Annotated in this window: 107 protein-coding genes and 1 pseudogene (1 of these 108 only partly in view); 26 read left to right on the top strand and 82 right to left on the bottom strand. The window is 65.3% G+C overall.

Annotated features, from left to right (window positions below):
• The 5 genes from GJV37_RS20200 to GJV37_RS29460 form a co-directional block, all read right to left on the bottom strand.
• Positions 1-8, bottom strand: partial view of a glycosyltransferase family 4 protein gene (locus tag GJV37_RS20200; RefSeq protein WP_169889486.1) — the beginning only. It extends 1,132 nt beyond the left edge of the window; 8 of the gene's 1,140 nt are visible here — the first part of the coding sequence; its start codon is at positions 6-8; the stop codon falls past the left edge of the window.
• Positions 5-1,234: an ABC transporter ATP-binding protein gene (locus GJV37_RS20195; RefSeq protein ID WP_169889488.1), complete on the bottom strand. Its 1,230-nt coding sequence runs from the start codon at positions 1,232-1,234 to the stop codon at positions 5-7. The genes GJV37_RS20200 and GJV37_RS20195 overlap by 4 nt, the downstream gene beginning before the upstream one ends.
• Entirely contained in the window at positions 1,234-2,019 is a 786-nt protein-coding gene (locus GJV37_RS20190) for an ABC transporter permease (protein WP_037006843.1), read from the bottom strand. Before GJV37_RS20190 ends, GJV37_RS20195 begins: the two co-directional genes overlap by 1 nt.
• Before the next feature lie 66 nt (positions 2,020-2,085).
• Positions 2,086-2,850 (bottom strand): class I SAM-dependent methyltransferase, encoded by a 765-nt coding sequence (locus GJV37_RS20185; protein WP_193452879.1) that lies wholly within the window; start codon positions 2,848-2,850, stop codon positions 2,086-2,088.
• Between the two features lie 33 nt (positions 2,851-2,883).
• Positions 2,884-5,142, bottom strand: coding sequence for a methyltransferase domain-containing protein (locus tag GJV37_RS29460; protein WP_052239098.1), 2,259 nt, complete (start codon positions 5,140-5,142; stop codon positions 2,884-2,886).
• A 239-nt stretch (positions 5,143-5,381) separates the two neighbouring features.
• Between GJV37_RS29460 and GJV37_RS20175 the strand changes: the two genes are divergently transcribed.
• The 3 genes from GJV37_RS20175 (at position 5,382) to GJV37_RS20165 (ending at position 8,713) form a co-directional block, all read left to right on the top strand.
• Positions 5,382-5,711 carry a hypothetical protein gene (locus tag GJV37_RS20175; protein ID WP_141678451.1) on the top strand — a complete coding sequence of 110 codons (330 nt, stop codon included), beginning with the start codon at positions 5,382-5,384 and terminating at the stop codon, positions 5,709-5,711.
• Between the two features lie 217 nt (positions 5,712-5,928).
• Positions 5,929-7,101 carry a glycosyltransferase family 4 protein gene (locus GJV37_RS20170; RefSeq protein WP_024763710.1) on the top strand — a complete coding sequence of 391 codons (1,173 nt, stop codon included), beginning with the start codon at positions 5,929-5,931 and terminating at the stop codon, positions 7,099-7,101.
• A 175-nt stretch (positions 7,102-7,276) separates the two neighbouring features.
• Positions 7,277-8,713, top strand: coding sequence for a mannose-1-phosphate guanylyltransferase/mannose-6-phosphate isomerase (locus GJV37_RS20165; RefSeq protein WP_193452878.1), 1,437 nt, complete (start codon positions 7,277-7,279; stop codon positions 8,711-8,713).
• Positions 8,714-8,823: 110 nt separating this feature from the next.
• Here GJV37_RS20165 and GJV37_RS20160 read toward each other — a convergent pair whose 3' ends face one another.
• From GJV37_RS20160 to GJV37_RS20110, 11 genes are all read right to left on the bottom strand, one after another.
• Positions 8,824-9,030, bottom strand: a complete 207-nt coding sequence (locus GJV37_RS20160; RefSeq protein ID WP_024763712.1) for a DUF1127 domain-containing protein — start codon at positions 9,028-9,030, stop codon at positions 8,824-8,826.
• A gap of 31 nt (positions 9,031-9,061) precedes the next feature.
• Complete coding sequence (locus GJV37_RS20155; protein WP_169889492.1) at positions 9,062-9,355, bottom strand: hypothetical protein; 294 nt, start codon at positions 9,353-9,355, stop codon at positions 9,062-9,064.
• Between the two features lie 32 nt (positions 9,356-9,387).
• Positions 9,388-10,884 carry a succinyl-CoA:acetate CoA-transferase ScpC gene (locus GJV37_RS20150; protein WP_170858118.1) on the bottom strand — a complete coding sequence of 499 codons (1,497 nt, stop codon included), beginning with the start codon at positions 10,882-10,884 and terminating at the stop codon, positions 9,388-9,390.
• Between the two features lie 187 nt (positions 10,885-11,071).
• Entirely contained in the window at positions 11,072-12,508 is a 1,437-nt protein-coding gene (locus GJV37_RS20145) for an NAD(P)(+) transhydrogenase (Re/Si-specific) subunit beta (RefSeq protein ID WP_170858117.1), read from the bottom strand.
• Position 12,509: 1 nt separating this feature from the next.
• Positions 12,510-12,824, bottom strand: a complete 315-nt coding sequence (locus GJV37_RS20140) for an NAD(P) transhydrogenase subunit alpha part 2 (protein WP_015474896.1) — start codon at positions 12,822-12,824, stop codon at positions 12,510-12,512.
• A gap of 65 nt (positions 12,825-12,889) precedes the next feature.
• Positions 12,890-14,008 (bottom strand): Re/Si-specific NAD(P)(+) transhydrogenase subunit alpha, encoded by a 1,119-nt coding sequence (locus GJV37_RS20135; protein WP_024763715.1) that lies wholly within the window; start codon positions 14,006-14,008, stop codon positions 12,890-12,892.
• A gap of 616 nt (positions 14,009-14,624) precedes the next feature.
• Positions 14,625-15,260 (bottom strand): SCO family protein, encoded by a 636-nt coding sequence (locus GJV37_RS20130; protein WP_037011712.1) that lies wholly within the window; start codon positions 15,258-15,260, stop codon positions 14,625-14,627.
• A gap of 80 nt (positions 15,261-15,340) precedes the next feature.
• Positions 15,341-16,243 (bottom strand): heme o synthase, encoded by a 903-nt coding sequence (gene cyoE / locus GJV37_RS20125; protein WP_170858116.1) that lies wholly within the window; start codon positions 16,241-16,243, stop codon positions 15,341-15,343.
• A gap of 75 nt (positions 16,244-16,318) precedes the next feature.
• A complete protein-coding gene (locus GJV37_RS20120) occupies positions 16,319-17,392 on the bottom strand; it encodes a COX15/CtaA family protein (RefSeq protein ID WP_065327718.1) in 1,074 nt (357 codons plus the stop codon).
• A 52-nt stretch (positions 17,393-17,444) separates the two neighbouring features.
• On the bottom strand, positions 17,445-18,008 hold the full coding sequence (locus GJV37_RS20115; protein ID WP_170858115.1) for a hypothetical protein: 564 nt from the start codon (positions 18,006-18,008) through the stop codon (positions 17,445-17,447).
• Complete coding sequence (locus GJV37_RS20110; RefSeq protein WP_170858114.1) at positions 17,986-18,750, bottom strand: SURF1 family protein; 765 nt, start codon at positions 18,748-18,750, stop codon at positions 17,986-17,988. The genes GJV37_RS20115 and GJV37_RS20110 overlap by 23 nt, the downstream gene beginning before the upstream one ends.
• Before the next feature lie 44 nt (positions 18,751-18,794).
• On the opposite strand from GJV37_RS20110, the gene GJV37_RS20105 reads away from it, so the two are divergent.
• Complete coding sequence (locus GJV37_RS20105; protein WP_015474903.1) at positions 18,795-19,004, top strand: twin transmembrane helix small protein; 210 nt, start codon at positions 18,795-18,797, stop codon at positions 19,002-19,004.
• Positions 19,005-19,111: 107 nt separating this feature from the next.
• Here the strand turns inward: GJV37_RS20105 and GJV37_RS20100 are convergent, their stop codons facing one another.
• The 4 genes from GJV37_RS20100 to coxB form a co-directional block, all read right to left on the bottom strand.
• The gene (locus tag GJV37_RS20100; RefSeq protein ID WP_170858113.1) at positions 19,112-19,999 is read right to left on the bottom strand and encodes a cytochrome c oxidase subunit 3; all 888 of its coding nucleotides are present in this window, start codon (positions 19,997-19,999) and stop codon (positions 19,112-19,114) included.
• Positions 20,000-20,021: 22 nt separating this feature from the next.
• Positions 20,022-20,579, bottom strand: coding sequence for a cytochrome c oxidase assembly protein (locus tag GJV37_RS20095; protein WP_170858112.1), 558 nt, complete (start codon positions 20,577-20,579; stop codon positions 20,022-20,024).
• Positions 20,580-20,679: 100 nt separating this feature from the next.
• Positions 20,680-22,275: a cytochrome c oxidase subunit I gene (gene ctaD, locus GJV37_RS20090; protein WP_024763722.1), complete on the bottom strand. Its 1,596-nt coding sequence runs from the start codon at positions 22,273-22,275 to the stop codon at positions 20,680-20,682.
• Positions 22,276-22,285: 10 nt separating this feature from the next.
• On the bottom strand, positions 22,286-23,410 hold the full coding sequence (coxB, locus tag GJV37_RS20085; RefSeq protein WP_170858111.1) for a cytochrome c oxidase subunit II: 1,125 nt from the start codon (positions 23,408-23,410) through the stop codon (positions 22,286-22,288).
• Between the two features lie 417 nt (positions 23,411-23,827).
• Between coxB and GJV37_RS20080 the strand changes: the two genes are divergently transcribed.
• Positions 23,828-24,472, top strand: coding sequence for a hypothetical protein (locus tag GJV37_RS20080; RefSeq protein WP_081518888.1), 645 nt, complete (start codon positions 23,828-23,830; stop codon positions 24,470-24,472).
• 3 nt (positions 24,473-24,475) lie between these two features.
• On the opposite strand, the gene GJV37_RS20075 is transcribed toward GJV37_RS20080, so the two are convergent.
• The 6 genes from GJV37_RS20075 to prlC all read right to left on the bottom strand — a co-directional run bounded on the left by GJV37_RS20075 (position 24,476) and on the right by prlC (position 32,515).
• Positions 24,476-26,011 (bottom strand): SulP family inorganic anion transporter, encoded by a 1,536-nt coding sequence (locus GJV37_RS20075; RefSeq protein ID WP_170858110.1) that lies wholly within the window; start codon positions 26,009-26,011, stop codon positions 24,476-24,478.
• A gap of 197 nt (positions 26,012-26,208) precedes the next feature.
• Complete coding sequence (locus tag GJV37_RS20070) at positions 26,209-26,925, bottom strand: carbonic anhydrase (protein WP_170858109.1); 717 nt, start codon at positions 26,923-26,925, stop codon at positions 26,209-26,211.
• 275 nt (positions 26,926-27,200) lie between these two features.
• On the bottom strand, positions 27,201-28,259 hold the full coding sequence (locus tag GJV37_RS20065) for a PA0069 family radical SAM protein (protein WP_170858108.1): 1,059 nt from the start codon (positions 28,257-28,259) through the stop codon (positions 27,201-27,203).
• 84 nt (positions 28,260-28,343) lie between these two features.
• Complete coding sequence (locus GJV37_RS20060) at positions 28,344-29,948, bottom strand: inorganic phosphate transporter (RefSeq protein WP_170858245.1); 1,605 nt, start codon at positions 29,946-29,948, stop codon at positions 28,344-28,346.
• A 252-nt stretch (positions 29,949-30,200) separates the two neighbouring features.
• Positions 30,201-30,470, bottom strand: a complete 270-nt coding sequence (locus GJV37_RS20055; protein WP_024763727.1) for a YheV family putative zinc ribbon protein — start codon at positions 30,468-30,470, stop codon at positions 30,201-30,203.
• Entirely contained in the window at positions 30,470-32,515 is a 2,046-nt protein-coding gene (gene prlC / locus GJV37_RS20050) for an oligopeptidase A (protein WP_170858107.1), read from the bottom strand. The genes GJV37_RS20055 and prlC overlap by 1 nt, the downstream gene beginning before the upstream one ends.
• Before the next feature lie 76 nt (positions 32,516-32,591).
• Here prlC and GJV37_RS20045 point away from each other — a divergent pair, with 76 nt between their 5' ends.
• From GJV37_RS20045 to GJV37_RS20035, 3 genes are all read left to right on the top strand, one after another.
• Positions 32,592-33,134: a gamma carbonic anhydrase family protein gene (locus GJV37_RS20045; RefSeq protein WP_170858106.1), complete on the top strand. Its 543-nt coding sequence runs from the start codon at positions 32,592-32,594 to the stop codon at positions 33,132-33,134.
• A 195-nt stretch (positions 33,135-33,329) separates the two neighbouring features.
• The gene (locus tag GJV37_RS20040; RefSeq protein WP_084358447.1) at positions 33,330-34,469 is read left to right on the top strand and encodes a hypothetical protein; all 1,140 of its coding nucleotides are present in this window, start codon (positions 33,330-33,332) and stop codon (positions 34,467-34,469) included.
• 85 nt (positions 34,470-34,554) lie between these two features.
• On the top strand, positions 34,555-35,199 hold the full coding sequence (locus GJV37_RS20035; RefSeq protein ID WP_170858105.1) for an HAD family hydrolase: 645 nt from the start codon (positions 34,555-34,557) through the stop codon (positions 35,197-35,199).
• Between the two features lie 79 nt (positions 35,200-35,278).
• On the opposite strand, the gene argE is transcribed toward GJV37_RS20035, so the two are convergent.
• From argE to GJV37_RS20010, 5 genes are all read right to left on the bottom strand, one after another.
• The gene (gene argE / locus GJV37_RS20030) at positions 35,279-36,430 is read right to left on the bottom strand and encodes an acetylornithine deacetylase (protein WP_170858104.1); all 1,152 of its coding nucleotides are present in this window, start codon (positions 36,428-36,430) and stop codon (positions 35,279-35,281) included.
• Between the two features lie 218 nt (positions 36,431-36,648).
• A complete protein-coding gene (locus tag GJV37_RS20025) occupies positions 36,649-37,323 on the bottom strand; it encodes a DUF1028 domain-containing protein (RefSeq protein WP_169889243.1) in 675 nt (224 codons plus the stop codon).
• Positions 37,324-37,447: 124 nt separating this feature from the next.
• Positions 37,448-37,858: a RidA family protein gene (locus tag GJV37_RS20020; protein ID WP_015474916.1), complete on the bottom strand. Its 411-nt coding sequence runs from the start codon at positions 37,856-37,858 to the stop codon at positions 37,448-37,450.
• A gap of 3 nt (positions 37,859-37,861) precedes the next feature.
• Positions 37,862-39,193 carry a flavin-containing monooxygenase gene (locus tag GJV37_RS20015; RefSeq protein WP_037015589.1) on the bottom strand — a complete coding sequence of 444 codons (1,332 nt, stop codon included), beginning with the start codon at positions 39,191-39,193 and terminating at the stop codon, positions 37,862-37,864.
• A 411-nt stretch (positions 39,194-39,604) separates the two neighbouring features.
• The gene (locus GJV37_RS20010) at positions 39,605-40,525 is read right to left on the bottom strand and encodes a LysR family transcriptional regulator (RefSeq protein ID WP_024763735.1); all 921 of its coding nucleotides are present in this window, start codon (positions 40,523-40,525) and stop codon (positions 39,605-39,607) included.
• 137 nt (positions 40,526-40,662) lie between these two features.
• Here GJV37_RS20010 and aptA point away from each other — a divergent pair, with 137 nt between their 5' ends.
• The 3 genes from aptA to GJV37_RS19995 all read left to right on the top strand — a co-directional run bounded on the left by aptA (position 40,663) and on the right by GJV37_RS19995 (position 43,988).
• Positions 40,663-42,009, top strand: coding sequence for an omega-aminotransferase AptA (aptA, locus tag GJV37_RS20005; protein ID WP_024763736.1), 1,347 nt, complete (start codon positions 40,663-40,665; stop codon positions 42,007-42,009).
• Positions 42,010-42,318, top strand: a complete 309-nt coding sequence (locus tag GJV37_RS20000; protein ID WP_024763737.1) for a cupin domain-containing protein — start codon at positions 42,010-42,012, stop codon at positions 42,316-42,318.
• Positions 42,319-42,491: 173 nt separating this feature from the next.
• Complete coding sequence (locus tag GJV37_RS19995) at positions 42,492-43,988, top strand: CoA-acylating methylmalonate-semialdehyde dehydrogenase (RefSeq protein WP_024766243.1); 1,497 nt, start codon at positions 42,492-42,494, stop codon at positions 43,986-43,988.
• Between the two features lie 106 nt (positions 43,989-44,094).
• Here GJV37_RS19995 and GJV37_RS19990 read toward each other — a convergent pair whose 3' ends face one another.
• The 21 genes from GJV37_RS19990 to GJV37_RS19890 all read right to left on the bottom strand — a co-directional run bounded on the left by GJV37_RS19990 (position 44,095) and on the right by GJV37_RS19890 (position 65,785).
• A complete protein-coding gene (locus GJV37_RS19990; protein ID WP_024766244.1) occupies positions 44,095-44,520 on the bottom strand; it encodes a GNAT family N-acetyltransferase in 426 nt (141 codons plus the stop codon).
• A gap of 105 nt (positions 44,521-44,625) precedes the next feature.
• Positions 44,626-44,940, bottom strand: coding sequence for a DUF2845 domain-containing protein (locus GJV37_RS19985; protein ID WP_024766245.1), 315 nt, complete (start codon positions 44,938-44,940; stop codon positions 44,626-44,628).
• Positions 44,941-45,027: 87 nt separating this feature from the next.
• Positions 45,028-45,831, bottom strand: a complete 804-nt coding sequence (locus GJV37_RS19980; RefSeq protein ID WP_024766246.1) for an NYN domain-containing protein — start codon at positions 45,829-45,831, stop codon at positions 45,028-45,030.
• Positions 45,832-45,920: 89 nt separating this feature from the next.
• The gene (gene siaD, locus GJV37_RS19975) at positions 45,921-46,709 is read right to left on the bottom strand and encodes a biofilm regulation diguanylate cyclase SiaD (protein ID WP_024766247.1); all 789 of its coding nucleotides are present in this window, start codon (positions 46,707-46,709) and stop codon (positions 45,921-45,923) included.
• 5 nt (positions 46,710-46,714) lie between these two features.
• A complete protein-coding gene (gene siaC, locus GJV37_RS19970; protein ID WP_024766248.1) occupies positions 46,715-47,095 on the bottom strand; it encodes a biofilm regulation phosphoprotein SiaC in 381 nt (126 codons plus the stop codon).
• A 25-nt stretch (positions 47,096-47,120) separates the two neighbouring features.
• Positions 47,121-47,663: a biofilm regulation protein kinase SiaB gene (gene siaB / locus GJV37_RS19965; protein WP_024766249.1), complete on the bottom strand. Its 543-nt coding sequence runs from the start codon at positions 47,661-47,663 to the stop codon at positions 47,121-47,123.
• A gap of 10 nt (positions 47,664-47,673) precedes the next feature.
• A complete protein-coding gene (gene siaA, locus GJV37_RS19960; protein ID WP_024766250.1) occupies positions 47,674-49,662 on the bottom strand; it encodes a biofilm regulation protein phosphatase SiaA in 1,989 nt (662 codons plus the stop codon).
• 190 nt (positions 49,663-49,852) lie between these two features.
• Positions 49,853-50,908, bottom strand: a complete 1,056-nt coding sequence (locus tag GJV37_RS19955; protein ID WP_169889239.1) for a protein-glutamate methylesterase/protein-glutamine glutaminase — start codon at positions 50,906-50,908, stop codon at positions 49,853-49,855.
• Between the two features lie 15 nt (positions 50,909-50,923).
• A complete protein-coding gene (cheD, locus tag GJV37_RS19950) occupies positions 50,924-51,517 on the bottom strand; it encodes a chemoreceptor glutamine deamidase CheD (RefSeq protein ID WP_024766251.1) in 594 nt (197 codons plus the stop codon).
• Positions 51,517-52,359: a CheR family methyltransferase gene (locus tag GJV37_RS19945; RefSeq protein WP_065086404.1), complete on the bottom strand. Its 843-nt coding sequence runs from the start codon at positions 52,357-52,359 to the stop codon at positions 51,517-51,519. Before GJV37_RS19945 ends, cheD begins: the two co-directional genes overlap by 1 nt.
• Positions 52,360-52,717: 358 nt before the next feature.
• Positions 52,718-54,742, bottom strand: a complete 2,025-nt coding sequence (locus GJV37_RS19940) for a methyl-accepting chemotaxis protein (RefSeq protein WP_038803469.1) — start codon at positions 54,740-54,742, stop codon at positions 52,718-52,720.
• A gap of 21 nt (positions 54,743-54,763) precedes the next feature.
• Complete coding sequence (locus GJV37_RS19935; RefSeq protein WP_037012409.1) at positions 54,764-55,249, bottom strand: chemotaxis protein CheW; 486 nt, start codon at positions 55,247-55,249, stop codon at positions 54,764-54,766.
• The gene (locus GJV37_RS19930) at positions 55,236-57,137 is read right to left on the bottom strand and encodes a chemotaxis protein CheA (protein ID WP_170858103.1); all 1,902 of its coding nucleotides are present in this window, start codon (positions 57,135-57,137) and stop codon (positions 55,236-55,238) included. Before GJV37_RS19930 ends, GJV37_RS19935 begins: the two co-directional genes overlap by 14 nt.
• Positions 57,138-57,148: 11 nt before the next feature.
• Positions 57,149-57,514: a response regulator gene (locus tag GJV37_RS19925; protein WP_024766255.1), complete on the bottom strand. Its 366-nt coding sequence runs from the start codon at positions 57,512-57,514 to the stop codon at positions 57,149-57,151.
• A gap of 181 nt (positions 57,515-57,695) precedes the next feature.
• Entirely contained in the window at positions 57,696-58,448 is a 753-nt protein-coding gene (locus tag GJV37_RS29865; RefSeq protein ID WP_240967203.1) for a methyl-accepting chemotaxis protein, read from the bottom strand.
• A gap of 954 nt (positions 58,449-59,402) precedes the next feature.
• Positions 59,403-60,761, bottom strand: a complete 1,359-nt coding sequence (locus GJV37_RS19915) for an 8-oxoguanine deaminase (protein ID WP_193452877.1) — start codon at positions 60,759-60,761, stop codon at positions 59,403-59,405.
• Positions 60,762-61,039: 278 nt separating this feature from the next.
• Entirely contained in the window at positions 61,040-61,723 is a 684-nt protein-coding gene (locus tag GJV37_RS19910) for an SDR family oxidoreductase (RefSeq protein ID WP_170858101.1), read from the bottom strand.
• Between the two features lie 49 nt (positions 61,724-61,772).
• Positions 61,773-62,573: an ABC transporter permease gene (locus tag GJV37_RS19905; protein ID WP_024766259.1), complete on the bottom strand. Its 801-nt coding sequence runs from the start codon at positions 62,571-62,573 to the stop codon at positions 61,773-61,775.
• Positions 62,570-63,193 carry an ABC transporter ATP-binding protein gene (locus tag GJV37_RS19900; protein ID WP_170858100.1) on the bottom strand — a complete coding sequence of 208 codons (624 nt, stop codon included), beginning with the start codon at positions 63,191-63,193 and terminating at the stop codon, positions 62,570-62,572. Before GJV37_RS19900 ends, GJV37_RS19905 begins: the two co-directional genes overlap by 4 nt.
• A gap of 143 nt (positions 63,194-63,336) precedes the next feature.
• Positions 63,337-64,644, bottom strand: coding sequence for an MFS transporter (locus GJV37_RS19895; RefSeq protein WP_024766261.1), 1,308 nt, complete (start codon positions 64,642-64,644; stop codon positions 63,337-63,339).
• Between the two features lie 349 nt (positions 64,645-64,993).
• Positions 64,994-65,785 (bottom strand): AraC family transcriptional regulator, encoded by a 792-nt coding sequence (locus GJV37_RS19890; protein ID WP_084358440.1) that lies wholly within the window; start codon positions 65,783-65,785, stop codon positions 64,994-64,996.
• Between the two features lie 574 nt (positions 65,786-66,359).
• Here GJV37_RS19890 and GJV37_RS19885 point away from each other — a divergent pair.
• From GJV37_RS19885 to GJV37_RS19870, 4 genes are all read left to right on the top strand, one after another.
• Complete coding sequence (locus tag GJV37_RS19885) at positions 66,360-67,196, top strand: outer membrane protein OmpK (protein ID WP_193452876.1); 837 nt, start codon at positions 66,360-66,362, stop codon at positions 67,194-67,196.
• Positions 67,197-67,380: 184 nt separating this feature from the next.
• Positions 67,381-67,860, top strand: coding sequence for a hypothetical protein (locus tag GJV37_RS19880; protein WP_024766264.1), 480 nt, complete (start codon positions 67,381-67,383; stop codon positions 67,858-67,860).
• A gap of 160 nt (positions 67,861-68,020) precedes the next feature.
• Entirely contained in the window at positions 68,021-68,692 is a 672-nt protein-coding gene (locus GJV37_RS19875; protein ID WP_169889227.1) for a TetR/AcrR family transcriptional regulator, read from the top strand.
• Positions 68,689-69,279, top strand: coding sequence for an IMPACT family protein (locus tag GJV37_RS19870; RefSeq protein WP_170858099.1), 591 nt, complete (start codon positions 68,689-68,691; stop codon positions 69,277-69,279). The genes GJV37_RS19875 and GJV37_RS19870 overlap by 4 nt, the downstream gene beginning before the upstream one ends.
• Positions 69,280-69,750: 471 nt before the next feature.
• Here the strand turns inward: GJV37_RS19870 and GJV37_RS29860 are convergent, their stop codons facing one another.
• The 5 genes and pseudogenes from GJV37_RS29860 to xdhA form a co-directional block, all read right to left on the bottom strand.
• The gene (locus GJV37_RS29860) at positions 69,751-70,479 is read right to left on the bottom strand and encodes a methyl-accepting chemotaxis protein (protein ID WP_420875883.1); all 729 of its coding nucleotides are present in this window, start codon (positions 70,477-70,479) and stop codon (positions 69,751-69,753) included.
• A gap of 138 nt (positions 70,480-70,617) precedes the next feature.
• Positions 70,618-71,640 (bottom strand): annotated as a pseudogene (locus GJV37_RS29855) (HAMP domain-containing protein); the annotation flags it as partial.
• Positions 71,641-71,787: 147 nt separating this feature from the next.
• Positions 71,788-72,648 (bottom strand): xanthine dehydrogenase accessory protein XdhC, encoded by an 861-nt coding sequence (xdhC, locus tag GJV37_RS19860; RefSeq protein WP_193452875.1) that lies wholly within the window; start codon positions 72,646-72,648, stop codon positions 71,788-71,790.
• Complete coding sequence (xdhB, locus tag GJV37_RS19855) at positions 72,645-74,984, bottom strand: xanthine dehydrogenase molybdopterin binding subunit (RefSeq protein WP_170858096.1); 2,340 nt, start codon at positions 74,982-74,984, stop codon at positions 72,645-72,647. The genes xdhC and xdhB overlap by 4 nt, the downstream gene beginning before the upstream one ends.
• A complete protein-coding gene (xdhA, locus tag GJV37_RS19850; RefSeq protein WP_170858095.1) occupies positions 74,977-76,401 on the bottom strand; it encodes a xanthine dehydrogenase small subunit in 1,425 nt (474 codons plus the stop codon). The genes xdhB and xdhA overlap by 8 nt, the downstream gene beginning before the upstream one ends.
• 467 nt (positions 76,402-76,868) lie before the next feature.
• Between xdhA and ahpC the strand changes: the two genes are divergently transcribed.
• Together ahpC and ahpF are read left to right on the top strand one after the other, a co-directional pair.
• Positions 76,869-77,432 (top strand): alkyl hydroperoxide reductase subunit C, encoded by a 564-nt coding sequence (ahpC, locus tag GJV37_RS19845; protein ID WP_037016170.1) that lies wholly within the window; start codon positions 76,869-76,871, stop codon positions 77,430-77,432.
• Positions 77,433-77,629: 197 nt separating this feature from the next.
• Positions 77,630-79,195 (top strand): alkyl hydroperoxide reductase subunit F, encoded by a 1,566-nt coding sequence (gene ahpF, locus GJV37_RS19840; protein WP_024766271.1) that lies wholly within the window; start codon positions 77,630-77,632, stop codon positions 79,193-79,195.
• An 80-nt stretch (positions 79,196-79,275) separates the two neighbouring features.
• Here the strand turns inward: ahpF and cls are convergent, their stop codons facing one another.
• The 14 genes from cls to zur form a co-directional block, all read right to left on the bottom strand.
• Positions 79,276-80,709 (bottom strand): cardiolipin synthase, encoded by a 1,434-nt coding sequence (gene cls / locus GJV37_RS19835; protein WP_024766272.1) that lies wholly within the window; start codon positions 80,707-80,709, stop codon positions 79,276-79,278.
• 42 nt (positions 80,710-80,751) lie between these two features.
• Positions 80,752-82,149 carry an amidase gene (locus tag GJV37_RS19830; RefSeq protein ID WP_084358434.1) on the bottom strand — a complete coding sequence of 466 codons (1,398 nt, stop codon included), beginning with the start codon at positions 82,147-82,149 and terminating at the stop codon, positions 80,752-80,754.
• A gap of 93 nt (positions 82,150-82,242) precedes the next feature.
• Positions 82,243-82,824, bottom strand: coding sequence for an alpha/beta hydrolase (locus GJV37_RS19825; RefSeq protein WP_065086393.1), 582 nt, complete (start codon positions 82,822-82,824; stop codon positions 82,243-82,245).
• Between the two features lie 118 nt (positions 82,825-82,942).
• On the bottom strand, positions 82,943-83,596 hold the full coding sequence (locus GJV37_RS19820) for a gamma-glutamylcyclotransferase (protein ID WP_024766995.1): 654 nt from the start codon (positions 83,594-83,596) through the stop codon (positions 82,943-82,945).
• 421 nt (positions 83,597-84,017) lie between these two features.
• Positions 84,018-84,419, bottom strand: coding sequence for an ExbD/TolR family protein (locus GJV37_RS19815; RefSeq protein ID WP_024766994.1), 402 nt, complete (start codon positions 84,417-84,419; stop codon positions 84,018-84,020).
• Position 84,420: 1 nt separating this feature from the next.
• Positions 84,421-85,137, bottom strand: a complete 717-nt coding sequence (locus GJV37_RS19810) for a MotA/TolQ/ExbB proton channel family protein (RefSeq protein ID WP_024766993.1) — start codon at positions 85,135-85,137, stop codon at positions 84,421-84,423.
• Between the two features lie 49 nt (positions 85,138-85,186).
• Entirely contained in the window at positions 85,187-85,996 is an 810-nt protein-coding gene (locus GJV37_RS19805; RefSeq protein WP_193452874.1) for an energy transducer TonB, read from the bottom strand.
• A 414-nt stretch (positions 85,997-86,410) separates the two neighbouring features.
• On the bottom strand, positions 86,411-87,193 hold the full coding sequence (locus GJV37_RS19800; protein ID WP_024766992.1) for a MetQ/NlpA family ABC transporter substrate-binding protein: 783 nt from the start codon (positions 87,191-87,193) through the stop codon (positions 86,411-86,413).
• A 40-nt stretch (positions 87,194-87,233) separates the two neighbouring features.
• Positions 87,234-87,899, bottom strand: coding sequence for a methionine ABC transporter permease (locus GJV37_RS19795; protein ID WP_024766991.1), 666 nt, complete (start codon positions 87,897-87,899; stop codon positions 87,234-87,236).
• Positions 87,896-88,906, bottom strand: coding sequence for a methionine ABC transporter ATP-binding protein (locus tag GJV37_RS19790; RefSeq protein WP_024766990.1), 1,011 nt, complete (start codon positions 88,904-88,906; stop codon positions 87,896-87,898). Before GJV37_RS19790 ends, GJV37_RS19795 begins: the two co-directional genes overlap by 4 nt.
• Before the next feature lie 322 nt (positions 88,907-89,228).
• The gene (locus GJV37_RS19785; protein WP_065086392.1) at positions 89,229-89,606 is read right to left on the bottom strand and encodes a hypothetical protein; all 378 of its coding nucleotides are present in this window, start codon (positions 89,604-89,606) and stop codon (positions 89,229-89,231) included.
• A 37-nt stretch (positions 89,607-89,643) separates the two neighbouring features.
• Positions 89,644-90,432, bottom strand: a complete 789-nt coding sequence (znuB, locus tag GJV37_RS19780; RefSeq protein ID WP_017521234.1) for a zinc ABC transporter permease subunit ZnuB — start codon at positions 90,430-90,432, stop codon at positions 89,644-89,646.
• A complete protein-coding gene (znuC, locus tag GJV37_RS19775; protein ID WP_170858094.1) occupies positions 90,425-91,225 on the bottom strand; it encodes a zinc ABC transporter ATP-binding protein ZnuC in 801 nt (266 codons plus the stop codon). Before znuC ends, znuB begins: the two co-directional genes overlap by 8 nt.
• On the bottom strand, positions 91,225-91,731 hold the full coding sequence (gene zur, locus GJV37_RS19770) for a zinc uptake transcriptional repressor Zur (RefSeq protein WP_015474971.1): 507 nt from the start codon (positions 91,729-91,731) through the stop codon (positions 91,225-91,227). The genes znuC and zur overlap by 1 nt, the downstream gene beginning before the upstream one ends.
• A 70-nt stretch (positions 91,732-91,801) precedes the next feature.
• Here zur and znuA point away from each other — a divergent pair, with 70 nt between their 5' ends.
• The gene (znuA, locus tag GJV37_RS19765) at positions 91,802-92,743 is read left to right on the top strand and encodes a zinc ABC transporter substrate-binding protein ZnuA (RefSeq protein WP_193452873.1); all 942 of its coding nucleotides are present in this window, start codon (positions 91,802-91,804) and stop codon (positions 92,741-92,743) included.
• A 128-nt stretch (positions 92,744-92,871) separates the two neighbouring features.
• Here znuA and GJV37_RS19760 read toward each other — a convergent pair whose 3' ends face one another.
• On the bottom strand, positions 92,872-93,807 hold the full coding sequence (locus tag GJV37_RS19760; RefSeq protein ID WP_170858093.1) for an AEC family transporter: 936 nt from the start codon (positions 93,805-93,807) through the stop codon (positions 92,872-92,874).
• A gap of 103 nt (positions 93,808-93,910) precedes the next feature.
• On the opposite strand from GJV37_RS19760, the gene GJV37_RS19755 reads away from it, so the two are divergent.
• Complete coding sequence (locus GJV37_RS19755; RefSeq protein WP_037016184.1) at positions 93,911-94,786, top strand: LysR substrate-binding domain-containing protein; 876 nt, start codon at positions 93,911-93,913, stop codon at positions 94,784-94,786.
• A 211-nt stretch (positions 94,787-94,997) separates the two neighbouring features.
• Here GJV37_RS19755 and GJV37_RS19750 read toward each other — a convergent pair whose 3' ends face one another.
• Complete coding sequence (locus GJV37_RS19750) at positions 94,998-95,678, bottom strand: SDR family NAD(P)-dependent oxidoreductase (RefSeq protein ID WP_024766985.1); 681 nt, start codon at positions 95,676-95,678, stop codon at positions 94,998-95,000.
• Between the two features lie 291 nt (positions 95,679-95,969).
• Positions 95,970-96,920 carry an adenosine deaminase gene (locus GJV37_RS19745; protein ID WP_170858092.1) on the bottom strand — a complete coding sequence of 317 codons (951 nt, stop codon included), beginning with the start codon at positions 96,918-96,920 and terminating at the stop codon, positions 95,970-95,972.
• A gap of 196 nt (positions 96,921-97,116) precedes the next feature.
• Here GJV37_RS19745 and GJV37_RS19740 point away from each other — a divergent pair, with 196 nt between their 5' ends.
• The 3 genes from GJV37_RS19740 (at position 97,117) to GJV37_RS19730 (ending at position 99,298) form a co-directional block, all read left to right on the top strand.
• Positions 97,117-97,608: a hypothetical protein gene (locus tag GJV37_RS19740; RefSeq protein ID WP_169889200.1), complete on the top strand. Its 492-nt coding sequence runs from the start codon at positions 97,117-97,119 to the stop codon at positions 97,606-97,608.
• 101 nt (positions 97,609-97,709) lie between these two features.
• The gene (locus tag GJV37_RS19735; protein WP_065086387.1) at positions 97,710-98,792 is read left to right on the top strand and encodes a calcium:cation antiporter; all 1,083 of its coding nucleotides are present in this window, start codon (positions 97,710-97,712) and stop codon (positions 98,790-98,792) included.
• Positions 98,793-98,794: 2 nt separating this feature from the next.
• Positions 98,795-99,298, top strand: coding sequence for a nucleoside 2-deoxyribosyltransferase (locus tag GJV37_RS19730; protein WP_065086386.1), 504 nt, complete (start codon positions 98,795-98,797; stop codon positions 99,296-99,298).
• 145 nt (positions 99,299-99,443) lie between these two features.
• Here GJV37_RS19730 and GJV37_RS19725 read toward each other — a convergent pair whose 3' ends face one another.
• The gene (locus GJV37_RS19725) at positions 99,444-100,466 is read right to left on the bottom strand and encodes an energy transducer TonB (protein WP_193452872.1); all 1,023 of its coding nucleotides are present in this window, start codon (positions 100,464-100,466) and stop codon (positions 99,444-99,446) included.
• An 85-nt stretch (positions 100,467-100,551) separates the two neighbouring features.
• Positions 100,552-101,514, bottom strand: a complete 963-nt coding sequence (locus GJV37_RS19720; protein ID WP_193452871.1) for a CobW family GTP-binding protein — start codon at positions 101,512-101,514, stop codon at positions 100,552-100,554.
• A gap of 76 nt (positions 101,515-101,590) precedes the next feature.
• Here GJV37_RS19720 and GJV37_RS19715 point away from each other — a divergent pair, with 76 nt between their 5' ends.
• Positions 101,591-101,947: an NADH:ubiquinone oxidoreductase gene (locus tag GJV37_RS19715; protein ID WP_169935161.1), complete on the top strand. Its 357-nt coding sequence runs from the start codon at positions 101,591-101,593 to the stop codon at positions 101,945-101,947.
• A gap of 137 nt (positions 101,948-102,084) precedes the next feature.
• Here GJV37_RS19715 and GJV37_RS19710 read toward each other — a convergent pair whose 3' ends face one another.
• Genes GJV37_RS19710 through dksA form a run of 3 tightly spaced genes read right to left on the bottom strand, consistent with a single transcriptional unit; the run spans position 102,085 to position 104,345 of the window.
• On the bottom strand, positions 102,085-102,717 hold the full coding sequence (locus GJV37_RS19710) for a DUF1826 domain-containing protein (protein ID WP_193452870.1): 633 nt from the start codon (positions 102,715-102,717) through the stop codon (positions 102,085-102,087).
• On the bottom strand, positions 102,717-103,919 hold the full coding sequence (gene zigA, locus GJV37_RS19705; protein ID WP_193452869.1) for a zinc metallochaperone GTPase ZigA: 1,203 nt from the start codon (positions 103,917-103,919) through the stop codon (positions 102,717-102,719). Before zigA ends, GJV37_RS19710 begins: the two co-directional genes overlap by 1 nt.
• Positions 103,920-103,940: 21 nt before the next feature.
• The gene (dksA, locus tag GJV37_RS19700) at positions 103,941-104,345 is read right to left on the bottom strand and encodes an RNA polymerase-binding protein DksA (RefSeq protein WP_024766818.1); all 405 of its coding nucleotides are present in this window, start codon (positions 104,343-104,345) and stop codon (positions 103,941-103,943) included.
• A gap of 128 nt (positions 104,346-104,473) precedes the next feature.
• On the opposite strand from dksA, the gene GJV37_RS19695 reads away from it, so the two are divergent.
• Complete coding sequence (locus GJV37_RS19695; protein WP_170858087.1) at positions 104,474-104,875, top strand: hypothetical protein; 402 nt, start codon at positions 104,474-104,476, stop codon at positions 104,873-104,875.
• 69 nt (positions 104,876-104,944) lie between these two features.
• Positions 104,945-105,832, top strand: a complete 888-nt coding sequence (folE2, locus tag GJV37_RS19690; protein WP_038803476.1) for a GTP cyclohydrolase FolE2 — start codon at positions 104,945-104,947, stop codon at positions 105,830-105,832.
• Here the strand turns inward: folE2 and GJV37_RS19685 are convergent.
• Together GJV37_RS19685 and cfaB are read right to left on the bottom strand one after the other, a co-directional pair.
• Positions 105,829-106,305: a GNAT family N-acetyltransferase gene (locus tag GJV37_RS19685; protein WP_065086379.1), complete on the bottom strand. Its 477-nt coding sequence runs from the start codon at positions 106,303-106,305 to the stop codon at positions 105,829-105,831. The two genes, folE2 and GJV37_RS19685, sit on opposite strands and share 4 nt — an antisense overlap.
• Before the next feature lie 130 nt (positions 106,306-106,435).
• Positions 106,436-107,623, bottom strand: a complete 1,188-nt coding sequence (gene cfaB, locus GJV37_RS19680) for a C17 cyclopropane fatty acid synthase CfaB (RefSeq protein WP_084358425.1) — start codon at positions 107,621-107,623, stop codon at positions 106,436-106,438.
• A gap of 360 nt (positions 107,624-107,983) precedes the next feature.
• Between cfaB and GJV37_RS19675 the strand changes: the two genes are divergently transcribed.
• Positions 107,984-109,456 (top strand): MDR family MFS transporter, encoded by a 1,473-nt coding sequence (locus GJV37_RS19675; RefSeq protein WP_170858086.1) that lies wholly within the window; start codon positions 107,984-107,986, stop codon positions 109,454-109,456.
• Between the two features lie 13 nt (positions 109,457-109,469).
• On the opposite strand, the gene GJV37_RS19670 is transcribed toward GJV37_RS19675, so the two are convergent.
• A complete protein-coding gene (locus tag GJV37_RS19670; RefSeq protein WP_170858085.1) occupies positions 109,470-110,774 on the bottom strand; it encodes an MFS family transporter in 1,305 nt (434 codons plus the stop codon).
• Positions 110,775-111,018 lie beyond the last annotated feature (244 nt).

Raw genomic sequence — 111,018 nt, 5'->3', positions numbered from 1 at the left:
GACCTCATGCACCGACCTTCTCTACTTGCGCTCGGGCGCCCAGCCAGGTCGAGCCGACGAAGTCTTCCTTGCCCTGGTTGAGGACGTGGAAAATGAGGCTGTGATCGCGCCATTCATAATTCTTGTCCAGGTGCGAGTCGTAGGCGGAGAGGGCGATGGCCACGGAGTAGTGGCCCTTGCCCAGCGTGGCTTCGAAGGCAAAGCGGAAGCGCGCCCGCTCACCGGCCTGGAGGTCCTCCAGCGCCATGTCGAGGCGGTGCGTGTTGATGCCGTAGATGGGCTGGCCATGCTGGTCCTTGATCATGAAGCCGAGGATCAGCCGAGGAATCGCCTTCTCCACCGAGACTTCCACTTCAAGGGTCACGGCCTGGCCAATGGCGATTGCTTCCACGGCGCTGCCTTTGGTGTCGCGCAATATCACCGAGACAATTCGAGCCTCGCCCGTGCCCGATGAGGTCTGTACGCGGCCGTCGGCCAGTGTCTCCTGCCGGATCAGGGCTTCCTCGCGGTTCGCCAGTGCCGCGTTGTAGTAGTCGAATACCGTTTCGGGCTTTCCTTCCAGCGCAAGCCGCCCGGCCTCCAGCAACAGCGCGCGGTCGCAGATCGACTGAATGGCATGGCGGTCGTGGGAGACCAGCAGCAGCGTGGTGCCCGCTTTGCGGAACTGGCGTATGCGCTCGAAGCTCTTGTGCTGGAAGTAGGCGTCGCCGACCGACAGGGCTTCGTCGACGATCAGGATGTCAGGGCGCTGGGCCGTGGCGACGCTGAACGCCAGGCGCATCTGCATGCCGCTGGAGTAAGTGCGCACCGGTTGTTCGATGGCCTCGCCGATTTCGGCGAAGGCTTCGATCTCGGGCATGAGCCGGTCTATCTCGCCGATGCTCATGCCCAGTAGCTGACCGGCCATGTAGACGTTCTGCCGGCCACTGAAATCCGGGTGGAAGCCCATGCCCAGTTCCAGCAGGGCGGCGACCCGGCCCTGCATGTGGATGTTCCCTTCGCTGGGCTGGCTAGTGCCGGTGATCATCTTCAGCAGGGTGCTCTTGCCGGCGCCATTGACGCCGATTATGCCCACCGCTTCGCCGGGTTCGATGCGGAAACTCACGTCTCGAAGGACCCAGTGCAACTGATGGCGGAGCTGCCGGCCGGGAGTGATCCACTCGGCCAGTCGTGCCCACTTGCTGGGATACTGGCGGTAGGCCTTGCCCAGTTTCTCTACGACGATCGTGCCCATCAGAGTTCGTCCACCATTTCACCCGAGCGAGCGCGGAACAGCAGCAGGCCCACCCCGCAGAGCAGGATCGAAATCAGCAGCGGTGACCACAGGGAGGCCCAGTCCGGCCAGCGCTGGTACACCAGCACCGTCTGGAACGCCCCCACCAGCGGTGTCATCGGGTTGATTTCCACCAGCGGCCGGATGTAGGAGGGCAGGATCGCGATCGGGTAGACGATAGGGGTCAGCCAGAACCAGAACTGCACCACGATGCCAAACAGCTGGCCGACATCGCGGAAGAACACGTTCAGCACCCCCAGCAGCATGCCCAGGCCTGCCGCGAAGGCGAGCATGATCGCCAGCAGGGGTAGCAGAGCGAGCAGCGCGGGTCCGGGGAAAGCCCCGGCTGCGCTGATGATCAGCAGGAACAGGACGAAGGTGATGGCGAAGTTGACCAGCGCGGTACCGATGACCACGGTTGGCAGGCAGATCCGCGGGAAGCTCAGCTTCTTGATCAGATTGGCGTTGTCGAGAAACATCGACTGGCTGCGCCCGGTGATCTCGGTGAACAGGCCCCATACCAGGAAACCGGCGCACAGGTAGAAGCCGTAGGCCAGGTGATTGTCCACGCCTGGCAGGCGCGAGCGCATCAGCTGCGAGAACACCAGCGTGTAGACCAGGATCATCGCCAGCGGGTTGAGCACGGTCCACAGCGCCCCCAGCAGGGAGTTGCGGTAGCGCGCCTGGAACTCGCGGCGGATGCTGCTGATGACGAAGCCTCGAAAGGCCCAGAGACTGCCTAGCATCTGAATCCCCGAAGTGTGGAAATAGCGGGTGTGCGGATTGGATCGAGGCGAGCTGATCTCGCGTACTCACTTTCGCCTGATCAGGGCGTACTGGCTGTCGCCAACGTCCCTGATGTCGCTGCTGCTCACCTGATACTGATTGGCAAACCAATCGACTTTCTCTGGGCGGATGTAGCTGAACTGTCCCCAGTGGAGTACGGCCAGTCCATTGGAGTCGAGGGCGGAGAGGAAAGAATCCTTGCTGAATTTGCGCACGGGAATACCGAAGGACTGTTGGCCTGGGTTGGCGGCATAGTCGTCGAACTCCTGGCGTGTCTGGTGTTTGGGGCTGCTCTGGAAGGTGAACAGCTCCTTGCAATTCTGAGTCGTTGAGACGAGAGCGACGCCGTCAGGAGATAGCAGTTCGCGAATGTCCTGGAGAATTTCATCGCAAATGCCGGTAGAGACGTGCTGTAGCACCATGGAGTTCAGAATCAGGTCGAATCGAGCAGCAGGTTGAGTTTTCCGCAACTCTCTGCTGGTGATGTTGAAGATCTCGATGTTGCCCCTGCCCCGATATCGCTTCTTGCAGTCAGAAAAACGATCCTGGTCCGGCTCTAGTCCGATTATCGCGTTGCGCTCGGTGTCCAGCAGTTCGATCATCCGTCCCAGGCCACAGCCGATTTCCAACCATGGGGTTGTCGGCTTCAACTGAGCGACCAGCTTGACGTACGTCAGAAACTCTTCCTCTGGGTCGCCCGAGCCATCACCGATTCGACTTGTGAAGTTCTTCTGCCACAAGCTGATGGCGTCATCGTTGGCGTTGTACTTGTAATTATTCTGTGTCGTCATTGTCCGATCGCTTGTTCACATAGAAAGAAGGGGCTACGCCTGCTCTGTCGGTTTGCGCGCCACGATGATGCGGGATTTCGGTAGGAAGCTATCAAGCTCTTGCTTGATGGGGACTGCATCCGGCAGCTGCAGGAACTTCAGCCAGGTATCGGCCCAACTATTCAATACCGGCGGATAGGGCGGCGTGATCTTGTCGAGCGTTGCACCGTCGTAAGGTTCCCCGCTTGCCTTTTGGCAAACCCAGAAGAAGCACATCCAGATGACCCAGTAGAAGCCAGTCGTCTGCCGGCCCTCGACGACCAGGCCTGCCTCCACAACTAATTGTTCCAATTCGGAACTGGTGAAGATTCGGACATGGTTCGGCTCTTCGAAGTGCGCAGGATCGGCGAATTTCTTCTGCAGCAGTTCTCCTTTCGCATCCGGCACACTGATGAGGTAGAGGGCGCCTGGTCGCCCCACCCGAACTAGTTCTTTCATCACGCCAGCGGGATCTTGTACGTGTTCGAGCATCTCCATGGCGATAACCTTGCTGGCCAAGCCATCCTCGAGCGGCAGCGGTGCGCAGTCGCTGACTATGCCGATGCAACTGCCGCTGCCGACCTGCGATAGCCGCTCCTCGGCTTCAGCGACCTTTTCCGCATCGAGATCTAGGAAGTGCACGGTTGCGCCCTGCCGTGCGCAGAACAGGCTGGCACCGCCCGTCCCGCAACCGACATCAATCACTACATCATCAGGGGCGATGGCGAATCCGGGGACCAGTTCCCCCGTCTCCGAATTGAACCAGCCGCTTAGGTTTGCATCGTGGAGGCCGGTCAGGCGAGAAAGGTCAGGAAGCTCGACCATTTCCTGGCGGGGAGCGGCGGGGACCATGCTTTGGCGGAGTCCGAGGAACTCACCGAGGTTCTGCGTTGCGCTGGCATGGGATGCATGCAGGAACAGGCGGGCGATCGAATTGTTCGCCATTTCTATATAGCGCTGCGGTTGCTCCGTCGCGACCTTGTAGCTGGACAGGAATGCATCGCGCAGCGAGGCCCAGTCGACTCGATGCTTATGGGCGCGGAAGATGATGCGCGGGTCATGTGGCCAACAGGACGGCTCTTCGCTGGAGTTGACCAGGAAGGCAACCTGTTCGTCGATGTAATCAATCATCGCAGTGTGCCGCGGAGCAATAGCGGGTTTTCCGCAGGACATGAATTCCATCAGAGGCAGGCATTGCCCTTCGCCTACCGAGCTGTTTACGGTGTAGGTCGAAGTGGCGATCAACTGCTCGTAGGAGTCGTCCTCGAGGTAGCCATGGATGCCTACGACTCGACATTTGAACGAAGGGACGCGACGCAAGGCATCGCTGAGCATCGAGAAGGCCCAATCGCTGTTCAGGTAGGTGAATTTGAAAACCAGGGTTGCCTCGGGCACCTCGGCAAATGCCTCACAGAAGGCTGTCACCATGTCACCCCAGTTCTTGCGGCCATCGCAGGGGTTCAGCACTGTGGTGTAAATGACGCCATCCAGTGTGATCGATTGCACTTGCGGCGCCTGGGCGTCTAAACGGGCCTGGGCCCGTTGCTGGCGGCGCCAGTTGGCCTGACGCAGAAACTGCGAGAGCAGATTGGCCACGCGCCCAGGAAGCAGATCGCGAACAGCATCGCGATACCATTCGATGGCATGGCGCTTGGTTGCCCCGAGGCGATAGCGCATGGACTTTCGAAAAACTGGTAGCTCTGTATCCGGGCTGGCTGGCGCAGCCAGGGACAGTTGGGCGCTATCGAGAATGCTCCCCCGCACGCTCAGGGTCACCGGATTGCGGATGGCGGTCGGTGGGTACTTTACTCGCAGCTTTTCAAAGCGATCCCAGAGTGGGGATGGAAGCGAAATGACCGGGAAGTCGTCACCCATTGCCTTGCGAATGGTCGCGACGGTGTGCTCCGAGTGGGTGATCGCCTTACCCAAGCGAGCTAGTACATGGGTCCAATCGTTGTTGGGATCGTTATCCCAAGCCTCGTCCGGCAGCGTGTCGAACTCCCAGGCGAACACCGGAATGGTGGGGCAGCGCAGGGTGGTCAGAGTCTTGTTGGGGGGAGAGAAGGAGAGAAAGACGCAATCCTCGCCGCTGGCGAGGCAGCTGTCGTAGATCGCGTCGACCTCTGTCTCCGGCGATTTGACGACCTGCACCCGGCCGAGCTTCTCGAGCATCGGGCGGAATTCCTTCAGGACGAAATAGTAGCTGTATTCGGGAAGGCCAAGGCTGCTCTCGATACTGCTGGAGTCGGTCGCAGAGTAGATCAGGAAAAGCATCTAAGACGGTCCTGCTTATTATTTGTTATTAGGCACTTACCGAAGGGTATTCGGTATTCCATCTGAATGACTGGTCGGTCACTGTGCCGGCCCGAGCTATTTCTCCATCTTCCGCTAGAAAATAGCTTTTTTCTGAGATAGTTTTTACCTGATCCAAACGCACCGCCGCAAAGAAAATTTGCAGAGGACGGCACATAACAATATTCGTGGACACGGATCTGCGAGCTCAGGAGGTAGTCATGACGGCGCATGCCGCCATGCCTTGTGCATGCCAATCACCTTGTTCCTTTCGTGTTTCGGGGAACAGTCGTCGCCTTGAGGTTACCGCTGCTCACGCTGCCCATCTTCGCAATCCGCCTGTGGTGGCCTGGTCGCGCCAGGCGTCTGAGAAACCCGATTTGACGGTGGGTGGTGGCGAAGTGGTGGCGTTGCTGTGGCCTGCCTCCGATGAACATGCCGCGATGTCGTTCCAGTCGACAGTTGCCTCGGTGGCGCTGGAGCGTCCCGCTGGAGTTCGCTTCGCGGTGCAAGTTTTATTGTCAGGAAGTTTGCCTGGGTATCTGGAATAGGATAGGTCGGGGATTACGCTGTTGAAAATGGATGTTGTCCTTGTCGTATATATTCCGGTGCGTCTCGTAATATAGGGGCGACGGCCAAGCAGCATGTAGGGCTTATAATAATATGAGTGCTCAGGATGCGGATGAAATTGCTGTAAGGAAGTTGCCGGCTCCAGGGAAAAGGCCAACTTCTGAAACTATCACTGCCATGGAAATCATGCCTGCCAGACTGAAGGTTCTGCACTTCTTCAAGGTATATCTGCCCGAGTCGGTCGGCGGTGTGGAGCAGGTCATCTATCAGCTGTGCGAAAGTAGCGGGCGGTTTGGTGTCGAGGGCGAGGTGCTGGCCTTGTCCTCAAGTACCGTCGAGCAGCCGCAGCGCGTGGGTGGGCACCTTGTACACCAGGTGCGTCGCAATTTCAGTCTCGCCTCCACGGGAGTGTCCTGGCAGGCCATCGGCAAGCTGCGCGAGCTCGCTGAGCAGGCCGATGTGATCCACTATCACTTTCCTTGGCCGTTCATGGATGTGGCGCATTATCTGGCAGGTATTCGCAAGCCGAATGTCGTTACCTACCATTCGGATATCATTCGGCAAAAGCACCTGTTGCGCGTATATCGTCCGCTCATGCGCCGATTCCTGGGGCAGACGAATCGGATAATTGTCACCTCGCCGAATTACTTCGCTACAAGCTCGATACTTGGCGATTTCAAGGATAAGGTTTCGGTGATCCCGATCGGGCTGGACCGGGCTTCGTATCCGGGTGCAAACAAGGAAACGTTGAGCCGCTGGACCGAACGACTGGGCGACGAACGCTTCTTCCTCTTCATAGGGGTTATGCGGTATTACAAAGGTCTGCATATTCTTCTGAAAGCATTGCAGGGTACATCGCTGAAAGTCGTGATCGTTGGTGCCGGACCGTTGGAGCGGGAGTTGCGCCGACAGGCGGAAGCCTTGTGTGTCGATCAGAACCTGGTGTTCCTCGGCCGCGTGGAAGAAGACGACAAGATCGCGCTGCTCGAACTCTGCTACGGCGTCGTTTTTCCCTCCCATCTTCGCTCCGAAGCCTTCGGCATTTCCCTGCTCGAGGGCGCCATGTTCGGCAAGCCGCTGATCTCCAGCGAAATTGGCACCGGCACCAGCTACATCAATATCCATGGCGAAACCGGTCTGGTCGTTCCCCCCAACGATCCCGAGGCCTTTCGTTCCGCCATGCAGCGACTCTGGGATGATCCGGCGCTCGCAGCGCAAATGGGCTCGATGGCTGTCGAGCGTTTCCAGCAACTGTTCACCGCCGAAAGCATGGCCCGCCGCCATTCCGAACTGTACCGGGAAGTCCTGGCGGAGCACCTGTGGGGGGAGAACAGCCAACTTGCCGTCGAGAATGCGGAGCGCCTCATCTAGGGCGGCGGCCGGAGCTGCCATTCTCCTCCCATTCGAGGGGCCTGATCCCCGATCTTCAGTAGTGGTCCATCCAAGAACATCGTTCAGTAGCGCATCCTGATCCGGGCGGGCGTCGTGCCCCGTGCCCCACAGGGGTGCAGAAATGACGGCCCCAGGGGCCGGCAAGGAGTTGAACATGCTGATTCCCGTCATACTTTCGGGCGGAGCCGGAACCCGTCTCTGGCCGGTCTCCCGTGAAGGGCAACCCAAGCCCTTCATGACCCTTCCCGATGGACAGTCTCTGCTGCGCAAGACCTACAGCCGGGCGGCCAGCCTGCTGGGCAATGGTGGAGAGATTGTCACGGTCACCAACCGCGACTACTACTTCCAGAGCAAGGACCATTACCAGGCCGCGCGATTGGTGCAGCGCGGGCATTTCATCCTGGAACCTTCCGGTCGCAATACGGCGCCGGCAATCGCCCTGGCGGCACTTGCCCTGCGTGCCCGCCACGGCGATGAGGCGGTGATGGTGGTGATGCCGGCAGACCATCTGATCCGTGACCTGGAAGCTTTCGAACGAGCAGTCGGGCACGCGGCATCCCTGGCGGAAACGGGTCACCTGGTGACTTTCGGTGTAGTCCCCACGACGCCCGAAACCGGGTTTGGCTACATCGAGGTCGGCGACGAACTGGATGACCGTGGTGGCGCGCTGGTCCGGCGGTTCGTGGAGAAACCCGACCTGGATACCGCTACGCACTTCCTGCAGAGCGGGAACTTCCTGTGGAATTCCGGCATGTTCTGTTTCTCGGTGGGAACGCTGCTCGGCGAACTGGAGCAGCACGCTCCGGAGCTTCTGGCGGGGGCGATTGCCTGTTTCGAGGCGAGTCCGGTCAGCGAAGCTGGTGCCATGCTCCAGCAGGAACTGAACGGCGAGTACTTCGGCGGGTTGCCTGACATTTCCCTCGACTATGCCCTTATGGAGCACTCCAAGCGGGTTGCTGTCATCCCGGCACACTTCGACTGGAGCGATATAGGCTCCTGGAGCGCGCTGAGTTCACTGGTTGCGCCGGACAGTCAGAATAACCGGGCAGCGGGCCACGCCATTTTCGTCGACACCCAGGGGACCTACGTACAAAGCGAGGGGCGCCTGGTAGCGACTGTCGGTGTCTCCGACCTGATAGTCATCGATACCGCCGATGCCATCCTGGTTGCTCACGCCGACCGCGCGCAGGACGTGCGCAAAGTGGTGAAGCAATTGAAGGACAGCGAGCACGAGGCGTACAGATTGCACCGCACCGTCGCCCGGCCATGGGGTACCTATACGGTCCTGGAAGAAGGTGCACGCTTCAAAATCAAGCGGATCGTGGTCAAGCCGGGAGCGTCGCTGTCACTGCAGATGCACCACCATCGCAGTGAACACTGGGTAGTTGTGTGCGGGATGGCCAAGGTCACCAATGGCGAGTCAGTGCGTCTGGTGAACAGTAACGAGTCGACCTACATCCCCGCTGGCCATCGGCACCGTCTGGAGAATCCGGGGGTGATCGATCTGGTGATGATCGAGGTACAAAGCGGCGAGTACCTGGGGGAGGACGATATCGTGCGTTTCGAGGATATCTACGGGCGTACCCAGTAAGTTTTCTCCCAAAAAAGCAAAAGGCCGCTAAGAGCGGCCTTTTTGCTTTCTTTCCGGTACAGTTTTTCTGTGCTGGAAACTGCCTTCGACTGTTGTGTCGAGAGGACTGCTTAGCGCCAGAACGGCTTGTTCAGTTCGGCGTAACGCTGGGCTTCGCTGATGCCGGCGTCGGCCAGCAGGCGGGAGTCCAGGCGGGCCAGCTGACGGCGGCTTTCCATGCGGCGTTGCCACAGGCGAACAGTGCCGACGAGGCCACGGTGGGCGCTGGAGGTGCTACGGGGGGTGCTCAGAGCTGCGGAACCGAGGGTACGTTCCATGGTGGTCATCCTTCTCGCTTGTGGCGAGTAGTCAGTTGCTGAATGGATTGAGCATATGATCTGACTTTTCAGTCAGAGATGACAGGTACAGTTGTGCTGTATTGCGGTTGGTCAGCCGATTGTAATTTTGAACTGTAATGGTCTTTTTCGGGGCGAACTGTACCGTTACGCTCCATTCTGGTGCGCAATCGGTGGGCGTCTGTGGCTTTTTGCGTGTGCCGGCCAGGTTGGCGGCGGGGGAAACTGAACAGTTGGAGCGGGATAAAAATCTGTTCAGTAGTGTTTTTACGTGGTTTTTTTCCGGCTGTAAACCCTGGCGGGCCATTCATTTCTGAATGACCCGCGGAAGGCTCCGGATCAGCTCGCCGCCAGCATGTGACCGCGTTCTTCCAGATTGATATGCCACTCCAGGGCCTCGCGCAGGATGTGCGGGGTATGCCCGCCGCGCTCGCAGGCGGCATCGAAGTAACTGTTGAGGGCGTCGCGGTAGGACGGGTGCACGCAGTTGTCGATGATCACCCGGGCGCGCTCGCGCGGCGCCAGGCCGCGCAGGTCGGCGAGACCCACTTCGGTGACCAGGATGTCCACATCGTGCTCGGTGTGGTCGACGTGGCTGACCATCGGCACCACGCTGGAGATGTTGCCGCCCTTGGCGATGGACTTGGTGACGAAGATGGCCAGGTGCGCGTTGCGGGCGAAGTCGCCCGAGCCGCCGATGCCGTTCATCATTTTGGTGCCGCCCACGTGGGTGGAGTTGACGTTGCCGTAGATGTCGAACTCCAGCGCGGTGTTGATGCCGATGATGCCGAGGCGACGCACCACTTCGGGATGGTTGGAGATTTCCTGCGGGCGCAGGACCAGCTTGTCCTTGTAGCGCTCCAGGTTGCCGAACACGTCGGCGTTGCGGCGGCTCGATAGGGTGATGGAGCTGCCCGAGGCGAAGCGCAGCTTGCCAGCGTCGATCAGGTCGAAGGTCGAGTCCTGCAGCACTTCGGAGTACATGCTCAGGTTCTCGAAGGGCGACTCGATCAGCCCGCACATCACCGCGTTGGCGATACTGCCGATGCCGGCCTGCAGTGGGCCGAGGCTGTTGCTCATACGCCCGGCGTCCACTTCACGCTTGAAGAAGTCGATCAGGTGGTTGGCGATGCCCTGGGTCTCGTCGTCCGGCGGCAGCACGGTGGACGGCGAGTCCGGCTGGTCGTTGACGACGATGGCGACGATCTTCTCCGCCGGGATCTGGATGGCGGTGCTGCCGATGCGGTCGTCGACCTTGGTCAGTGGGATCGGCGTACGGGTTGGGCGGTAGGTTGGAATGTAGATGTCGTGCAGGCCTTCCAGGTTGGTGTTGTGCGCGACGTTGATCTCGACGATCACCTGCTTGGCGAAGATCGCGAAGCTGGCCGAGTTGCCCACCGAGGTGGTCGGCACGATATGGCCTTCCTCGGTGATGGCGACGGCTTCGATGACGGCGATGTCCGGCAGCTTGAGCTGGTGATTGCGCAGTTGCTCGACGGTTTCCGACAGGTGCTGGTCGATGAACATCACCTCGCCGGCGTTGATTGCCTTGCGCAGGGTGCTGTCGACCTGGAAGGGCATGCGGCGGGCCAGTACACCGGCTTCGGTGAGCTGCTTGTCGAGGTCGTTGCCCAGGCTGGCGCCGGTCATCAGGCTGATGCGCAGCGGCTCCTGCTTGGCGCGCTCGGCGAGGGCCTTGGGTACGGCCTTGGCTTCGCCGGCGCGGGTGAAACCGCTCATGCCGACGGTCATGCCGTCCTTGATAAGGGCCGCGGCCTGGTCGGCAGTCATCACCTTGTCCAACAGGGAGGACATACGCACGCGATCACGGAACATGGGAAAACCTCGGGCAGTAGGAAGTGCGAGGCCGCCAGTCTAGGGACTCGGCGATTTTTGGCTCTTATACCAAGGTCGAAAAATCGCCCGGCCGGTTGCCTTCTTACTACCAAAGTTCAGGAGTTTTCCCTTTGCCGGAAAGCAAGACACCGGCGCGAGGCCGGTGTCTTGTGGATCAGCGGTCGTCTTATTCGACGGCCTTGACCATGTCTTCGATGACTTTCTTGGCGTCGCCGAAGACCATCATGGTCTTGTCCAGGTAGAACAGTTCGTTGTCCAGGCCGGCGTAGCCGCTGGCCATCGAGCGCTTGTTGACGATCACGGTCTTGGCTTTGTAGGCCTCGAGGATCGGCATGCCGGCGATCGGCGACTTCGGATCGTTCTTCGCCGCCGGGTTCACCACGTCGTTGGCGCCCAGGACCAGCACCACGTCGGTCTGGCCGAACTCGGAGTTGATGTCTTCCATCTCGAACACTTGCTCGTAAGGCACTTCGGCCTCGGCCAGCAGGACGTTCATGTGGCCCGGCATACGGCCAGCAACCGGGTGGATGGCGAACTTCACGTTGACGCCGCGGTGGGTCAGCTTCTCGGCCAGTTCCATCAGTGCATGCTGGGCGCGGGCCACTGCCAGGCCGTAGCCGGGAACGATGATCACGCTGTCGGCGTTGGTCAGCAGGAACGAGGCGTCGTCGGCCGAACCGGACTTCACCGGGCGGGCTTCTTTCGCACCGGCCGGGCCGCCAGCGTCCGCTTCGGCGCCAAAGCCGCCGAGGATGACGTTGAAGAACGAGCGGTTCATCGCCTTGCACATGATGTAGGAAAGGATCGCGCCCGAGGAGCCCACCAGGGAGCCGGCGATGATCAGCATCGAGTTGTTCAGCGAGAAGCCGATACCTGCCGCGGCCCAGCCGGAGTAGGAGTTCAGCATCGACACCACGACCGGCATGTCCGCGCCGCCGATCGGGATGATGATCAGCACGCCGAGGACGAAGGCCAGGGCCAGCATCACCACGAAGGCGGTCAGGTTGCCGGTGAACATGAACAGCAGGCCCAGGCCCAGAGTGGTCAGGCCCAGCACCAGGTTGAGCAGGTGTTGGCCGCTGAACTGCACCGGGGCGCCCTGGAACAGGCGGAACTTGTACTTGCCCGACAGCTTGCCGAAGGCGATCACCGATCCGGAGAAAGTGATGGCGCCGATGGCCGCGCCAAGGAACAGCTCCAGGCGGTTACCGGTGGGGATGGTATCGCCCAGGTTCTGCACGATGCCCAGCGACTGCGGCTCAACCACGGCGGCGATGGCGATGAACACGGCGGCCAGGCCGATCATGCTGTGCATGAAGGCGACCAGTTCCGGCATCTTGGTCATTTCAACGCGCTTGGCCATGATCGAACCGGCGGTGCCGCCGACCAGCAGGCCGACGATCACGTAGACGATGCCGATGGTGGCGATTTCGCTGCTGATCTTGAACACCAGGGCGACGGTGGTCAGCGCGGCGATGGCCATGCCGATCATGCCGAACAGGTTGCCGCGGCGCGAGGTGGTCGGGTGCGACAGGCCTTTGAGGGCCTGGATGAAGCAGACCGAGGCGATGAGGTAGAGGAGGGTGACGAGGTTCATGCTCATGTCAGTGCTTCTCCGCCTTCGGCGCTTTCTTCTTGAACATTTCCAGCATGCGGCGGGTGACCAGGAAGCCACCGAACACATTCACGGCAGCCAGGGCCACGGCCAGGGTGCCCATGGCCTTGCCCAGCGGGGTGACGGTCAGGGCGGCGGCCAGCATGGCGCCGACGATCACGATTGCGGAAATGGCGTTGGTCACTGCCATCAGCGGGGTGTGCAGCGCGGGGGTGACGTTCCAGACCACGTGGTAGCCGACGTAGATCGCCAGCACGAAGATGATCAGGTTGTAGATGCCGTGGGAGATCAGCATGTCTTCCATAGTTTCTCACCGGTCTTGAGGCCGGGCTCGCGCCCGGCGTTCATATATAAGAAGGGCGTTGTGCGTCAGCCGTTCTTGCGCACGATCTGGCCGTCGCGGCACATCAGGCAGGCGGCGACGATGTCGTCTTCCAGGTTCACCGTGAAGCCTTCGGCGGTCAGGGTGAGCTTGAGGAAGTCGAGCAGGTTGCGTGCGTAGAGTGCGGAGGCATCCGCCGGTACCAGCGCGGCCAGGTTGCTCAGGCCAACGATGGTCACGCCGTTCTTGACCACCACCTGGTCGGCTTCGGTCAGCGGGCAGTTGCCGCCTTGCGAGGCCGCGAGGTCGATGACTACCGAGCCAGGCTTCATTTCCGCGACGGTCGCTTCGTGCAGCAGGGTCGGTGCCTTGCGGCCCGGAATCAGTGCGGTGGTGATGACGATGTCCGACTGCTTGGCGCGTTCGTGCACGGCCTTGGCCTGGCGTTCCATCCACGAGGCGGGCATCGGGCGGGCGTAACCGCCGACGCCTTCGGCGCACTCGCGCTCTTCATCGGTCTCGTAGGGGACGTCGACGAACTTGGCACCCAGCGACTCGATCTGCTCCTTCACCGCCGGACGAACGTCCGAGGCCTCGATCACCGCACCCAGGCGCTTGGCCGTGGCGATGGCCTGCAGACCGGCGACACCGGCGCCGAGGATCAGCACGCGGGCAGCCTTAACGGTGCCGGCGGCGGTCATCAGCATGGGCATGAAGCGCGGATAGTGGTGGGCGGCGAGCAACACGGCCTTGTAGCCGGCGATGTTGGCCTGGGAGGAGAGCACGTCCAGGCTCTGCGCGCGGGAAGTGCGCGGCGCGGCTTCCAGGGCGAAGGCGGTGATACCGCGCTCGGCCATGCGGGCGATGTTCTCGTTGTTGAACGGATTGAGCATGCCGAGCAGCACGGCGCCGGATTTCATCTGCGCCAGCTCGCTTTCGCTGGGCGCGACAACCTTCAGCACCAGTTCCGCGCCGAGCGCATCGGCGGCAGTGCCGATCTTCGCGCCGACAGCTTCGTAGGCGGCATCCGGCTGGCTGGCGCTGACGCCCGCACCGCTCTGGATGACCACCTGATGGCCTTGCCCGATCAGTTTCTTGACCGTCTCCGGCGTTGCTGCGACCCGCGTCTCACCGGCTTGGGTCTCGAGGGGTACACCGATCTGCACTCGCAAATCTCCTGCGTGATCCTGGGATTGTCCGGGCTACTACGTTGGCGACCCGGGTTATCGAACTGGCAACGGTCTAGTTCTTATTGTGGGACCGGGCTGTGACCCGGTGGCCGCGGCATTGTGCAATCTAACCTGGAGGGCATCAATAAGTTCTGGAGTGGTACGAAGCGATAACTACAAGTCACGTTTGGACCCGTGGTTTTCCGGTCGCCACCGAGGCCGCGTGGACCCTGGTGTTTAGCCTAATTGCCTATTGTGACCGGACGGAAATGTCATCCTCGCCGTGAATGACCACCCATCAGAGACTCCCCATGCCCACCGAAAGGCCCGGTAATCCTGCAACAGGCTCAGGCATAGGTGTTAATTAATGTTTCTAATATGGAGTATGAGTCATTCCTGATGCCTGACTTTGTGTAGCAGATTTTTTACATTGACTACGAGGTCAGGAAAATCACCCGAAAGCATCAAGACCGCGTATTACACCGCGCCAGAGCCATGAGATGAGGTTTAGCAGAAAGTTCGCGTTTGCCTGGTATCGAGACGAATGACGCAGAAAAAACAACGGCCACCTGTATCGGGTGGCCGTTGGGGGTGAGACACGGTGTCGCGGGACTCAGTTGGCGGGGCTGATCACGCTGGGGAGCTGGGCGACCAGCTTGTCGTTGTGCAGCGGGGCGCGGATGAAGCCATGTTGAGTGCCGTCCGGGCCGATCAGCACCAGGTTGCCGCTGTGGTCGACGGTGTAGTTGGGCTTGCTGGTGTCGGCCGGGATGTAGGGAATGCTCATGGCATTCGCCAGTTTCTGCACATTCTCTTCCGAGCCGGTGATGCCCTTGAAGCCGGCATTGAAGAAGCCGAGGTATTCCTTGATGCGCGGCGCGGTATCGCGGTGCGGGTCTACGCTGACGAACACCACCTGCAGGTTCTTCGCCACTTCCGGCGGCAGCTTGGTCTGCAGCTCGCGCAGTTGCGCCAGGGTAGTCGGGCAGACGTCCGGGCAGAAGGTGTAGCCGAAGAACAGCAGGGACCACTTGTCCTTTAGGCTGGCGGTCTGGAACGGCTGGCTGTCCTGGTCGGTGAAGGTCAGGTCGGGGACGCTGCGGGTCTGCGGCAGGATCACGATGCCGGCGTCGAGCAGCACGGTCGGGTCGAGCTGGTGGCGCTGGTTGAGCACCTTCTGGACAGTGAGGCCGAGGATTACGGCGACGATGGCGACGAGGATGAAGACGGTCTTGTTGACTCGGGTCATGGGGTACTCGTGGGTCGGGACGTCTGGGCGAGCGCTGGACTTGCGGGCCCGCCCCTTCGGAGCGAACCCGCGAACCGGCCTCAGTAGTTCAGGTGCAGCGGCAGGTAGTGGTCCACCAGCAGCGCGATGAACAGTAGGAACAGGTAGGCGATAGAGTACTTGAAGGTCTTGATCGCCGCATGGGGTCGGCTGCCGCAGTAGAGCGCCCAGGCCCAGTCGAGGAAGCGCGCGCCCAGGGCCAGCGCGGCGAACAGGTAGACCAGCCCGGCCATGTGGATGGCGAAGGGCATCAGCGTCACGGCGAACAGCACCAGGGTGTAGAGCAGGATGTGCAGCTTGGTGTAGTGCTCGCCATGGGTCACCGGCAGCATCGGGATGTCGGCCTTGGCGTATTCGTCCTTGCGGTGCAGGCACAGGGCCCAGAAGTGCGGCGGTGTCCAGGCGAAGATGATCAGTACCAGCAGCAGCGGTTCGGCGGAGACCTGCCCGGTCACCGCGACCCAGCCCAGCAGCGGCGGAGCGGCGCCGGCGAGGCCGCCGATGACGATGTTCTGCGGCGTGGCGCGCTTGAGGAAGCCGGTGTAAAGCGCCGCGTAGCCCAGCAGCGAAGCCAGCGTCAGCCAGGCCGTCAGCTGGTTGGTGAACACCAGCAGGACTGCCATCCCGGCCACCGACAGCAGCATGGCGAAGCCCAGCGCGATGGGTGGCGAGACGCGTCCTTCGGCCAGCGGGCGCTTGTGGGTACGCGCCATGATCGAGTCGATGCGCCTGTCCACCACGTGGTTCACCGCCGCCGCGCCGCCGGCGCACAGGCCGATGCCGAGGTTGCCGAAGACCAGCACCTGCCAGGGCACGCCGGCCTTGGTGGCGAGCAGCATGCCGATCAGCGAGGTGATCAGCATGAGCAGGACCACCTTGGGTTTGGTCAGTTCGAGCAGGTCGCGCCAGCTGGCTTGGCTGGAAGTGCTGATGACGCTGGCCATGGGCATTTCTCCGTCTTCTGACTTCTGGAATGGGGCTGACGCGCCTCGGCGCCGGCCGTCGTGCTCAAGCTTGTTTCATCCTTGCGAGGGATAGGCCACCGGGCGCTCCAGGGCGTCCAGGGCGATCGGGCCGCCGGCGGGCAGCTCGACGCGTTTCGTTGCGGGCGCGCGCACCCGGTAGTTCACCAGCACCAGCATCAGCAGCAGGAAGGCGCCGCCGCCGTTGTGCGCCACTGCGACGGGCAGCGGCAGGTGCAGCAGGACGTTGCTGATGCCCAGGCCGATCTGGAACGACAGCCCCAGCAGCATCAGTGCGGTAATGCCGATCAGGCCGTGGCGCTGGAGGTTCCAGGCCAGCAGCAGGATCACCGCGGTCACGCACAGCGCGCCCATGCGGTGGGTCATGTGGATGGCCGTGCGGGCATCGCTGTCGAGCTGGCCGCCGAGGTAGTTGGGGCCGATGTGCTGGGTGAGGTGGAAGCCGTTGGCGAAGTCCATGTTCGGCCACCACTCGCCGTGGCACATCGGCAGGTCGATGCAGGCCACCGCGGCGTAGTTGCTGCTGACCCAGCCACCGAGGGCGATCTGCCCGATCACCATCAGCAGGGCGAGGGCCGCCAGTGCACGCAACTTCGACGGCAGTTGCAGCGGAGCGAAGGCGCCGGACAGGCGCAGGCTGAGCAGGAACAGCAGCGACAGCGTGGTGAAGCCGCCGAGCAGATGCGCGGTGACCACCTGCGGCCAGAGTTTGAGGGTGACCGTCCACATGCCGAACGCCGCCTGGGCGATCACCACGGCGAGCAGTATCAGCGGCAGGCGCATCGGTTGGCCGTCACGGCCGCGACGCACCAGCGCGTGGACCGCCAGCCCGAGGATCAGCAGGCCGAGGCTACCGGCGAAGTAGCGGTGGATCATCTCGTTCCAGCCCTTCTGCGCCTCCACCGGCGAGTCGGGGAAGTGCATTTCGGCATGAGCGAGTTGCGCATCGTTCAGCGGCACGTGGACGAAGCCATAGCAGCCTGGCCAGTCCGGGCAGCCGAGACCAGCGTGGGTCAGGCGGGTGTAGGCACCCAGCAGGATGACCACGAAGGCCAGCGCCGTGGCCAGCACGGCGAGGTAGAAGGCGGGTTTGCGTCTTGCCTGGATCATGCGTCGCTCCCGATCTTGTTGTTGTCCTAGGGCTGGCGATGCCTCAACCGACTTAACCGATGTTGGACAGCTTCAGCAGCAACTGCAGGTCCTTGAGGATCGACTTGCCGTTGGCTTTGGCGTCGTAGCGCAGTACCAGGTTGCCGTGGGGGTCGACGATCCACAGCTGCGGATGGGCGCCGGTGTGCTGGTTGGGCGTCAGACCCAGGCGTTGCAGGCGCGGGTAGTCCTTGTCGAGCAGGCCGGTGAACTCGGCCGGCAGCGGCTTGGCAAAGGCCAGCGCGTGTTCGGCGCGGCTGGCTTCGCGGCCCAGGCCGATATTGATCTGGCGCGCCAGGTAGACCAGTTGTTGGCAGTCGCTGGCGCAGGTTTCCGGTGCGGTGACCAGCAGTTGCCACTGGTCGCTGGCCTTGTCGTCCTGCACGCCGAGATCGGCCGGGGTCTGCCCGGTGGCGATCAGGTCGCCGTGGTAGCTGCGGCCTTCCGGCACCCAGAACTGCAGCTTGTACATGGCGGTGGCGAGCAGCATTGGCCCCAGCACCATGCCGAGGATCAGCAGCAGTTGCACGCGCCCGCGGCGGCGGGCGGAGGAGTCAGGCAGAGTCATGGCGGTCATGGTCGAAGGTCTCCCGTGCGCGACGGATGCCGAGGTAGAGGTAAAGGGCGGAGAGTGCGATAGCCAGGGCGAACCACTGCACGGCGTAGCCGACGTGGCGCTCCGGGGGCATGGCGACGATCGGCCAGTCGGTGTCGAAGGCGGCGTCGCCCGGCTCCAGGCGGATTTCCAGCGGGCTGCCTTCGCGGCCGAGCTGGTCCCACAGGAACGGGGCGTCGACCTGGGTGATCAGGCGTGGCCAGCCGGCGGCCGGAGCGCTCGGTCCGGCGGCTGACGGAACATAGGTCCAGGCGTCCAGCAGCAGGTCGTGGCTGGGCGTATCGATCTTTGGCGGCACACGGCGGTCGGGCCAGGGCACCCAGCCGCGGTTGACCAGCAGCCACTGGTGGCCGACGCGGTCGAAGAAGGGTTGCAGCACCTCGACGCCGGCCTGGCCGTTGCGGGTGCGGTTGTCGAGCAGGGCGGTGTGCTCGGCGTCGAGCTGGCCCTGCAGGCGCACGCGAACATAGCTGCGCGGCGGTTGGCGTTCGAGCTCGGCGATGCTGATCGGGTCCTGCTGGCGCTGCACTTCGGCAGCGGCGAGAAGGGTGCGTTTTTCGGCGGCGCGGGAGAGTTGCCAGAAACCCAGGCCGATCAGCACCGGCGACAGCGCGAGGACCACCAGGGTCGGCGCGATGCCGGGCCGGAAGGCGCGTGTGGTACGGCCCTGACGGTGCTCGGTAGCGTGCTGGCTATACTGCAAGACATCCCCCTCAACCCCAGTCCCCTGCGGACAGGAGGCCGGTAGTGCTCAAAGCTGCGATCGTTCTGTTGTTGCTGGCGACCGTCGTCAGCCTGTTCAGTGGCCTGTTCTTCCTGGTCAAGGACGAGGGCCACGGTTCGCGGGTGGTCAATGCGCTGACCGTGCGTGTCACCCTCACTGCCCTGACCGTCGCGCTCATTGCCTGGGGTTTCTTCAGCGGCCAACTCGGCAGCTCCGCCCCCTGGCATTTCTGATCCCGTTTTGCTCTTCGTGGGAGCGAGCTTGCTCGCGAACCGCACACCCCTGAAGCATCAGGGAAAAGCGTTCGCGAGCAAGCTCGCTCCTACAGGTCCCTCTTGCTTCACAGCACGTAAACGAAGATGAACAGCCCGATCCACACCACGTCGACGAAGTGCCAGTACCAGCTGGCCGCCTCGAAGCCGAAGTGTTTGTCGGCGTCGAAGTGCCCACGGATGATGCGAATCAGCATGATGCTCAGCATGATTGCGCCGATGGTCACGTGGGCGCCGTGGAAGCCGGTGAGCATGAAGAAGGTCGCGCCATAGATGCCCGAGCCCAGGGTCAGGCCCAGCTCGCTATAGGCCTCGTGGTACTCGTAGGCCTGCAACACGATGAAGCACGCACCCAACGCCACCGTAGCGGCCAGCCACATCTTCAGCGGGCCGCGGTGGTTCTTCTTCAGCGCGTGGTGAGCGAAGGTCACGGTGAAGCTGGAGGTGACCAGCAGCAGGGTGTTGATCAGCGGCAGCTTCCACGGATCGATCACTTCCTTGGGCGGCGGGAAGAGCTTGTTGTCCGGGTTGCTGAGCTGCGGCCAGCCGGTTTCGAACTGCGGCCAGAGCATGTGCGAGATGCCGTGGTGACCTTCGCCACCCAGCCACGGGTTGACGAAGTGGCGCACGTAGAACAGCGCGCCGAAGAAGGCGGCGAAGAACATCACCTCGGAGAAGATGAACCAGCTCATGCCCCAGCGGAACGAGCGATCCATCTGCGGGCTGTAGAGACCGTCGCGGCTTTCCTTGATGACGTTGCCGAACCAGCCGAACAGCATGTACGCCAGGATCAGCCCACCGGCGAAGAAGATCCACGGGCCGTGGGAGTGTTCCTTGCCGGCGCTCATGTCGTTCATCCAGGTGCCGACGCCAAACATCGTCACCAGCATGCCGATGGTGGCGATGATCGGCCACTTGCTCTGCGCGGGGACGTAATAGGGATCGTGGGTTGCCATCTTTTTTGTTCTCCTTTGCCCTTCAGCGCTCGTTACTGGCCACGGGTGGCTTGCGGGCAGTGATGTCGAACAGCGTGTAAGCAAGCGTCAGGTGACGCACATCCTTGGGCAGGTCGCGGTCGACGATGAAACGCACCGGCATTTCGATGCGCTCGCCCGGCTGCAGGACCTGCTGGGTGAAGCAGAAGCATTCGGTCTTGTGGAAGTAGGTGGCCGCCACCGACGGCGCGATGCTCGGGATCGCCTGGGCGGTCATCGGCTTGTCGGTGGGGTTGTAGGCGACGAACAGCATCTGGTTCACCGCGCCTGGATGCACCACCAGTTGCTCGGCCTCGGGGTGGAATTCCCAGACCATGTCGATGTTGTTGTTGGCGACGAACTGGATCTTCACCTCACGCGACTGGTCGACCACCTGGCCATCGCCCTGGTAGGCGGTGCCGGAGGTCTTGCCGTTGATGCCCAGCGCCTTGCACATCACGTCGTACAGCGGCACTAGGGCAAAGCCGAAGGCGAACATGGCGACCACGGCAATGACCAGCCGGGTCACCAGCTTGCGCGTTTCGATGTTGCCGTCGCTCATGAGTCGATTCCTCTCTTGTAGGAGCGTGGGGGGCGCCTAGCCCTTGCTCGCGAACCGGGAGAAAGCGTTCGCGAGCAAGCTCGCTCCTACAGGAACATCGTTATTTCACTTCCGGAGGCGTGGTGAAGGTGTGGTACGGCGCGGGCGACGGAATCGTCCACTCCAGGCCTTCCGCGCCATCCCAGGGTTTGGCCGGCGCTGCCGGGCCGCCGCGGATGCACTTGATGACGATGAACAGGAACAGCAGCTGCGTGGTGCCGAACATGAAGGCGCCGATGGACGAGACCATGTTGAAGTCGGCGAACTGCAGGTTGTAGTCCGGAATCCGTCGCGGCATGCCGGCCAGGCCGACGAAGTGCATCGGGAAGAACGCCAGGTTCATGCCGATGAAGCTCATCCAGAAGTGCAGCTTGCCCAGGGTTTCGTCGTACATGTGGCCGGTCCACTTCGGCAGCCAGTAGTAGGCCGAGGCGAAGATGCCGAAGATCGCGCCGGGCACCAGCACGTAGTGGAAGTGCGCCACCACGAAGTAGGTGTCCTGGTACTGGAAGTCCGCCGGGGCGATGGCCAGCATCAGCCCGGAGAAGCCGCCGATGGTGAACAGGATGACGAAGGCCACGGCGAACAGCATCGGCGTCTCGAAGGTCAGCGAGCCCTGCCACATGGTCGACGCCCAGTTGAACACCTTCACCCCGGTGGGCACGGCGATCAGCATGGTCGCGTACATGAAGAACAGCTCGCCCACCAGCGGGATGCCCACCACGAACATGTGGTGCGCCCAGACGACGAAGGACAGGAAGGCGATCGACGCAGTGGCGTAGACCATCGAGGTGTAGCCGAACAGCGGCTTGCGGCTGAAGGCCGGGATGATCGAGCTGACGGCGCCGAACGCCGGCAGGATCATGATGTACACCTCGGGGTGGCCGAAGAACCAGAACACGTGCTGGAACAGCACAGGGTCGCCACCGCCGGCCGCGCTGAAGAAGCTGGTGCCGAAGTGGATGTCCATCAGCATCATGGTCACGCAACCCGCCAGCACCGGCATCACCGCGATCAGCAGGAACGCGGTGATCAGCCAGGTCCAGACGAACAGCGGCATCTTCATCAGCGTCATGCCCGGGGCGCGCAGGTTGAGGATGGTGGCGATCACGTTGATCGCGCCCATGATCGAACTCATGCCCATCAGGTGGATGGCGAAGATGAAGAAGGTCACGCTGTGCGGCGCGAAGGTCGTGGAGAGCGGCGCGTAGAAGGTCCAGCCGAAGTTCGGGCCGCCGCCGGGCATGAACAGGGTGCTCACCAGCAGACCGAAGGCCGCTGGCAGCAGCCAGAAGCTGAAGTTGTTCATGCGCGGCAGGGCCATGTCCGGCGCGCCGATCATCAGCGGCACCATCCAGTTGGCCAGGCCGACGAAGGCCGGCATCACTGCGCCGAAGACCATCACCAGGCCGTGCATGGTGGTCATCTGGTTGAAGAACGCCGGCTCGACGATCTGCAGGCCCGGCTGGAACAGTTCGGCGCGGATCACCATGGCGAAGGAGCCGCCCAGCAGGAAGGCGCAGAAGCTGAACCACAGGTACAGCGTGCCGATGTCCTTGTGGTTGGTGGTCAGTACCCAGCGCATCAGGCCCTTGGCGGGGCCGTGGTGGTGGTCGCCGGCGTGAGAATGGTCGGGGTGATCGATCACTGTACTCATCGCGGCCTCCTTATTGTTGTTTCTGCTTGTAGGCGACCACGTCCTGCGGGGTCACCATGTCGCCGTCGTTGTTGCCCCAGGCGTTGCGCTCGAAGGTGATCACCGCCGCAAGATCCACTTCCGAGAGCTGCTTGCCGAAGGCCGCCATCGCGGTGCCGGGTACGCCGTTGAACACGGTTTCCAGATGGTGCTCCTTCGGCCCGGTGACAATCTTCGAACCCTTGAGCGCCGGGAACATCGGCGGCATGCCCTGGCCTTCAGGCTGGTGACAGGCGGCGCAGATGGTGTGGTAGACCTTGTCGCCACGGGCGACCAGCTCTTCCTTCGTCCATTCCTTGCTGGTCAGCTCCTTGAGCTTGACCGCTTCTTCCTTGCGCTCTGCCAGCCACTTGTCGAAGTCCGGCTTGGATTTCACGTCCACCACGATGGGCATGAAGCCATGGTCCTTGCCGCACAGCTCGGCGCACTGGCCGCGGTAGACGCCGGGCTGGTCGACCTTGGTCCAGGCCTCGTTGACGAAGCCGGGAATGGCGTCGCGCTTGACCGCGAAGGCCGGCACCCACCAGGAGTGGATCACGTCGCTGGAGGTGACCAGGAAACGCACCTTGACCCCGGCCGGCAGCACCAGCGGGTTGTCCACCTCGAGCAGGTAATGCTCGTCCTTGTCGGCCTTGTTGTGGATCTGGTCCTGGGGCGTGGCGAGGTTGGAGAAGAACTCCACGTCCTGGCCCAGGTACTTGTACTGCCACTTCCACTGGTAGCCGGTGACCTGCACGTCCAGCTCGGGCTCCGAGGTGTCGTACATGTGGATCAGCGTCTTGGTGGCCGGAACGGCCATCACCACCAGGATCAGGAAGGGAATGACGGTCCAGAGGATTTCCACCGTGGTGCTCTCGTGGAAATGCGCGGGCTGCTGCCCGGTGGACCGACGGTGGACGATCATCGACCAGAACATCGCGCCAAAGACGACAATGCCAATGACCACGCAGATCCAGAAGATCGTCATGTGCAGATCGAAAACGTTACGGCTGACTTCTGTCGCACCGGGGGCCATGTTGACCGTCCAGGCGGCGTTTGCCTGACTGAAAGCCAAGAGCAAAAGGAAGCCCATCCAGACTCGTGGATGTCGCAGCATTCGGGTTCCCCTTATCGTTGTTTTTATCCCGCCGGCATAGCGCCCTGGCTGCGATCCCCATTCCAGAGGGATCGAGCCTGAACAAGCCAACGGCCAAGGGAGTGACCGCCAAGACAACTTACTTTGACGTCTTACCTCGGCAGCACGCAGGGCAGGCCGGGTCCATCAGGTTTTCGGTGTGTCGAAGCGGAGTATAGCCACGGGTTGCGACATAACAACGCAGAGTAAAAAACCGTTTTCAAAGACCGAAGTGTGATCTCAAAGCCACGGACGGCGCGGGTTTGGAGTACCATGCTGGCCGTCTGATATGCCGTGCCGGCATAACCAGTTCATGAATATGACAATCGCGTCTTAGCTACGGCCGGGGTGCGGCTAAGGTCTTTCTTCACTTTCCAAACCCGTTGTCTTGGAGCTGTCATGAACACCGCTGCACTGCGTGAGCTGATCCGAAATGCCCACCTGCTCGAATCCCGCCATGGCCATCTCGCCCGCCTGATCCAGAGCCAACTGCAAAGCCTGCACAAGAGCATCGCCCTGACGGGAGAGGATCCCAGCGGGACGCTGACGCGCTTTGTCCACGCCTATATCGAACAGGTGCCGGACTTCCTCGACGCCGCCAACTCGGTGGCCCGCGCAGCCGGCATCGAGGACCGCATCAAGCCGGTGCTCAAGCTCGCCGAACAGTTCTTCCTCACGCCGCCCGCGTTGCTCGACGGCCACGACGGTCTAGACGCGCTGCTGGACGAGGCCTACCTCGCCCACCGCCTGGTGGAAGAGGTGAACGACCGCTACATCGCCCACTTCAACCAGCCGCTGATCCCGCTGGATACCACCGTGGCCAACCTGGTGGCGCACCAGCTGATCGGCGAACCCTTCGCCAACCAGCTGGATGAAGCGGTGCACCACGCGGTCAACGGCATGCTCGACGACAGCACCTTCAGCGCCGAGTCCGCCGTCAGCTACCGCGCCAGCCTCAATGACCCGCAGGTGGTCATGGCCTGGCAGCAGTGGCCATGCCTGTCGCGGCAATTCGGCGTCGAGCTCGAGCTGGGCCGCGACTGAGGCTCAGCCTGCGCTCTGCAGCGCGCGCACCCGGCCCTCCACGCGGCGACGCAGGCCGTTGCCTTCTATGGACAGTCGGCAGTCGCTGGCCGCGGCGCTGCGGCCCCAGTCTTCGAGCAACTCCATGCACGCGTGGTCGATGTAGCTCAGGTGCTGCAACGGTACGCGCAGGTGCGTTCCCGGCTTCACCGACTGCAGCGCCTGGGACAGTGCCGGCACCTTGAGGAAGGTCGCTGCGCCCACCAGCCGCAGTTCGGCGCCATTACCTTCATCGTCGTAGCGCAGGTTGATCTTCAGCCGCGCGGCCTTGAACACCAGCTTCAGTACCGTCAGCGCGAAGCCCAGCAGCACGCCGGTCAACAGGTCGGTGGCGACGATGGCCAGCGCGGTTGCTGCGTACACCAGCACAGGCATGCGCCCATAGCGACCCAGCGAACGCAGGGCCTTGATGTCCACCAGCTTGATTCCGGTGTAGACCAGCACACCCGCCAGGCTGGCGATGGGGATCTGCCGCAGCAACCCGCCCAGCAACACGACGAACGCCAGTAGCCACAACCCATGGAAGATCGCCGAGGCGCGGCTGCGCGCCCCAGCCTGGACGTTGGCCGAACTGCGCACAATCACCCCGGTCATCGGCAGTGCGCCGACCAGCCCGCAGAGCATGTTGCCCACGCCCTGGGCGCTCAGCTCGCGGTCCAGGTCCGAGCGCGGACCAGTGTGCATGCGGTCCACGGCGGCGGCCGAGAGCAGCGTCTCGGCGCTGGCGATGAAGGCCACCACCACGGCGGCCAACAAGAGCGTCGGGTCGAGCAGCGCAGCAAGGTCGGTCGGGCGGACCCAGTCGATGGCGTCGCCGAGATTCTCCGGCACGCTCACCCGCAGCACATCGAGTTGCAGGCTGATGCTCGCCAGTGTCGCCAGGCTCACGCCGATCAGCGCGCCGGGAAGCATGCGCAGCCGGCTCGGCTTGAAGCGATCCCACAGCGCCATGCAAGCCATGGTGCCCAGCCCGAGCAGCGCCGCATCGAAGCCGCTTGTCTCGGACAGCAGCGCGAAAGGGAAGGCCAGCAGGTTGTCCAGCCCGGACGCTTGCGGCTTGAGGTCGAGCATCACGTGGACCTGCGACAGCACGATAAGAATGCCAATGCCCGCGAGCATGCCGTAGACCACGGCCGGCGAGGTCACGCGGAACCAGCAGCCCAGGCGCAGTCGCCCGGCCAGCAATTGCAGTGCGCCGGCCAGCAGCAGGATCGGCCCGAGCATGGCCAAGCCGTGGGTGCGCACCAGTTCGAAAACCAGCACGGCGAGTCCCGCCGCCGGGCCGCTCACTTGCAGCGGTGAGCCGGCGAGAAAGCCGACCACCAAGCCGCCGATGATGCCGGTCACCAGGCCCTTGGCCGGCGGCATGCCGGAGGCGATGGCGATGCCCATGCATAGCGGCAGGGCGACGAGAAACACCACCACCGATGCGAGCAGGTCGCGTGGCAGCGCTTGGCGCAGCTGGGAAAGTCCGGATGGAACAGAGTGGGAGGCCGACATGGCGCTGTTCTCCTTCAAGCATTTTTCGGGCGCGCGAAAACCCACGACGCCGGTCTCGACCGCATCGACACGCGCAATTCAGGGGGATGGCGAGCGCGGTGGCTGCGTACGCCTCAGGCGGGGACTAAGTCAGAAGAGGGACGCGGCGCTTGTTCTGCTGGGCCGCCGCGCCCCGGGAGCTTGCCAATATCAGCCGCTTATTGGGGGGAGTAGCGCGGGCGTGGGGTTGCACTCGGTGTCGGGCCTTCGCCATCGAGGGCGCGGAAGCGGCCTTCCTGGGCGTCGTAGGCCTTGATGGCGCTGGTCTCGATGTCATACACCCAACCATGGATGAACAGCTGGCCGGAGGCCAGGCGCGCCGCCACGGAGGGGTGAGTCTTCAGGTGATCCAGTTGGGCGACCACGTTCTCCTCGGTCAGCACGCCCAGGTGCTCCTGCGTGGCACAACCGCAGGTCTGCGCGACCACGGTGCGAGCCACTTCGGCGTGGCGCAGCCAGGCTTTTACGGTCGGCATGCCTTCCAGTGTCTGGGGAGCCAGCACCGCCTTCATCGCGCCGCAGTCGGAGTGGCCGCAGACGATGATGTGCTGCACGCCCAGTGCCATCACCGCGAACTCGATGGCGGTGGAAACGCCGCCGTTCATCTGGCCGTACGGCGGGACCACGTTGCCGACGTTGCGGGTGACGAACAGGTCGCCCGGCGAACTCTGGGTGATCAGCTCCGGAACGATGCGCGAGTCGGCGCAGGTAATGAACATGGCGCGCGGGTTCTGCGCATGGGCCAGCTTCTTGAACAGCTCTTCCTGCTGCGGGAAGACCTCATGACGGAACTGGCGGAAACCCTCGACGATATGGCGCAGCGCCTCGTCAGCAGATTCGTGGGCGTGATCCTCACCGTGCGTTTTGTCGTTCATGTATCAGCCTCGAAGAATGACGAAGAATTTTCCCACGTCAGCCGACGCTCTCCCCAGGGAGAAAAGACACAGGCGTGGGAAAAAAACTGGCGTGACCGGTTAGTCACTTTGTGCTCAAACCCTAGACAACGAAGATTAAACCAAAATTAAAAAACCGCTCTGGAATGAGCTTTTCATGATGTTTCGACGAAATTTAAAGATGATATCGGCAAGCTATCATGGCATTGCGATGTTGCCGTGATGTCGTTGCGCTTGTCGAATTTTCCGCTAGAGCGTCAGAACAAGCTCATCTGGCTGCGCGGTGGGGCGAACGCCGTGCAGTCCAGGTTGAAGCTGCCGCGCCGGCCCAATCCCAGGCGGCGCATGGCAACCTCGAAGCGCTTGGCCAACAGGTCGGCGAACGGGCCTTCGCCGCGAAAACGGTGGCCGAAGCGGCTGTCATAGATTTCCCCGCCGCGCAGTTGGCGGATCAGGCTCATCACGTGGTTGGCGCGCTGCGGGTAGTGCGCCGCCAGCCATTCCTCGAACAACGGGCCGACCTCGCGCGGCAGGCGCAGCATCATGTAGCTGGCGCTCTGGGCGCCGGCCTCGTGGGCCGCTTCGAGCAAGGCTTCCAGCTCGCGGTCGTTGATCATCGGGATCATCGGCGAACACAGTACGCCCACCGGAATGCCTTGCTCGCGCAGCACGCGGATCGCCCGCAGGCGGGCGGAGGGTGCAGCGGCGCGGGGCTCGAGGATGCGCTTGAGCTCATCGTCCAGCGTGGTGAGGCTGATCATCACGGCGACCAGATTCTGTCTCGCCAGCTCCGCCAGCAGGTCGAGGTCGCGCAGGATCAGCGAGCCCTTGGTGACGATGGTCACCGGGTGGCGGAGGCGCAGCAGTACTTCGAGGATCTGCCGGGTCAGGCGCTGCTGGCGCTCGATGGGCTGGTAGGGGTCGGTGTTGGCGCCCAGGTTGATCGGCGCACAGACGTAGCCTTTGCGGCTCAGTTCCTCTTCCAGAACCTCGGCAGCGTTGGTCTTGGCGATGAGTTTCGTCTCGAAATCCAGCCCTGGCGACAGGTCCCAGTAGGCGTGACTTGGCCGCGCGTAGCAGTAGATGCAGCCGTGTTCGCAGCCTCGATAGGGATTGATCGAGCGGTCGAAGGGCAGGTCCGGCGACTGGTTGCGCGAGATCACCGACTTCGCCCGTTCAGTACGGATTTCCGTCACCTGGGGCTTGGGGACTTCGTCGTACCAATCGTTATCCACAGGCACCGAGGTGGTCGGCGCGAAGCGGTTGTGCGGATTGCTGGCGGTGCCCCGGCCGCGGGGTGGGAGGGAAGTGGACATGTGGGAAAGCTCTGAAGAATTACTGTATATGAATACAGTAATCCACGGAGTTTTCCACAGCCAGTGATAACTGCCGGGCGGTGGCTAAAGTACCTGGGTGAATAACCAGTACAACCCCGCCGCCAGGCCGATGGCGGCGGGCAGCGTCAGCACCCAGGCCAGCAGCATGTTGCGGATGGTCGGCCATTGCAGGCCGCTGCCGTTGGCCGCCATGGTCCCCGCCACTCCCGAGGAGAGCACTTGCGTGGTCGACACCGGCAGGCCGAAGCCATCCGCCGCGCCGATGGTGAGCATGGCCACCAGTTGTGCCGAGGCGCCCTGTGCATAAGTCAGCGGGGTCTTGCCGATGCCTTCGCCCACCGTGGTGACGATGCGCCTCCAGCCAACCAGCGTACCCAGCCCCAGCGCCAGGGCGACCGCGACCTTCACCCACACGGGAATGAAGCGGATGGTGCGGTCGGCCTCATGGCGCAGCGCCTGCAGGCTGCTCCAGGTTTCCAGATCGAAGCGCTGGCCGCTGCGGTCCAGCAGGCGGATGGTTTCCAGGCTCAGGTAGAGGTCGTTGCGCAGGTCCTGCACCGCTTCGGCGGGCACCTTGTCCAACTGTCCGTGGCGCTGCAGCCGTGTGCCGATGTCACCGATCACGCTGCCCAGCGATGGCAGCAGTTCGGGACGCACCACTTCGTCTTCCTGATAGCTCAAGAGGGCCTGGCGCGGGTCCGCCGCAGGCGTGCCGCCGCTGCGGTGCAATTGCTCCAGGCTGGTCTGGATGAGGACGAGCAACTGGCGGGATTGCTCCGGGGAATGGGCGCGATCCACCGCGAATGCCAGGGGAACGGTGGCAATCAGGATCAGCATGATCAGGCCGATGCCCTTCTGCCCGTCGTTGGAGCCGTGGGCGAAAGACACACCGGTACAGGTGAGGATGAGGATTGCGCGAATCCATCGGGGTGGCGGCGTGCGGCCTTCTGGTGCATGGAACAGCGCGCGGTTGCGGATGGTGGAACTCATCACGCGCAGCAGCACGAACGCGGCGAAGAAGCCCACCACCGGCGACAGAAAGAGTGCGTAACCCACTGTCGTCAGCTGCGACCAGGCGTTGCCCGATATGCCGATGTGCCCGGCCATGGCGCCGTGGGCCAGGCCGATGCCGACGATGGAACCGATCAGCGTGTGCGACGAGGACACCGGCAACCCCAGCCACCAGGTGCCGAGGTTCCACAGGATCGAGGCGATCAGCAGGGCGAAGATCATCGCCAACCCGGCGCTGCTATCGACCTTCAGCAGCAGGTCCAGCGGCAGCAGCGAGACGATGGCGAAGGCCACCGCACCGCTGGAAAAGAGCACCCCGAGAAAATTCCACAATCCCGACCAGGCCACCGCGAAGCGTGGCGGCAGGGCGTTGGTGTAGATGACCGTGGCCACCGCGTTGGCCGTGTCGTGGAAGCCGTTGATGAACTCGAAGCCAAGGGCGATCAGCAGGGCCACCACCAGCACCACCACGGGCCAGCCAGCCTCCAGGTGGGTGCCGCTGGCGCGGATGTCATGGCCCAGCGCGGCGAAGGTGAAAACCAGCGCGCCGGCCAGCAGCAGGAAGAAGGTCAGGCGGCCCTTGAAACCGTGGGTTTCGCGCAGAACGGGGCTGATCGGGAACTGCGTCAGACGCGAGGCGCGCATCACTTCCAGCATGCCAAAGCGGTCAAGCACGAGAGGGCTTCCTTCGGGTCGGTTGCGGCATCGGTAGGACTCCTTGCGGCGATGCTCTACAGACTAGCCGGCCGTGGCGATCATGGACCGTCAGTCAGAGTGGGATTGGCTTCCATGCTATGACGAGGCCGTTGCAACATTCCTTGATGTCGGTGCTGAAGCCTTGTGTTTTGGCGGTGCTGAAAAAGAAATGCCCCGGCAGGCCGGGGCATTTTCCATGACTCAGTCGACCGCTTACTCCTGCGGCTTCTTCAGCTTCGGATTAGGGAAGAACTGAACCCCCTGCACCTTCGGGTCCTTGGGCTTTTCCAGCGCGCTGGTGTTGACGCGGGTGGACAGCTCTTTCGGCACCGACTGGCCCTGGGCGTTGAGGGTATCGGCGTAGCCACAGGCCACGCATTCGCGGTGCGGCACCCCGTCGACATCCCACATGACGATCTTGTCCTGCTCGCTGCACGCCGGGCAGACGGCCCCGGCGATGAAGCGTTTCTTCACCTCGCTCATCACGCCGCCTCCTCGGAGAGGCCCGAGTGGCGCAGCAGGGCGTCGATGGACGGTTCGCGGCCGCGGAAAGCGACGAACAGCGCCATCGGCTCCTGGGAGCCGCCCTTGGCCAGGATCGCGTCGCGGAAGGCCGCGCCGGTCGCCGGGTTGAGCACGCCTTCTTCCTCGAAGCGCGAGAAGGCGTCGGCGGACAGCACTTCGGCCCACTTGTAGCTGTAGTAACCGGCCGCGTAACCGCCAGCGAAGATGTGCGCGAAGCTGTTGGCGAAACGGTTGTACGCCGGCGGGCGCATCACCGCGACTTCAGCGCGGATCGCCTCGATCACTTCGAGCACGCTGCGGCCGTCGCCATGGGTGGCGTGCAGCTCGAAGTCGAACAGGGAGAACTCCAGCTGGCGGACCATCATCAGGCCGGACTGGAAGTTCTTCGCGGCGAGCATCTTCTCCAGCAGGTCCTGCGGCAGCGGCGCTCCGGTCTCGTAGTGGCCGGAGATCAGCGCCAGGCCTTCGGGCTCCCAGCACCAGTTCTCCATGAACTGGCTGGGCAGCTCCACTGCGTCCCAGGCCACGCCGTTGATGCCGGAAGCACCGGCATGCTCGACGCGGGTCAGCAGGTGGTGCAGGCCATGGCCGAACTCGTGGAACAGGGTGGTGACTTCATCGTGGGTCAGCAGCGCCGGCTTGCCGCCGACCGCGGGGGTGAAGTTGCACACCAGGTAGGCCACCGGCGCCTGCAGGTCGCCACCGGCGGTGCGGCGACGGTCGCGGGCGCCGTCCATCCAGGCGCCGCCACGCTTGTTGGCGCGGGCGTAGAGGTCGAAGTAGAAGCGGCCGACGTGCTGGCCGTTTTCCTCGATCTCGAACAGGCGCACGTCCGGGTGCCAGCGCTCGAAGTCGTTCAGTTCGCGAATCTGGATGCCGTAGAGCTTCTGCACGATGGCGAACAGGCCGCCAAGCACCTTGTCGATCGGGAAGTATTCGCGCAGGGCTTCCTGGGACACGCTGTAGCGCGCCTCGCGCAGCTTCTCGCCGAAGTAGCTGGCGTCCCAGCTCGACAGGTTCGCGCAACCCTGCTCGGCGGCGTAGGCCTTGAGCTGCTCCAGGTCCTGGGCGGCGAAGGGCTTGCTGCGCACGGCCAGGTCGCGGAGGAAGTTCAGCACCTGCTCGGGCGTCTCGGCCATCTTGGTGGCCAGCGACAGCTCGGCGAAGTTCTTGAAGCCCAGCAGGTGCGACAGCTCCTGGCGCAGGTCGAGGATTTCCTCCATCACCGGGCCGTTGTCGTTCTGCCCGGCATTCGGGCCCTGATCGGAGGCGCGGGTGCAGTACGCGGCGTAGACCTCTTCGCGCAGGGCGCGGTCTTCGGCGTAGGTCATGACGGCGTAGTAGCTGGGGAATTCCAGGCTGATCAGCCAGCCGTCGAGTTCCTTGGCCTGCGCGGCGGCCTGCATCTGCGCCTTGGCCGAGTCGGTCAGGCCGGCAAGGGCGGCTTCGTCGGTGACGTGCTTGGTCCAGGCCTGGGTGGCGTCCAGCAGCTGGTTGGAGAAGCGGCTGCCCAGCTCGGACAGGCGCGTCTGGATCTCGGCGTAGCGCTGCTGCTGGTCGGCCGGCAGGTCGATACCCGACAGACGGAAGTCGCGCAGGGCGTGTTCGAGGATGGTCTTCTGGGCGACGTCGTAACCCTTCGACTCGGGGCTGCTGGCGAGAGCCTCGTAGGCCTTGAACAGCTCGGAGTTCTGGCCCAGTTCGGTCCAGTAGGCGGACAACAGCGGCAGGCAGCCTTCATAGGCGTCGCGCAACTCGGCGCTGTTGCACACCGCGTTGAGGTGGCTGACCGGGCTCCAGGCCTTGCCCAGGCGGTCATGCAGTTCGTCCATGGCCAGCACCAGGCCGGCCCAGGTCGGGGTGCCGTTCTGCTGGGCGAGGATGCGCGCGATGGCCGCGCGGTTGTCGGCGAGGATCTGCTCGATGGCCGGCTTCACGTGTTCGGGGCGAATGGACGAGAAGGGCGGCAGGTCGTAGCTCTGCAGAAGAGGATTCGCGCTCACGGTGGCACCTTGGCTGAAGAAACACTCGGCCATCTTAAATACAATCGGGCCTATTCGCAGCCAGAGAGACTCTATCGTGACTATTCGTTCGTATCAGGGCAAAACGCCATCTCTCGGCGAGCGCGTCTTCGTCGACGCCAGCGCCGTGGTCATCGGTGACGTGGAGATCGGCGCCGACAGCTCGGTCTGGCCGCTGGGGGTGATCCGCGGCGACATGCACCGCATCCGCATCGGCGCGCGCACCAGCGTGCAGGATGGCAGCGTGCTGCACATCACCCACGCCGGCCCGTTCAACCCGGACGGCTTCCCGCTGACCATCGGCGACGAAGTGACCATCGGGCACAAGGTGCTGCTGCATGGCTGCACCATCGGCAGCCGCATCCTGGTGGGCATGGGGTCCATCGTGATGGACGGTGCGGTGATCGAGGACGAGGTGATCCTCGGCGCCGGCAGCCTGGTGCCGCCGGGCAAGGTGCTGGAGAGCGGCTTCCTCTATGTCGGCAGCCCGGTGAAGAAGGCCCGCCCGCTGACGGACAAGGAGCGCGCGTTCTTCAGCTATACCGCCGGCAACTACGTGAAGCTGAAGGATCAGCATATTGCCGAGGGGTTTGCCGGATGATCGCACCTGCGCCCATGTTCTGATCGTGCTCATTCGGTTGGGCGGTTCGCGAGCAAGCCCCGGCCAAACCGCCAGACGGGCCGCCGCGCGAGACCTCGCGCCCTATACTGAGCCAAGGTGACCGGACGCCAGGGCGTGCCCGGCCGAAGTCAGTAGCGGGCGGCGCCGGGGATGCCGCCGAGCCGGCGGGCGGCCATGAACAGTCTGTGTTCCTTCTGCTCCACCGTTTCGCCCTGGCGGCGTGGCGGTGTCGTTGCGCTGCTTCTGCTGGCGCTGGGCGGCTGTGCCCATCACCCCGCCACACCCACCGCTCCGCTCACCGAAGCCACCTGGCGCCAGGTCGATGCCGACATCGGTGCCGCCTCCCTGGCCGCCACTTCCCAGGCCCGTGCCTACGCCGAAGAAGCGATGCAGCAATGGATGGACCTGGTTTACCAGCGCACCGACGAGAAATTCATCCCCTGGTTCTCCAGCTACTGGACCCAGCAATGGCTGGGCATGAAGGTCGCCTGGTACAAGATGGGCTCCCACGGCGACCTCGACCCCACCGTCGACAAACTCGCCGCCTACCTGCAGGAGCAGTACCGCAAGCAGGTGCTCGTCCCAGTGGCGAAACAGGTCGATCCCGACTCGGTAATGGAGAAGGCCACGCGGCATTACATCGAACTGCTCAGTGTGGCGGTGAAGGAAATTCCCCAGCGCCGCGGCATCCCGCAGAAGGCCTTCGATGAACACCTGATGGGCGTTCCGGCCATCAGCCTCGGCCCGCCCTCCAGTCGCGATGCCTCGCTGTATGACGTGGTGAACGCCAAGGACATCGGCAAGCTGCCCGCCTTCGCCGCACTGATGCAGGAGATTCGCAGCGCCTCCGGCAAGGCCGGCGCCGGCACCAAGGTCAGCGGCGTCTCGCCGGTGGCGCAGCGCACCAGCGCCAAGCTGGTCAATGAACTGAAGAACCGCAGCATCGCCGGCGTGGTGGCTGGCGCAGCGGGCAAGGTCGCCGGGTCGGTCATCTCGGTGGCCTTCACCCTGTTCAGCATGGCCGGCAACGACAAGGAACGGCCCGAGGTGGAGACCCAGCTGCGCAAGGAGATCAACGCTGCCTTCGACGAACAGTGGCTGGCGCTGATGCGTGATCCGGAGGGCGGGGTGATGTCCGGCGTCGATCACCTGGGCGCCCGCGTCCAGGCCAGCCTGACCGGCCGCCTGGCACAACCCGAGGACGAGCCAGACGATGACTCAAGCGTGCAGACCTATGGTGCCGGGGAGGCCGAGCCAGTGAGCGTCAGCGGTGGCTTCCGGGTGCTCAGGCAGGGCCAGGGCGCGGCGCCCTGAGGTGTCGTTCGGCGCTCCGCGCTTCGCGCAGGCGGCCATGCACAGTATCCTTCCCGCCCGACTTTCGCGGCCGGACGCTGATCCCATGCATTACCAGAACATCCTCTTCGACCTCGACGGCACCCTCACCGACCCGCGCGAGGGCATCACCCGCTCGATCCAGTACGCGCTCGCCCAACTGGGCATCGATGAGCCGGACCTGCGCCAGCTCGAACATTTCATCGGCCCGCCGCTGCTGCAGTGCTTCATGAGCACCTACGACTTCGACGAGGCGCGTGCCTGGGAGGCGGTGAACCACTACCGCGTGCGCTTCAAGGACACCGGGCTGTACGAGAACAAGGTGTTCGACGGCGTCGGCGAGCTCCTGCAACTGCTCGCTGGCCAGGGCCGTGCGCTATACATCTGCACCAGCAAGCCGACCGTGTTCGCGGCGGAAATCGCCCGCCACTTCGACTTCGCCAAACACTTCAAAGTGATCTACGGCAGCGAGCTGGACGGCACACGGACCAACAAGGTGGAGCTGATCGAGCATCTGCTGGCTATCGAGAAGCTGAACCTGGCGCAGACCCTGATGATCGGCGACCGCAAGCACGACCTGATCGGCGCGCACCGCAATGGCCTGGCCGCTGCCGGTGTCGGCTATGGCTTCGGCAGCCGTGAAGAGCTGATGGCGGAAAATCCGGCGCATTACTTCGCGAGCATGGACGAGTTGCGCGGGGCGTTTGCCTGACGCAGCGCGAACCGCATCGGTGGGCCGTATGGCCGATCACGGTTATACGACGATTCTCCGCACTGACAACCCTGCGGGCTCAGCCGCGCAACCACTCCGCCAGCCGCGCCATCATGTCATCGCATCTGGCCAACTGCTCCAGGCTGACGAACTCGTCCGGCTTGTGGCCCTGGTCCATGCTGCCTGGCCCGCAGACCACGGTGGGAATGCCGGCCTGGTGGAACAGCCCGCCCTCGGTGCCGTAGGCCACGGTGGTGAAATCACGCGAGCCGCTGAGCAGCGCGATCAGTTCGGCGGCCTGGGCCTGCTGGTCGGTGACCAGCGCCGGATAGGCAGAAATTTCGCTGAAGCGGATATCCGTCCCGGCCTTCACCGCGCGCATCTTCGGCAGCAGCTCGGCCTCGGCGAAGGCGCGCAGGTCATCGGCAACCTGTTGCGGATCGTCGCTGGGCAGCGCGCGTACCTCGAAATCGAACTGGCATTCGGCGGGCACGATGTTCAGCGCGCGGCCGCCGCTGATCACGCCGGTCTGCACGGTGGAATAGGGTGGATCGAAGCGCGGATCGTGACGCTCCGGTGCGGCCAGGCGGGTGCCGATCTCGCCGAGGCGGCCGATCAGCTTCGCCGCGTATTCGATGGCATTCACGCCCTGCGGCGCATAGGCCGAGTGGCAGGGCGCGCCGTGTACCTGGCAGCGCATGGCGAGCTTGCCCTTGTGGCCGAGCACCGGCTTGAGTTCGGTGGGCTCGCCGATGATGCACAGCATCGGCTTGTGCTCGCGGTGTTCCAGCGCGGCGAGCAGCGAGCGCACGCCCAGGCAGCCGACTTCCTCGTCGTAGGAGAAGGCCAGGTGCACCGGCAGGCGCAGCGGTTGGGCGAGGAACGCCGGCACCGCCGCCAGTACGCACGCGATATAGCCCTTCATGTCCGCCGTGCCACGTCCGTAAAGACGGCCATCGCGCTCGGTCAGTTCGAACGGCGGGACCGTCCACGGCTGGCCATCGGTCGGCACCACGTCGGTGTGGCCGGACAGGCACACGCCGCCGCGGTCTTGTGGACCCAGCGTGGCGTAGAGATTGGCCTTGCCACCTTCGGCATCGTGGAACAGCTCGCAGGCGATACCGAAGCCTGCGAGGTAGTCGCGGATGTAGTGGATCAGCGCCAGGTTGGAGTGGCGGCTGACGGTGTCGAAGGCGATCAGGTCGGCGAGGATTTCACGGCTGGAAGGCATGGTCGGGTCCTGCATGAACGCTCTTTTCTAGGAGCCACTGTCTTTTGCTGAGACAGCGGTGCCAATGCGTGCCCTCACCCCAGCCCTCTCCCGGAGGGAGAGGGAGCTGATCGTGCCGGCTGACGCAATGGTTCCATCCTGCACCCAACGGTCCCCTCTCCCGCTTGCGGGAGAGGGCTAGGGTGAGGGGCCATTGTCTTGTAGATGCCGGCATTGCGTCACTCGTCGCCCGGCACACCGTAGCTCGGCGCCTTGGTCGGATCGAGGGCGCGCACGAGGTAGTCCTCCAGCTGCGGCTTGTAGGCCACCCAGAGTTTCTCCAGCTCATCGATGGGTGCTTCGTCCGCCCAGTCCACGCGCAGGTCGACGATGGGCCAGACCAGATCGCCCACGACCTTGAGCGCCGCCGAATGCACCGGGCCGGCTTCGCCACCGGCGGCCATCGCCGCCTGCATCGCGGCCAGCAGGCGCTCGGCCAGGCAACCGTTGGCACTTTCGAAGGCCTGGGTCATGGCCTCGATCACCTCGGTGGACGACAGCAGATTGCCGGCCGCCACGCAGTTCTCACCCGCTACGGCGTTGTACACGCCCAACGCTTCGCTGCCGGTGAACAGCGCGACCTTGCCGTGCTGGTCGATCACCGTCACCTGGCGGTACTGGCTATAGCCGTTGCTGGAGAGCGCCTTGTCCAGCGCCGCGCCGGGTTCGAGGCCGGCTTCGAGCTGGTCGAGGATCTGCGGGCCGAGGGCCGGCAGGGTGATGTTCTGCGTGGCCACCGCGCCGACGCCGGCGCGTACCCAGGGGCAGCGGGCGCCCACGGCAATGCTCGAGGAGCTGATGGCGATACCCAATTGTCCGGTTTCGGCGCAGCGGCCGACGATGGAGAAGGTCATGGTGGCTCCTTGCTTGTTCTACTAGCTGAAACGACAAAGGGCGATGCGGAAAATCCGCATCGCCTGCACGCTTGAAAGCGTTACGAGCGACGGCCCCGCCTTGACTGGCCTAGCGCAGTCGCTTTCAGTCCGGAATGACCGCGATCACGTCGATTTCCATCAGCCACTGCGGCTGACCGAGGGCGGACACCACCAGGCCGGTGGAGATCGGGAACACGCCCTTCAGCCACTTGCCGACTTCCTGGTACACCGGCTCGCGGTAGCGCGGGTCGATCAGGTAGGTGGTGGTCTTGACGATGTGCGACAGGTCGCTGCCGGCTTCTTCCAGCAGTTGCTTGACGTTCTTCATCGCCTGTTCGGCCTGGGCGCGCGGGTCACCCAGCCCTACCAGGTTGCCCTCGAAGTCGGTACCGACCTGACCGCGCACGTACACGGTGTTGCCGGCACGCACGGCCTGGCAGAGGTCGTTGTCCAGGGTCTGGTTCGGGTAGGTGTCCTTGGTGTTGAACATGCGGATGCGAGTATGGGTAGGCATCTCTTACTCCCAGGATGCGGCTTTCTGAACGGAGGAGCCTTCGCGCTGCGAGGCGTCCTGATATTCGACGTAACGGCGCTGGGTGGCGATGTGGCCGGCCACATGCTTGGCGTCGTGCCAGACGCCCCAGATGAAGGTGGAGCCGCGACGGGACAGCCACGGCAGGCCGACGAAGTACACGCCCGGCTCGCGGGAGACGCCGCGCTGGTGCTTGGGCTTGCCCTTGTCGTCGAAGGCGTCGACCTGCAGCCAGTTGAAGTCCACGGCGTAGCCGGTGGCCCAGATGATCGCGGTGATACCGGCGTCGGCGAGGTTCAGCTCCTGGATCGGATGGCGAATGCACTCGGCGTCCGCGTAGACCTTGCGGGCCTCCGGCTCCAGCGGCAGGTCCAGGCCGTTGCGCTCGATGTAGGCGTCGGCGGCGTCCAGCAGGCCGAGGTAGTTGTCGTCGCCGGCTTTCAGATTCGCCACCAGGTCGTCCTGGAAGGTCACCTTGCCGTCGGCAAAGGCCTTGGTCAGGCCGGTGAGGGTGATGCCCTCGTTGGCCAGGCGACGGAAGTCGATGGTCTCGCCACCACGGGCACCGCTCACGGCGATGGTCACGTGCTCGCGGCCCGGCTGCACTTCCTCGGCGTCCCACAGGCCGAGCACGCCCAGCCACCAGACGAAGTCGCGGTTGCGGTAGGAGCGCGGCGGGCGGTCATGGGCGCCCACCGACAGGAAGACCTTCTTGCCGGCGCGGTTCAGCTCGTCGGCGATCTGCACGCCGGAGGAGCCGGCGCCGATCACCAGCACGGCGCCTTCGGGCAGCTGCTGCGGGTTGTAGTACTTGGCCGAGTGGATCTGGTACAGGCCTTCGTCCTTCGGCGCGATGGCCGGGATCACCGGGCGCTGGAACGGGCCGGTGGCGGAGACGACGCGCAGGGCCTGGATCGTGCCTTCGGAGGTTTCCACGGTGAAGCCCGGGCGGCCTTCGTTGCGGGTGACCTTCTTCACTTCCACGCCGGTGCGGATCGGCGCGTTGAACTGCTTGGCGTAGGCGACGAAGTAATCCGCCACCTGCTCCTTGTGCGGGAAGTCGTCCGGGCCGACCGGGAATTCCATGTTCGGGAAGCGGTCGTGCCAGGCCGGGCCGTTGGCGACCAGCGAGTCCCAGCGTCCGGTGCGCCAGGCTTCGGCGATGCGGCTCTTTTCCAGCACGATGTGCGGCACGCCCTGTTGGGTCAGGTGCTCGCTCATGGCCACGCCGGCTTGTCCGGCGCCAACGACCAGCGTGTCGATTTCCAGGTTATCAAGCGACTTCTTGCCGAAGGCGCCTGGATTCAGGTCGGTCATGGCTTGCTTCCTCAGACTCTGATCACGTTTGTTCTTGTTGCGGCTAGGGAGGAGGTGTTGGCCGCATTCTGTTCAGAGGCTGGGAATAGCGAAATTATGTTTTTTGTAGTCGCAGGCTAGGGAAAAGCTGCACCCACGCAAACCCCGCGGCCCGCGGGCTACAGGGGAGGGGGTATAGGATTTTTGGTGGCTGGGGCGACAAATTGGATAGGCAGGAGGTGCCTTGTGCGTGCCCTGCCTGTTCCGATCAAGTCAAAAACACCCTCACCCCAGCCCTCTCCCAGAGGGAGAGGGAGCCGATCGTGCCGGCGGACACCGTGGATTCATCCTGCGCCGATCAGTCCCCTCTCCCTCCGGGAGAGGGTTAGGGTGAGGGGCCGCAGGCCTGCCGTGCCCCTGAAAGTGTCAGGCTCAGCGGCTCTGCGCCACCGCCTCGAGAAACCGCTCCAGCACCAGGTTCGGCCGGCGGCCCTTGCGGGTCACCACGGTCAGCGGGATGTCGTAGTGGAAGCGCTCCGGCCGCAGCGCGCGCAGGCGGCCCTGGGCGACCCAGTCGGCGGCGTAGTGGTCGGGCAGGTAGCCAATGTAGCTGCCGGTGAGGATCAGGAAGGCCATGCCCTCGCGGTCCGAGGCCGTGGCGCTGCCGGAGAGTTCCTGGTGGCGCTCCTGCGCCTCGGCCGGGATGCGGTAACTTGGCGCCACCGCGTCGCAGGCGTGGATTTCCTGCACGGTGATGCCCGCATCGTCGCGCTCGAACAGCGGGTGCTCCTGGCTGCAGAACAGCAGCGAACGCTCCTCGTATAAAGAGGAGTATTCCAGCCCCGACAGCGGGCTGATGAGCGGCACCACGCCGACATGCAACCGCCCGTCGAGAACTCCCAGCTCGATCTCGTTGGGCGTGGTCATGCCGATATTGATCCGCACCCCCGGCCCGCTGGCCTTCAGCGCGCGCAGGGCATGGGTGATGCGCATCTGCGGCAGGGTCACCAGGTTGTTGATGATGCCGATGTTCAGCTCGCCGCGCAGGTGCTGGTGCAGCTCGTTGACCTCGGCGCGGAAGCCCTCCAGCGCCGCCAACAGCGATTGCGTGGCGCGGTAGACCTCGCGGCCCTCGTCGGTCAGTGCGAAACCTGCCCGGCCGCGCTGGCACAGGCGCATGCCCAGGCGCTTTTCCAGGTCGCCCATGTGCAGGCTGATCGCCGAGCGGCTGATGCCCAGCGTGCTCTCGGCGGCCGAGAAGCTGCCGCACTCGACTATGGTTTTGAAGATGCGCAGCAGGCGGATCTCGAAATCGCTGACCTGGCCCAGGGAAGGCGCCCGTTGTTTCGCCATTTTAGTTTTACCAATCCGAAACTGAACGTAAGAAGAATAAGCTTTAACTCACGTTAAGTCAGGCCCAATCTACTGTCATCGCGCCAGGCCCGCCGCGGCCTGCGCGCCCAACAAGACTGTCTTCGAGGACAAGCTGCATGAACCAGCAAGTGAACGTCACCCCGTCGGTGGCCAGCGAACTGAACCTGAAGGCCCACTGGATGCCCTTCAGCGCCAACCGCAACTTCCACAAAGACCCGCGCATCATCGTCGCCGCGGAAGGCAGCTGGCTGGTGGACGACAAGGGCCGCAAGATCTACGACAGCCTGTCGGGCCTGTGGACCTGCGGCGCCGGTCACTCGCGCAAGGAAATCGCCGACGCGGTGGCCAAGCAGCTGACCACCCTCGACTACTCCCCGGCCTTCCAGTACGGCCACCCGCTGTCCTTCAAGCTGGCCGAGAAGATCACCCAGCTGACCCCGGCCGGCCTCGACCACGTGTTCTTCACCGGCTCGGGCTCCGAGTGCGCCGACACCTCGATCAAGATGGCCCGCGCCTACTGGCGCCTGAAAGGCCAGGCGCAGAAGACCAAGCTGATCGGCCGCGCCCGTGGCTACCACGGTGTGAACGTCGCCGGCACCGCCCTGGGCGGCATCGGCGGCAACCGCAAGATGTTCGGCCAGCTGATGGACGTCGACCACCTGCCGCACACCCTGCAGCCGGGCCTGGCCTTCACCAAGGGCATGGCCGAGACGGGCGGCGTCGAGCTGGCCAACGAACTGCTCAAGCTGATCGAGCTGCATGACGCCTCCAACATCGCCGCCGTCATCGTCGAGCCGATGTCCGGTTCCGCTGGCGTGCTGGTGCCGCCGAAGGGCTACCTGCAACGCCTGCGCGAAATCTGCGACCAGCACAACATCCTGCTGATCTTCGACGAAGTGATCACCGCCTTCGGCCGCATGGGCAAGGCCACCGGCGCCGAGTTCTTCGGCGTGAAGCCGGACATCATGAACGTCGCCAAGCAGGTCACCAACGGCGCCATCCCCATGGGCGCGGTGATTGCCAGCAGCGAAATCTACGACACCTTCATGGGCCAGAACCTGCCGGAGTATGCCGTCGAGTTCGGCCATGGCTACACCTACTCCGCGCACCCGGTCGCCTGTGCCGCCGGTCTCGCCGCGCTGGACCTGCTGGAAAAAGAAAACCTGATCCAGCAGTCCCTGGAACTGGCTCCGCACTTCGAGAAGGCCCTGCACGGCCTGAAAGGCGCGAAGAACGTCGTCGACATCCGCAACTGCGGCCTGGCCGGCGCCATCCAGATCGGCGCCCGTGACGGCGACGCCATCGTGCGTCCGTTCGAAGCCAGCATGAAGCTGTGGAAAGAAGGCTTCTACGTGCGCTTTGGCGGCGACACCCTGCAGTTCGGCCCGACCTTCAACGCCAAGCCCGAGGACCTGGACCGCCTGTTCAGCGCCGTCGGCGACGCCCTCAATGGTGTAGCGTAAGTGAGCGAGCGTCCGAAGGCCGTCCCGACGGTACAGATCGACAACGACAAGGTCCTGGTCACCGAGTGGCGTTTCGCTCCCGGTGCCGAGACCGGCTGGCACCGTCACGGCATGGAGTACGTCGTGGTCCCGGTGACCAACGGCGAGCTGCTGCTGGAAACCCCCGAGGGCGAGCGGCGCGCGCCGCTGGTCCTGGGCCAGAGCTACACCCGCCAGATCGGTACGGAGCACAACGTGATCAACCCGTGCGATCACGAAGTGGCCTTCATCGAGATCGAGCTCAAGGACGGTCAGCCGCACGCCCACTGAGCGCGCGGGCACGCGAGAAGGCATGCCGCGACGAGTCACCTTAGAGTGACTGCCGGCGTGCCTTGCAGCCCACGCTTCATACCGAACAATCCCCTCTCCCTTCAGGGAGAGGGCTAGGGAGAGGGGCTCCTCGCGAGCCCTGCCCCAATACTTTCAGCGAGAAGAGACTTCCCATGACCACCGTCAAGCACCTGATCGGCGGCGAAATGATCGCCGACACCGGCCGCACCGCCGACGTCTTCAACCCATCCACCGGCGAAGCCATCCGCAAGGTTCCGCTGGCCAGCCGCGAAACCGTTCAGCAGGCCATCGACGCCGCCAAGGCCGCCTTCCCGGCCTGGCGCAACACCCCGCCGGCCAAGCGCGCCCAGGTGCTGTTCCGCTTCAAGCAACTGCTCGAAGCCAACGAAGCGCGCATCAGCCAACTGATCAGCGAAGAACACGGCAAGACCCTGGAAGACGCCGCCGGTGAACTCAAGCGCGGCATCGAGAACGTCGAGTACGCCAGCGCCGCCCCGGAAATCCTCAAGGGCGAATACAGCCGCAACGTCGGCCCGAACATCGACGCCTGGAGCGACTTCCAGCCGATCGGCGTGGTCGCCGGCATCACCCCGTTCAACTTCCCGGCCATGGTGCCGCTGTGGATGTACCCGCTGGCCATCGCCTGCGGCAACACCTTCATCCTCAAGCCGTCCGAGCGTGACCCGAGCTCCACCCTGCTGATCGCCGAACTGTTCGAAGAAGCCGGCCTGCCCAAGGGCGTGCTGAACGTGGTGCACGGCGACAAGACCGCCGTCGACGCGCTGATCGAGGCCCCGGAAGTCAAAGCCCTGAGCTTCGTCGGTTCGACCCCGATCGCCGAGTACATCTATTCCGAAGGCACCAAGCGCGGCAAGCGCGTACAGGCCCTGGGCGGCGCCAAGAACCACGCCGTGCTGATGCCCGACTGCGACCTGGACAACGCCGTCAGCGCCCTGATGGGGGCGGCCTACGGCTCCTGCGGCGAGCGCTGCATGGCAATCTCCGTGGCCGTGTGCGTGGGCGACCAGATCGGCGACGCGCTGGTCGAGAAGATCGTTCCGCAGATCAAGGCCCTGAAAATCGGCGCCGGCACCTCCTGCGGCCTGGACATGGGCCCGCTGGTTACCGGCGCTGCCCAGCAGAAAGTCACCGGCTACATCGACGCCGGTGTCGAGCAGGGCGCCCAGCTGCTGGTCGACGGCCGCAACTACAAGGTCGCCGGTCATGAGAACGGCTTCTTCGTCGGCGGCACCCTGTTCGACAAGGTGACCCCGGACATGACCATCTACCAGGAAGAAATCTTCGGCCCGGTGCTGTGCATCGTGCGCGTGAACAGCCTGGAAGAAGCCATGCAACTGATCAACGACCACGAATACGGCAACGGCACCTGCATCTTCACCCGCGACGGTGAAGCGGCGCGCCTGTTCTGCGACGAGATCGAAGTCGGCATGGTCGGCGTCAACGTACCGCTGCCGGTACCGGTGGCCTACCACAGCTTCGGCGGCTGGAAGCGTTCGCTGTTCGGCGACCTGCACGCCTACGGCCCGGATGGCGTGCGCTTCTACACCAAGCGCAAGGCCATCACCCAGCGCTGGCCGCAGCGCAAGTCGCACGAAGCGGCGCAGTTCGCCTTCCCCAGCAATGGCTGATGGTGAATAGGTGAAGAAAAAGGCCGGTCAGTTGACCGGCCTTTTTCGTTTTCAGGGGAGCGCAGGCGCGGCGTGAGAATGGTCTCGCCTGCTTTGAGCCCGGCAATCAGCCCAAATGCTTCTTCAGGTAGATGCGCTGATGCCCCGGCGGGCAATCCTCGAGCACGCCCATGCGCTCGAAGCCCTGTTTCTCGTAGAAGCCGGGGGCCTGGAAGCTGTAGGTGTAGAGGAACAGGCCGACGCAGCCGCGGCGGCGGGCTTCGTCTTCGGCCAGGGCGATGAGCTGGCTGCCCAGGCCGCTGCCGCGCTGGTCGTCCTGCAGCCAGAGGTAGTCGATGTAGAGCCAGCCCATGCCGGATTGGCCGAACATGCCGCCGACCACTTCGCCATCCGGGTCGCGGGCGTAGAGTTCGAAGTCGTCGTAGGTGTTGCTGCGGCCCATCTGCCCGAGGTTGTAGGCGAGCAGGCCCTTGACCACGACGTCGCGCGCCTGCGGGTCGATGCCGAGGGTGAAGTTGAAGGTGGTTTGCATGGTGCCCTCCGGATTGGCGAAGGCGACCAGTCTAGGGAGATGCCGCCGCCATGGGTAGGCGTCTTTGGTAGCGGCGGGCGTGCTGGGACGAGTGGCGCGGGAAGCTCAGAGTAGCTCCTTGCGCGACATGTTGATCGACAGCAGCTTGGTATCGCGGAAGAACAGGTAACGGTAGGCCCCGCCGCTGGGGCCGTACATCCAGGTTTCCAGCTGGGCTTCGCCAGGAATGAGCTTACCGGTCGAGTCGCGCCGAGGAGGCCTGGGAGGGACGATCACACGTTTGGCAGGCTCGCCGCACTTGGCGAGGACTTCGTCCATCGGATCGCCTTCGTTGATCAGGCTGGTGCCGCAGCGCAATGTGCCGGCATGGGCGCCGCTCGCAGCGAGCAGGGCCAGCAGGGGGATCAGCAGAAAGCGCATGGGATTGCTCCGCAGAGGTGCTCACGCCCGACTTTAACCGTCAGGCGTGGCGTGTTCGTTGAGCGGGGGCAGTGCAGGGCGATGTTCTCAGCGCGCGGTGCCCACGTTGCGCACATACAGGTCCTTGCCGCCGCTACCGCCGCCGCGTGCCTGCAGCTCGAAGCGCTTGGGGTGGCCCTTGATCAGGTCGCTGAGCTTCTTGAAGCCATACAGACGCGGGTCGAACGCGGGTTGCAGCTTGCCGATGTTCTGCCCCAGAGCGCCCAGCTGGACCCAGTCGTCATCGTCGCCGTCGATGTCGTCGAGCACCTTGGCGATGAAGTCCAGCGGGACCTTTTGCGATTTGCGCTTGGCCGCGGGTTTGGGCGTGTCGTTGGCGCTCGGGGCGGCCGTCTTGTCGGTGACGGGCACCGGCTCGACGGGGGCTTCGGGCGTGGCGCGGAGGATTTCGGTGTAGATGAACTTGTCGCAGGCAGAGACGAACGGCTTGGGCGTCTTCTCCTCGCCGAAGCCGTAGACCGTCAGCCCTTCCTCGCGCAGGCGTGCGGCCAGGCGGGTGAAGTCGCTGTCGCTGGAGACCAGGCAGAAGCCGTCGAAGCGGCGGGTGTAGAGCAGGTCCATGGCGTCGATGATCAGCGCGCTGTCGGTGGCGTTCTTGCCGCTGGTGTAGGCGAACTGCTGCATGGGCTGGATGGAGTGGTCCAGCAGCACCTGCTTCCACTTGCCCAGGTTGGGCTTGGTCCAGTCGCCATAGATGCGCTTGACGCTGGCGACGCCGTACTTGGCGATTTCCTCGAACAGGCCCTCGACAATGGCGGCGGGGGCGTTGTCGGCGTCGATCAGGACGGCGAGGTGCGTCTGCTGGCGCGGGGTGGGGGATCTGGTGGCCATGTTGCATCCTTTCCTTGCGGTCCTTGGACCTTAATCGGATTGGGCTGCGGATACCACCTGCGTGAACGCGTGCTCGCGTCGGCGTTCGTTCAATCGGTGGCGAACTCGCATTTGTCCCGCCCGCTGCGCTTGGCGTCCAGCAGGGCGGCGTCGGCCCGGCTCAGGGTCTGGGAATAGCTTTCGCCCGGATGATGCTCGGCGACGCCGAAGCTGGCGGTCACGGACAGGGCATTGGTGCCCACGCGCACGGCGAGGCAGCGGATGTCGTTGCGCACGCGCTCGATGATCGCGGCGGCGTCGGTGAGGCGAGTATCCGGCAGGATCAGCAGGAACTCCTCGCCGCCCCAGCGGCCGCAGAGGTCGTACTGGCGCAGGGCGGACTCCATGGCGCGGCCGATTTCCACCAGCACGCGGTCGCCGACTTCGTGGCCCCAGGTGTCGTTGACCTGCTTGAAGCGATCGACGTCGAGCATGGCCAGCACGTAGGACTCGCCGTGGCGCTGGGCGCGCTCGCTTTCCTCGCGCAGGCGCTCCATCAGCAGTCGGCGGTTGGCGATGCCGGTGAGGGTGTCGTGGGTCGAGGCTTCCTTCAGCGCGACGTTGAGGTCGCGCATCATGTCCTGGTAGCGGTCGGAGATGCGCGCGACCTTTTCCAGCTGGCGCAGTTGCTTGTGGTAGCGCTCGGACAGTGTGCTGTTCTGCTGCCGGGCCATGGACTGGAAGCCGTCGGAAATCCGCGCGATGCGCTCCAGGCGCGCGAGCTGGTCGAGGGACTGCTGGTGCTTCTGGTACAGGGCCTCGCGCAGGGGGTGCCCTTCGTACTGTGGGTCGGCCAGCAGGTCTTCGATCAGCAGGTCCAGCTCGCGCTCGCTAGTCATGGCACTTACTCGTCGTAGGCTTGGATGACGAACGGGAAGGTACAGTCCTCGCGGAATTCCTCGGCCAGTTCGGCGACGCGTTCGTTGCGTCGGTCATAGTGCCATGCCACGCGGGTGGTGCGGCCCTGGCCGTGGGCTTCTTCGAGCAGGTCGAAGATGTCCATCATGGCCTTGATCGAGCTGGTGTTGAGGTACAGCAGGCGCAGGTCGAGTTCCAGCGGGCGCTGTTCCTGGGTGAGGAAGCGCTCGACCCATTCGATGACCTGGCCGAACAGCTCATAGGAGTTCTCCGGGTAGGAGTCGCCCTGCATCGCGAGGATGCCGGCCTGCCAGTCGCCGTGGATCTGTGGGGTGGATTGGGTGCCGTTGACGTGGAGATCGCTCATATCGGGTCTTCCTGAATTTCGCAGATCAGATCACGGCGCGCAGGCTGAAGAAGGCGCGGCCGTCGGGTTGTTCGGTGAGTGAGGTCTTCAGTGGCGCGCTGGACTTGCGGGCAATGTCCAGCAGGCCCAGGCCGGCGCCGGTGGAGGCTTCGGCGTCGCGCGGGCGGCGCAGCTGTTCCTTGTAGGCGGCCTTGAGCTGGGCCTTGTCCAGCCCGGCGATGGCCTCGATGCTGCGTACCAGGCCCTGGCCGTCGGCCAGCTCCACCAGGTTGCCGGCGGAGACCACGTAGTGGCCTTCGTCGTCGCGGGCAATGGCCACGGTGGCCGAGGCTTCCTGGTCGTTGTAGCCGCGCAGGGAGGCGTAGTGGCGGATGTTCTGGGTCATCTCGATGTAGACGGCGAACACGTCCATCGCTTCGCTGGGGTGGGCCTGCTCGGCCTGCATGTAGTTGCGCAGCGCGTGGCCGATCTCCTCGATCAGGCTGCGCGAGATGGGCCCGTTGAAGCAGAGCAATATGCGTTGCCGGGTGTAGCTCTCGCGCATGGCCAACAGATCTAGCGATTCCATGGATTAACCCCTAGTCGAAGCGGAAAGAGAGAATGGTGATGTCGTCGCGCTGCGGCTGCTCGCCTTGATACTGGGCGAGGGTAGCGGCGAATACGTCGGCCTGCTCTGCCAATGGTCGGCGGGCGTGGTTGCGCAGCAGGGCGGCGAAGCGGCTGTTGCCGAAGCCGAAGCCGTGCTCGCCGCCGGCCTGGTCGAGGAAGCCGTCGGTGCACAGGTAATAGGTCCAGCCGGCTTCCATCGGGATTTCCACGTCCTGATAGTCGCCCTGGCGCTTGTCGCCGATGGCGCGGCGCGCGCCCTTGTATTCGCGCACGTCGTTGCCGTCGCTGGCGAACAGGGAAATCTTCGCCCCGGAGAAATGCAGCAGTTTGCTCTGGTGGTCGACACGCACCAGGCCTGCGTCCATGTTGGTGGCCAGCGAGTGAGTGAACTCCTCCTGCCCGAGCATGCCGCGCATCACGTGGTCGGTTTCATGCAGGATGGCGGCCGGATCGTGGCTTTTTACGCTGTCGATGGCGTGGTCGATGGCGGCCAGGGCGAGCATGGTCATCAGCGCGCCGGGCACGCCGTGGCCAGCGCAGTCCACCACGCCGATCAGGCTGTCCACTGGGCCTTCGCGATAGATGTAGAAGTCGCCACCGACCACGTCGCGCGGCTTCCACAGGACGAAGTGGTGCTCGCCCAGGGACGCCTTCAGCTGGCGGTCGGGGAGGATGGCGCGCTGGATCAGGCTGGCGTAGTCGATGGAGTCGCCGATCTTCTTCTGTGCGGCGGCCATCTCGCGGTTAGCCTTTTCCAGCGCCTGGGTGCGCTGCTGGACCTTGTCTTCCAGCTCCTCGGTGTGCCGGCGGACCTGGTCGGCCATGCTGGCGAAGGCGCTGGAAAGCTCGCCGATCTCGTCCGGGCGGGTGCGCGGCAGCGGGCTGTCGTACTGCCCGGCGGCAATCGCCTTGGCCGACTGCTTGAGGCCGCGCAGCGGGCGCAGCACCAGCAGGTCGACGGTGTAGGCGAAGCCGATCAGCAGGATCGCCAGCAACCCGGCGAGGGTGCCCACCAGCGGCCAGATCCAGCGGCTGTCGAGCACCTGGGCGGCGTGCAGGTCGATGGCGCTGAGCACGTGCCAGCGCAGCTGCGGGATGTAGGCGGTGGCGATCAGCTGTTCCTTGCCGTCGATGGTGCCCCACATGGTTTCCACTTCGCCGGGGTTGGCCTCGGCCTGGCGCAGGGTCTGGCGCAGGGCGGTGCGCTCCTGGTCATTGCCCAGCAGGTCGAACACGTGGTGCTTGGCCTGGCCACTGGAGCCGGAGGAATAGGCGATCAGCCTGGTGTCCGGGTGCGCCTGGATGGCGCCGTCCGGGTCGACGATCATGGGTGTTACCCCGGCCTCGCGGCGGGAGATGAACTGGTCGAGGAATTCGGTAAGGTCCAGGCCGCCACCGGCCAGGCCGACCTTCTCGTTGCCGGCGCGTACGACCATGTTGAACCAGACCTTGGTGACCTTCAGCTTGGCGTCGTAGTTGACGTTGATGTTGTAGGTCTCGTCGCGGGCGAGGGTATCGAAGTACCAGCGGTCCTGCGGGTCGGTGTCGCTCAGGGTGTAGCGCGGGGAGTTGGAGAGCGGCGAGCTGGAGTCGTTGAAGTAGTAGTGGCGCGAGGAGTCCACCACGACGAAATAGGAATAGTTGTGCTGGTCGGCGCGGAAGCCTTCGGCCTCGCGGAAGAACAGCGAGCGGCGCGCCGGGTCGTTTTCGGCCAGCAGCCAGTCCTGGGTCACCACCGATTCGGCCAGGCGCCGCGACAGCGCCAGTTCGCGGATTACCGGTGCGATGATCTTCTGCTGGTTGAGCAGCGTGAAGTTTCTCGCGAAGGCGAGGCCGAAATGCGTGCGGATGTCTTCCATGGCCTTCCAGCCCAGCATCACCGCCGGTACCAGCGCCAGGAGACAGGCGATGAGCAATGCCACCACCGATTTGCCGCGCAACCCCCATCTTGCCGCCATGGCTATCTCATATCCCCGTGTCGCCCGCCGTGTGCCGGTCTTTTGGCGAAAGCTCAATTGTGCATTTTGTATACGGGCACAATCAAACCAAATTGATATCGGATCGCCATATAATTGGCGCCGGTCAATTGGCCCGAGTCTAGACCCTGTGTGAAAAGTCGCGCAGCTGTACCGGATGATTCCCTCATAACTAGACGCGGTTCCCACTTCCGCTCTGTCGCGCCTGTTGTAGGAGAGACCCGGCGATGCGCTCCAGCGGCAGGACTTCCTTGGCGGCGCCCAGTTCCACTGCCTCGCGGGGCATGCCGTAGACCACGCAGGTGGCCTCGTCCTGGGCGACGGTGTGGCCGCCGGCTTGGCGGATCGCCTGCAAGCCGCGGGCCCCATCCTTGCCCATGCCGGTGAGCAGGGCAGCGATGAGGTTGCGCCCGGCACAGCGGGCGAGGGAGTTGAACATTACATCCACCGCCGGCCGGTGGCCGTTCACCGCCGCCTCGCGGTGCAGGCGCACCACGTAGTTGGCACCGCTGCGCTGCACTTCCATGTGGTAATCGCCAGGGGCGAGCAGCACGTGGCCGGGGAGGATGCGGTCGCCATCGCGGGCCTCGCGCACGGACAAGCGCGTCTGACGGTCCAGTCGCTCGGCGTAGGACTTGGTGAAGCCTGGCGGCATGTGCAGGGTCACGACGGTGCCGGGGCAGTCCGGCGGCAAGCCGAGCAGGACTTCCTTGATGGCCTCGGTACCGCCGGTGGAGGCGCCGATGGCAAAAATCTTCTCGGTGCTCAGCAGCGGCGCGCTGCTCGTTGCCGGTGCACCCGCGACGGTGGCGGGGCGGGCGCGGGGCAGCCGGGCGCGGGCGGCGGCCTTGAGCTTGGCGCAGATTTCCTCGGCATAGGCCTGCATGCCTTCGGCGATGCCCAGGCGCGGCTTGGCGATGAAGTCGATGGCGCCCAACTCCAGGGCGCGCAGGGTGGCTTCGGAACCCTTCTCGGTCAGCGAGGAGATCATCAGCACCGGCGTCGGTCGGCCTTTCATCAGCTTGTCGAGGAAAGTCAGGCCGTCCATGCGCGGCATTTCCACGTCGAGGGTGATGACGTGCGGCGCGTGCTGCTTGATCAGGTCGCGGGCAACGAAGGCGTCGGGCGCGGCGCCCACCAACTGCAGTTCCGGGTCGTTCTGGATGATGTCCTTGAGCAGGCTGCGAATCAGCGCCGAGTCGTCGACGATCAGCACCTTGACGGTCATCGGGCGTCCCTCCGTTCAGAACAGGTCAATGCTCCCGCCGCGCTCCCGGCGGGACAGTTGCTGGCAGTACTGCCGCTCGCGTTGCAGCACCGTATCGTTGGCCAGGGTGCGCAGCTTGCGCACCAGCACCCGGCCGCTGCCGGGAAAGAAGTAGACCTTGCGCGGGTGCACGTCGAGCAAGTCCTGGGCGGCCAGCGGGATGCCTTCGTTGTCCAGGTAGTCGAGGACGAATTCGACGTTGCGCTGGCCGACGTCGGCACTGAGATTCTTCAACACCGAGCCACCGCCGAACACCTTGGCCTCGAAGTGCCGGCGCTGGCCGCCGCGACGCATCAGGCCGTTGATCAGCAGGTCCATGGCGTGCACGCCGTAGCGCCCGGAGTTGGACAGCAGGCCCTGCACGCCGGTGTCGCCGGGCAGCATGAAGTGGTTCATGCCGCCCAGCCCGCTGCTGCGGTCGCGCAGGCAGACCGAGACACAGGAGCCGAGCACGGTGACCAGCATCAGTGGCTCGGCGGTGACGTAGCACTCGCCGGGCAGCAGCTTCACCGCTTCCATGCCGAAGCGCGGGTCGTAGTAGCGATTGGGTTGGTCGAGGGCGGCGCCCATCAATGGCTCCCCACCGCCTGGTAGGTTGTGCGCCCTACCGAGCGGACCAGGTGGCTGGCGTGGACGAAGTTTTCCGAGTGCCCGGCGAAGAACAGCCCGCCCGGCCGCAGCAGGCGCACCATGCGTTCGAGCAGGCGGGTCTGGGTCGGCTTGTCGAAATAGATCATCACGTTGCGGCAGAAGATTGCGTCCAGGTTGCCGGGGATACCCCAGTCGCGGTCCAGCAGATTGATCTGCCGGTAATCGATCATCTGCCGCAGCTCGCGCACCACCCGCGCCTTGCCGGCGTTGCCGCCGGTGCCGCGGAGGAAGAAGCGCTTTTTCTGCGCAGGACTCAGCGCCTCGATGCGCTCCAGCGGATAGATGCCCTGGCGCGCCTGGCCGAGTACGCCGGTATCGATGTCCGAGGCGATCAGCTCGATGGGCGGGGCGAAGCTGCCCAGTGCGTCCACCAGGGTCATGGCCATGGAGTAGGGCTCCTCGCCGGTGCTCGAGGCGGTGGACCAGAAGCGCAGCGGCTGGTGGTCGCCCAGCTGCTCGGCGGCGAAGCGCCCCAGGTGGTCGAAATGATGCTTCTCGCGGAAGAAGGCGGTGAGGTTGGTGGTCAGTGCGTTAACGAACTGCTGCCACTCTTCCTCATGGCTTTCCAGGTAGGCGAAGTACTCGGCGAAGCTGCCCAGGCGCAGGCTGCGCAGGCGTCGCGAGAGGCGGCTGTAGACCAGCTGCTGCTTGTTCTCCGAGAGGCTGATGCCGGCGTGCCGGTACAAGCGCTCGCGCACCTGCTGGAAGTCCCGGCGGGTGTAGTGGAATTCGTGCTCGGGGGCGGGCAGGTGGATGGGCATTGGTGGGTCTCACTGCGTGGACGGATTGCCGAGGCGCATGACCCGGAATGGGTGATTGGCCGCGATGGCGGATAACGCCTTTGGCGTTATCCGCCCTGCTTCGTTGGATCGGGAAGGTTCTGTGCTGGACGTTTCCCTCACCCCAGCCCTCTCCCAGGGGGAGAGGGGGCCGTTCGGTGTCTCCGGGTGTCGCGGTACTTCCAGCCATGCCTATCAGTCCCCTCTCCCTTTGGGAGAGGGTTAGGGTGAGGGGCTTTTGGCACCCACACCAGCAACCATCGCCTGACCATCCCTGGCCCGCGCGCGGCAGCCGACCCTCCCATTGCTCCGGCCGCCGCCATCCTTCAGCCCCGCCCGATCAGAACTCTTCCCAGTCGTCTTCCTTGCCCTTGGCGCGTACCGCCTTGGCCACGCCGCGAGCGGCGCGCGAGGCGTGCGCCACCGGCTCGGCGCGGGCCGGGCGGGCGGAGGCCAGCGGCACCACGGTGGCCGCGATGGATTCGAGCTTGAACACCCCGACCTGCTGGTTGAGCATGCCGGCCTGCTCCTGCAGGGCCTCGGCCGAGGCGGCGGCTTCTTCCACCAGCGCGGCGTTCTGCTGGGTCATTTCGTCCATCTGCGACACGGCGCCGTTCACCTCCTCGATGCCGCTGCTCTGCTCAGCGCTGGCGGCGGCGATCTCCGCCATGATGTCGGTGACGCGCTTGATCGCCACCACGATGTCGCTCATGGTCTGGCCGGCCTGGGCGACCAGGGTGTTGCCGCTCTCGACCTTGTCCACCGAGTCGTTGATCAGCGTCTTGATCTCCTTGGCGGCGGCGGCGGAGCGCTGCGCCAGGGTGCGCACTTCACCGGCCACCACGGCGAAGCCGCGGCCCTGCTCGCCGGCGCGGGCGGCTTCCACCGCGGCGTTGAGCGCGAGGATGTTGGTCTGGAAGGCGATGCCGTCGATCACCCCGATGATGTCGGCGATCTTGCGCGCCGAGTCGTTGATGGCCGACATGGTGCCCACCACCTTCTGCACCACGCTGCCGCCCTCGGTGGCGACTTCGGAAGCGTTCACCGCCAGCGAATTGGCCTGGCGCGCGTTCTCGGCGTTGAGCTTCACCGTGCTGGTCAGCTCTTCCATGCTCGAGGCGGTCTCTTCCAGGCTGGAGGCCTGCTGCTCGGTGCGGGTGGAGAGTTCGGCGTTGCCGCTGGCGATCTCGCTGGCGGCGGTGTGGATGGTGTCGGCGGCTTCGCGGATCTGCCCGAGCATGCGCGACAGGCTCTGCGCGGTCTCGTTGGCGTAGTCCTTGAGCTCGCCGAAGGTGCCCTGGTAATCGGCGTCGATGCGCTGGGTCAGGTCGCCCTGGGCCAGGGCGCCGAGCACCCGGGTGACATCGCGCAGGCCCTTGTCGGCGGTGTCCACCAGGCTGTTCAGACCGGTGGCGATCTTCAGGAAGAAGCCCTCTTTGTTGGAGGCCTCGATGCGCTTGCTGAAGTCGCCGGCGACGGCGGCGTCCACCAGTTGCGAGACTTCCTGCTCGGCGCGGAACTCCTCGGTGCGGTCGGTCCATTGCACCGCCGAACCCAGGCGCTCGCCGGCATCGTTGAACACCGGCACCACGTCCAGGGCGAAGCGGCGGCCGCCCAGGCTCAGCTCGGCCTTATGCCGCGCGGTGAGGTGCGCGAGCATGCCGCGCTGGTGCGCCGGGTTCTTGTGGAACATGTCGATGTTGGCGCCCATCAGGCGGCTGGCGTTGAAGTTCGGCAGTTGCTTGCGGATGTCGGCCTCGGCATTGCCGAGCATCTCGGTGACGGTGCGGTTCATGTAGATGATGTCGAGATCGTTGTTGGCGATCATCACGTTGGCCGAGACGTTATCCAGCGCACTCTTGATCCGCGCGTTGTACTCGGCGGCATCGGCGTTGGCCTTGAGGCTGTCGCGCACGCCGTCGATGGCCTCGGTGATGATGGCTTTCTTGCCCGGCAGGCGGTCCATCTCCACCGAGTAGTCACCCTTGCCGTAGGCGGTCACGGTAGCAACCACCTTCATCTTCACCGCGATGTGCGCGGCGACCAGGTCGTTGATGCCCTTGGCGATGCGCGCCGGGCGGCCGGCGAACTTGTCCACCGGGATCACCTCGTCGATCCAGCCCAGCTCGTGCTGGCGCGTCATCTCCACCAGCCCGGCCTCCAGGGCTTCGGCCTGGGCCAGTTCAGTGCGCTGCTCGCGCAGGCTGCGCTGGACATTGCGCAGCCCGTCGTACAGGCGCTCGTAGCCGGCGGCCGGGGCTTCGCCGATGGCGACGTCGAGGTTGCCGTCGACCAGGCTGTGGAGGATGGCGGTGATGCGGTCGGCGCGTTGCTGCGCCACGGCGTGTGCGTTGAACAGACCCATGTTGTTTGTCCTCGGTCGCGATCAGGCGGCGGTTTCGTCGACCAGCGCCATCTCACGGCTGGTCATGAGTTTTTCGATGTCCACCAGGATGAGCATCCGCTCACCCGCGGTGGCCAGGCCCAGCAGGTACTCGGTGTCGAAGCTGGCGGCGAATTCCGGGCGCGGCTTGATTTCCTCGCCGGCCAGGGCGATCACGTCGGAGACCGAATCCACCACCGCGCCAACGATGCGCCGGCCGACGTTGAGGATGATCACCACGGTGAACTGGTCGTAGCTGATGTCGGCCAGGTTGAACTTGATGCGCAGGTCGACGATGGGAACGATGGCGCCGCGCAGGTTGATCACGCCCTTGATGAAGGCGGGGGCGTTGGCGATCGCCGTGACCTGGTCGTAGCCACGGATCTCCTGCACCCGCAGGATATCGATGGCGTATTCCTCGCGGCCCAGGGTGAAGGTCAGGTACTCCTGCACCGGGCTGCTTGCTGCGCTGGCTTCAGCTGCGCTCATGGGTGGGCTCTCCTTGTGCCGCCAGACGTGGCAGGGCATCGACATCGAGGATCAGGGCGACGCTGCCGTCACCCATGATGGTGGCGCCGGCGATCCCGTCGATCCGGCGGAAGTTCTGTTCCAGGCTCTTGATCACCACCTGCTGCTGGCCGACCAGTTCGTCCACCTGCAGGGCAAAGCTCTTGCCCTCGGATTCGAGGATCACCACGATCCCCTGCTCCGCCGGCATGGGCTCGGCGCCGATGCGCAGCAACTGGTTGAGGGAGAACAGCGGCAGGTATTCGCCGCGCACGCGGATCACCGTCGACTCCTCGCCGGCGAGGCCGCGCACATCGTCGGCGCGGGCCTGCAGCGATTCGACGATGTAGGTCAGCGGTACCACGTAGTTGACCTGCTCCACCGCGACGATCAGACCATCGAGGATGGCCAGGGTCAGCGGCAGACGGATGCTCATGCGGGTTCCCATGCCGGGCGCGGAGTCGATGTCGATCCGCCCGCCCATGGCCTGGATGTTGCGCCGCACCACGTCCATGCCCACGCCCCTGCCGGATAGCTCGGTGACCGCTTCGGCGGTGGAGAACCCCGGCATGAAGATCAATTGCCAGACGTCCGCGTCGCTCATCCCGTCGTGCACCGGCAGGCCCTTCTCGCGGGCTTTGGCGAGGATGCGTTCGCGGGACAGACCGCGGCCGTCATCGGAGATTTCCACCACCACGCTGCCGCCCTGGTGGCTGGCGGCGAGTTTCACCGAGCCCTGCGCCGGCTTGCCGGCCGCCAGGCGTTCGGCGGGCGTTTCGATGCCGTGGTCGATGCTGTTGCGCACGATGTGGGTGAGCGGGTCGCTGAGCTTTTCGATGACGCTCTTGTCCAGCTCGGTGTGCTCGCCCTGGAGGATCAGTTCGACCTGCTTGCCCAGGCGCGCGGAGGTGTCGTGCACCAGGCGCGGGAAGCGGCTGAAGATGAAGCTGATCGGCAGCATGCGGATCGACATCACCGATTCCTGCAGGTCGCGGGTGTTGTGTTCCAGCTGCGCCAGGGCCTGTTGCAGGCGCTCGAAGTGCGTCGGGTCGAGGTCTTCGCTGAGCTGGCTGAGCATGGCCTGGGTGATCACCAGCTCGCCCACCAGGTTGATCAGGCTGTCGATCTTCTCGACGCTGACGCGGATGGAGCTGGATTCACTGTCGCTGCGCGGCGCGGCGGCTGCTTTCGCCACGGTCGGTGCGGCTTTCGGCGCTTCGCTGGCGGCGGCTGGAGCGGCGGCGGGGGCGCCCGGTGCCTTGTCGAAGATGCCGTAGGGCTCGAGGGGGCTGGCGCCTGGCGCGCCGGGGGCGTCGTCGAAGAAACCGAAATCGTCGTCGCTGCTGGCGACCGCTGCGCTGGCGCCGGGCGTGCCGGGCGCATCGTCGAAGAAGCCGAAGTCCTCGTCGCTGGCGCCGGCTTCTGCCGCGACAGGAGTGTCTTCGAACAGGGCGGAGTGGTCATCGGTAGGTGCCGCGGCCGGTGCTGCCAGCCAGGCGCGCAGGCGCTCCACGGTGGCGGCGACGGGCACGTCCGGATCGGGTACCTGGCTGCGGTGTGCGTCGAGCAGGCGCTGCAATACGTCGCGGGCTTCGAGAAAGGCGCCGATCATGTCCACGTGCAGGGCAGTCTGCCCGCAACGGATGCGGTCGAGCAGCGTCTCCAGTTCGTGGGTCACGGCGGTCAGGTCGTCGAAGCCGAACATGCCGCTGGAGCCCTTGATCGAGTGCGCCGCACGGAAGATGCCATTGAGCGTCTCGGCGTCCGGCTGATCGAGGTCGAGCCCGATCAGCAGGAGTTCGAGCGTCGCCAGGTGTTCGTCGGTTTCCTCGAAGAAGACCTGGAGGAATTGCTCCATACCGGTAGCCATTCAGGGTTCCCCTAGGGCAGGACCTTGCGGGTCACTTCCAGCAGTTTCGGCGGGTCGAACGGCTTGACCAGCCAGCCGGTGGCGCCGGCGCTCTTGCCCTGCTGTTTCATGGCGTCGCTGGACTCGGTGGTGAGCATCAGGATCGGCGTGCTGCGGTAGCCGGCCATGTCGCGCAGGCTGCGGATCAGCGACAGGCCGTCCATGTTCGGCATGTTCTGGTCGGTGAAGACCAGTTGGTAGGACTTGCGCTGGGCTTTGCCCAGGCCGTCCTTGCCGTCCACGGCCTCGTCCACCTCGTAGCCGGCGGACTTGAGCGTGAAGCTCAGCATTTGCCGGATGGAGGCCGAGTCATCGACGATCAGAATCTGTTTTCCCATTGCGTTGATTCTCCTTGGGTGCAATGCGTTGCTTGTCGCCAGGCGCGCGGAACTCGCGCCATCCCGGCGCGCGGAAAGGGTGTGGGGCTCAGCCGATCAGGGCGAGGTTGGCCAGCCAGTGTTCGTTAAAGCGGGCAATGACGGACTGCAACATGGCGATGCCTCCTGGGCTCGGATCACGTCAAAACAGTTCCACTTCGCCAGCGCTGAGACTGGTCTGGGCGACCGGGTTGCTCAGGGGGCGACCGAGTTCGGCGACTTCGCCACGCAGGCACTCGCCCCACTCGCCGGGTTCGCGACCATCCAGCGCGCCGAGGCCGACGGCGAGGGCGCCGAGGCGCGCGCTGTGCTTGCCGACCTGGCCGAGCAGTTGGCTGCTCATGTCCTGGAACTGCAGGGCGGTGACCGCGGCGTTGACGCCGTCGCCCACTTCCAGGGAGATGCGGTCCAGCTCCTGCACTACCTTCACGGTGTGCTGATTCATGGCGTCGAGATCGTCGAGCATGTGCTGGATCTTCTGGCGTGAATCCAGGGCGAAGGTCATGTCCTTGTCGGCCAACTGGCTGATGGCGCCCTCGGCGTCCTTGATCTCGTGGTAGACCACGTCGACGTGCTCGCGGATGGCCTGGGAGAAGTGCGTGGAACGGGTGGACAACGCGCGTACCTCGTCGGCTACCACCGCGAAACCGCGGCCGCTTTCGCCGGCGCGGGCGGCTTCGATGGCGGCGTTGAGGGCCAGCAGGTTGGTCTGCTTGGCGATGGCGTCCATGTCCTGGGTGGATTGCAGGATCTCGGCGATCTTGTGCGTCACGCGGTCCATGCGCTCCACCAGTTGCTGTGAGGTGCGGCTGGTCTCCAGGGTGGCTTCGACGAACAGCCCGAGGGTTTCCTGGGTGGCGTGGATGAAACGCTGGAAATCGATGTCGCCGTCCATGTGCCCGCGGCCGTCGTAGCGCTCGATCAGCGAGTGGGACAGGCCGCGCTGGGTGTCGATGCGATCGGCGAGGGCGTGGAAGCTGTCGGTCAGTTGCCGGATCGCCTGGTGCAGGAGGCTGTCGATCTGGTGGGTATGGCCGTTGAGCTGGGCCAGGTGGCCTTCCACGGCTTCCTGCAGCGGGCGCCACTGAGGCAGCTCCTCGCTGTGCAGCTTGACTGCCTGCGCCTCGGCGGCGGCCTTGCCGGTGCCGCACAGCAGGCTGCTCAGCACCAGGCTGGAGATCCAGCCCACCGGCAGCATCCACCAGAACGGCACGCCGACCGCGCAGAGCACGGCGACCACCGCCCAGGGCAGGGTCTGGATGATGAGGCGCCGCGGCCAATCCTGGCCGGCTCCTTGAACCGCCAGAGGGTCCAACTGTGAATCGCGCATTGACGTGCACTCCATTGCCGGGCGCCGGTGACCGGGCCAAACGGCTGCTGACAACCTCTTGAGCAGGAATTCGGCCCGGCGATTTAAAACTAGAGTGCCAATGGGTGATGTCAAACTGACGGCATATTCCCGTCGCAAGGGATAGACCCTTGATCTAGAGGGGTTTTCACTGAATGACCGCTCATCGCGGCTGTTTGGATGGCGACGGGCGGTAGTGCGCAGCCCTTGTGTGGCGCGGGTTGTAGCGATTTTTCGATGACAAAACGTGCCGGCTGGAATGGCATCCGGAGCCACGTGATGGTCTTCGGTCAGGAAGCTTGTCGGCAGGCTGGGTAGAGCGGATTACAGGCGAGCCGATATTCGCTCGGGGCTTGCCCTCACCCCAACCCTCTCCCATAGGGAGAGGGGGCAGATTGTCCGGCTGACGCTGGAGGTTCTCCCTGCACCGAACGGTCCCCTCTCCCGCTTGCGGGAGAGGGTTAGGGTGAGGGGCTCCGCTCGTATGGGTGCGGAAGGTATTTACAGCGTACCGAGCAGCTTGCGCGCCGCCTGGGTGTGGTCGGCGATCAGGCGCTTGAGGTCGAGGCCTTCGACCTCACCGTCGACCACGCGCCAGGTGCCGCCGATCATGATCCGGTCGGCCTTGTCGGCGCCGCACAGCAGTAGCGCGGAGAGCGGGTCGTGGCTGCCGGAGAAGCGCAGTTCGTCGAGCTTGAACAGCGCCAGGTCCGCCTGCTTGCCCACGGCCAGCTCGCCGATGTCGCTGCGGCCGATGAGTTTCGCCGAACCGCGGGTGGCCCAGCCCAGCGCGCGCTCCGGGGTGATCTGCTCGGCGCCGTAGCGCAGGCGCTGGATGTACAGGGCCTGGCGGGCTTCGAGGATCATGTTGGAGGCGTCGTTGGAGGCCGAGCCGTCCACGCCGATGCCCACCGGCGCGCCGGCGGCTTCCAGCGCCACGGTCGGGCAGATGCCCGAGGCCAGGCGCATGTTCGAGCTGGGGCAGTGGCAGACGCCGGTGCCGGCGGCGCCCAGGCGCTGGATTTCCTCATCGTTGAAGTGGATGCCGTGGGCCAGCCAGGTGCGCGGGCCGAGCCAGCCGACGCTATCCAGGTAATCCACGGTGCGCTGGCCGAAGCGCTGCAGGCAGAAGTCCTCTTCGTCCAGGGTTTCGGCGAGGTGGGTGTGCAGGCGCACGTCTTCGCGCTCGGCCAGTTCGGCGCTGGCGCGCATGATTTCCGGGGTGACCGAGAAGGGCGAGCAGGGTGCCAGGGCGATCTGCACCTGGGCGCGTTCGCCGCGCTGGTGGTACTCGCGGATCAGCCGCTGGCTGTCGTCGAGGATGGCCTCGGCGCTCTGCACGGTCTGTTGCGGCGGCAGGCCGCCGTCGGCTTCGCCCAGGCTCATGGAGCCGCGGGTGAGCATGGCGCGCATGCCCAGTTCCTGGACCACGCCTGCCTGCACGTCGATGGCCTGCTCGAGACCGTCGGGGAACAGGTAGTGGTGGTCGGCGGCGGTGGTGCAGCCCGAGAGCAGCAGTTCGGCCAGGGCAACCTTGGTGGCCACGCCGAGCTGGTCAGGGGTCAGGCGCGCCCATACCGGGTAGAGCGTCTTCAGCCAGGGGAACAGAGGCTGGTTCACCACCGGCGCCCAGGCGCGGGTAAGGGTCTGGTAGAAGTGGTGGTGGGTGTTGATCAGGCCGGGCGTCAGCACGTGCTGGCTGGCGTCGAAGGTCTGCTGGATCGGGGCCGAAGGCTGCTGGCCGGCAGCGACCAGTTCGACGATGCGGCCGTCCTGGACGACGATGCCGCCACGGGCGTCCTGATCATTAGCGGTGAAGATGGCCAGCGGGTTGCGCAGCCAGAGACGCGGGGAAGACATGGATGAATTCTCCAAACGGACGGAGCCGTTCGTTCGAGCCGGCTCCATGGGTTCATGGGAAGCCAGCTCAGTGTTCACCCTGTCTGCTGATCCAGGTTCCCTCGCACCCTAGCGGTTCGCTGCGCGTCGGCCATGCGGCGTTGGCGATCGTCGAGAAATGCTCATTGACTGGAGTCAACTGCGCTTTCTCGCCAACCGCCGCCTTGCCTGGCTCTAGCTCGCAGAACCTGACATGGGGGTCAAGAGAACGCTCATAGTAACGGGCTCGAATGCCGTCGTCACCAGTCGATCGTCGTTCCCTGGTAGTCCAGGTAGAACTGGCCGCCGCGGCCGGCGTGGCTTTCGACCTGGTCGGCAAGGCCTTTCACGCTGGTCGGCACGTCCAGCGGCGCGGACTCGCCGCCCATGTCGGTGCGCACCCAGCCCGGATGCAGGTTGAGCACGGTGATGCCGGTTTCGTCCAGTTCGGCGACGAAGCTGCGGGTCAGCGAATTGAGCGCCGCCTTGCTCGCGCGGTACAGCGCCATGCCGCCGGATTCATTGCCGGCGACGCTGCCCAGTTCGGAGGTCATGAAGGCCAGCACGCCGTTGTCGCCGTCCAGGCGCGGCAGCAGGCGTTCGGCCAGGCGCAGCGGGGCGATGGCGTTGACCATGAACAGCTGGCCGACATCGGCGAGATTGGCGTCGATGGCCGACTGGTGCGGCGGGCCGTAGATGCCGGCGTTGATGTAGATGAGATCGAAGCGTGTGCCGGCCAGGGCTTCGGCGAGGCGGTCCTGGGAGTGCACGTCGTCCAGCAGCAGCGACTCGACGCGCACCGGCAGTGCGGCCAGTTCGCCGGGATGGGCGGCGTCGCGCACGGTGGCGGTGACGTCCCAGCCACGGTCCAGCAGCTCGCGCACCAGGCCCAGGCCCAGGCCGCGCGAGGCGCCGATGATCAAGGCGGATTTCGGGGTGGTCATGGCAGGCTCCTGTGGCGGGGGAAGGTTGCCCAGCATACGCCAGCGCCGCTCAATCGTCGGCACGCAGGCGATCCAGGCGCAGGCGCTCGCGCGGGTCGGTGAGCCGCCACAGCGACAGGTACACCGCGCCCAGCGCGGCGATGAATCCGGCGCCGGCGAGCAGGAACATCAGCAGGATCTGGTAGCGCGCGGCGTCCAGTGGGTCCATGCCGGCGAGTATCTGACCGGTCATGATGCCCGGAAGGGTGATGATACCGGCGGCAGCCATCTGGTTCAGGGTGGGGATCAGCCCGGTGTAGAGCGCGCGGCGAATCAGTCCGCTGAGCGCGGTATGGCGGTCGGCGCCCAGGGCCAGGCGCGCTTCGATGGCCGCCCGCTCGCGGGTGACGCTGGCGAACACCTGGTTCAGCGCCAGGCTGGCGGCGTTCATCGCCGTGCCGAGGATGATACCCACCAGCGGAATGGCGTGGCGCGCGTCGTACCAGGGCGTCGGGCGCAGGCTGCCGGCGAGGGCGAACAGGGCGATGCCCAGGGTGGCGATACCGACCGCGCCGCCGCCGATGCCCAGGTGCCAGAAGCCGGTCAGTCGCCGCCGCTGCCGCGAGCCGACCTCGAAGGTCGCCGCGCCCAGCATGACGGCGACCACCAGCGCCGTCAGCCAGGGCGAAGACAGCGCAAATACCTGGCGCAGGAACAGACCGACCAGTACCAACTGCACCACCAGGCGTGCAGCGGAAACCAGCAGCGTGCGTTGCAGGCCCAGGCGCAGCGCCCAGGACAGCGCCGCCGCCGCAAGGATCAGCAGCGCCGCCAGGGCCAGTTCCGGCACGCTCAATTGCAGCGGTGTCATGGGTGTCGCTCCGTCAGTCCGTCGTGGTCCAGGTGCAGTTGCCGCTCGCCGAGACGTTGCGCCTGGCCGACATCGTGGGTCACCACCAGCAGGCCCATGCCTTGCGCCTTGACCGCCAGCAACAGGCGTTCGACCTGTTCGCGATTGTCCGGGTCCAGCGCGGCGGTGGGTTCGTCCAGCAGCAGGAAGTGCGGGCGTTGCACCAGTGCGCGCAATAGCGCCAGGCGCTGTCGCTCGCCGGTGGACAGGTGCGCGACCTGGGCCTGCAGCCTCGCGGGATCGAGATTGAGCTGCGGGAGCAGCCGGCTTACGCCGTCGAGATCGGTGAAGTGCGCGGCGACGTCGTCTTCCCACCAGCCGGATTCGGCCGGTACGTAGGTCACCCACCGCCGCCAGACATGGGCCGGCTGGCTCTCGCGGTTCACCCCGCCGAGGCTGATCGCGCCCTGGTTCGGGTCGAGATCGGCGAGCATGCGCAGCAGCAGGCTCTTGCCGATGCCCGACGGGCCGCTGAGGACCGTGCAGTGGCCGGGTTCCAGGTCGAGATCGAAGGGCCCGCTGAGCGCGCCGCGCAGGCCGCGGGCGCTCAACGTGCCGACAGGAAAGGGAGAGAGGTCCATGGAAATGCCTACGCGATCGTGACGCTGGCGAGGATAGCGCAGCGTCGCGGGTCACCGCAGAAACGACAAGGCCCGGCGTATGCCGGGCCTTGTGGATAAAAAGCCCCGGAGAGTGTGCGCCGGGGCCTGGGCAAGGAGCCCAATCAGTCGGTGGTGATCTTCGAGTGCTTCTGGGTGTCCTTCATGGTCACGTAGACCAGCAGCGAGCAGGCGATGCACGCGGTGACGTACCAGTAGAAGCCGCTCTCCATGCCGATGCTCTTGAACCACAGCGCCACGTACTCGGCGGTGCCGCCGAAGATGGACACGGTCAGCGCGTACGGCAGGCCCACGCCCAGGGCGCGGATCTCGGTGGGGAACAGCTCGGCCTTCACCACGGCGTTGATCGAGGTGTAGCCGCTGACGATGACCAGCGCGGCCATGATCAGGAAGAACGCGCCCCACCAGGTGTCGATGGTGTGCAGGGTGCTGAGGATCGGGTAGGTGAACACGGTGCCCAGCACGCCGAAGGCGATCAGGATCGGGCGACGGCCGATCTTGTCCGACAGCGCGCCGACGATGGGCTGCAGCAGCATGAAGAGGAACAGCGTGGCCGCCGAGATCATGGTCGAGTCGTTCTTGCTCATGCCCACGGTGTTCACCAGGTACTTCTGCATGTACGTGGTGTAGGTGTAGAAGGCCAGCGTACCGCCCATGGTCAGGCCGACCACGGTCAGGACTTCCTTGGGATGACGGAACAGGGTGCGGATCAGGCTTTCCTTGGGCTCGTCCTTCTTGGTGCTGAAGGATTCGGTCTCTTCCATGCCGCGACGCAGGAACATGGCTACGACCGCGCACAGTGCGCCGATGAAGAACGGAATACGCCAGCCCCAGCTTTCCAACTGCTCGACGGTCAGGGTCTGCTGCAGCACGATCAGTACCGCCAGGGCGATGAGCTGGCCGGAGATCAGGGTCACGTACTGGAAGCTGGAGAAGAAGCCGCGCTGCTCCTTGTTGGCCATCTCGCTCAGGTAGGTTGCGGAAGTGCCGTATTCGCCGCCGACCGACAGGCCCTGCAGCAGGCGCGCGAGCACCAGCAGGATCGGTGCGCCGACGCCGATGGTTTCATAGCTGGGGGTCAGGGCGATGATCAGCGAGCCGAAGCACATCAGCAGGACCGAGGCCAGCAGGGCGGCCTTGCGGCCCTTGCGGTCGGCATAGATACCCATCAGCCAGCCGCCGATCGGGCGCATCAGGAAGCCCACGGCGAAGATCGCGGCGGTGTTCAGCAGCTGGGCGGTCATGTCGCCCTGGGGGAAGAATGCCTTGGCGAAGTACAGCGAGAAGGCGGCGTAGACGTACCAGTCGTACCACTCGACCAGATTGCCGACCGAGCCACTGAAGATCGACTTGATGCGCTGGGAAGTCGTGCGGGGTGCGGCAGAAGCGGAGACGGCGCTTGCGCTATCCATGGGTATTCCTCTTGTCGTTGTTGTCGTCAGGCGTGCGGACTACGGGTTACGTCACGCCGGCGCGCCGCGAGGGCGGCGCAGTGCCGAGGGCGATAGCAGGCACCGTGCCAAGGCCAGAAAGCCGCGTGGCACTAGGGGCTTGTCTATTTATGGGGTGGCGACGGCAGGCGAAGCGGCGCCGATTGGCGGGGAAGTTGAGCGGAAATCCGCCGATAGGTGGGCGCCTGTAGAAGGGCGCTTCAGCTTCGTCTGGGGGGCTCAGCCAATCGCGGACGGACTCCGCTCCCACGCGGGGTCAGGCTTTGGGCGGGAGCGGACTTCGTCCGCAATCGGTACCCGCCAGCACGGCCTACCGCTGGCGGAACAAATCCCCCGGCGTAAACCCGAACAGTCCCTTGAACGACGCGATATAGGCCGAGGTGGAGTCGTACCCGCAGTCCAGCGCCGCCGCCGTAACACTGTTGCCGGCCTCCAGCGAGCCGAGGGAGGCGAGCAGGCGCTGGCGCTGGCGCCACAGGCGGAAGGTCATGCCGGTCTCGCGCTGGAACAGCCGCGACAAGGTCTTCTCCGACGTACCGATGCGCTGCGCCCAGTCACCCAGGGTATGGCTGTCGGTGGGGTGGTCGATCAGCGTCTGGCACAACTGCAGCAGCCGTCCCTCCTGTGGCATCGGCAGGGAGAAGGCGACCTCCGGCAGGTGGCGCAGCTGGTCCAGGAGTACTTCCACCAGCCGCGATTCGGCACTGTCGCCCTGTGGATAATCCACCGGCAGCTCGCAGAAGCTCTTGACCAGCTCGCGCGCCAGCGGCGTCACCTCCAGCACCCGGCAGCGGTCCGGCGCCCAACGGCAGGCGTCGTCGCGGATGTACAGGCTGCGCATTTCCGCCTGGGTCGAGGTCACCACCTCATGGTCAAGGAAGGCCGGAATCCAGATGGCCCGCTGCGGCGGGGCAAAGAAGCTGCCTTCGGCCGTGTGTACACCCAGTACGCCGGTGATGGCATAGGACAGCTGCACCCACGCGTGGTGGTGCCGGCTGGTCCAGGAGCCCGCGCGTAGCCGCTCGGCACGCGCGTAGACTGGCCGCGGCAGGCGGTCGAGCACCGGAATCAGGCGTTGTAGCTCGGGGGGTTGTCCTTTCATCGGTACATCTTTGGAAAGTGTCGCTGATGGCCAAAGTCTGGCAGGCCAGCCCTGGAGCCTCAAGCACGGCGCCTGGCTGTGCCGGGAAACCGCAGTGTCCAGTGCCCTCGGCGGCGGCGCAAAAGCGAGACCGCCCGGCGGCCCGAGTCAACCTGACAGGTGTAGTCGATGCTCTTGTCTGGCATCATCCGCGCCCGGAAAAACGCGTGGTGTGCACCGAGGGCTGTTGGGTAGATTTCCCACAAGAGACTTGTATACATAATTTGTGTTGATTCGTTTCAACACAGGTTGCCCATGTATCCAATCTGCCGGTTAGTGGTTGCCATTCCTGTGCTTGCCGATGGCGCGATGCCCTTGAATCAGGCGAAGTTGTCCTGTGGGTCAAGAAATGGCCCGACCCGTGCACCTGCGTCTTCTCTGCCAAAGGAGCGGATCCCGAGGGGTTCGTCATAAAAATGGAACATCTGGTCAGGATTGGCTCCAATCTTGCTTTTCCTCGCCAGGCCTGACCGACCGGACAGGTTCCACCGACAATTAAAAAACGCAACACGACTGCACTGATTAGGAGCAACGCATGACTCGCACTCTCGCATCCCTGCTGCTCGCCGGCGGGCTGCTCGCGGCCGGGCAGGCCATGGCTGGCGGTGAAGACCTGACCCCGGCTCCGGCATCCAATGACGGCCCGCTGATCTGGCACAACGAAAGCCTGACCTACCTGTGGGGCAAGAACTTCAAGGTAGACCCGCCGATCCAGCAGACCTTCACCTTCGAGAGCGCGAGCGCCTGGACCTGGGGTGACATCTGGTTCTTCGTCGACCAGATCAACTACAACGGCAAGGAAAGCGCCACCAACGGCAAGAACACCTACTACGGCGAGTTCAGCCCGCGCCTGTCGTTCGGCAAGATCACCGGCACCGACCTGTCCTTCGGCCCGATCAAGGACGTGCTGCTGGCCAGCACCTACGAGTTCGGCGAAGGCGACGTGGAGTCCTACCTGCTCGGCCCGGGCTTCGACCTGGCGCTGCCGGGCTTCGATTACTTCCAGCTGAACTTCTACTACCGCAAGCCCGACGGCAACCGCGTGCCGTCCGGTGCCTGGCAGATCACCCCGGCCTGGGCCATCACCTTCCCGGTGGGCAACTCCAACATCCTGTTCGACGGCTTCATGGACTGGGTCGTGAACAACAAGGACGCCAGCTCCAGCCGCCGCAACCAGTCGGATTACCACGCCAACCTGCACTTCAACCCGCAGGTGAAGTACGACCTGGGCAAGGCCATGGGTTACGAGGCCAAGCACCTGTACGTCGGTATCGAGTACGACTACTGGTCCGACAAGTACGGCATCAAGGACTCGCAGTTCTTCACCACCGACCAGAACACCGTCAGCGCACTGGTCAAGTACCACTTCTGATGTCACGACTCACCCCGCCGCCTGGCGGGGTGGTTCTTTCTGATGCCGCCGCTGCACCTTTCGTAGATTGTCCCGCAAAAACTTCGGAAATTGCCGACATTCCGAACAGCTGCGCCCCAATTGGTCGAGGCGCTGCGCTGCTCTAGCTTTGTCTCTCTTTAGCTTCACCAAGGAGATGTGAGCCATGAAGAAACTGTTGATCGCGACCATCGTCGCGAGCATATGCACCCCCGTGCTGGCAGCGCCACTCGGGCATCCGAGCATTCCTCCCACTGAGCTCCACGACAGGACGCACGCGGGCGGCTTCTACCAGGACGTGGTAACGCACACGCAGCCAGCAGCTCCCGAGGAGCCAGCGCGGGAAGAAAAGGCTGTGGTCGCCACGACCGAATGCCAACCGTTGTGGGGCGGCGGCAAGCAGGATGACCAGGCGGCTGAGCAGGCGCGCCAGGATGATCAGGATGCCAGGCAGCGCGGTGTCGCGGTTGTGCCGGTTCCGGACGGTTGCGCGGGGCTGGGTCTTGCTCGTCCGCTCTACGGCAATATGTCGGTAGGTGCTGCCGTCGGTATCGGCGCCGCCATCGTCGCCGTCGGTGCTGCCATCGGCAACCATGGTGGCGGCGGGCACCACAGCTCTTCCGGCACCACTGGCACAACCCGCTAACCACAGTGCCTCCGGTCTGTGCCGGGGGCATTGCTGTCTCAAGGCTGGAACCGGCCGCTGCCCGCAGGCCGGTTCCCAGCTTTTTCCTTGTTGCGCTTGAATCCCGCTACCCGCCTGGGTTATCCATGCAGCGCCACCGCTCAATGCACGGATATCCCGCATGACCCTCCAGGTACCCGCCCATACCGCACCCAACGGCGAAAAGCCCGCCGGCCGCATTCGCCAGAAGAACGAGGAAGCCATCCTCGCCGCCGCCGAGGAGGAGTTCGCTCGCCACGGCTTCAAGGGCACCAGCATGAACACCATCGCCCAGCGCGTCGGCCTGCCCAAGGCCAACCTGCACTACTACTTCAGCAACAAGCTGGGGCTGTACGTAGCGGTGCTGAGCAACATCCTCGAACTGTGGGACAGCACCTTCAACCACCTCACCGTGGATGATGACCCCGCGGTGGCCCTGGCCACCTATATCCGCGCCAAGATGGAATTCTCCCGCCGCTACCCGCAGGCCTCGCGGGTCTTCGCCATGGAGATCATCAGTGGTGGCGAATGCCTCTCCGAACACTTCAGCCAGGACTACCGCACCTGGTTCGCCGGCCGCGCCGCCGTGTTCCAGGCCTGGATCGAGGCCGGCAAGATGGACGCCGTGGACCCGGTGCACCTGATCTTCCTGATCTGGAGCAGCACCCAGCACTACGCCGACTTCGCCACCCAGATCGGCTTCGTCACCGGTCGCAAGCGCATGTCCAAACAGGACTTCAGCGACGCCAGCGACAACCTCATCCGCATCATCCTCAAGGGTTGCGGGCTGACGCCGCCGTCGACCTCGGCATGAGTTTCACCCTGGCCGGCCTCGCCCGCTACGAAGAAGACATCCGCAAGAGCCGCTTCCAGTGCGTGGCCGCACCTATTGCCAGCGAGGCCGAGGCCCAGGCCTTCCTCGCCGCGCACCGGGACGCCAGTGCCGGGCACAACTGCTGGGCGTGGAAGCTGGGCAACCAGTACCGCTTCAGCGACGACGGTGAGCCCGGCGGTACCGCCGGCCGGCCCATGCTGGTGGCCATCGAAGGGCAGGACATGGACCGTGTGGTCGTCGTGGTCAGCCGCTGGTTCGGCGGCATCAAGCTCGGTACCGGCGGCCTGGCTCGCGCCTATGGGGGCTGCGCAGCGAAATGCCTGCAGGACGCCGAGCGGGTCGAACTGGTGCCCAGCAGCCGGCTGGCCTTCGATTGCACCTTCGCCGAGCATGCGTTGTTCAAGGCGCGAGTCCTTGCGCTCGGTGCCAGCATCGAGGACGAAACCTTCGGTGGGGAGGGCGTGCAGGTGACGGCGGTCCTGCCGACCACCCAGATCGAGCCGTTGCAGAAGCTGCTCGGTGACCTCAGCCGCGGTCGTATCCGGGCGCGCTTGCTGGACGCCTGATTCTTCTCCCCAAATCCCGTGGAACCACCTGTGGATAACCTGTGGCAGGTCGGCTCCTGCCTGCGCCGTCCGGAGGCTGCAGGGCATCGCTCATTTTCTGAGCAATTCGTCGCCGGCCTGTTGAGCAAAATATGAACAAGCTGTGGAAAAGATGTGGATGAATTGCGCCGGAAACGCCGCTCGGGATCACTCCTGACCATTCGGTAAATTATTCACTGGATTGATGCAGGGCTTGCGGGGCCTGGGCTCGGGCATTTTGCCGGATGGTCGGGCGGAGCCCGGCCGGCTGGGGGCAAGTCTCTGGACAATCTGTGGGCAACGTGTGGGCAAGGTGTCTCGTCGTTGAGACACATCGTGAGTTTATCGGCCGTCATCCACCGCCAGCCTTGGCGAAAAGCCTGCCGCTTCGCTTTGAAAACCTGTGGGTAACTCTGGGGAAAAGGCGCCGGCGCATGGCCGGCGCCTGCGCCTTCAAAGGCGGAACTGCGCCATCTGTCGCGCCAGGTCGTCGGCCAGGCTGCGCAGCTCGCGGCATTGCTCGCGGCCATGCTGCACTTCGCGGGTGGTGGCGTGGGCGAGATCGGCGATGCCCTGCACGTTGCGGTTGATCTCCTCGGTCACCGCCGATTGCTCCTCGGTGGCCGTGGCGACCTGGTGGTTGATGTCGCTGATGCGCTCCACCTGGTCGGCGATGGCGCCCAGGGAAGCGCCGGCCTGTTCGCTGGCCGCCAGGCTCTGCCCGGTGGTCTGCTGGCTGGATTGCATCGAGCGCACTGCGGCCTCCGCGCCGCCCTTCAGGCGCTGGATGATCGTGAGGATTTCGTCGGTGGAGCCCTGGGTTCGGCTGGCCAGCGTGCGTACCTCATCGGCGACCACGGCGAAGCCACGGCCCAGTTCGCCGGCGCGCGCCGCCTCGATGGCGGCGTTGAGGGCAAGCAGGTTGGTCTGCTCGGAGACGCCGCGGATCACTGCCAGCACCTGGTCGATGCTCGCCACCTGCCCGGCCAGTTCGCCGACCGCGCCGGCCGCCTCGCCGATCTCCCCGGACATGCGCTGGCCGACCTGCAGCGAGCCGCCGACCACCCGCCGCGCTTCGCCGGCTTCGTCGCGCGCCTGCTGCGATGCGCTGGCCGCCTGCTCGGCGTTGCGGGCGATTTCCTGCACCGTGCTGCCCATCTCGTTCACTGCCGTGGCGACCATGTCGGTCATTTCCTGCTGGCGGCCGGCACGGTCGGCGGTGTTGTCCACCACCTGCGCCACTTCGCCGACGGTGCGCAGCAGTTGCTGGCTGGTGCCAAGCACGGCACTGATCAGCGCGCGCTGGCCTTCGAGGAAGCGGTTGAAGCCGCGCGCGAGGTCGCCCAGTTCGTCCGCGCGGCTGTCGTCCAGGCGGCGGGTGAGGTCACCACCGCCACCGCCGATCTCCAGCAGCGCACTGGTCACCTGGCGGATCGGCCTGGCGAGGCTGCGCGCCATGAGTACCACCAGCGCCAGGCAGAGCAGGGCGACCACTGCTCCGGCGAGGCCGGAGAAGGCCAGCGCCTCGCGGGCGTCGGCATAGATTTCCGCCTCCGGCACTTCGCTCACCAGGGTCCAGCCCAGGTCATGCAGCGGCAGGCTGGCCGCGAGGTAGGCCTCGCCGTTGCGTTCGAAGCGAGCGCTGTGGAAACCCTGCTGGCCGAGCAGTGCGCTCGCCGCGCCGGGCCCGATCAGGTCGCCCAGGCTGCGCCCTTTGGGCAGCGTGGCGTCGGGATGGATCTGTACCTGGCCGTCGTTCTTCACCAGGTACACGCGGCCGGACTGGCCGAAGCGGAAATCGCTGATCAGCGTCGACAGTTCGCGCATCTCCAGGCCCAGGCCGGCGATGCCGAGCAGCTTGCCGTCGCGCTCCACACGCTGGTCGATGAACAGCGCCAGTTCGCCGGTGCTGCCGTCGGTGTCGATGTTCCACATGCGCGGCTTGCCGCTGTCGATGAACTGGAAGTACCAGCTGTCCTTCGGCTCGCTGCGGCTCAGCGTGCGTTCCTTGCCCTTGTCGCTGTAGTAGGCGCCGCTGGCGTTGGAGGTGATCAGCGCGGAGAAGGCCTTCTGCGAGGCGCGGATGCCGCCCAGATAGCGGGTGAACTCGGCCAGTTGCGCGGGGCTTTCGCCGGCGGCCAGCCAGTCCTGCACCAGGGTGTTGTCGGCGATGCCGGCCGCTGCGGTGATGGGGCCGGTGAGGCGCTTCTCGAAGTCATTGGCAATCGCCTGGATGCTCGCGGGCAGCGCCTGTTCGAGCAGGTAGCGCTCGCTCAGGCGGTTGACCAGCACGGCATAGAGGCCCAGGACGATGAGCAGGCTGATGAGCAGGGCGGCGCCCATGCTGAGGATGAGCTGGGTCTGGATACTTCGCAGGCGCATTTTCTTGTTTTCCTCCGGACGCACAACGAAACGCCCGCCGGGCGGCGGGCGAAGAGACGGGGTCGTTGAGTGTATCGGCGGCAGCGGGAAAAACTGTTGTCCCACTGGTCAGGTTTTTGCGTCCGCTGGCGTGTCGCCGCACGCACCTTCGCTACATAGCGCGGCCCATTCCACGCCTTCGCGCGTCTGCCGGGCAGGGGCGTCCTGGTGATAACGGGCGATGACCTGGGCGGCGACCGAGATGGCCACTTCCAGCGGGCGTTTGCCGGGCACTTCGCCAAGACCGATGGGGCAATGCATCTGCTCGATCAGCTGCGGTGGATAACCGTGCTGCTCCAGCCTCATCTGGAAGCGCCGCGCCTTGGTGCGCGAGCCGATCATGCCGAGAAAGCCGGCGTCGCCGCGCTTGAGCACGGCTTCGGCAATGGCGTAATCCAGTGGATGGTTGTGGGTCATGACCAGGAAGTAGCTGCCCGGCGGCGCTTCGTGCACGGCGTCCTCGGGTTCCTCCAGCAGGCGCATGCGCACGCCGTCAGGGACGGCTTTGGGAAGTTCCGCCGCGCGGCTGTCCACCCATTCCAGGCGCAACGGCAAACCTGCCAGCAATGGCGCGAGGGCGCGGCCGACGTGCCCCGCGCCGAACAGCACGACCTGCGGTCCACGCGCGGCAAAACACTCGAACAGCAGGCTGGCGCGCCCACCGCAGCACTGGCCCAGCCGCGCGCCGAGGGGAAAGTGTTCCAGCGCCTGGCGATCCTTGCCGGCCAGCAGCAACTGGCGGGCGTGCTCGATGGCAGCGAACTCCAGGTGACCGCCGCCGATGGTGTCGAAGATTTCCCCGGCGGTGACCAGCATCTTGCTGCCGGACTCGCGGGGCGTGGAGCCCTGCACGCCGATCACGGTGATCAGCACGTAGCCCTCGGCGCTGTCGCGCAGGCGGGCGACGGCGTCCATCCAGGTTCGGGTCATGCTCGGTTCTCCTGGCGCATCGCCTCGCAGGCCCAGAGTACCCGCTCTGGTGTCGCCGGTGTATCCAGGTCGGGGCTCAGGCGGTAATCCGCGAGGCTGGCGATGGCGTCGCGCAGCGCCGACCACACCGAGATCGCCAGCATGAACGGCGGCTCGCCCACGGCCTTGGACAAGTACACGCTGTCCTCCTCGTTGGGGCGCTCGAACAGTGCCACGCGGAAGTCTTCCGGCGTGTCGCTCACCGCCGGAATCTTGTAGGTCGCCGGCCCCACCGTGAGCAGCTTGCCCGCATCGTCCCAGCGCAGTTCCTCGGTGGTCAGCCAGCCCATGCCCTGGATGAAGCCACCCTCGATCTGGCCGATGTCGATGGCCGGGTTAACGCTGCGGCCGACGTCATGGAGGATGTCCACGCGCAGTACGCGGTACTCGCCGGTCAGCGTGTCCACTTCCACCTCGGACACCGCCGCGCCGTAGGCGAAGTAGAAGAACGGATGGCCCTGGCCCTTCTCGCGGTCGTAGAAGATTTTCGGCGTGCGGTAGAAACCGGTGGCGGAAAGCTGGATGCGCGCGAAGTAGGCAGCCTGGATGGCCTCGACGAAGTCGAGGTGCCGGGTTCCCACCGTTATGCCGCCGTGTTCGAAACGTACTTCCTGCGGCTTCACCTCGTCGCGTTCGGCAAGGAAGTCGACCAGCCGTTTCTTCAGCGTCCGCGCCGCATCGCGGGCAGCCATGCCATTGAGATCGGTGCCGCTGGAAGCGGCAGTGGGCGAGGTGTTGGGCACCTTGTCGGTGCGCGTGGCGGTGATCACCACGCGCTCCAGCGGTACCTGGAATTCCTCGGCGACAATCTGCGCGACCTTGGTGTTCAGGCCCTGGCCCATCTCGGTGCCGCCGTGGTTCAGCTGGATGCTGCCGTCGGTGTAGAGGTGGATCAGCGCGCCGGCCTGGTTCAGGTGCTGCGCGGTGAAGGAGATGCCGAATTTCACCGGTGTCAGGGCGAGGCCTTTCTTCAGCACTGGGCTCCGCGTGTTGAAGTCATGGATCGCCAAGCGGCGCGCGGCGTAGTCGCTGCTCGTTTCCAGGCGCGCGATCAGCTCGCCCAGCAGGTTGTGCTCGACCTTCTGGTGGTAGGGCGTCAGCTCGCGCCCCATTCCTCCGTAGAGGTTGAGCTTGCGCACATCGAGCGGGTCCTTGCCCACCGCGCGGGCGATGTCGTCCATGGCGCGCTCGATGACCATCATCCCCTGCGGCCCGCCGAAGCCGCGGAAGGCGGTGTGCGAGACGATGTTGGTGAAGCTGCGGTAGCCGGAGATGGCCACGTCGGGGATGAAGTAGGCGTTGTCGGCGTGGAACATCGCGCGGTCGACGATGGCGTCGGAGAGGTCCGGCGAATGGCCGCAATCGCCCACCACTTCCAGCTGCGCGGCGAGCAACCGGCCTTCTTCGTCGAAGCCGACGCGGTAGCGGTTGTGAAAGGGGTGGCGCTTGCCGGTCAGGCGCATGTCGTCGGCGCGTGGCAGGCGCAGCTTCACCGCTTGTCCGGTCTTGCGGGCGAGCAGCGCGGCGAGGCAGGCGAAGGGCGCGGCCTGGGTTTCCTTGCCGCCGAAGCCGCCGCCCATGCGCCGCACTTCCACGGTGACCTTGGCCAACGGGATCGCCAGTACCTCGGCCACCAGTTTCTGTACTTCGCTGGGGTGCTGGCTGGAGGTGTGCACCAGCATGCCGCCGTCGTCGCCGGGGAGTGCCAGCGAAGCCTGGCCTTCGAGGTAGAAATGCTCCTGGCCGCCGATGAACTGGCGGGCTTCCAGCCGGTGCGGGGCTTTCTCCAGCGCCGTTTGCGCATCGCCCCGGCGCATGTGGTGCGGTGGGCGTACGAAGCGTTCCTCGGCCTTTGCCTTGAGCGGATCGATCAGCGGGTCTTCCTGCGCGTATTCGACCTTCGCCAGGCGTACCGCCCGGCGTGCCTGGATCAGGCTGTGCGCCGCGACGGCGAACAGTGCTTGCCCGTGGTACTTCACCCGCTCGCCGGCCAGCAACGGGTCGCCGGGGAACACCGGGCCGATGTCGGTGTGGCCGGGCACGTCGTCCAGGGTCAGCACGGCCACTACGCCGGGGGCGCTTCGCACCGCGTCGAGGTCGAGGGAAAGAACGGCGCCGCAGGCAATTTCCGTGACGCCGACGGCGGCGTGCAGCAGGTCGCGCGGCTCCTTCAGGTCGTCCACGTAGCGCGCGGCGCCGCTGACGTGCAGCGCTGCGCTGTCGTGTTCGCGGGGCTGGCCCGCACTGTGGATGGCGACCGCGACGCCATTGCTGGCCAGCGGTGGCAGGCTACGCATGGCGCACCTCCGCGGCGTTGTCGGACCATTCCAGTAGTGCGCGCTGCAGCAGGTTCTGCGCCACCTTCAGGCGATAGGCGGCGCTGGCGCGCAGGTCGTCGATGGGCTGGAAATCCTCCGGGATCGCGGCCTGCGCCGCAACGACGGCCGCTGTGTCGAATGGCTTGCCGCGCAGCGCCGATTCGGTCCGCAGGCCGCGCAGGGTCGTGGCCGCCATGCCGCCGCAGGCGAGGCGCACGTCGGTGACGATGGCGTTGTCATCGAGGTCCAGTCGCAGCGCCATGCACACGGCGGAAATGTCGTCGTCGCGGCGTTTGGACACCTTGTCGACGCGGAACCGCTGGTGGCTGCCCAGGCGCGGGATCAGCACCGCTTCGATGTACTCGCCGGGCTGCAGGACGGTCTTGCGATAGCCGGTGAAGAATCCATCGACAGGCACCTCGCGAACGGCTCCCGACTGGCGCAGGCGCAACGTCGCATCCAGGGCCAGCAATACCGGCGGCATGTCGCCGATGGGCGAGGCGTTGGCGATGTTGCCGCCCAGGGTGCCGCGCTGGCGGATCTGCAGGGAGCCGAGGCGTTCCAGCAAGGCGCTCACGCCAGGGAATTCGTCCAGTGCAGCGAGGCAATCGGCATAGGGGCGCGCGGCACCGATCAGCAGGTGGTCGGCATGGCGTTCCAGGCGTTGCAGTTCGTCGACGCGGTCGAGGTGGATGAGCGCCGTGAACGCTTTGAGGTTCTGCGTCGCTTCAAGCGCCAGGTCGGTGCCGCCGGCGATCAGCCGCGCCTGCGGATGGCGCTGAAGCAAGTCGTCCAATTCGTCCAGCGAACCGGGCAACCAGGCCTGCGCCGTGCCTTCGCAAAGGGCGCCGGCTGTGGAGATGTCCCGCAGGCGGGCGACCGTCAGGGCACTGTTCTGCTCGAAGCTGTCCAGGCACGGCTGTCCGGCGATCTGCGCGGCGGCATCGAGGATCGGCCGGTAGCCGGTGCAGCGGCACAGGTTGCCCGAAAGTGCCGTCAGCGCCGTCTCGCGGCTATGTGGCGGCGGTGAATGGTGCCAGGCGAACAGCGACATGACGATGCCGGGTGTGCAGAAGCCGCACTGCGAGCCGTGGCAATCGACCATGGCCTGCTGGACCGGGTGCAGCGCGCCGGGTTCGCCCAGGTGCTCAACGGTCAGCACCTGGCGTCCGTGGACCGCCCCGAGCAATGTGATGCAGGCGTTCACCGCACGGTAGCGCAAGGCTTCGCCCTCGGGCTCGGCGAGCACCACGGTACAGGCGCCGCAGTCGCCCGAGGCGCAGCCCTCCTTGGTGCCGGTGCGGGCGCGGTGGATGCGCAGGTAGTCGAGCAGGCTGGTCTCGGGCGCGAACCCGTCGGCCTGGACTGCTTCTTCGCCGAGCAGGAACTGGATCATCGGGAGTCCTCGTCGTCATGCGTGCGGCGTGCCGCTTCGCGAAGGCTGACCGGAACGGGCGAGAACCCTGCGTTAGCGGCCCACGCAAACAAGCATAGGCGCGTGGGCGGGCAGGGCAAAAAAGCAGGGGCTGGCAAGGCAGGGCGAGGCACCGTACGTCGCGTTTGCCGTTGCCCTCGAGCGGCTTTCGCGCCAAGGTGTGAAGACCGGTGCAAGCCGCCGGACTCGGGGGGAGGGCTTGAAGCCGCCAGGCAGAGCCCTTGAAGCGGGAATTCAGGTGTAGGATCCCGCGTTTCGCTTGATAGGAAACTTCTTCCTTTTATAGCTATCCTCATAGAAATACTCAATATTCCTAATGCCCTAAATCAATGGGCCTTTTTTGTCATCAGACGATAATCTTCTACCTGTCGAATTTCTAACGATCGACCCACTCGATTAAACGACAACTCTCTACGAGGAATTGCCTAATGAACCTGATCAACACCCAAGTCCAACCGTTCAAGGTCAACGCTTTCCACAATGGCAAGTTCATCGAAGTCACCGAGCAGTCCCTGAAGGGCAAGTGGTCGGTACTGATCTTCATGCCGGCAGCCTTCACCTTCAACTGCCCGACCGAGATCGAAGACGCCGCCAACAACTACGCTGCGTTCCGTGACGCTGGTACCGAGGTTTACATCGTGACCACCGACACCCACTTCTCCCACAAGGTGTGGCACGAAACCTCCCCGGCTGTTGGCAAGGCTCAGTTCCCGCTGATCGGCGACCCTACCCACCAGCTGACCAACGCTTTCGGCGTGCACATCCCGGAAGAAGGCCTGGCCCTGCGCGGCACCTTCGTGATCAACCCGGAAGGCGTGATCAAGACCGTCGAAATCCACTCCAACGAGATCGCTCGTGACGTCGGCGAGACCCTGCGCAAGCTGAAAGCTGCCCAGTACACCGCCGCTCACCCGGGCGAAGTCTGCCCGGCCAAGTGGAAAGAAGGCGAGAAGACCCTGGCTCCGTCCCTGGACCTGGTCGGCAAGATCTAAGAACGGCCGGGAAGCGGCTGCGCGGCAGCTCCTGCCGCGCAACCACCGGGCGCCCGCCCACAGCGCTTCCCCCACCGTTTTGCAGTACCCCGAGGATGCCTACCGGCATCCTCCCTACCTAAAGCCAAAAGCGTGCGTAGGGTGGGCCAGAAGGCTCGCCGGGGAACCCCTTTGCTCAAATTCCGAGGATCTGGATCATGTTGGACGCCACTCTTAAAACCCAGTTGAAGGCCTACCTGGAAAAGGTTCAGCAGCCGTTCGAGATCGTCGCTTCCCTCGATGACAGCGACAAATCCCGCGAACTGAGCGAACTGCTGCACGACATCGTCGGCCTGACCGACAAGATCACCCTGCGAGAAGATGGCAGCGACGCCCGCAAGCCGTCGTTCTCGCTGAACCGCCCGGGGGCGAACATCGGCCTGACTTTCGCCGGTATCCCCATGGGCCACGAATTCACTTCCCTGGTGCTGGCGCTGCTGCAGGTCGGCGGCCACCCGTCCAAGCTCGAGGCCGACGTGATCGAGCAGGTCAAGGGCGTGCAGGGAACGTTCGAGTTCGAAACCTACTTCTCGCTGTCCTGCCAGAACTGCCCGGACGTGGTGCAGGCGCTGAACCTGATGGCCGTGCTCAACCCGAACATCCGCCACGTCGCCATCGACGGCGCGCTGTTCCAGGATGAAGTCGAGCAGCGCCAGATCATGTCGGTGCCGAGCATCTACCTGAACGGCGAAGTGTTCAGCCAGGGCCGCATGGGCGTGGAAGAAATCCTCGCCAAGATCGACACCGGCGCCGCTGCCCGCGAAGCCGAGAAGCTGTCGGCCAAGGAAGAGTTCGACGTCCTGGTCGTCGGCGGTGGCCCGGCCGGCGCTGCGGCTGCGATCTACGCCGCCCGCAAGGGCATCCGCACCGGCGTTGCCGCCGAGCGTTTCGGCGGCCAGGTGCTGGACACCATGGCCATCGAGAACTTCATCTCGGTGACCGAGACCGAAGGCCCGAAACTGGCGCGCCAGCTCGAAGAGCACGTCAAGCACTATGACGTCGACATCATGAACCTGCAGCGCGCCAGCGCGCTGATTCCGGCCAAGAGCGTCGGCGGCCTGCACGAAGTGCAGTTCGAGGGCGGCGGCAGCCTGAAGGCCAAGTCCGTGATCCTGGCCACCGGCGCCCGCTGGCGCGAAATGGGCGTGCCGGGCGAGAAGGAGTACAAGGCCAAGGGCGTGTGCTTCTGCCCGCACTGCGATGGCCCGCTGTTCAAGGGCAAGCGCGTGGCGGTGATCGGCGGCGGCAACTCCGGCGTCGAAGCGGCCATCGACCTGGCCGGTATCGTCTCCCACGTGACCCTGCTGGAGTTCGACAGCAAGCTGCGCGCCGACGCCGTGCTGCAGCGCAAGCTGTTCAGCCTGCCGAACGTGGACGTGATTACCAGCGCGCTGACCAGCGAAGTGAAAGGCGATGGCCAGAAGGTCACCGGCCTGGTCTACAAGGACCGCAACTCGGAAGAGTTCAAGTCCATCGACCTGGAAGGCATTTTCGTGCAGATCGGCCTGCTGCCCAACAGCGAATGGCTCAAAGGCACCATTGAGCTGAGCCCGCGTGGCGAGATCATCGTCGACGCCCGTGGTGAAACCTCGCTGCCCGGCATCTTCGCCGCCGGCGACGTGACCACCGTACCGTACAAGCAGATCGTGATCGCGGTCGGCGAAGGCGCCAAGGCGTCGCTTTCCGCCTTCGATCACCTGATCCGCTCCTCCGCGCCAGCCTGATGACCTCGCGCTAGAGAAAGAAACGCCCGGCTCACGAGAGTGAGTCGGGCGTTTTCTTTTGTGCGGAATTTGCCGGACTCTCAGAGAATCGGCGACACCAGCCGCGCCACCCGCATCCCCAGTTGCTGCAGCCGGTGCACGCGCCTGCGGTCGTCCAGGGTCATCTCCACCGACTGGGCGAAGTCCTCTTCCAGCATGGCTTCCACGTCGCGGGCGAAGCCTTCGTCGACGGTGATCACCATGATCTCGAAGTTCAGGCGGAAGGAGCGGTTGTCCAGGTTGGCGCTGCCCACCGCGGCGCTGTCGTGGTCGATCAGCACCACCTTCTGGTGCAGGAACCCCGGCTGGTAGCGGAACACCCGCACGCCAGCACGCACGGCCTCCAGGGCGTAGAGGCTGGAGGCGGCGTAGACCGTCTTGTGGTCCGGCCGCGAGGGCAACAGGATGCGCACATCCACGCCGCGCAGCACCGCCAGGCGCAAGGCAGCAGCGACGGCTTCGTCCGGGACGAAGTAGGGCGTGGTGATCCACACCCGCTCAACCGCCGCGTTGATCGATTCGACGAAGAACAGCGAGCAGGTTTCCTGGGGGTCCGCCGGGCCGCTGGGAACGACCTGGCAAAGCATCCCGGCATCGTCGTAGCCATCGGGCAGGATCAGCGTCGGCAGGGTATGGGTGGCCCAGAACCAGTCCTCGGCGAAACATTCCTGCAGGCACGCCACCGCCGGCCCGCGCAGTTCGATGTGAGTATCGCGCCAGGGCGCCAGCGGCGGCTTCTCGCCCAGGTATTCGACGCCGACGTTGTGCCCGCCGACGAAGCCGCGCAGGCCATCGACGACCACTATCTTGCGATGGTTGCGGAAGTTCACCTGGAAGCGATTGATCATCCCGCTGCCGGTGCTGAACGCATGCACCTGCACGCCGCCCTGGCGCAGCTTGTCGATATAGCGGCGCGGCAGCGCGTGGCTACCGATGCCGTCGTACAGCAGGAACACGTCGACGCCATTCGCCGCGCGCTCCAGCAGCAGCTGCGCCAGGCGCTGGCCGAGGGCGTCGTCGCGGATGATGAAGAACTGCACCAGCACGACTTTCTTTGCCGCCGAGATGGCTTCGAACATCGCATCGAAGGACGCCTTGCCGTTCGCCAGCAGGCGCACCTCGTTGTTCGCCAGCGTCGGCATGCGCGCCAGCCCGACCATCGCCTTGAGCGCCTTGTAGCCATCGTACTGGCGGGCGGCGAGCGCCTCTTCCACCCAGGGGCGCCAGTCCAGCTCGGCGGCGGCCACGTGCATCTCCTCGTTGGCTTGCCGGCGCGCGCCGATGTAGGCGTCGAAGCGGCTACGGCCGAAGACCAGGTAGGGCACCAGGGTCAGCAGCGGCATGAATACCAGCGAGGTCGCCCAGGCAATGGCACCCTGCGCGGTGCGCACGCTGAGCACGGCATGGACCGCAGCGATGATCCCGAGCAACTGGACCACCACCAGGAAGTGGGCGATGTAGGCGGAGTAATGCATGGGCGCGCGATCGGTTCCTTGTGGTCGGCGATTGGGCTGAGCTTAGCTGGCTGCCGGATACTGCGGCCAACGGTGGATGGGGCCGCGCCAGTGTTCGTAGGCCTTGCCCAGGCGCAGCACCTCGACGTCGGCGAAGCGCGGGCCGACGATCTGCAGGCCGATGGGCATGCCGTCGGCGGTGAAGCCGCAGTTGATTGAGAGTGCCGGTTGCTCGGACATGTTCCACGGCACGGTGAAGCCGATGTGCTCAAAGGGCTGCGCCGGGTCGTTGGTCGGTGATGCCCATTCGGCCGGGAAAGCGGCGACCTGGTTGGTCGGCGAGAGCAGGAAGTCGATCTCCTGGAACTGCTCGGCGGCCCGGCGGCGCATCTCGAACGTCTGGTTGAAGCCGCGCACTGCTTCGGCACCGCTCACCGCCGCGCCGCCCTCGGCCCATTGGAAGATGTAGGGCAGTACCTTGGCCTGGCGCTCCACCGGCAGGTTCTCCAGCTCGGCCCACAGGCGCGCGCGCCAGAACCTGTCCAGGCCCTCGAGCAGCTCGCGGTCGAGGATCGGCCGAACCTCGATGATTTCCGCGCCGGCATCGGCGAACTGTCTTGCGGCGGCTTCCACCGCAGCGCACACCTCGGGCTCGGGGCGCAGGCCGCAGCCGGGGTCCAGCTGCAGTCCGATGCGCAGGCCGCGCACCTCGGCGTAGTCGATGTGCCAGTTGAGATCGGCCGGCGGCAGGGCCGTAGCGTCACGCCAGTCGGGGCGCGCCAGGTGCCTCATCATCAGCGCCGCGTCGTCCAGTGTGCGGGTCATGGGGCCGGCGCAGCGCCCTGTGAAGTAGGGATCGATGGGGATTCGCCCCAGGCTCGGCTTGAAGCCGACCAGCCCGCACCAGCCCGCCGGCAGGCGCACCGAGCCGCCGATGTCGGTGCCGATGTGCAGCGGCCCGTAGCCGGCCGCTGCCGCCGAGGCTGCACCGGCGCTGGAGCCGCCCGGGTTCATGCGCAGGTCCCAGGGGTTGCGGGCCAGCTTGTGGAAGCTGGACAGCCCGGAGGAGAGCATGCCGAAGTCCGGCACCGTGGTCTTGCCCAGCAGGATGGCGCCGGCCTCGTTCATCCGCGCGGCGGGCGGAGCGTTGCCGGTCGCCGGTTGCAGGAGGGTGGCGGCGCTGCCCTGCGGAATCGGGTCGCCGGTGGTGGCGATCAGTTCCTTGATGGTCACCGGTACGCCGTCCAGCTCGCCGCAGGGAGCGCAGCGGATCCAGCGCGCCTCGGAGCGCCGCGCCTGCTCGATCGCGCGCTGCGGGTCGAAGGCATAGAGGGCGCAGAGCTGCGGTTCCCAGCGTTCGATATGGGCGATCAGATGGTCGAGGTACTCGACCGGGGAAAGCTGGTGCGAGCGGTAGAGGGCGAGCAGTTCGACGGCGGACAGATCGTGCAACGGTGGCATGGCGGTCTCCGGCGGGGGCTGTGCCTCACCCTAACCGAATCCGCGCGCCGAGGGGATGGGGTGCGGCACTCATGCCGCACCCGCTTGCGTGGCTCAGGCGCGCTGACGCGACTGCTGGTCGATCAGGTACTGCAGGCGATACAGATGACGGTAGCCCGCTTCCCAGGCGCCGTGGCCGGATTTCACGTTGATGTGCCCGGCGGAGGGCAGGATCACGGTTTCGGCACCCCAAATGCGACCCAGCGCCATGGCGCGCTGCGGGCTGCAGGCGGCGTCGTTGTCCGAGCCCACCAGCACCGTCGGGAACGGCAGCGTCTGGGCGGCAATGGGGGCAAAGTTGCGCAGCGCGTCGTGGCAGGTTTCCCGTTCCACATCCGCTGGCGCAACCAGCAGGGCGCCGGATACCTGGGCCAGCGCACGGCGGTCGGCGCGGGCCGCCCAGGCGGCGACGGTGACGCAGCCCAGGCTGTGGGCGATCAGCACCACGCGGCCGGGCTCGCGGCGGATTTCGCGGTCGAGTTCGGCGACCCAGTCGGCACGCTGCGGGGTGATCCAGTCCTGCTGCTGCACCCGCGCGGCGTTTGGCAGGGCGCGCTGCCAGTGGCTCTGCCAATGGGCGTCGTCGGATCCGTGCCAGCCCGGCACGATCAGGTAGCGGATGCGGTCGTTGCGCATGGGGCGGCCCTCTCGAATCGTCATGAGAAGGCATTCTAGGGAGAGTTTTAATATTCGTTAAGGAATAAGAAATTCTTTGCTTATGCAGTACTTAAGCTAAACGAATGGCTATAAGCGGTTATTCCTGCGCCCGGCGCAACGGGCAGCAGCGCGCCAGGATGCCTTCCAGGTTGAGGTCGGGCATGGCGTATTCTCGCAGTGCGCGGGCGGTCTGCTCGACGTAGTCGCGGGTGGTACCGAAGTGGCCCTGGGCGCTGGCCAGCACGTGCTCGACGATGTTGTCGGGCAGGGAGCCGGCGTAGCTGGGCAGATGGCGTTCGAGGACGAAGCCCAGGGCGCGCACGCGCGTGCCGTCGTCGAGGCGGCAGTTGAGCCATTCCGGGCGATAGGAGGCGTAGGGCATCTCCCTTTCCCAAAGCGCGTAGAGGTTGGCGTCGAGGTGATCTTCCGGCAGGCGGAAGGCGAAGCCTGAGCAGGAGCCGCCGCGATCCAGGCCGAGTACCAGGCCGGGTGCTTCCGGGGTGCCGCGGTGGGTCAGGGACCACAGGTAGAGCCCGCGATGGTAGCCGTGCACCCGCGCGCGGCGCGCTTCGGCCACCGGGAACTCCGGGCGCCAGATCAGCGAGCCGTAGGCGAACAGCCACACCGGACCGGCGCCATGTTCGCTCATGGTGATGTCGAGCGAGGCGCGCAGCTGTTGTGGTGTGAAGCGTTCCGGCACCCCCAGTGTCGGCGGATAAAACGGGCCTTCCGAAGCGGGAGACGATGTCATGCGGTACCCCTCAGGTCTCCGAACTGTCATCAACTTAGTGGAAGAGCGGCGGCCACGGAAGAGCCTGAAAGGCATAGGTTTATTGCCGAGGCGGGGATGACGACGAACGGCGGAGGCGAGGTTGTGGATGTTAGCGCCAAAGCCCCGCTCCCCCGCCCTCTCCCTTAAGGGAGAGGGAGCCGATCGGCGTTGCCGGGAGGTACGGGGTTCCGCTTGATGCCATTCAGTCCCCTCTCCCTTCGGAGCGGGGCGCGCAGCCAGGGTTCGGGAGAGGGTGCTACCGGCTGCTCGGTCCCTGGGAATCGCGAATAAAAAAAGGCCGCTCACCCCTGCCTGAGTATTGGGAGAGCGGCCTTGAAGCTCGGTACGTTGTGGAGGTCCCTTTCTACACCCGCTCTGTTTCAGGCGTCTTACAGGCTCCTCAGCGCGCGGTGATGACCGCCAGTTTGGTGATGCCGGCCTTCTCGATGGAGGCCATGGCCTTGGCCACCTGGCCATAGTTCACGGTTTCATCGGCCTGCAGCTGCACGCGGACTTCGGCGTCCTTGGCCTTGGCCGCCGCCAGATTGCTTTGCAGCAGGTCCGGCTGGATCTCGTCCTTGTTGATGAACCACTTGCCGGCGCCGTCGATGCTCACCACCAGCGGGTCCTTCTGCTCCGGCGGGGCGACCGCCTCGGTCTTGGGCAGGTTGATCGGGATGGCGTTGGTCAGCAGCGGCGCGGTGACGATGAACACCACCAGCAACACCAGCATCACGTCCACCAGCGGGGTGACGTTGATCTCGGAGAGAACCTCGTCGCTGTCCTGGGTCGAGAAGGCCATGTCAGCTCGCCTCCTTCACGCTGGCGCCGGCAGCCGGTTTGCGCGCGGCGGTGGGCAGGGCGACGACGCGGAAGGCACTCTTCTGCGCGAGGCTGTAGAAGTCGTGGGCGAAGTCGTCGAGGTCGGCCGCAGTGAGCTTCAGGCGACGGAGGAAGTAGTTGTAGACCAGCACCGCCGGCACGGCGACGGCGATACCCACGCCGGTGGCGATCAGCGCGCTGCCGATGGGGCCGGCGACGGTTTCAAGGCTGGCGGAGCCGGCTGCGCTGATGCCCTTGAGCGCTTCCATGATGCCCCACACGGTGCCGAACAGACCGATGAAGGGCGAGGTGGAACCGATCGAGGCGAGCACCGCCAGGCCGGACTCCAGGGAGCGGCGCTCACGCTGGATCTGCTGACGCAGGGCGCGCTCGAGGCGGTCCTGGTGGTTGATCGACTGGGCCAGGTCCGGCTGGCCGTTGTCCTGCACCTGGATGGCGGCGAAACCGGCCTGGGCCACGCGGGCGCCGGCGCCGGGCTTGCCGGCGGCCTGGTCACCGGCCGATTCGAGGCTGGTGGCGCTCCAGAACTGCTTCTGGAAGCGCTTGTCCTGGGACTTCTGGCGGGTGAACTGGACGCCTTTCACCAGGGCCAGCGCCCAGGTGACGACGGAGAAGCCGACCAGCAGCCAGATGACTGCGCCTTCGACGGATTCCAGGGGGTTCAGGGGCAGACTCATGGGTGTTCTCCTTCCGCGTTTCTCGTGCGGCTGATCTGGGCAAGTTGAATCAATGCAATTTGAAGTCGATGGGTACGCTGACCCAGCCGTCCTGGGCCACATCACCGCGCTTGGCGGGGACGAAGCTCCAGCGTTTCACTGCGCGCACCGCGGCATCGTCCAGGGCGTCGCGGCCGCTGCTCTTCTGCACCTGGATCTCGCTCGGGCTACCGCTGGCAAGTACGTGCACACGCAGCAGGACGGTGCCTTCCCAACCGCGACGCTGGGCCAGTGGCGGGTATTCCGGCGCCGGGTTCTTCAGATAACCGGCGCTGGCCGAGGGCGGCGTCAGCGGGGCTGGAGCCGGCGCTGGCGGAGCAGGTGGCGCCGGTTGCGGCGGCGGAGTTTCAGCCTTGGGCGGCGCTGGTTGCTCGACCGGCTTGGGCACGGGCTTGGGAACCGGTTTCGGCTTGGGTTTGGGGATCGGCTTGGGCGGCGGCGGTTTCACCGCGTTTTCGTCCACCACCGGAGGTGGCGGCTCCTGCACCACTGGCTCGGGGATCGGCTCGGGCGGCGGCGGTTCCACCACCGGCGGCGTCGGCGCGGTGAATTCGATGGTCATCGGCGGCACCTGTGGCGGTACCTCCGGCAGTTTGGGCGTGGGCTGCTGGGTCAGCCAGTAGATCACCGCGCCGTGCAATGTCAGGGCGAACAGGCCGAGCAGCACGCCTTCGCGGCGGCTCAGCGCGCGGGCTTTCGCCGGCACGTGGCGGCCCAGCTCCAGCGCGTGGCGCAGCGGGCGGCCGAGATCGACCAGGTCGCTGCCGGGCACGTGGCGCAGGAAAGCATCCGGCGCGAGGGCATGCTGGGGTTGAGCCATGAACGATCTCCTTGCAGGTCTGCGCGGCTCTACGACGCGCTTGAAACGGACCTGCATGATTGGCGGAGCGTCTTAGCTCTTGAAGTGATTATTTTCGTTATTGAAATAACTTTCTGGACTATACGGTTTTGCTGGGTCGCTGCAGGCCGCGCCATTCGTGCCTTTGAGCGAAATCGTAAAAAACCGATGCCTTTGTGGCATGGAAAATATGCAGGGAAGGTTGGCGAAAAAATGCTCAAACCCTTGCGGCAGAGCCTTCCTGTAGGAGCGAGCTTGCTCGCGAACGGGATTTTCAGGCCGCTCCGGAGCCGGGCGGGTTCGCGAGCAAGCTCGCTCCTACAAAGAGCAAAAAGCCAAAACGAAAAAGCCCGGTCATTCGACCGGGCTTTTCAGAAGGTGAAGCTGCGTCGGCGATCAGAACGCCGGAACGACGGCACCCTTGTACTTCTCGAGGATGAACTGCTTCACCTCGGGGCTGTGCAGGGCGGCGGCCAGCTTCTGCATGGCGGCGCTGTCCTTGTTGTCCGGGCGGGCAACCAGGATGTTCACATAGGGCGAGTCGGCGCCTTCGATGGCGAGCGCGTCCTTGGTGGGGTTCAGCTTGGCTTCCAGGGCGTAGTTGGTGTTGATCAGGGCGAGGTCGACCTGGGTCAGCACGCGCGGCAGGGTGGCCGCTTCCAGCTCACGCACCTTGATGTTCTTCGGGTTCTCGACGATGTCTTTCGGGGTCGCGGTGATGGACTTGTTGTCCTTGAGCTTGATCACGCCGGCCTTGTCCAGCAGCAGCAGGGCGCGGCCGCCGTTGGTAGCGTCGTTGGGGATCACCACGGTGGCGCCCGAGGGCAGCTCTTCGAGCTTCTTGAACTTGGTGGAGTAAGCGCCCAGCGGCTCGATGTGCACGCCGGTGACGGCGATCAGGCTGGTGCCCTTGGTCTTGTTGAACTCATCCAGGTACGGCTGGTGCTGGAAGAAGTTGGCGTCCAGGCGTTTCTCGGCGACCTGGGTGTTGGGCTGCACGTAGTCGGTGAACTCCTTCACCTTCAGTTCGACCCCTTCCTTGGCCAGGATGGGTTTGACGAAATTGAGGATCTCGGCGTGCGGCACCGGAGTGGCGGCGACGGTCAGGCTGTCGGCAGCCTGGGCCAGCGGGGCGGCGATCACGGCGGCGGCAGCGAACGCGGCGAACAGTTTCTTCATGGTTGGCTCCTTGGCGGCCCGCATCCGGCGGGCCTTGTGGTTATTTGCGGGAATAGTGGACCACCAGCTTGTCGCCGACGGTCTGCAGGATCTGGACGAGTACCACCAGCATCACCACGGTGAGCAGCATCACGTCGTCCTGGAAGCGTTGGTAGCCGTAGCGGATCGCCAGGTCGCCGAGGCCGCCGGCGCCGACCACGCCGGCCATCGCGGTGTAGGACACCAGGGTGATGGCGGTGACCGTGATGGCGGCGATGATGCCTGGGCGGGCTTCGGGCAGCAGGGCGTTCCAGATGATCTGGCGGGTGCTGGCGCCCATTGCCTGGGTGGCTTCGATGATGCCCTTGTCCACCTCGCGCAGCGCGGTTTCCACCAGGCGCGCGAAGAACGGCGTGGCACCCACCACCAGCGGCGGGATGGCCCCGGCGACGCCCAGCGAGGTGCCGACCAGGATTACCGTGAGCGGGATCAGTACGATCAGCAGGATGATGAACGGCAGCGAGCGCAGCACGTTGACGATGAACGCCAGCACGCCGTAGATGCCGCGGTTGGCGAACATCTGTTTGGGCCCGGTGAGGAACAGCAGCACGCCCAGCGGCAGGCCGAGGATGACGGTGAACAGCAGCGAACCGCCGAGCATCCAGAAGGTGTCGAGGCTGGCCTGGAGAATCTCGGACCAATCGATGTTTACAAAAAAGTCGCTCATGCGCGCAGCACCTCCACATGGACTTCGGCGGCGTTGAGCTGCGCCATGGCGGCCTCGATGTCACCGCCCACCAGGGACAGGGTGAGCTGGCCGTAGGGCTGGTCCTTGATGCGGTCGATGCGGCCGGCGAGGATGCTGTAGTCGACGCCGGTCTGGCGCGCGACGGTGCCCAGCAGCGGCGCATAGGTCGCTTCGCCACGGAAGGTCAGGCGCAGGATGCGGCCCGGCACGTGGGCGAAGTCATCGTGCTGCTCGTTCTCGTCCACACGCTCGGCCTCGAAGACGAAGCGGCGGGTGGTTTCGTGCTGCGGGTGGAGGAACACGTCGGCGACGTCGCCCTGCTCAACGATGCGCCCGGCATCCATGACGGCGACCTGGTCGCAGACCCGGCGGATCACGTCCATCTCGTGGGTGATCAGGACGATGGTCAGCTTCAGCTCGCGGTTGATCTCCGCCAGCAGTTGCAGGACCTGGCCGGTGGTCTGCGGGTCGAGGGCGCTGGTGGCTTCGTCGCAGAGCAGGATGGTCGGCCGGCAGGCCAGGGCGCGGGCGATGCCGACGCGCTGCTTCTGGCCGCCGGACAGCTGTGCCGGGTACTTGCGGGCGTGGTCCTGGAGGCCGACGCGCTCGAGCAGTTCGTCCACCCGCGCGGTGATCTCGGCGGCGCTGAAGGTGCCGGCGAGCTTCATCGGCATGGCGATGTTGTCGGCGACGGTCTTGGAGGCCAGCAGGTTGAAGTGCTGGAAGATCATCCCGACGCGCTGGCGGAAGCGGCGCAGGCCGTCCGCGTCCAGGGCGGTGATGTCTTCGCCGTCGATGACAATGCGCCCGCCGCTGGGTTCTTCCAGGCGGTTGATCAGGCGCAGCAGGGTGCTTTTACCGGCGCCGGAATGGCCGATCAGGCCGAACACCTGGCCACCCTCGATGGACAGGCGGGTCGGCTGCAGGGCCGGGATATCGCGTCCGGCGACGCGATAGGTCTTGTGGACGTCGTGGAATTCGATCACGTAGCAAACCTTGTGGGTACGGCGTGTGGGAACCTGTTCATGGTGTGCTGCGCGTCGGCATTACTGCGTTGAAACAGGCGAGAAATGCTCATTTACGCGTGAGTAGACTCCGCTTTCTCGCCTGTTTTCGCCTTGTACTGCTCTAGCTCGCAAGCCCTAAACAGATTCGGGACCTACTAAGTTGTCGAGGGATAAACGACAAACGTAGGCGGTCAGCCAAAACCGCGCATTTTAACCTGCTTTTTTATGGCTGATTAATCTTTGTTCAACTAACTGCGGAACAAAAGGGAATAACGGGCACCGCGAACGGGTGCCCATGGGCTTACGGCGTGCAGGTTGGCTGAGCGCCGGGAGCGGCGGGCTTCTGCAGGCCGCTCACATCGGCGGCGACGCCGGGGGCGCGGGGCATCAGCGAGCGGGCGCGGGTCAGGGCGGTGGTGGCGCCGTTGACGTCGCCCTTGGCCAAGGCCTCGCGGCTGCGCTCCAGGTAGGCGTCGGCCAGGCGCTTGCGCCGCTCGGCGAGCTGGGTGGTGTCTTCCTGCTCGGAACCCAGCGCGAGCTGCGCGGATTCCAGACGGCCGGCGGCCAGTTCGGTCTCGAAGGCGCTGCTGCTGGTTGGGGTGGTCGCGGTGCTCTGGCAGGCTGCCAGGGCAAGCGCCATGGCCATCAGCGCGAACAGGCGGATGACGAACGACTTCATGCGTCAGGGTCTCTTTTGATCAAAAAATCGCCAAATTCTACACCGTCCGGCGCGGCAGGACAAAGCTCAGCAGGAACAGGGCTGCCGCGCTGACCACGATGGAGGGGCCGGCAGGAGTGTCCTTGAACCAGGACAGCGAGAGGCCGGCGCACACTGCTACCAGGCCGATCAGGCTGGCGCCGAAGGCCATCTGCTCAGGGCTGCGCGCGTGCCGTTGGGCCGCGGCGGCGGGGATGATCAGCAGCGAGGTGATCAGCAGCACGCCGACGATCTTCATGGCCACGGCGATGACGATGGCGATCAGCAACATCAGCGCCAGACGGATGGCGGTGACCGGCAGGCCTTCGACCCGCGCCAGTTCCTCGTGCACGGTGATCGCCAGCAGCGGCCGCCACAGCCAGCAGATCAGCCCCAGCACCAGGGCGCTACCGGCGACTATCCACAAGAGGTCGGTTTGGCTGACGGCGAGCAGGTCGCCGAACAGGTAGGCCATCAGGTCGACGCGCACTTCCTTCATGAAGCTCAGCGTCACCAGGCCCAGCGACAGCGTGCTGTGCGCGAGGATGCCGAGCAGGGTGTCGGCGGCCAGCGGCTGGCGCTGCTGCAGGGTGACCAGCAGCACGGCGAGCAGCACGCAGCCGACGGTCACCGCCAGGGTCGGGCTGACGTCCAGCAGGAAGCCGAGGGCGACGCCGAGCAGGGCGGCGTGGGACAGGGTGTCGCCGAAATAGGCCATGCGTCGCCAGACGACGAACGAACCCAGGGGCCCGGCGACCACCGCCAGGGCCAGCCCGGCGAGGAGGGCGTTGAGCAGGAAATCAGCCATGGTTGCAGTCGGGGCCGTGCTGGTGGACCGGAGTGAAGCGCGTGCCAGCGGGGAAGGCGGGTTTCACCACCTCGCCGTGCAGGTCGTGGGAATGGTCGTGGTGGTGGTGATAGATCGCCAGGCTGCGGGCGTCCTGGCCGAACAGCTCGACGAAGGCCGGGTCGCCGCTGACCTGTTCCGGATGCCCGGAGCAGCAGACGTGGCGGTTCAGGCAGACCACCTTGTCGGTGGCGCTCATCACCAGGTGCAGGTCGTGGGAAACCATCAGCACGCCGCAGCCGAGGCGGTCGCGCAGGCGGCCGATCAGGCGGTACAGCTCGGCCTGGCCGGCGACGTCGACGCCCTGCACGGGTTCGTCGAGCACCAGCAGTTCCGGCTTGCGCAGCAGCGCGCGGGCCAGCAGCACGCGCTGCAGTTCGCCGCCGGAGACACTCTGCAGCGGCTTGTCGAGCACATGGGCGGCACCGACTTCCTTCAGCGCGTCGAGCGCCTGGGGGCGCTGTACGCCCGGCACCAGGCGGAGGAAGCGGAAGACCGTCAGCGGCAGGGTCGGATCGACGTGGAGTTTCTGCGGCATGTAGCCGATGGACAGCTTCGGCGCGCGCCAGACGCTGCCGCTGTCGGGCTTGAGCAGGCCGAGCACGCTGCGCACCAGGGTCGTCTTGCCGGCGCCGTTGGGGCCGATCAGGGTGACGATCTCGCCGGGAGCGATGGTCAGGTCGACGTTCTGCAGCACCGCCTGGCCGCCATAGCTGACGCCGACGCCTTGCAGGCGGATCAGGGCGTCGCTCATCACGCCTCCCGCTGGCCGGGCGCGCAGGCGCCGCAGAGGCCGACGATCTCGACGGTCTGGCTTTCCACGGCGAAGCCGACACCCTTGGCGCCGGCAACGATGGCCTCGCTGATGGCCGGTTGTTCCAGCTCGATGGCGGTGTGGCAGGCGCGGCAGATCAGGAACTGGCCTTCGTGGGCGTGTTCCGGGTGCGCGCAGCCGATGAAGGCGTTGAGCGAGGCGATGCGGTGTACCAGGCCGTTTTCCAGGAGGAAGTCCAGCGCGCGGTAGACCGTCGGCGGCGCCGCCTTGCGGCCGTCTTCCTCGCTCAGCACGGCGAGGATGTCGTAGGCGCCCAGCGGCTTGTGACTGGCCCAGACCAGCTCCAGCACGCGCCGGCGCAGCTCGGTCAGGCGCACGCCCTGGCGCGCGCACAGCGCGTCGGCGTCGGCCAGGGCGCTGGCCACGCAGTTGGCGTGGTCGTGCGGGCGGCAGGCGAGGGGAGTCTTGGGGGCGATCTTGTACATGCGCGGCGACGCTCGGGTTCAGAGACGTTATTATATTACTCTTTCATGTCTCCCCTGTGTGAGTGCCGCCGTGTCCTTCCGTCCCGTCGCCCTGCTGACCGCCTGCTGCGCGCTGCTGCTCAGCCTCCCCGTGCGTGCCGAGGTCAGCGTGCTGACCAGCATCAAGCCGCTGCAACTGATCGCCGCTGCCATCCAGGACGGTGAAGGGACGCCGGACGTGCTGCTGCCGCCGGGCGCCTCGCCGCACAGCTACTCGTTGCGCCCCTCGGACATCCGCCGCGTGCGCGATGCGCAGCTGTTCTACTGGGTCGGCCCGGACCTGGAGAACTTCCTGCCCAAGGTGCTGGACAGCCGCAAGGGCCCCAGCGTGGCCGTGCAGGACCAGGCCGGCATGCATCTGCGCAAGTTTGCCGATTTCAGTGAGTCGAACCACCCGGACCACGACGACCAAGTTCATGACGACCTTGGCCATGATCACGACCACCGTCCCGGCATGATCGACGCCCACCTCTGGCTGCTGCCGGCCAACGCCCAGGTGATCGCCGCGCGCATGGCCGAAGACCTGGCCATCGCCGACCCGACCAATGCCAGCCGCTACCAGGCCAACCTGAAAGCCTTCGACGAACGCATGGAGACACTGAATACGCGCTTGAAGCAGCGCATGGATCCACTCAAGGGCAAGCCGTTCTTCGTTTTCCACGAGGCCTTCGATTACTTCGAGGAGGCCTACGGCCTGCGACACGCCGGTGTCTTTGCGGTGTCTGCCGACGTTCAGCCGGGCGCCCGCCATGTCGCGGCCATGCGCGCGCAGCTGCAGAAGGCCGGCCCGGCCTGCATCTTCAGCGAACCGCCGATCCGCCCGCGCCTGGCCGATACCCTGAGCCAGGGCCTGCCGGTGCGGCTGGCCGAGCTGGATGACCTGGGCGTGGGGGTGAAGGTGGATGCGCAGGGTTACGAACATCTGCTGGGCAATCTGGCGGATGAGTTCGCGGGGTGCCTGGAGAAGCTCTGAGTCTGGCTTGCCGGGGCTCTTACTCGGGGCTACTCCAGGCCTGACCCGAGAGCAGGAGCGGACTCCGTCCGCGATAGGTTCGCCTCGCGCTTGACAGCATGGTGGCCGCGTCCGCTAGCCGGGGCCAGCTATCGGGCAATCCAGAGAAGACATAGCGAGAGCGTCACCAGCGAACCCAGGGTGGACAGCAGAATGCTCCGCGACACCACCGCCGCCTCGCGCTGGTAGTACTCGGCGAGCATGAACGGCCCGGTGCCAGTAGGCAGTGCGCTGAGCAGCAGCGCCGAATCGGCCCACAGCGGCGGCAGGTCGAAGACCTTGTAGGCAAGGAAGCCACTGAGCAGAGGCTGGCCGACCAGCTTGATCGCCACCAGCGGCCAGGCGCCGACCTGCTCGCCTCGCACTTCCTGCTTCTGCGCCAGGAACAAGCCGAGCGATACCAGAGCACAGGGCGTCGTCGCGGCGGCGAGCATGTCGAGGAAATGCAGCAGCGGCGCTGGAAGACCGATGCCGGTCACTGCCCACAGGCCGCCGATAATGGGTGACACCACCAGCGGGTTCTTGCCCAGCGCCTTGGTCACCACCCACACGGCGCGGCCGATGTGCTTCTCGGCCTGCAGGCCGACCTCGATGCACACCACCGAGATGGCGAACAGCACGCAGACGACCAGCAACGAGGCGATCAGCGCCGGCTCCAGGCCATCCTGGCCGAACACCAGCAGGCACAACGGGATGCCCATGTAGCCGGTGTTGGCGTAGGACGCGCTGAGCCCGTCGATGCTCGCCGCCGGCAACGGCCGGCCCTGCAGCAGGCGCCAGGCCAGCGTGGCGAAGAAAACCAGCAGGCAGCCGCCGGTAAAGGCGGCAAGGAAGCCCGGTTGCCAGATTTCCGCCCAGGTCGCGGTGGCGGTGACCTTGAACAGCAGTGCCGGCAGGCACAGCCAGACCACCAGCTTGTTCACCTCCGACGCGGCCTGCGGGCCGAGGCGGTTGCTGCGTCGGCACAGCCAGCCCACCAGGATCAGCGCGAAGATCGGCAGGACGACGGCGAAGACGGTGTGCATGGCAGGGAAACCTGGAGAAGCGGGAGCGGCAGGCGAGCATAGGGTTGCCAATCGATACCGTCCAATGCTTACTAGGGCGCCAATCCATACCCTTTCCGTATCGATGATCGACTTCCGCCAGCTGCGCTATTTCCTCGCCCTCGCCGAGCACCTGCACTTCGGCCGTGCCGCCGAGGCGCTGCACATCACCCAGCCGCCGCTGAGCCGGCAGATTGCCGCGCTGGAGGAGGAGCTGGGCACTCCGCTGTTCGCCCGGCATTCCCGCTCGGTGGAACTGACCGCCGCCGGCCGCGATTTCCAGCAGCACGCCCGCGCCTTGCTCTCGGGCCTGGATCTCGCGGTGCGCGCTGCCCGTGCCACCGCGCGCGGGGAGCGTGGCGAATTGCGGATCGGCTTCACCATGCTCGCCGCCTGGACGCTGCTGCCGCGCCTGCTGAAGGCCTTCGCCGATGGCCACCCGGAAGTGAAACTGGTGCTCAACGAGGTTCTGCCCCGCGACCTCGGCCCGGCGCTGGACAACGGCGAAGTGGACGTCGCCCTGACCTTCCCCGAGCGCGAGCCGGGCCAGCGCCTTTACCGCACCCTGCAACGCGAGCCGCTGTGCGCGGTGCTACCGACGGTTCATCCGCAGGCGCAGACCGCCGAGCTGGACCTGGCGAAGCTGGCCGGCGAGCCCTTCATCACTTTCCCGCCCGCCACGGCGCCGGCGCTGCACGAGTCGGTGATGGATTGCTGTCGCCAGCATGGGTTCGCCCCGTCCGTACGCATGGAAACGCACCTGCAGCAGACCATCGTCAACCTCGTCGCCGAGGGGCTGGGCGTCTCGCTGGTGCCCGACTCGATGCGGCGCATGCAACTGCCCGGCGTGGCCTTCCGTTCCATCGCGGACTCGCCGCAGGTGGAGTACGGCGCGGCCTGGAGCCCGCACAACGACAACCCGTGCCTGGCGGCGTTTCTGCGCAGCGCGGGTGCGGTCTAGACCGCGCCACACGCGCGATTGCAGGCATGGCGATCCTGCGCTCAGGCCATCCCTCACCCTAACCCTCTCCCAAAGGGAGAGGGGACCACTCGGTGAAGGACGAAAGCTTGGCGTCAGCCGGCACGGACAGCACCCTCTCCTTGGGGAGAGGGCTGGGGTGAGGGGGAAACGCAGGCACAAATATTCCAGAAAATGACACAGGGGTGTCCGCTCACACCCGCCCGGTCACCGGAATGCATGCGCCGGTGATCGCCGCCGCATCATCGGAGGCGAGGAACAGCAGGGTCGCCGCCAGTTGCTCCGGCCGCACCCAGCGGTCGAACTCGGCATCGGGCATGTCGGCCCGGTTCTGCGGGGTGTCGATGATGCTCGGCATCAGCGCGTTGACGGTGATCCGTGCGTCCTTCAGCTCTTCCGCCAGCGCTTCGGTCAGGCGCATGACACCGGCCTTGGACGCCGCATAGGCGCCCATGCCCAACGCCGCGCGGTTGGCCGCTGCTGCGGCGATATTGAGGATGCGCCCGCGCCCGCGCGTCTTCAGGTGGCCCAGGGCGGCCTGGCTGGAGACCACTGCGGTGCGCAGGTTGATGCGGTACATCAGGTCCCAGGTGTCGACGTCGCCGTCGGCCAGGGTTTCCCAGTGGAAGCCGCCGGCCACGTTGATCAGCGCATCGAGGCCGCCGAAGTGCTCGTTGACCTGCTCCAGCGCCGCGCGGGCGGCGGCAGGACCGGTGAGGTCGATACCGCCGATGGACAGCGCCCCGGCCTGTGGATAACGCGGGCCGACGGCGCGGTCGAGCAGGGCGACCTGCCAGCCGGCATCGGCAAACGCCTGGCCGACCACGCTGCCCAGATGGCCGAAGCCGCCGGTGATGGCGACGATCCTGTTCATGTGGTGCTTCCTCGCGAAGAAGTGGGAGGCGCACTTATAGGGTTAGCAGGCGCGACGTGAAAGGTCGCGGGCGCCAGATGAGGGGACGGATCGGGACGGGGAATTTCCGGGCAGGTTCGATGCTAGGCACAGCCCTCACCCTGACCCTGGCTGCGCGCCCCGCTCGGAGGGAGAGGGTACTGTCGGCAGCGAGGTGGCAGCACGGTGTCAGCCGGCACAATCGACGCCCTCTCCCTCCGGGAGAGGGCTGGGGTGAGGGTTGGCCCCGCAGCGGGGCCAACCCTCAAACGCCTACTTCACCAACCGCGCATCCAGGCTGTTCTGCGCCAACCGCTGCGCCTGCTCCTGGGTCATCCCCAGATGCTCATGCAGGGCCTGGAAGTTCTCGGTGACGTAGCCGCCGAAGTAGGCCGGGTCGTCCGAGTTCACCGTCACCTTCACGCCACGTTCGAGCATGTCGAGGATGTTGTGCTCGCGCATGTGGTCGAACACGCACAGCTTGGTGTTGGACAGCGGGCAGACGGTCAGCGGGATCTGTTCGTCGATGATGCGCTGCATCAGCCCTTCGTCCTCGATGGCGCGCACGCCGTGGTCGATGCGCTCGATCTTGAGCAGGTCCAGGGCTTCCCAGATGTACTCCGGCGGCCCTTCTTCGCCGGCGTGGGCAACGGTCAGGAAGCCTTCGCTGCGGGCGCGGTCGAACACACGCTGGAACTTGCTCGGCGGGTGGCCGACTTCGGAGCTGTCCAGGCCGACAGCGATAAAGGCGTCGCGGAACGGCATGGCCTGGTCGAGGGTCTTGAACGCCTCTTCCTCGGACAGGTGACGCAGGAAGCTGAGGATTAGGCCATGGCGGATGCCAAGTTTTTTCTCACCCTCCTTGAGCGCGCCCTGGATGCCGCGCAGCACCACCTCGAAGGGCACGCCACGGTCGGTATGGGTCTGCGGGTCGAAGAACGGCTCGACGTGGATGACGTTCTGCGCCTTGCACTTCTCCAGATACGCCCAGGTCAGGTCGTAGAAGTCCTGTTCGGTGCGCAGCACATCGGCACCGGCGTAGTAGAGATCGAGGAACTCCTGCAGGTTGTTGAACGCATAGGCCTTGCGCAGGCTCTCGACGTCGCCCCAGGGCAGGGCGACCTTGTTGCGCTCGGCCAGGGCGAACAGCAGCTCGGGCTCCAGCGAACCCTCCAGGTGCAGGTGCAGTTCGGCCTTGGGCAGGGCATTGAGCCAGTCGTACATGGGGGAGGTCTCGTTATGGGTGGATCAGGCGCCAACATTGGCACACAGGCTGATCCGGCAAGCAATTGGCAGCGGGGCAACAGGCCCCGGCATGCGTGGACAGAGATAATTCTGACGCAAAAGACAGATATCCGCGAAATCTTCCGACCGGTCCCCTTTCTAGAATCGCAGCACCTCCCCCACAGCAGCCCGTTCCATGAACAAGACCCTGCTGGCCGTACTGGCTCTGCTGCCCTTAGCCCTGGCCGCCTGCGACGCCTCGTCTTCCTCCGACTTTAGGTACAACGAGGTGGTGACCCCCGCTTTCCTGCATAACGTGCAGCGCATCGATCGGGACATGAGAAGACTGAGCAAAGGCGATTTCGACTCCGGCGGTGCCGTCGCCGCGACGCGAGCGGTGGGAAGCCCGGCCGGCCACATCGTCGAACTCGAACATGATCTCAACCAGGTGCAGCAACTGCCGCACGGTGAGGATGCCGGCCGCTACGCCAGCAGCCTGTCGCGCTACTACGAACGGCAGATCGGTTACTACCAGCAACTCAGGCGCTATGCGGAATCCAGCGACAAGGCAAGGAAAGAGGCGCTCGCGCAGGAACTCGACGACGCGTACCAGGCGTTGCGCGTATTGCCCGACCAGGTCCTGGCGGCGCAGAAGCAATTCGTCGAGCGCGCCGACCTGCCCCACTGAGCTAACGAGTCGGCGACGGCGATCGGCAGGTCGCTGGTGCGCCTCCGGTCCATTGCCTAAGATGGCGCTCTCGCTTTCTTACGGAATGGACATCCCCCTCGATGCTGCGCGCGCTCAAAGAAGAAAAATTCCTCCTCCTCGCCCTGCTGGTGGCGATTGCGGTCTACCCGCTGGAGCACAGCCTGCTGGGTGGCGGCAAGATGCTCGCGGGGCTCACCGCGGCCGCGCTGCTGGCGGTAATCATCAGCGTCTCGCTGCGCGTGGCGCACCACGCCGAAATCCTCGCGGAAAAGGTCGGCGAGCCCTACGGCACCATGATCCTGACACTGGCGGCGGTGCTGGTGGAGGTGGTGATCCTGGCGATCATGATGGGCCACAACCATTCCCCGACCCTGGCCCGCGACACCATCTACGCCGCAGTGATGCTCGACATGAACGGCATCCTCGGCCTGGCCGCGCTGCTCGGCGGGTTGAAGCACGGTGAGCAGTCGTACAACGACGACTCGGGCAAGACCTACGTGACCATGATCCTCACCGCCGTGGGCATCTCCATGGTGGTGCCGGAGCTGATACCGGCCGAGCAGTGGAAGCTCTACTCCTTCTTCACCATCGGCTGCATGGTCATGCTCTACGCGCTGTTCCTGCGCATGCAGACCGGCCAGCACAGCTACTTCTTCAGCTACAACTACGCCACCCATGGCGAGCAGGGCGAAGGCCACGAGGCGGCCGGCAACAGCAAGCAGTCCATGGCGCTGCTGGTGGTCGGTGTAGTACTGATCGGCGCGCTGGCGGAGGTGATGTCCAAGGCCCTGGACGTCGGCCTGGAAGGCAGCGGCGTGCCGCCCATCGTGCCGGCGCTGCTGGTGGCGGCGATCTCCGCCAGCCCGGAAATTCTCACCGCACTGCGCGCCGCCATGGCCAACCGCATGCAGCCGGTGGTCAATATCGCCCTGGGCGCGTCGCTGTCGACCGTGATCCTCACCGTGCCGGTGATCGAGGCCCTGGCGCTGTTCAAGGGCCAGCCGATCCAGATGGCCATGACCCCGTTGCAGACCGGCATGATGTTCATCACCCTGATGGTTGCCGGCTACAACCTGCATGACGGCAAGACCAACGCCATCGAGGGCATGACCCACTTCGTGCTGTTCGCCACCTTCCTGATGCTGTCGTTCATGGGACTCTGAGCATGCTCAAGCTGTACCTCGCCGGCCCCGACGTGTTCCGCCCCGACGCCGTCGAGCAGGGCGAGCGGCTCAAGGCACTGTGCACCGAGTTCGGCGTGCAGGGACTCTATCCGCTGGATCATTCGGTGCCCGAGGGCATCGTCGAGCCGGTTGAGCAGGCCCGCTGGATCTACCAGGCCAACCTCGAGCTGATCCACCAGGCCGACGCGGTGCTGGCCAATCTCAACCCATTCCGCGGCGCCGAACCGGACAGCGGCACCGCCTTCGAACTGGGCTACGCCGCCGCGCTGGGCAAGCCATTGTTCGGCTACATCGATGAAGGCGGCAGTTGCGCCGAGCGCCTGCCTTGCGAATGGAAGGGTGACCAGCCGGGTCGCGATCGCGACGGCAATCAGATCGAGGGGTTCGGCCTGCCGCTGAACCTGATGCTCGGCGTGCCGGCGAAGATCGCCGTGGGAGGGGCGCGGGAAGCGTTGGAGTTGCTGCGGGAAGAGTTGCTTTCGTAGCAGTGGACTCGGTTTGCGATAGGTCCGCATCGCGTTGGATGCCCTTGCGGGCGGGGGCTGCTCTTGTGCCTCGCCATGGCACGGCGAATTGCCGGCAACAAAAAACGCGCCCAGGGGCGCGTTTTTGTTGGGCTCGCAATGATAGTCAGCGACGTTTTTCGAGCTTGAAGAAGAACACCTTGGTTGCCTGGCGGGCGACGATGCGGCCTCCACTGACGCGGGGCTCGAAGCGCCACTTGTCCATGGCGTCGCGCACGGCATTGTCGAACATGCGCGGCGGCGAGGACTCCAGCACCTGGATATCGGCGATGCGGCCATCGCTGGTGATGGTGAACAGCACCTTCACCCGGCCTTCGATGCCACGGTTCAGCGCCATGCGCGGATAGACCGGCGGGTCCATGCGCAGCGGCTTGATGTCGCTGTCGTTCAGGCTGCCGGTGGGCAGGCCGGCGGGGCCCTGCGAACCGGTCGGCGCGGCCTGGGCACCCTGGGTGAACTGGCCAACGGTGGGCGCGGCGGGCGGCGGCGGGGCGGCCGGAGTCGGCGGCGCGGCGGTTTCCTCGGCCGGTTCCGGGTCAGGCTCGGGCTTGGGTTTCGGCTTGGGCTTGGGCGACACCTTGGGCACGGCCTTCTCGACCGGCTTGGGTTTGGGTTTGGGCTTTTCCACCGGCTTGGGCGGCTCGATGGGCTTGGGCGGCTCGGGTTCCGGCGGCGGCGGAGTCGGCGTGGCAGCAGGCGGCTGCTGCACTTCCGGCTTGGGCGGTAGGGTGACGACACTCACCTGCATCGCCTTGGGCATCTCGCCGGCGCCCAGATTCAGTTCCGCCGGAGTCGGCATCACCCAGACCAGCGCGGCGACGATGGCCAGGTGCATGGCGATCGCCAGGCCCGAGGACTTCCACCAGCCGCCGGGGGGCGGGGGCTGCTCGCCGTCTTCCACGCCTTCGACCGGCGCCGCGTAGGGGATCAGGACCTCTTCGGTAACCACATCCTCGTCGCGGCGGGGGCCGGCACAACTGACGAGTCGCAGGGTGGCCTCATTGACGCGCTGGGCATTCACGCTGGGCAAATGGGCGCCGTCATCCGCCGTGGCGGAAGTGAACAGCTGTTCCTCAGCGTCTGCGGCTGGACTGGCGTCCGCCGCCTTGCGCGGTTGGGGTAACGACATGAGAAAGCCTGCGGGAAGAGTTCACGAAGCAGTATCTGCTGATAATTATTATCATTCACTAGTTGCGCGAGGGCAACCTTATCCGTCAGATCGGTGCGATGGCGCAGCGTAAAAGGTCGTCCTGCAGGGCCTGCGGATCGGCTTCGGCGGCCAGGATCAGCTCTATCCGACTGTCCTTGCGCCACGCGCTGGGCGTCCAGGGCGCCGGACCGACGGTGCGGTTGCAGGCCAGCCAGTCGGTCTCGCCATGCAGCACGGCCTTGGCCCGCAGCAGGCCGGGAATCCCGCCCAGCCAGGCATCCAGTTCGTCCGTGCGGAAGCGCCAGTCTCGGTGGAAGCGCCAGCCGACCGACTGTCGGCCGTCGTCCACTCGCACCTGGCGCAGAGGAGCTTCACGGCGCAACAGGATCGCAGGTTCACCAGGCGAGGCACCCTGCGGCAAATCAGCGCCCGCCGGTTCAGTTGGCGTCGTTGGCAGCTCGCCCAGCGACAGACGCCCCTGGATCGTCCAGCACAACGGCACGTCCGGCAGCTGCGCGGCCAGAGCCGCACGCGCCGCGCCATCCAGGGCTTCGGACTTGTTCATCACCAGCAGCGCCGCCTCGCCCAGCGCCTGCTGCTGCGCTTCGGGCAGGGGCTGGCCGACCGCCAGTGCGGCAGCATCGAGCACCATCACCATCGGTTGCACCGCCAGCACGCCCTGCCAGGGCGCCGCACGCAGTTGCGCCAGCAGTTGCGCAGGATGGCCGAGGCCGGACGGCTCGATGAACAGTCGCTGCGGCCGCGCCTTGCGCAGCAGCCGGCCAAGGCCGACCTGAAACGGCGCGCCATTCACGCAACACAGGCAGCCACCGGCGACCTCGCCCAGGGCGATGCTGTCCTCGTCGCGGGACAGCAGCGCGGCGTCGAGCCCCACCTGGCCGAATTCGTTGACCAGCACCGCCCAGCTTTCGCCTGCGGGACGTTGCGCCAGCAAGGACTGCAGCAGGCTGGTCTTGCCGGCCCCGAGGGGGCCGGCGATGAGATGAGTCGGGATCTGCTTCAACATTCGCCCATGGTGCCGCCTGACGCTCGCCGGGAAAAGCGCTAGAGTCGCGGCTTCCCCTCGCCACCCCGGATCGATCATGCGCCTGTTGCTGCCTTTTGCTCTCGCTTGCCTGCCCCTGCTCGCCCACGGCGAGGCCTGCGTGGTGCATACCCAGGGCAAGCAGGTCGACGTGAAGGTCTGCCAGCAGAACCGCACCATCCCGGAAAAACTCTTCCGCGAGGGCTTCTGCCAACCGCAGCTGAAGGACCAGAAAGTCGAGGTGACCTACGCCGAAAACTGCCCCAGCGGCGCCTTCGGCGTCTGCGAGAACGCCCAGACCCAGGGCGTGCCCTATCGTCAGGACATCCACTACTACGGCGTGGCCAGCGATGCGCGCATTCTCCAGCCGTTCTGCGAGCAGCAGAGCAACGGCCACTGGCGCAAACCCCAGTAACGGTCATCGCCCTGTCACACGCTTCGGGCCTACTGTCCCCGGGTACCTCACACCCTCCCGGCGCCCCACGCCGGACATGATCTTGGTGAATTGGGCCGCTCTCCCCGGGCGGCCTATTTTTTTGCCCGGGCGACACCTCAACCCAGCCAGTCGAGCGTGAGCAGCAGGCGGCGCTCGCCGGGTGCCGGCAACGGCGAGCGGTGAATGATGCCGGAGCCAAGATTGCCGGCCCATTTCTCGCCCTTGAACAGGCCTACGTCACCCGTCGCCATCTGGCGGATATGCGCCCGGCTGGCCGGCTCGGCCGCCGCGTCGCCCAGCCGCGCGCGGGCCATGGCCCACTCCTCCAGCCACTGGCTGGCGGGCCCCGCATAGGTGGTGACCAGACGCAGCGGTACGTGATCGACGTGGAAGCGCGGGCACATGGCCTTGTCCAGGCTGCGCAGGCGCAGGCCGATACGCTGCGCGCCGGTCAGGCAGGCGAAGGCTTCGGCCAGCCATTGCAGGTCGCTGCGAAACAGCGTGCAACCCTCAAGCATGGCGTACTGGCGCAGCAGGTCGCCCAGTTCGACGCGCTCCTCGAGCACATCCAGGCTCTGCGTCAGGTCCAGCGGCTGGGCGCTCAACCAACCGGCAAAGGTGCTGATCTCCGGGTACAGCGTGCGTTGCCAGACAGCCAGATTGACGTCTTCCTTGAGCACTTCGGCGAGCACCTGCGGATCGCCGCCAAGCACCTGCCGCGGCCAGGCCGGGGTTTCGAGGGCGAGCATCAGGCGCCGGCCTCCCAGGGTTCGAAGGGATCGGGCAGGCGTTTCCAGGCGGTGGTGCCGGCGGCCATTTCCTCGTCATCCAGCAGGCAATGGTCCAGTTCGCCGAACAGCCGCTGGAAGTCCAGGTTCTGCCCGATGAATACCAGCTCCTGGCGGCAATCGCCGCTGTCCTCGCGCCAGTGGCGCAGCACGCTCTGCAGCTCGGTGGTGTCCTGTGGCCAGTGTTCGAGCGGGACAAAGCGCCACCAGCGTCCGGCCAGGCCGTGGCGCATCAGGCCACCGGCCTGGGACCAGCTGCCCGCCTCGCGGTAGCGGCTGGCGAGCCAGAAGAAGCCCTTGGAGCGCAACAACCGGCCGTTGCTCCAGGGCCGGGCGAGAAAGTCATGAAAGCGCTGCGGGTGGAAGGGCCTGCGCGCCCGATAGACGCTGGAGGAAATGCCGTAGGCTTCCGTCTCCGGCAGGTGCTCGCCGCGCAGCTCCTTGAGCCAGCCCGGCGCTCGCTCGGCGCGCTGGAAGTCGAAGCGGCCGGTGTCGAGGATGCGCGCCAGCGGCACCTGGCCCATGACCATGGGCTGGATATCGGCGTCGGGATTGAGCCTGCGCAGGATCGCCAGCAGCTCGTCGCGCTCGGCGCTGCCGATCAGGTCGATCTTGCTCACCAGGATCACGTCGGCGAACTCCACCTGCTCCACCAGCAGGTCGCTGAGCGAGCGCTCGTCGTCCTCGCCCAGGGTTTCACCCCGTTCGGCGAGGCTGTCGGCGCCCTGGTAGTCGGCGAGGAAGTTCAGCCCGTCGACCACCGTGACCAGCGTGTCCAGCCGAGCCAGGTCCGATAGGCTGCGGCCCTGCTCGTCGCGGAAGGTGAAGGTCTCGGCCACTGGCAGCGGCTCGGAGATGCCGGTGGACTCGATCAGCAGATAGTCGAAGCGGCCTTCGCCGGCGAGGCGGCTGACCTCTTCCAGCAGGTCTTCGCGCAAGGTGCAGCAGATGCAGCCGTTGCTCATCTCCACCAGGCGCTCCTGGCCGCGGTTGAGGCTGACGTCGCGCTGCACCTCGCGGCCGTCGATGTTGATTTCGCTCATGTCGTTGACGATGACCGCGACCTTGAGATTCTCGCGGTTCTTCAGGACGTGGTTGAGCAGCGTGCTCTTGCCGGCGCCAAGGAAGCCGGACAGCACAGTTACGGGAAGTGGCGCATTCATCACGGTGGGACTCCAGGGAAATCAGGCTTCGCGGACGTGCAGTTCGCGCCGTTCCTGGCGCTCCTTGGCCTCGATGCACAACGAGGCGGTGGGGCGCAGCAGCAGGCGGCGCAGGCCGATCGGTTCGCCGGTTTCCTCGCACCAGCCGTAGTCGCCCCGGGCCAGGCGCTCCAGCGCCTGGTCGATCTTGTCGAGCAGCTTCTTCTCGCGCTCCAGCAGGCGCAGTTGCCACTGGCGCGCCTCCTCGCGGCTGGCGACATCGGCCTCATCGCTGGCCCGCTCGGTGTCCTGCAACGCCTGGAATTCCTCGTCGATGCGCCCCTGCAACTCGTCACGCTGGTCCAGCAGCAGCGCGCGGAAATAGCCCTGTTGCGCCTCGCTCATGTAGGCCTCGCCGGGCTGGGCAAGCAGTTCCTGTTCGGTCATGACCGTCTCCGGAAGGGCGTGATCTTTATGTTATATTATAACGATGCATTGCCCGCAATCGGTAATCGACAGCCGCCCGACGACGTGCGATACCGATGTTCCGCTCCACCCGCCCGCCGAGACCTTCGATGCTGCGCCGCGCCCTGCTGCTCTGCCTGTTCGCTCCCTTCGCCCACGCCAGCGGTTCCGCGCCACTGCCTTTTCCCGGCGAGGAACCGGCGCGCTGCGCCTGGTCGGCTTCGGTGCTGGCCTGCATGGACGGTTCGGGGAATCTCTACAGCGTCGCCACCCAGGGCCACGACACCTACCTGCGCGGCTTCGAGGCGAGCAGCGGCCGGCGCTGGGCGCAGACCGGCACGCGCTACGGCAGCCTGACCTTCTTCAGCGGCGTGGCCAGCGACGGCCAGGTATGGGTCGGCACCAGCCGCGGCATCGGCTGGACCAACATCAGCCGCTTCAGCAGCTCGTCAGGCGACAGCGCCCGGCTGACCTGCGGGCGCGTGAGCGGCTGCAAGCAGCAGGAGCGCTGAAGAACCCATTGCGGGATCGCCGGGAAGCAAATACGTTATATTATAACAATTGCCAGCCGTGACCCGCCCATGACCACCCCGCTTCCCGACATCGCCTGCCAATCCACCCGCCTGCCCATCCCGCTCGACTGGGTCGGCATGCAGGGCATCGCCGTGCCGCTGCGTATTGCCAGCGAGCGAGTCGCCGCATACGCCGACGCCGGTGTCAGCCTCGACGAAGCCGACGCGCGCGGCATCCACATGTCGCGTCTGTACCTGGCGCTGGAAGCGCTGGCGGAAACCGAGCTTTCGCCGATGCTGCTACGTGACCTGCTCAGACAGTTCCTGCGCAGCCACGCGCAGCTGTCCCGACGCTCCAGCCTGGCACTGCGTTTCGACCTGATGCTGCGGCGCCCGGCGCTGGTCAGCCCGTTGAGCGGTTGGAAGCGCTACCCCTGCGAGATCCACGCGCAACTGGAAGACGACGCGATGCAACTGGAGCTGCGCTTGACCCTGCCTTACTCCTCGACCTGCCCCTGCTCGGCGGCGCTGGCGCGCCAACTGATCCAGGAGCGTTTCGACGCCGACTTCGCCGGCCGCCCGCTGAAAGCCAGCGAGGTACGTGCCTGGCTCGGCAGCCCGCAGGGCATAGTCGCCACGCCGCACAGCCAGCGCAGCGAGGCCCGGCTGCACCTGCGACTCGCCCCAGCCGCGACGGCATTCGCTTTCAGCGAGCTGATCGATCACGCCGAAGACGCCCTTGGCACCGCCGTGCAGACGGCGGTGAAGCGTGCCGACGAGCAGGCCTTCGCCCTGGCCAACGGGCAGAACCTGATGTTCTGCGAGGACGCCGCACGCCGGCTGCACCGGGCGCTGGTGCCGCGAGAAGAGGTGTCGGGCTTCGAGGTGCGTGTGGTGCATGCGGAAAGCTTGCACGCCCACGATGCGGTGGCGGTGAGTCGCTGGGAACGCGACTAGGCGGCGAGGTCCAGCGCCAGGCGGATCTGGTCGCGGCACTGGATGCCGCTTTCGAAGATCGGCTCGGGGTAATGCCGCACGAAGTAATCCGGATCGATACCGACGATGCGGAAGCCGACCCGCTGATACAGGCCGAGCTGCGCCAGGCTGGAGTTGCCGGTGGCAATGGTCAGGCGCTGCAGCCCGGCGTCGCGCGCCTGCTCGATGGCGGCCAGCAGCAGGCGACGGCCCAGGCCACGCTCCTGCCATTCATCTTCCACCGCGAGGCTGGTGATCTCGGCGACGCCGGGTTCGCGCGGCGTCAGCGTGAGGACGCCGCGCACGGAGTCCGCCTCGTTCAGCGCCAGCAGGCGGGAGTCGTACAGATAGCTCTCGATCTGATCGCGACTGGGGTCGGCCTTGAGCAGCAAGGACCAGGGCGCCTGTGCGGGCGACAATTCAACGAGGGACAGGTCCGGGAAGAAGTTCACCATGATTCATCTACCAAAGAGCCAGTGGGGACAGGGGGTTTAGCTCCCCGTGCTCCTCGATGCAAGCATTTTGCCCCGCGCCAGAAACGCATCGAGCCCGCCGAAGCGGGCCCGATGCAGGGGCAGAAAAGACTCAGGAGTAGATGTCGCGCCGGCTCCAGGGCACCTCCTGGCTGCCGTCGGCGTACGGCTTGCTGGCGAGAATCTGGTGCAGGTTGATCCAGCCCTTCTTGAAGCCATAGGCGCAACCGGCCAGGTACAGGCGCCAGATGCGCAGGGCCTGGTCGGGCACCAGTTTCGCCGCCTCGGCCAGCTTCGCTTCGAGGTTGGCGCTCCAGAAGTCCAGGGTGCGCGCGTAGTGCAGGCGCAGGCCTTCGACGTCGACCACTTCCAGTCCCGCCTCGCTCATGCGCGCCACGGCCAGTGACAGGTGCGGCAGCTCGCCATGGGGGAACACGTAGCGGTCGATGAAATCCCCGGCGCCGCGCCCCACCGGACGGCCATCGGTATGGCTGGAGGTGATCCCGTGGTTCATCACCAGTCCACCCGGGCGCACCGCATCATACAGTTGCTGGAAGTAGAGCCCGAGGTTGGCGTGGCCGACGTGCTCGAACATGCCGACGCTCACCACCTTGTCGTATCGGCCGTCACGCGGCAGGTCGCGGTAATCCAGCAGCTCCAGCGTCACCTGGTGTTCCAGGCCCTCGGCCTTGACCCGCTCGCGACCGAGCTTGAGCTGCTCCTCGCTGAGGGTAATGCCGTGCACCTGCACGCCAAATTCTCGCGCGGCCAGGCGCGCCAGCCCGCCCCAGCCGCAGCCGACATCGAGCAACTTCTCGCCCGGCTTCAGCCGCAGCTTGCGGCACAGGTGGCGCAGCTTGGCCAACTGGGCCGTGGCCAGGTCCTCGGTGCCGGTCTCGTAGTAGGCGCACGAGTACACCATCTCCGGGTCGAGCCAGAGCTGGTAGAACGCATTGGACAGGTCGTAGTGGTAATGGATGGCCTCGGCGTCGGTGGCCTTGTCGTGGCTTTCGCGAACGTAGTGGGCATCGCCGTCGTCGTCGTCGCCCAGCGCGCTGCTCAGGGCATCGGCAGTGGCGATCACTTCACCGATCGGCCCCTCGATGTCCATACGCTTCTCGACGTAGGCGCGACCGAGGATATCGAGACTGGGATGAGTGATCTCAGCCAGCAGGGTCGGATCGCGAACGACGAGCGTCACCTGCGGATCAGGCCCAAGGTCGAAAGCCTGGGCCTCGCCGATGCGGATACGCAGCGGCAACTGCAGGGACAGCAACTCAGAGGGCAGGTTGGCGTTCATGCATACCTCCTGGTCACAGGGCTGAAAAACTATAGACCAGCGTACCCATAGTCTTCCCCTATGGCCTGGCCCGCATAAAAACTATCGTGGCGCCGGCCACCGCGGGACGTGCCGGTTCCTTTGCATTGGAGCCCATTGCGAAGGTGTGCGTTCCCGGAAAATCCGCAGGCTGCAATGGAAGAATAGTTCGCTACGCAAGCGTAGCAGCGGATTCGGGAAGCATCCTTGCCAGCACCGAGATAGAGCCTTTACTGCCCCGCAACGATGACGCTGCTGTGACAGATGGCCGTTGCATTGCACTACACTGGGGCCCTCCGCCCGCCTCCCGGACGGAGATCCTCTGAAGTGAAGGGGGCTGTCTTGACTACCTTTTCCGAGCCGCGACCGGCAGTCCGCACCGTGCTGGTGGGGCTGATGCTGGCGATCTTCCTCGGTGCGCTCGACCAGACCATCGTCGCCGTGTCCCTGCCGGCGATCTCCGCCGGCTTCGGCGACTTCGACCTGCTGGCCTGGGTCATCTCCGGCTACATGGTGGCGATGACCATCTCCATGCCGATCTACGGCAAGCTCGGCGACCTCTACGGCCGCCGCGTGCTGATGCTCTTCGCCATCGCCCTGTTCACCCTCGCTTCGCTGCTCTGCGGCGCCGCCCAGAGCATGGAGCAACTGGTCATCGCGCGAGTCCTGCAGGGCATCGGTGCCGGTGGCATGATGTCGGTGAGCCAGGCGATCATCGGCGACATCGTCCCGCCCCGCGAACGCGGCCGCTACCAGGGTTACTTCAGCAGCATGTACGCGGTGGCGAGCATCGCCGGCCCTGTGCTGGGTGGGCTGCTCACCGAATACCTGTCGTGGCGCTGGGTGTTCCTGATCAACCTGCCGGTGGGACTGGTCGCCCTCGCGGTATCCCGCCGGTCCCTGCGCGGATTGCCGGTGCCGGGGCGTAAGCCGGTGATCGACTACCTCGGCACCATGCTGATGATCGCCGGCCTGGGCAGCCTGCTGCTGGCGATCACCGAGGTCGGCCAGGGCGCACGCTGGAACGATCCGCAGATGCTGGCGCTATTCGCCGCCGCACTGGTGCTGGTCGCGCTCTTCGTCGTGCAGGAGCGCCGAGCGCCGGAGCCGCTGGTGCCGATGCACCTGTTCGGTATTCGCGCGGCCACCCTGAGCTGGCTGATCAGCTTCTTCGCCAGCTTCCAGGTCATCTCGCTGTCGGTGCTGGTGCCGCTGCGCTTCCAGTCGGTGACCGGCGCGGGCGCCGACAGCGCCGCGCTGCACCTGCTGCCGTTGGCCATGGGCGTGCCCATCGGCGCGTATTGCTGCGGCCGTCTCACGGCGATCATCGGCCGCTACAAGCCGCAGATCGTCGGCGGCGGACTGTTGATGCCGCTGGCGATTGCCGGCCTGGCGCTGACGCCGCCGAGCGCATACTTCCTTTCAGGGGTCTGCATGCTGCTCACCGGCATTGCCGCCGGCACGCAATTCCCCACCAGCCTGGTAGCGGCGCAGAGCGCGGTCGAGACCAAGCACCTGGGCGTGGCGACCAGCAACATCACGCTGTTCCGCTCACTGGGCGGTGCGGTGGGAATCGCACTGATGTCGGCCCTGCTGCTGGCGATGCTGCAACCGCTGGCAGGCGACGCCGGCCATGGCCTGTCGGCCAGCGCCCTGCTGGCCAGCCTGAGCGGCGACGGCCATGAAGCGCAGCGGCTGGCGCTGGATGGGGTATTCGGGCACCTGTTCCTGATCAACGCCGGGTTCGGCGCCCTGGCCCTGTTGATCGCCCTGTCGCTGCCCGACCACGCACTGCGCGGCCGGAGCAACGATTAGCGAATGGCGCGGGTCAGTCCTCGTCGTTGAGGTAGCTGACCTTGCGCAGGTCCGGCAGCAGCAGGCAGACCAGCAGCGCCACGCCGCACATGACCGAGACATAGATGTAGAACACGTCCTCCATGCCGATGCTCTTCAGTCCCAGCGCAGCGTACTCGGCGGAGCCACCGAAGATGGCGTTACCCACCGCGTAGGAAAGGCCCACGCCCAGGGCGCGGATCTGCGGCGGGAACATCTCCGCCTTGATCAGGCCGCTGATCGAGGTGTACAGGCTGACGATGGCCATGGCCAGGATGATCAGGCCGAACGCCGCATAGGGGCTGCTGACAGTCTTCAGCGCCGTGAGGATCGGCCAGGTGCAGAGCATGCCGAGCGCGCCGAACCAGAGCATGGACGTCTTGCGGCCGATGTGGTCGGACAGAGCCCCAAACAGCGGCTGCATGCACATGTAGCAGAACAGCGCGAAAGTCATCACGCCGCTGGCCACCTTGGCGTCCATCCCGGCGGTGTTCACCAGGTACTTCTGCATGTAGGTGGTGAAGGTATAGAAGATCAGCGAGCCGCCGGCGGTGAAGCCGAGCACGGTGAAGAAGGCGCGCTTGTGGTGGGTGAAGAGCTCGGTGAGGGTGCCCGACTCCTTGCGCTTGAGGTTGGCCTCCTTGGCTGTCTCGTTCAGCGAGCGGCGCAGGTAGAAGGCGATCACCGCGGTGATGGCGCCGACCACGAAGGGAATCCTCCAGCCCCATTCCTTCAGCTCGTCGGTAGTCAGCAACTGCTGCAGGATCACCACCACCAGCACGGCCAGCAACTGGCCGCCGATCAGGGTCACGTACTGGAAGGAGGCGAAGAAGCCGCGCTGCCCCTTGAGCGCCACTTCGCTCATGTAGGTCGCGCTGGTGCCGTACTCGCCGCCCACCGACAGCCCCTGGAACAGCCGCGCGAGCAACAGCAGCGCCGGCGCCGCGACGCCGATGGTGGCGTAGGTCGGCATCACCGCGATGGCCAGCGAGCCGCCGCACATCATCAGCACCGAGATCATCATCGCGGTCTTGCGGCCCTTCTTGTCGGCGATGCGGCCGAACAGCCAGCCGCCGATGGGGCGCATCAGGAAGCCGGCGGCGAAAACCCCGGCGGTGTTGAGCAACTGCACCGTCGGATCGTCCGAGGGGAAGAAGGCGTGGGCGAAGTACAGGGCGGTGAAGGCGTAGACGTAGAAGTCGAACCACTCCACCAGGTTGCCCGACGAGGCGCCGACGATGGCGAGGATGCGCGAGCGGCGCTCGTGGGCGGAATACTGCGGTGCGGCAGGTGCGTTCATGGGGATTCTCTTGTCGGTTTAACTGCATCCCGGACGTGAGGACGGAACTCCCTCGCCGCCCTTGCCAGCGAATTGCCGCCAGGCATTTTTCACTGACACAATCAGAAACAGTATAGACGCTTCCGATAGCCGGCTAACGAAGTTCGCGGCCTGGACCGGGCCTTTCGGTTCGAATATCGGACACTCACAAACGCGCGTTTGTCGTTTCCGATTGACCGGCCAGTAGCCAGCTTCTATCGTTGGC

Origin of the sequence: Pseudomonas nitroreducens (genome assembly GCF_010994165.1) — a bacterium.
GTDB classification, from domain to species: domain Bacteria; phylum Pseudomonadota; class Gammaproteobacteria; order Pseudomonadales; family Pseudomonadaceae; genus Pseudomonas; species Pseudomonas nitroreducens.
The sequence above is the reverse complement of the archived record's forward strand: the minus strand, read 5'-3'. Positions and strand labels throughout refer to the sequence as shown.

What these genes read in the sequence shown, in the direction of transcription:
- GJV37_RS19895 (WP_024766261.1), bottom strand. Translation starts at nt 64,644, where the DNA reads ATGGATAGCGCAAGCGCCGTCTCCGCTTCTGCCGCACCCCGCACGACT.
- GJV37_RS19985 (WP_024766245.1), bottom strand. Translation starts at nt 44,940, where the DNA reads ATGCGCTTTCTGCTGATCCCCCTGCTGGCCCTGCTCGCTGCGAGCGGC.
- GJV37_RS19670 (WP_170858085.1), bottom strand. Translation starts at nt 110,774, where the DNA reads ATGAACGCACCTGCCGCACCGCAGTATTCCGCCCACGAGCGCCGCTCG.
- GJV37_RS19725 (WP_193452872.1), bottom strand. Translation starts at nt 100,466, where the DNA reads ATGTCGTTACCCCAACCGCGCAAGGCGGCGGACGCCAGTCCAGCCGCA.
- GJV37_RS20130 (WP_037011712.1), bottom strand. Translation starts at nt 15,260, where the DNA reads ATGACCCGAGTCAACAAGACCGTCTTCATCCTCGTCGCCATCGTCGCC.
- GJV37_RS19760 (WP_170858093.1), bottom strand. Translation starts at nt 93,807, where the DNA reads ATGCACACCGTCTTCGCCGTCGTCCTGCCGATCTTCGCGCTGATCCTG.
- GJV37_RS19875 (WP_169889227.1), top strand. Translation starts at nt 68,021, where the DNA reads ATGACCCTCCAGGTACCCGCCCATACCGCACCCAACGGCGAAAAGCCC.
- zigA (WP_193452869.1), bottom strand. Translation starts at nt 103,919, where the DNA reads ATGAATGCGCCACTTCCCGTAACTGTGCTGTCCGGCTTCCTTGGCGCC.
- GJV37_RS20120 (WP_065327718.1), bottom strand. Translation starts at nt 17,392, where the DNA reads ATGATCCAGGCAAGACGCAAACCCGCCTTCTACCTCGCCGTGCTGGCC.
- cyoE (WP_170858116.1), bottom strand. Translation starts at nt 16,243, where the DNA reads ATGGCCAGCGTCATCAGCACTTCCAGCCAAGCCAGCTGGCGCGACCTG.
- GJV37_RS20060 (WP_170858245.1), bottom strand. Translation starts at nt 29,948, where the DNA reads ATGCTGGAAGTGATGCGCGCCTCGCGTCTGACGCAGTTCCCGATCAGC.
- siaA (WP_024766250.1), bottom strand. Translation starts at nt 49,662, where the DNA reads ATGGCGGCAAGATGGGGGTTGCGCGGCAAATCGGTGGTGGCATTGCTC.
- GJV37_RS20080 (WP_081518888.1), top strand. Translation starts at nt 23,828, where the DNA reads ATGAACACCGCTGCACTGCGTGAGCTGATCCGAAATGCCCACCTGCTC.
- znuC (WP_170858094.1), bottom strand. Translation starts at nt 91,225, where the DNA reads ATGAGCGACGCCCTGATCCGCCTGCAAGGCGTCGGCGTCAGCTATGGC.
- GJV37_RS19710 (WP_193452870.1), bottom strand. Translation starts at nt 102,717, where the DNA reads ATGCTCGCCCTCGAAACCCCGGCCTGGCCGCGGCAGGTGCTTGGCGGC.
- cfaB (WP_084358425.1), bottom strand. Translation starts at nt 107,623, where the DNA reads ATGAACGCCAACCTGCCCTCTGAGTTGCTGTCCCTGCAGTTGCCGCTG.
- GJV37_RS19885 (WP_193452876.1), top strand. Translation starts at nt 66,360, where the DNA reads ATGACTCGCACTCTCGCATCCCTGCTGCTCGCCGGCGGGCTGCTCGCG.
- GJV37_RS19945 (WP_065086404.1), bottom strand. Translation starts at nt 52,359, where the DNA reads ATGCCCATCCACCTGCCCGCCCCCGAGCACGAATTCCACTACACCCGC.
- GJV37_RS19715 (WP_169935161.1), top strand. Translation starts at nt 101,591, where the DNA reads ATGCGCCTGTTGCTGCCTTTTGCTCTCGCTTGCCTGCCCCTGCTCGCC.
- GJV37_RS20150 (WP_170858118.1), bottom strand. Translation starts at nt 10,884, where the DNA reads ATGTTCCGTGATCGCGTGCGTATGTCCTCCCTGTTGGACAAGGTGATG.
- GJV37_RS20145 (WP_170858117.1), bottom strand. Translation starts at nt 12,508, where the DNA reads ATGAGCATGAACCTCGTCACCCTCCTCTACCTCATCGCCTCGGTCTGC.
- GJV37_RS19995 (WP_024766243.1), top strand. Translation starts at nt 42,492, where the DNA reads ATGACCACCGTCAAGCACCTGATCGGCGGCGAAATGATCGCCGACACC.
- GJV37_RS19740 (WP_169889200.1), top strand. Translation starts at nt 97,117, where the DNA reads ATGAACAAGACCCTGCTGGCCGTACTGGCTCTGCTGCCCTTAGCCCTG.
- GJV37_RS19955 (WP_169889239.1), bottom strand. Translation starts at nt 50,908, where the DNA reads ATGACCGTCAAGGTGCTGATCGTCGACGACTCGGCGCTGATTCGCAGC.
- aptA (WP_024763736.1), top strand. Translation starts at nt 40,663, where the DNA reads ATGAACCAGCAAGTGAACGTCACCCCGTCGGTGGCCAGCGAACTGAAC.
- cls (WP_024766272.1), bottom strand. Translation starts at nt 80,709, where the DNA reads ATGCATTACTCCGCCTACATCGCCCACTTCCTGGTGGTGGTCCAGTTG.
- GJV37_RS19910 (WP_170858101.1), bottom strand. Translation starts at nt 61,723, where the DNA reads ATGACCACCCCGAAATCCGCCTTGATCATCGGCGCCTCGCGCGGCCTG.
- GJV37_RS19815 (WP_024766994.1), bottom strand. Translation starts at nt 84,419, where the DNA reads ATGGCCTTCTCGACCCAGGACAGCGACGAGGTTCTCTCCGAGATCAAC.
- GJV37_RS20185 (WP_193452879.1), bottom strand. Translation starts at nt 2,850, where the DNA reads ATGACGACACAGAATAATTACAAGTACAACGCCAACGATGACGCCATC.
- GJV37_RS19695 (WP_170858087.1), top strand. Translation starts at nt 104,474, where the DNA reads ATGCTGCGCCGCGCCCTGCTGCTCTGCCTGTTCGCTCCCTTCGCCCAC.
- GJV37_RS29865 (WP_240967203.1), bottom strand. Translation starts at nt 58,448, where the DNA reads ATGGACGGCGACATCGATTTCCAGCGTTTCATCCACGCCACCCAGGAA.
- GJV37_RS19830 (WP_084358434.1), bottom strand. Translation starts at nt 82,149, where the DNA reads ATGCCACCGTTGCACGATCTGTCCGCCGTCGAACTGCTCGCCCTCTAC.
- GJV37_RS19880 (WP_024766264.1), top strand. Translation starts at nt 67,381, where the DNA reads ATGAAGAAACTGTTGATCGCGACCATCGTCGCGAGCATATGCACCCCC.
- GJV37_RS19730 (WP_065086386.1), top strand. Translation starts at nt 98,795, where the DNA reads ATGCTCAAGCTGTACCTCGCCGGCCCCGACGTGTTCCGCCCCGACGCC.
- GJV37_RS19900 (WP_170858100.1), bottom strand. Translation starts at nt 63,193, where the DNA reads ATGGACCTCTCTCCCTTTCCTGTCGGCACGTTGAGCGCCCGCGGCCTG.
- GJV37_RS19805 (WP_193452874.1), bottom strand. Translation starts at nt 85,996, where the DNA reads ATGGCTCAACCCCAGCATGCCCTCGCGCCGGATGCTTTCCTGCGCCAC.
- GJV37_RS19795 (WP_024766991.1), bottom strand. Translation starts at nt 87,899, where the DNA reads ATGAGCGACTTTTTTGTAAACATCGATTGGTCCGAGATTCTCCAGGCC.
- GJV37_RS19810 (WP_024766993.1), bottom strand. Translation starts at nt 85,137, where the DNA reads ATGAGTCTGCCCCTGAACCCCCTGGAATCCGTCGAAGGCGCAGTCATC.
- GJV37_RS20175 (WP_141678451.1), top strand. Translation starts at nt 5,382, where the DNA reads ATGACGGCGCATGCCGCCATGCCTTGTGCATGCCAATCACCTTGTTCC.
- GJV37_RS19720 (WP_193452871.1), bottom strand. Translation starts at nt 101,514, where the DNA reads ATGTTGAAGCAGATCCCGACTCATCTCATCGCCGGCCCCCTCGGGGCC.
- siaC (WP_024766248.1), bottom strand. Translation starts at nt 47,095, where the DNA reads ATGAGCGATCTCCACGTCAACGGCACCCAATCCACCCCACAGATCCAC.
- GJV37_RS20075 (WP_170858110.1), bottom strand. Translation starts at nt 26,011, where the DNA reads ATGTCGGCCTCCCACTCTGTTCCATCCGGACTTTCCCAGCTGCGCCAA.
- cheD (WP_024766251.1), bottom strand. Translation starts at nt 51,517, where the DNA reads ATGGGCGCCGCCCTCGACCAACCCAATCGCTACTACGACCCGCGCTTC.
- GJV37_RS20140 (WP_015474896.1), bottom strand. Translation starts at nt 12,824, where the DNA reads ATGGAAGACATGCTGATCTCCCACGGCATCTACAACCTGATCATCTTC.
- GJV37_RS19870 (WP_170858099.1), top strand. Translation starts at nt 68,689, where the DNA reads ATGAGTTTCACCCTGGCCGGCCTCGCCCGCTACGAAGAAGACATCCGC.
- xdhC (WP_193452875.1), bottom strand. Translation starts at nt 72,648, where the DNA reads ATGACCCGAACCTGGATGGACGCCGTCGCCCGCCTGCGCGACAGCGCC.
- zur (WP_015474971.1), bottom strand. Translation starts at nt 91,731, where the DNA reads ATGTACAAGATCGCCCCCAAGACTCCCCTCGCCTGCCGCCCGCACGAC.
- GJV37_RS20065 (WP_170858108.1), bottom strand. Translation starts at nt 28,259, where the DNA reads ATGTCCACTTCCCTCCCACCCCGCGGCCGGGGCACCGCCAGCAATCCG.
- GJV37_RS19905 (WP_024766259.1), bottom strand. Translation starts at nt 62,573, where the DNA reads ATGACACCGCTGCAATTGAGCGTGCCGGAACTGGCCCTGGCGGCGCTG.
- ahpF (WP_024766271.1), top strand. Translation starts at nt 77,630, where the DNA reads ATGTTGGACGCCACTCTTAAAACCCAGTTGAAGGCCTACCTGGAAAAG.
- GJV37_RS19745 (WP_170858092.1), bottom strand. Translation starts at nt 96,920, where the DNA reads ATGTACGACTGGCTCAATGCCCTGCCCAAGGCCGAACTGCACCTGCAC.
- ctaD (WP_024763722.1), bottom strand. Translation starts at nt 22,275, where the DNA reads ATGAGTACAGTGATCGATCACCCCGACCATTCTCACGCCGGCGACCAC.
- GJV37_RS19785 (WP_065086392.1), bottom strand. Translation starts at nt 89,606, where the DNA reads ATGAAGTCGTTCGTCATCCGCCTGTTCGCGCTGATGGCCATGGCGCTT.
- znuB (WP_017521234.1), bottom strand. Translation starts at nt 90,432, where the DNA reads ATGGCTGATTTCCTGCTCAACGCCCTCCTCGCCGGGCTGGCCCTGGCG.
- GJV37_RS29860 (WP_420875883.1), bottom strand. Translation starts at nt 70,479, where the DNA reads ATGGTCGCCACGGCAGTGAACGAGATGGGCAGCACGGTGCAGGAAATC.
- GJV37_RS19755 (WP_037016184.1), top strand. Translation starts at nt 93,911, where the DNA reads ATGATCGACTTCCGCCAGCTGCGCTATTTCCTCGCCCTCGCCGAGCAC.
- GJV37_RS20195 (WP_169889488.1), bottom strand. Translation starts at nt 1,234, where the DNA reads ATGGGCACGATCGTCGTAGAGAAACTGGGCAAGGCCTACCGCCAGTAT.
- xdhA (WP_170858095.1), bottom strand. Translation starts at nt 76,401, where the DNA reads ATGATCCAGTTCCTGCTCGGCGAAGAAGCAGTCCAGGCCGACGGGTTC.
- ahpC (WP_037016170.1), top strand. Translation starts at nt 76,869, where the DNA reads ATGAACCTGATCAACACCCAAGTCCAACCGTTCAAGGTCAACGCTTTC.
- GJV37_RS19750 (WP_024766985.1), bottom strand. Translation starts at nt 95,678, where the DNA reads ATGAACAGGATCGTCGCCATCACCGGCGGCTTCGGCCATCTGGGCAGC.
- xdhB (WP_170858096.1), bottom strand. Translation starts at nt 74,984, where the DNA reads ATGCGTAGCCTGCCACCGCTGGCCAGCAATGGCGTCGCGGTCGCCATC.
- folE2 (WP_038803476.1), top strand. Translation starts at nt 104,945, where the DNA reads ATGACCACCCCGCTTCCCGACATCGCCTGCCAATCCACCCGCCTGCCC.
- GJV37_RS19735 (WP_065086387.1), top strand. Translation starts at nt 97,710, where the DNA reads ATGCTGCGCGCGCTCAAAGAAGAAAAATTCCTCCTCCTCGCCCTGCTG.
- GJV37_RS19800 (WP_024766992.1), bottom strand. Translation starts at nt 87,193, where the DNA reads ATGAAGAAACTGTTCGCCGCGTTCGCTGCCGCCGCCGTGATCGCCGCC.
- GJV37_RS19980 (WP_024766246.1), bottom strand. Translation starts at nt 45,831, where the DNA reads ATGGCCACCAGATCCCCCACCCCGCGCCAGCAGACGCACCTCGCCGTC.
- GJV37_RS19820 (WP_024766995.1), bottom strand. Translation starts at nt 83,596, where the DNA reads ATGACATCGTCTCCCGCTTCGGAAGGCCCGTTTTATCCGCCGACACTG.
- GJV37_RS20055 (WP_024763727.1), bottom strand. Translation starts at nt 30,470, where the DNA reads ATGAGCGAGGTGAAGAAACGCTTCATCGCCGGGGCCGTCTGCCCGGCG.
- GJV37_RS20115 (WP_170858115.1), bottom strand. Translation starts at nt 18,008, where the DNA reads ATGACCGCCATGACTCTGCCTGACTCCTCCGCCCGCCGCCGCGGGCGC.
- GJV37_RS20010 (WP_024763735.1), bottom strand. Translation starts at nt 40,525, where the DNA reads ATGGCGAAACAACGGGCGCCTTCCCTGGGCCAGGTCAGCGATTTCGAG.
- GJV37_RS19925 (WP_024766255.1), bottom strand. Translation starts at nt 57,514, where the DNA reads ATGGGAAAACAGATTCTGATCGTCGATGACTCGGCCTCCATCCGGCAA.
- siaB (WP_024766249.1), bottom strand. Translation starts at nt 47,663, where the DNA reads ATGGAATCGCTAGATCTGTTGGCCATGCGCGAGAGCTACACCCGGCAA.
- GJV37_RS19685 (WP_065086379.1), bottom strand. Translation starts at nt 106,305, where the DNA reads ATGGTGAACTTCTTCCCGGACCTGTCCCTCGTTGAATTGTCGCCCGCA.
- GJV37_RS20015 (WP_037015589.1), bottom strand. Translation starts at nt 39,193, where the DNA reads ATGACCGACCTGAATCCAGGCGCCTTCGGCAAGAAGTCGCTTGATAAC.
- GJV37_RS20165 (WP_193452878.1), top strand. Translation starts at nt 7,277, where the DNA reads ATGCTGATTCCCGTCATACTTTCGGGCGGAGCCGGAACCCGTCTCTGG.
- GJV37_RS20070 (WP_170858109.1), bottom strand. Translation starts at nt 26,925, where the DNA reads ATGAACGACAAAACGCACGGTGAGGATCACGCCCACGAATCTGCTGAC.
- GJV37_RS20155 (WP_169889492.1), bottom strand. Translation starts at nt 9,355, where the DNA reads ATGGCCCGCCAGGGTTTACAGCCGGAAAAAAACCACGTAAAAACACTA.
- GJV37_RS20100 (WP_170858113.1), bottom strand. Translation starts at nt 19,999, where the DNA reads ATGGCAACCCACGATCCCTATTACGTCCCCGCGCAGAGCAAGTGGCCG.
- GJV37_RS20190 (WP_037006843.1), bottom strand. Translation starts at nt 2,019, where the DNA reads ATGCTAGGCAGTCTCTGGGCCTTTCGAGGCTTCGTCATCAGCAGCATC.
- GJV37_RS19930 (WP_170858103.1), bottom strand. Translation starts at nt 57,137, where the DNA reads ATGGCTACCGGTATGGAGCAATTCCTCCAGGTCTTCTTCGAGGAAACC.
- GJV37_RS19940 (WP_038803469.1), bottom strand. Translation starts at nt 54,742, where the DNA reads ATGGGTCTGTTCAACGCACACGCCGTGGCGCAGCAACGCGCCGACCGC.
- GJV37_RS20095 (WP_170858112.1), bottom strand. Translation starts at nt 20,579, where the DNA reads ATGAGCGACGGCAACATCGAAACGCGCAAGCTGGTGACCCGGCTGGTC.
- GJV37_RS19825 (WP_065086393.1), bottom strand. Translation starts at nt 82,824, where the DNA reads ATGCGCAACGACCGCATCCGCTACCTGATCGTGCCGGGCTGGCACGGA.
- GJV37_RS19935 (WP_037012409.1), bottom strand. Translation starts at nt 55,249, where the DNA reads ATGAGCGCAGCTGAAGCCAGCGCAGCAAGCAGCCCGGTGCAGGAGTAC.
- argE (WP_170858104.1), bottom strand. Translation starts at nt 36,430, where the DNA reads ATGCCTTCCAGCCGTGAAATCCTCGCCGACCTGATCGCCTTCGACACC.
- GJV37_RS29460 (WP_052239098.1), bottom strand. Translation starts at nt 5,142, where the DNA reads ATGCTTTTCCTGATCTACTCTGCGACCGACTCCAGCAGTATCGAGAGC.
- coxB (WP_170858111.1), bottom strand. Translation starts at nt 23,410, where the DNA reads ATGCTGCGACATCCACGAGTCTGGATGGGCTTCCTTTTGCTCTTGGCT.
- siaD (WP_024766247.1), bottom strand. Translation starts at nt 46,709, where the DNA reads ATGACTAGCGAGCGCGAGCTGGACCTGCTGATCGAAGACCTGCTGGCC.
- dksA (WP_024766818.1), bottom strand. Translation starts at nt 104,345, where the DNA reads ATGACCGAACAGGAACTGCTTGCCCAGCCCGGCGAGGCCTACATGAGC.
- GJV37_RS20040 (WP_084358447.1), top strand. Translation starts at nt 33,330, where the DNA reads ATGAACAGTCTGTGTTCCTTCTGCTCCACCGTTTCGCCCTGGCGGCGT.
- GJV37_RS19990 (WP_024766244.1), bottom strand. Translation starts at nt 44,520, where the DNA reads ATGCAAACCACCTTCAACTTCACCCTCGGCATCGACCCGCAGGCGCGC.
- GJV37_RS19915 (WP_193452877.1), bottom strand. Translation starts at nt 60,761, where the DNA reads ATGTCTTCCCCGCGTCTCTGGCTGCGCAACCCGCTGGCCATCTTCACC.
- GJV37_RS20025 (WP_169889243.1), bottom strand. Translation starts at nt 37,323, where the DNA reads ATGACCTTCTCCATCGTCGGCCGCTGCGCCGAAACCGGACAATTGGGT.
- GJV37_RS20160 (WP_024763712.1), bottom strand. Translation starts at nt 9,030, where the DNA reads ATGGAACGTACCCTCGGTTCCGCAGCTCTGAGCACCCCCCGTAGCACC.
- GJV37_RS20020 (WP_015474916.1), bottom strand. Translation starts at nt 37,858, where the DNA reads ATGCCTACCCATACTCGCATCCGCATGTTCAACACCAAGGACACCTAC.
- GJV37_RS20035 (WP_170858105.1), top strand. Translation starts at nt 34,555, where the DNA reads ATGCATTACCAGAACATCCTCTTCGACCTCGACGGCACCCTCACCGAC.
- GJV37_RS19890 (WP_084358440.1), bottom strand. Translation starts at nt 65,785, where the DNA reads ATGAAAGGACAACCCCCCGAGCTACAACGCCTGATTCCGGTGCTCGAC.